The following is a 109,893-nucleotide window of genomic DNA, read 5'->3' as shown; positions in this document are numbered from 1 at the left end:
CGGAAGATCATGGCGACCAGCGTGCCGACGAGCTGCGCGCTCACGAAGTCGGCGATCTCCTGCGTCGCCAGGCTCACCTCCGGCGTCTCCAGGAGGAAGACGTACCTGGAGATCCACAGCGGCGCCGAGCTGAGCACCAGGCCGATGCCGCTGACCAGGAAGAACAGCGCGGCCTCGTGGCGGCGCTCGCGGCCGCCCCTGGTGCGGAACGACCATTCGCGGTTGAGCACGTAGGACACGATCGTCGCCACGAGCACCGCGATGATCTTCGCGGTCACCGGCTTCGGCTCCAGCACGGTGAGCTTCAGCCCGTAGAAGACCGCGTTGTCGACGAGGAACGTCGTTCCGCCCACCACCGCGAACTTCAGCAGCTCGCTGTGCTTCAGCGCGAGTGCGCGCAGGGGCTCGGGCAATCTCGCGAGTACGGCGTTCGCTATTCGGAGCACCCTAGATCTTCTCACCGCTCCGACATCCTGGTGACCAGATTCGCCAAGGCCGGAGCTCGCGAGCTGAGATCATGCCGCTGTGACCGAGCTCGTGGAACGTGTCGACGACCAGGACCGGGTGCTGGGCGTCGTCAGCCGCGACGAGCAGGGGAGATTCCTGGTCTGCCGGCGAGCCGACGGGCTGTCCAGGTACCGCGGCTACCACGAGCGCTCAGCTCAGGCGGGTGCGCAGCAGGCAGAACTCGTTGCCCTCCGGGTCGGCCAGCACGTGCCATGACTCCTCGCCGGTCTGGCCGACGTCGGCCGGGCGGGCACCGAGCTTGAGCAGGCGGTCGAGCTCCTCGTCCTGGTCGCGGTCGGTGGCGTTGACGTCGAAGTGCATCCGCAGCGGGCCGGTCTTGGGTTCGGTGGTGGGGCTGAAGACCAGCGTCGGCTGCAGGCCGCCGAACCCCTCCCGCGGGCCGATCTCCACCGAGCCGTCGTCCTCGGTGTCGAGCAGGACGAAGTCGAGGACCTCGCGCCAGAACGCGGCGAGCCGGTTCGGATCCTGACAAGGGATGATCAGCTCGGAGATGCGGCTTGCCATGGTCGGGGATCCTACCTGTCCACAGCGGAGCCTGCCCAGGCCAGCGCAGCCTGGGCAGGTCGGGACAGGGTGCTCGGCCCGGGCAACGCAGCCTGGGCAGGTCGGGACAGGGAGTTCGGCCCGGGCAGCGCGGGGTTAGCCGGGCCGGGTCAGCGGAGGCGGGCCAGGTCAGCCCTTGGGGAGGGCGGCGCCCTTCACACGGGCGGCGGGGAGCGCGGCGGCCAGCACCGCCAGCACGGCGCAGGCCACGATCACCGCGCCGACCGGCTGCCACGGCACGGCGACGGCGACGGGCCCGGCGAGCTGCACCAGCGCCGCCCACAGCCCGAGCAGGCTCACCCCCGTGGCGGCGAAGGCCAGCACGACCCCCACGGCCACCACGACCAGCGCCTCCGCCACCACGTACCGCAGGAGCTGCGGCCCCGTCGCCCCCAGCAGCCGCAGCGCGCCGCGTTCGGGCGCCCGGTCGGAGGCGGCCATCAGCAGGGTGTTGACCAGCGAGATGACCGTGTAGCCGAGCATGATGGCGAGCACCACGAGCAGCCCGAGCCGGCTGGCGGAGGCGCGGCGGGCGTCCAGGCTGGCGGCCCACTCGCTCCTGGTCAGCGCGCGGGCGTTGTGCCCGGCGACGGCCTGGCCGAGGGCTTCGCGCACGGCCGGGGCGGAGGAGCCGGGGCGCAGCTTGACGTAGGCGGCCGAGGGCAGGGCGGAGAAGGTGTGGGCGGCGGTCACGTACGCGTCGGCGGGCGCGTTCTCGCCGAGCAGGCCGACGACCCGGAACGTGGCCCGGCTGCCATCCGCCCGCCAGATCCGCACGCTCTGCCCCAGTTTCAGCTCCCACGTCTCCGACACCACGATCGTGTCGTCGCGCAGCTCGTCCAGGGAGCCGGCGCGCAGCGGGATCGACAGCGCGGTACGCACCGCCGCCGGGTCCACGGCCGCCACGGGCCGCTGGATGAGCTGGGTGGCGCCTTCGAGCGTGTAGAGGCTGGTGGACGTCGTGGTGGTGACGTCCGTGCCGGGGATCGACCGCAGCCGCTCCACGAGCTGCCGGTCCAGCCCGGCGCCCGCCGGCAGCACCAGGTAGTCGGCGCGGACGGGAGCGGTCTCCAGCGCCGTCTTGGTGGCGTCGGTCATCGCGGCCCCGCCGAGCAGCGTCGCCGCCAGCGCCACGGTGACAAGCACGGGCGCGGCCGTCGCCGCCGTACGCCCGGCCGAGGCCGTCGTCCCCGCGGCGACCACGGTGCCGCCCGCGCCGCGCAGCCGTTCGAGCGGGCGGGTGAGCAGCCGGGCGACCGGGCGGACGAAGACCGGCGCGAGCAGGCCGGCGGCGGCGATGAGCAGCATGACGACCGGCATGAACGTCTTGTTGTTGGTGGCTCCTGCGGGGTCGCCGAGCGCGTTCACGGCCATGCTGATCACGGCGGTGGCCAGCACGGCGAGGCCCGCGATCCAGCGGGCGAGCGTCATGGCGCGCGGCTCGACCGCCGACTCGCGCATCGCCTCCGCGGGCCGCACGCTGCCCGCCCGCCTGGCCGCCGCGGCCACGCCCAGCACCGACACCAGCACGCCGGTGCCGAAGGCGAGGTACGACGGGATCGCGGACGTGGACGGCACCAGCCACGCGGGCGCCATCCCCAGCGACGCCAGCCAGTCGAGGATCGGCCGGGTGGCCAACGGCCCGGCGAACGCGCCGATCGCGGAGGCGGTGACGGCGACGAGGACGGCCTCCCCGTACAGCATGCGGCGCACCTGCCTTACGGTGGCGCCGATCGTGCGCAGCAACGCGAACTCGCGCCGCCGCTGCCCCACCGCGAACGCGAACGTGGACGACACCACGAACACCGCGATGAACCCGGCGAAACCGGCGGCGATGCCCGCGATGGTGTTCGCGTTGTTCCGCGCCCGCTCGTCGGCGACCCGGGACGGATCGGGCAAAGCCCGCTCCTGGCCGGTCAGCACCTGCGCCCGGCCCCCGACGGCGGCCCGCACCTCGGCGACGGTGCTCCACGAGGCGATCGCGTCGATCCGCGGCGACAGCCGGGCGGCCTGCGCGTCACTGAAGAAGACAACGGCTTCGGGCCCCGCCGCCGTCACCCCGACGACCCGATAGCCACGCGCCCCGGTGGCCGTGACCACCCGCACCCGAGCGCCGACGCCCTGCTCGCCTGCCGGGGTGCTCTGGGCGGTGCTCGCGATCGCCTGGGCCGGCTCGCCCTGCTCAGCGAGTGGCCGGGCGCCGATGCTCACCGCGATCTCGTCGGGCGCGGCCGGTGCCCGTCCGGCGACGAGCGCGTGCGGCGCCGTACGGGCGGCCGACCAGGGCCGTCCGACGGCGGGCGGCCCACCGGCGAGCTGGGCCGGGAACACCCGGTCCACCACACCACCGGGCAGCCGCCCGGCCAGGCCGGCGTCGAGCCCGCGCGGCTCGGCGAGCGGCGCGCTGCTGCCCCCCTGCCAGGTGTCCACCGTGAGGCGCCCGTCGGGCACGACCACGACGGGCGCGGCGGCGTACCGCTGAGGCCCCCGGTCGGGGGAGGAGATGCTGGAGGCGAGCACCTGCCCGAGCGCCGCGACGAGCGCGGTGCCCAGCATCAGGGCGGCGAACGTGCCCGCGAACGACATCCACCGCGTCCGCAGCGTGGACCAGGCGATCCTCAGCACGACGCCTCCAGCTGCAGCATCCGGGTGGACACGAGTTCGGCGGTGGGGTCGTGCAGCTCCCCGTACACCCGCCCGTCGGCCAGGAACACCACCCGATCGGCGTACGAGGCCGCGACCGGGTCGTGCGTCACCATGACGATGGTCTGGGCCTGCCGGTCCACCAGCGTGCGGAGCAGGCGCAGCACGTCCCGGCTGGTGTTGGCGTCGAGCGCGCCGGTCGGCTCGTCGGCGAACAGCACGGCGGGCCGGGTGACCAGCGCGCGGGCGATCGCGATGCGTTGCTGCTGCCCGCCCGACAGCTCGGTGGGCCGGTGCCCGGCGCGCCCGCCAAGACCGACGGCCTCCAGGCTCTGCCGGACGAGGTCGCGGTCGGGACGGCGGCCGGCCAGCCGCAGCGGGAGCGCCACGTTCTGCTCGGCGGTGAGCGAGGGCAGCAGGTTGAACGACTGGAACACGAACCCGATCCGGTCGCGCCGCAGCAGCGTCAGCTTGCGCTCGCCGAGCCGGGCCAGGTCACGCCCGTCCACGATCACCCGCCCGGAGCTGGGCCGGTCGAGCCCCGCCGCGCACTGCAGCATCGTGCTCTTGCCCGACCCGGAGGGCCCCATCACCGCCGTGAACGTGCCGGCCGCGAAGCCGATCGTCACGTCGTCGAGGGCGGTGACGCCGTGGGAGTAGTGCTTGGTGACCGAGTCCAGCTCGACCGCTCGCGTCTGATTCACGGGAGCAACGCTACGAATGCCCTTGTCAGGCCGGTATCGGACAAGTGACTAGGATGCGTTCGTGTTGTGGGGGCGGGCAGGGGAGCAGAAGGTCGTCGAGGAGCTGCTCGACCGGGCGCGCGAGGGACGGTCGGGTGTCCTCGTGCTCAGGGGCGAGCCGGGCATCGGCAAGACCTCGCTCCTGGAGTACGCCGGCCGCCGGGCCGAGGGGATGCGCGTGCTGCGCGGGGTCGGCATCGAGACCGAGGCGGAGATCCCGTTCGCCTCGCTGCACCTGCTGCTGCGCCGGGCGCTGGACCGGCTGCCCGCCCTGCCCGCGCCGCAGGCCGCCGCGCTGGAGGGCGCGTTGGGGTTGCGCCCGGCGGCCGGTGACGACCAGCTCCTGGTGGGCGCGGCGGTGCTGTCGCTGCTGGCGGAGCTGGCCGAGGACGGGCCGCTGCTGTGCCTGGTGGACGACGCTCACTGGCTCGACCAGGCGTCGGCGCAGGCCCTGCGGTTCGCCGCGCACCGGCTGCACGCCGAGGGGGTCGCGATGGTGTTCGGGGCGCGTGCCGGGTTCGACGCGTCGGGGCTGCCGGAGCTGCGGCTGTCCGGGCTCGACCGGCGCAGCGCCGTGGAGTTGCTCGCCGACGCCGAGCCGGGCCTGGCCGCGCCGCTGCGCGACCGGATCGTGGAGGAGAGCTGCGGCAACCCGCTCGCCCTGCGCGAGCTGCCGCGCTCGGCGACCCGCCGCAGCCCGCTGAAAGGCGGCCCGGACGGGGGCTATGACGGCGTTGACGAGGGTGGGCCGTTACCCCTTCCCGAGCGCATCCAGAGCGCGTACGCCTCCCGCATCGCCGAGCTGCCCCCGGACGCGCGGACGGCGCTGCTGGTCATGGCGCTGACCGACGGGGGTGACCTCGGCGTGATCAGGCAGGCGACGGACGGGCTCGGGGTGCCCGCCTCGGCCCTGGCCGCCGCCGAGGACGCGGGACTGGTCAGGCTCGCCGGCGGCCGGGTCGAGTTCACTCATCCGCTCATGCGCACCGCCGCGTACCAGCACGGCGGCTACGAGCTGCGGCTGCGGGTGCACACCCTGCTCGCCCGGCTCCTCGCGGGGCAGCCGGACCGGCGGGCCTGGCACCTGGCCGCCGCGGCGACCGGCCCGGACGAGGAGGCGGCGCAGGCGCTGGAGCAGGCGGCACGGCGGGCCAAGGACCGCAACGGCAACGCGGGCGCGGCGGCGGCCCTCGCCCGCGCCGCCGACCTGACGGCGGACCCGGCGCTCAAGGCCGGCCGCCTCACCTCGGCCGCCGTGGCCGCCGCCGACGCCGGCCAGCCGGCACGGGCCAAGCACCTCGTGGAGCGGGCGGCCGAGCTGGTCACGGACCCCCGCTCACGTGCCCGCCTCGCCGAGCTGCGCGCCCGGATCGCCTTCGACGAGGGCACCCCGTACCTGGCCCACGACCTGCTGGTGGCCGGAGCCGAGCACCTGACCCCACCCGGCGCCCACCGCACGGACGAGCCGGAGGGGCGGGATCGTGTGGCGGCCGGGCTCATGCTCATCGACGCCGCCCGCAACGCCTGGCAGCTCAGCGACCCCGCCAAGGTGGCCGAGGCGGCCGACCGCCTGCACGCCCTGGGCCTGCGCCCGGAGGACGGTCTGGAGCCGGCGGTGCGGGCGGTGACGGGCGCGGCGGTGCTGCTGCGGGAGGGCCCGGCCGGCGCGTTGCCGATCATGCGCGGCCTGGTGGCGGCGGGCGCCCGGATCAGCGAGGGCGCGCACGCGTTGCGGATCAACGCCGCGTTCGTGGCCACGATCGTGGGCGACTTCCAGGCCGGCCGCGACATCTCGGCGGCCGTCGCGGCGGAGTGCCGCGCGAACGGCGAGATCGGCAAGCTGCCGATCGTGCACCTGACGCTGGCCTCGGCGGAGCTGTACCTGGGCCGGTTCAGGGACGCGGTGGCGACCGCCACGGAGGGCCTGCAACTGGCCTCCGACACGGGCCAGCCGAACCGGGCCGGCTACCTGGAGGGCACGCTGGCCTGGATCGCCGCAGCCCAGGGCGACGCGCCGAGGTGCGTGGAGCTGGCGGCGCGGGGCCGCGACCGGTTCGACGTCACCCGCATCGCGAACGACCTGGCCTGGGCGGAGTGGGCGCTGGCGCTGCTGGACCTGGGTCAGGGCCGTTTCACGGAGGCGCTGGGCCGGTTCGAGGCGGCGATGGCGGGCCCGGTGCGCCACCAGATGCAGGCGGTCTACTTCGCCCCCGACCAGGTCGAGGCCGCGACCAGGCTGGGCCTGCCGGCGGAGGAGCCGTTGCGCCGCTTCGAGGAGTGGGCCCTGGCGGCGGAGCTGCCGTGGGCGGAGGCGGTGCTGCACCGCTGCCGCGCCCTGGTGGAGCCGGGCTGGGACCGGGCCGAGGAGCACTTCCGGCAGGCCGTTCGCCTGCATGCCTTGGGGGAGCGCCCGTGGGAGGCGGCCCGTACGCACCTGGCGTTCGGTGAGCGGCTGCGCAGGGAGCGCAACAAGGGTAGTGCCCGCCCGCACCTGCGGGCGGCGCTGGAGACGTTCGAGCGCCTGGGCGCCCGCCCGTGGGCCGAGCGCGCCAGGACGGAGCTGCGCGCCACGGGCGACACCACCACGTCCGGTACGGAGCCGGCCGCCCAGGCGCTGTCGCCGCAGGAGCTGCAGATCGTCCGGCTGGCGGCCAAGGGCCTGACCAACAAGGAGATCGGCGCGCAGCTGTTCCTCAGCCCGAAGACCGTCAGCTACCACCTCTACCGGGCCTTCCCCAAGCTCAACGTGGCCAGCCGCGCCCAGCTCGCCGGCCTCGACCTCATGTGACCAACCAGACAGCGGCACCTGGAATGGCCGGTGATCGCCCCGGTGCTCTAACGGATGACGTGAAGCGAAGGGAAGAACGCCATGACCATCCTCGTCGCCTATGACGGCTCGGCGGACGCGCGCGCCGCGATCGAGTTCGCCGCCAAGCACCTCACGGCCGAGCCCACGGTGATCGTCACGGTGTGGGAGCCGCTGCTCGTGCAGCTCAAGAAGTACCCGCTGGCCGCGGGCGCGATCGACCCCGGCACGGAGGACGAGGCGAAGGCGCAGGCCGAGCACCACGCGAAGGAGGGCGCCGAGCTGGCGGTGGCCGCCGGGCTGAGCGACGTGACCTATCGGGCGGTGGCCGACAACGAGTCGATCTGGAAGACGGTCGTGGACGTGGCCGACGAGATCGACGCGTCGGTGATCGTCACGGGCTCGCGCGGCCTGGCCGGGGTGCGGTCGGTGCTGCTGGGCAGCGTCTCGAACCATGTGCTGCACCACGCCCACCGGCCGACGCTGATCGTCCCGCCGGCCAAGAACTCCAGCTGACCCTCACGACCCGCCGGCAGAAGCGGACGCGGGCGCGGCGGTGCAGCAGACGGTCTGCGGCGGGCAGATCCGGGTGTCGATGCGCCGCGCGCCGGGCCCCTCGTCGCCCAGCCGGTCGTACGGGTTGGCGACCGGGCACCGGTCGAGCGACAGGCAGCCGCAGCCGATGCAGTCGGTGAGGTCGTCGCGCAGCCGCTGGAGCTGCTCGATCCGGTCGTCGAGCTCGCTGCGCCAGGCGGCCGACAGCCGGGCCCAGTCGTCGCGCGTGGGGGTGCGCTCGTCGGGCAGCTCGGCCAGCGCGTCCTTGATGACCTTCAGCGGGATGCCGATGCGTTGGGCGAGCCTGATGAAGGCGACCCTGCGCAGGCTGTCGCGGCTGTAGCGGCGCTGGTTGCCGGCGGTGCGGCGGCTGCTGATGAGGCCCTTGGCCTCGTAGAAGTGCAGGGCGGAGACGGCGACGCCGCTGCGCTCGGCGAGCTGGCCGACGGTCAGCTCCTTGGTGTTCCACGCGACCTTGGTCATACCTGAAGGTTACTTGAGGATGCGCGCGAAGCGCGTCTCCAGCACGACGACCGTTCGCGCCCCGATCACGCCCGTAGGGTGGTCGGCATGACGGACACGATTCCCACGGAGTTCGAGGTGCTGGACGAGCGGTTCGGCGCGATCGGCGGGGACGACAAGGTCGAGATCCTGCACACCGGCACCCGCTGGGCGGAGGGCCCGGTGTACTTCCCGGCCGGCCGCTTCCTGGTCTGGAGCGACATCCCGAACGAGCGGATGCTGCGCTGGGACGAGATGACCGGCGCGGTGGGCCCGTTCCGGCAGCCGTCCGGCTACGTCAACGGCAACACGCTCGACCGCGAGGGCCGGCTGATCTCCTGCGAGCAGGGCGGGCGCCGGGTGACCCGCACCGAGCACGACGGCTCGATCACCGTGATCGCCGACCGGTGGCAGGGCAAGCGCCTCAACAGCCCCAACGACGTGGTGGTGCGCTCCGACGGCTCCATCTGGTTCACCGACCCGCCGTACGGGATCCTCAGCAACTACGAGGGCGTGGCCGCCGAGCAGGAGATCGACGGCTGCCACGTCTACCGGGCCGACCCGGTGACGGGCGAGGTGCGGATCGTGGCCGACGACTTCGTCCGGCCGAACGGGCTGGCCTTCTCCCTCGACGAGCGGCGGCTCTACGTCGCCGACACCAAGGCCAGGCAGTTGCGGGTGTTCGAGGTGGGCGACGACGGCACGCTGGGCGGCGGCAAGGTCTTCGCCGAGGGCGGGGAGCAGGACAACTACGACGGCCTGCGGCTCGACGACACCGGGCGGGTGTGGATCGCGGCCGGCAAGGCGGTGCTCTGCTACGACCCCGACGGCACGCTCATCGGCCGGCTCAGGCTCCCCGAGGCCACGGCCAACCTGGTGTTCGGCGGGCTCAAGCGCAACCGCCTGTTCATCACGGCGTCGTCCTCGCTGTACTCGCTGATGACCAACGTCACAGGCGCGCGCCCGGTGTGGGCCGGGCGCTGACGCCTCCCTCCGCGCCCCCGCGGCGGTGGGTCCAGTTACTCCCATCGGAAGGACCGCACGGCGATCGCGCCGAACACGACCAGCCCTGCGGCCACGACCACCAGGTGGATGAGCTGCGGCGGCTGCCCCGCCCAGGTGTCCTTGAGCGCCTGGGCGAACGGCCCGGCCACGGAGAAGTCGCTGACCACGCGTACCGGCTCGGGCATGAGCTCGCGCGGCAGCCACACCCCGCCGAGGAACATCAGCGGGAACATCACCAGCGACCCGATCCCCTGAGCGGCCTTGGCGCTCGGCGCGAGCGCGGCGATCACCAGCCCGAGCGCCATCATCGCGGCGGTGCCCAGCAGGAAGACCAGGACGAACCAGCCCCACTGCCGGGGCGGCGCGGCGCCGAACGCCAGCCACCCGGCCACGATGAGGACGGCCGTGGCCACGGTCCCGACGGCCAGGTTGATGAGGAGCTGCGCGCCCAGCACCCGCGCGGGGTGCACGGGCGTGGTCGACAACCGCCTGAGCACCCCCTGCTGCCGGTACGTGGCCAGCACCGCGGGCAACACGCTGCACGAGAGCGTCAGCAGGGAGAGCAGCGCCATCGTGCTCGGCATGTGCGTGTCCACGATCCGCTCACCGGTGTCCTGCAACTCCGTGAAGCTCGGGATGCTGAGCCCCAGGATGAGCAGGAGCCCGACGGGCAGCCCGATCGAGAACATCAGGGTCGGCCAGTCCCGCAGGTGCAGCTTGGCCTCCATGGCGAGCAGCTTCATGACAGCTTCCTTCCGGTCAGCGCGAGGAACGCGTCGTCGAGGGTGGCCTGCTCGATGCGCAGGTCGGCGGGCACGACCTGGTGGTGGGCCAGGGCGAGGGTGACGGCGGGGGCGAGGTTGCCGGTGCCGCGCACCACGATCTGGGGGCCGGTCCTGGTGACCTCCCGCACCTCGGGCAGGGCCAGCAGCACGGCGTCGTCGACGGGCGCGCTGGGCCGGAACCGTACCTTCTGCTCCCCGCCCACCTGGGCGATCAGCCCGGCGGGGGTGTCGGTGGCGGCGACCTTGCCGGCGTCGATGAGGGCGATCCGGTCGCAGAGGCGCTCGGCCTCCTCCATGAAGTGGGTGACCAGCACGATCGTCACGCCGGTGTCGCGGACCTGCTCGACCAGCTCCCACGTGTCCCTGCGCGCCTGGGGGTCGAGGCCGGTGGTCAGCTCGTCCAGCACGGCCACGCGCGGCCGGCCGACCAGGGCCATGGCCACGGACAGCCGCTGGCGCTGCCCGCCGGACAGGTCCTTGAACAGGGTCTCGCGCTTGGCGGACAGGCTCACCCGGTCCAGCAGCTCCGGCCAGTCGGCGGGGTCGGGGTAGAAGGAGGCGTACAGGTCCATCGCCTCCCAGACCTTGATCTTGTCGGGCAGGGCGGCGCTCTGGAGCTGCATGCCGAGCACGCGGCGCAGCTCGTCGCGGTCCTCGCGCGGGTCGAGGCCGGCCACGCGGACGTCGCCGCCGTCCCGCCGGCGCAGCCCGGCCACGCACTCGACCGTGGTGGTCTTGCCCGCGCCGTTGGGGCCGAGGATGCCGAAGATCTCGCCCTCGGCCACCTCGAACGAGACATCCTCGACCGCCAGGTGGCCCGGGTACTGCTTGCGCAGGTTCCTGACCTCGATGATTTTCATGCCTTCGACGCTAGGGACGCGGCGTCTCCCGGAGAATCCAGGTGGATGCCGGAGAAGGGTGTATCTAGGTGCAGTGACCGATCCGTCCCGGTTGTCGCAGACTGGGGGCATGCTTCGGAGGTACGGACAGATCACGGCGTTGCTCGTTCTCGGCGTCGTGCAGGCCGTCGTGCTCGCCCTGTCGGTCCCGATGCTGCTGCTGGCGTTCATGCTGGGCGTGGTCCTGCTGTTCCCGTGGCAGGTGCGGATGGTCAGGCGGCTCGCGGAGCTGAACCGGCGGCTGGTGCGCGAGTGGACGGGGCTGGAGGTCGAGAGCCCGTACCTGCCCGCGCCCCCGCCTCCCGTGCCGGAGCCGAACGGGATGTACCGCTCGGAGCGCACGCTCTACAAGACGCCCCGCGTGCCGGCCTGGAACAACCGGTGGAAGTGGATGGTCAAGGACCCCGCCACCTGGCGCGACGACCTCTGGCTGCTGCTCGACCCGATGGTGAAGGTGTCGCTGCTGCCGGTGTTCGCGGTGATCCCGGAGCGGGCCCTGCTCATGTACGCGCACTGGACCGACCTGCTGCTCGGCGCGACCGTGGCCAGCCGCCTGGCCGGCCAGGTCAGCCACCTGCGGCGGACCCGGAACCTGGCGACCGACTCGCAGGCGGCCGAGATGCGCAGGATCGAGCGGGACCTGCACGACGGCACGCAGGCCAGGCTCGTGGCGATCGGGATGACGCTCGGCGCGGTCGAGCAGCTCGTCGACACCGACCCGCAGGCGGCCAAGGCGCTGCTGACGAAGGCCAGGGAGTCCTCCGCCGAGACGCTGACGGAGCTGCGCAGGGTCATCCGCGGCATCCATCCGCCCGTCCTGGCCGAGCGCGGGCTCGCCGACGCCGTGCGCGCGCTGGCCATGGACAGCCCGCTCCAGGTCACCGTCACCGTGGACCTGCCGGAGCGGCCGGAGTCGCCGGTGGAGGCGGCGGTGTACTTCGCGGTCAGCGAGCTGCTGTCGAACGCCGCCCGGCACGGCGACGCGAGCACCGCCGCCGTGGACATCAGCTCCCACGGCGCCGACCTGCGCGTGACGGTCACCGACGACGGCCTCGGCGGCGCCGACCCGGCCAAGGGCAGCGGGCTGAACGGCATCGAGCGGCGGCTGCTCGCCTTCGACGGCGTGCTCGCGCTCAACAGCCCGCCGGGCGGCCCCACGACCGTCACCCTCGACCTGCCCGGCGTGCTGCCCCACGAGCCGGCGGACAAGCTGCCCCGCGGCAAGGCCATCGCGATCGCGCTGCTGTGGTGCACGGCCTGGTGCCCCTCGTTCCCGCAGGGGGTCGTGCCCGCCATCTTCAAGATCTTCGGGGTGGAGGAGAAGTCCTGGTTCCTCGCCCTGCACGTGCCCGAGCCCTGGCAGTGGCCGGTCATCTTCGCGATGATCGCGGTGGGTGGGACCATGTACGTCATGGCTCACCACCTCCGCGCCAACCACGAGTCACGGCACCTCCCGACGAAACTCGGATGCTGATGAACCGCGTCCTCATCGCCGAAGACCTCTACCTGCTCAGAGACGGCCTGGTGCACCTGCTCCAGGCGCACGGCTTCACGGTCGTGGCGGCCGTGGAGAGCGGCCCCGAGCTGCTCAAGGGCCTGCTGGAGCTGCGCCCCGACGTCTCGATCGTGGACGTGCGGCTGCCGCCCACGTTCACCGACGAGGGCCTTCAGGCCGCGCTGGCGGCCAGGAAGCAGATTCCCGGCCTGCCCGTGCTCGTGCTGTCGCAGCACGTCGAGCAGCTCTACGCGCGCGAGCTGCTGGCCGACGGCTCGGGCGGCATCGGGTACCTGCTCAAAGACCGCGTCTTCAACGCCGAGCAGTTCGTCGACGCCGTACGCCGGGTGGCCGAGGGCGGCACCGCCATGGACCCGGAGGTGATCGCCAAGCTGCTGGCCAGGAACGCCAGGAACGAGCCGCTGGCCGCGCTGACGCCGCGCGAGCGCGAGGTGCTGGAGGCCATGGCCGAGGGCCGCTCCAACGCCGCCATCTCGCAGCGGCTCTTCCTCAGCGAGAGCGCCGTGGCCAAGCACACGGCCTCCATCTTCGCCAAGCTCGGCCTCGCGCCGTCCGACGACGACAACCGGCGCGTCCTGGCCGTGCTCGCCTACCTCGACAGCCGCTGATCGCCTGCGGCGAACCCCTCGACGGCCGCTGATCGCCTGTAGGGAACCGCTCAGAGTTGTCGGTCGCAGCGGCTATTTTCATAGAGGCATGGCGCGACGAAGAGGTGGTTTCAGGTGAAAATCCGGGTTAACCGCGATGTTCTTGCAGAAGCGGTGGCATGGGCTGCCCGTATCCTGCCCAGCCGCCCCGTGGTGCCAGTCCTGTCCGGCTTGTTGCTGGAGGCGGGCGAGGAGCTGACGGTGTCGGCGTTCGACTACGACGTCTCCGCGCGGGCCGCGATCGACGCCGACGTGGCCGAGGAGGGGCGGGTGCTGATCCCGGGCCGCCTGCTGGCGGAGATCAGCCGCAGCCTGCCGGCCGACGACGTCGAGATCGTCACCGAGGGTGCCGAGGCGGTGCTGACCTGCGGGAGCGCCGAGTTCGGGCTCATCACCATGCCGGTGGAGGATTTCCCGACCCTGCCCACCATGCCGCCGAGCATCGGCGCCATCGGCGGCGGCGTGTTCGCCTCCGCCGTCGGCCAGGTGGCGCCGGCGGCCAGCCGCGACGACACGCTGCCGATGCTCACCGGCATCAGGGTCGACATCGAGGGCGAGTCGGTGGCGATGGCGGCGACCGACCGCTACCGCATCGCCGCCCGCGACTTCGCCTGGCGCCCGGCCGCGCCCGGCGTCGCCGTCTCCGCCATGGTCCCGGCCCGGGTGCTGGTCGAGGTGGCCAAGTCGCTGCGCGGCGGCGAGGTCTCGATCGCGATGGGCGACGGCGTGGCCGGGTTCGAGAGCGTCGGGCGCAGCACCACCGTGCGGCTGCTCGACGAGCAGTTCATCGACTACCGCGCCCGGCTCACCTCCGACTGGTCGATCAGGGCCGACGTGGCGGTGGCGCCGTTCGTCGGGGCCATCAAGCGGGTGGCGCTCGTGGCCGAGCGCAACACCGCGATCCGGCTGTCGTTCAGCCAGGGGCAGGTGCTGATCCAGGCCGGCGGGGGCGACATCGGGCGCGGCGCCGAGGTGGTGCCGTGCGAGCTGCGCGGCGACGACATCCAGATCGCCTTCCAGTCGCAGTTCCTGCTCGACGGCCTGACCGGCATCGAGAGCGACCTGGCCAGGATCAACATGGAGTCGCCCACCAGGCCGGCCCTCATCCAAGACGTGCCCGGCGACGCCGAGCCCGCCTTCCGCTACCTGGTCATGTCACTGCGCCAGACCTGATCCCGTCTGGCGCTCGACGACCAGCCTGAACACCCTCTTGAACTGCGCGTACGCCTCCTCGCCGACCGCCTTGGCGTGCTCGGCCTCCATCTCGGCGAGGATGGCGTCCGACTTGACCATGTGATCGCGGCCCTTCTCGGTGGGCACGATCAGCTTGGCCCGCCGGTCGGCCGGGTCGGGCTGCCGCTCCACGTACCCGAGCGCCACCAGCTCGTCCACCAGCGTGCCGATGACCTGCTTGTGCTGCCCCGACTGCGCGGCCAGGTCGGTGGCCCGGCTGCCCTCCTCGTCGAGGTAGGCCATGACGGCTCCGTGCCGGGGCCGCAGCTCGGGATGCCCCTGCTCGCTCAGCTTCGTGAACAGCTCCCGCTGCAGGTTGAAGAGCGACCGGCTGGACAGGATGCCGAGGTCCGGCTCCACCTGCTTGCGCTGGCTCCTGCGCACCACACACTCCCGATTTAGTCACTAATCTTGATAGTCACTGATTCTTACTATATTCTCAGAGCATGACGACAACGGTGGAACTCACCCGGTTCCGGGTGTCATCCGATCGGGCCGACGACCTGCTGGCCGCCCGGCCGGGGATGATCGCGGACTTCCGGGCCGACAGGGCCGGATTCCTGGGCGCCAAGCTGGTCCGCGTGTCTCCCGACGAGTGGCTGGACATCGTGGAGTGGCGATCGAGCGCCGACTTCGCCGCATCGCGGGCGAAAGGCGCAAACCTGCCCGGCATCCGGGCCTTCTTCGACCTGATCGACGAGCTTGTCTCCGCTGAGGAGGGGACCCTGTCATGACCATCTTGATCACCGGTGCCGGCGGCACCGTCTCGCGTGCCGTCCTGCGCTCCCTCGAAGGCACCGCCGACGTGCGGGTGCTGGTGCGCGACCCGGCCAAGGCGCCGTCGGGCGTGGAGGTCGCGGTCGGCGATCTCGACGAGCCCGCCACGCTCGGCGAGGCGTTCCGCGGCGTGAAGACGTTGTGGGTGCTGACCCCCATGGGCCCGCACGCGCCGCACCGCAGCATGAACGCCCTGTGGGCGGCCAAGCAGGCCGGCGTGAGCCACGTGGTGCGCATGTCGGCCATCGGCGCCGCGCACGACGCGCCGACGCGCAACGGCCGCCTGCACGCCCTGTCGGACGTCGAGCTCGCGGCCTCCGGCCTCGACTGGACCATCCTGCGCCCGGCCTTCTTCATGCAGAACCTTTTCGGCTCGGTCAACGGCGACATCCTGTACGGCGCGCTGGGCGAGGGCAGGATCGGCATGATCGACGTACGCGACATCGGCGCCGCCGCCGCTGAGATCCTGCGCGCTCCCGAGCGGCACAAGGGCGCCACCTACACTCTCACGGGCCCGGCCAGCATCTCACTGGCCTCGGTCGCCGAGGACCTGTCGCGGGTGCACGGCAGGCCGATCGGCTACGAGCGGGTGCCCGTGGAGGCGGCCGTGCGTTCCATGCGGGAGGCGGGGCTTCCCGCATGGGACGCGCAGGTCACGGGGGAGTACCTGGTGGCGTACGCGAAGGGCTGGGGCGACTACACGACCCCCGACTTCGAGACCGTGACGGGCCGCCCCGCGACGCCGTTCATCGACTTCGCCCGCGACCATCAGGCGCTCCTGGGCGGGGTCAGGACTCCGTGAGCGCGATGAGGATGTGCTCCATGCAGGCGTGCCCGGCCCGCTCGGCCGCCGCCGCGTCGCCGGCCGCGATGGCCCGCGCGATCGCGTCGTGCGGGATGTAGCTCTTGTTGAGCGACGTGCCCGCGGCGGTGATGCTGGCCCGCAGCGCCGCCGAGAAGTCCTCGTACAGGTCGATGAGGACGAGGTTGTGGGTGGCGTGCGCGACGGCCATGTGGAAGGCCAGGTCGGCCTCGACGAAGAAGTCGGGGTCGTCCAGCTCCCAGGCCCGCTCGCGCTCGGCCAGCGCGGCCTCGATGCGCCTGATGTCCTCGTCGTTGCGCCGGGTGGCGGCCAGGCGGGCCGACTCGACCTCGAGGGCGCGGCGTACCTCGAGGATCTCGAGCTGCTCGGCCTGGCGCAGCCGCCGGAGCATCGCGCCGGAAAGCTCGCTGGTCGCGCGGACGTAAGTGCCGTCGCCCTGACGGCACTCCAGCAGCCCGGCGTGCGTGAGCGCGCGTACGGCCTCACGAACGGTGTTGCGACCCACTCCGAGCTGCTCGGCGAGCACGGTCTCGGTCGGGATCTTGCCGTTCATCGGCCACGACCCTGAGGTGATCTGCTCCTTGAGCTGATCGATCACCTGGTCGACGAGCGAAGCCCGCTGCGCCGTACGCAGACTCACAGTCCGCCTCCTCCGGGGAAACCAGTCATCCTATGAGTCAATGACTGGTAGACCCTAATTATTCCAGACTCAAAACACCAAATCTGGAGCTCCCGGAGATTCAGCGGGACACTGTGGCGTCCGTCGTCACCCCCGCCATGGCCGAGCGGACCCCGGCCGCTTCCAGCGCCTTACGATAGGCGGCCGTCTGCTGGGTCGCGGACCCGGCCCTGCCGTACAGGTCGCCCAGCTCGCGCCAGCAACGCGCGGCCTGCCGGTCGGAGCCGAACACCGGACGGTCGAGCGTGACCAGCAGCTCGTGCGCCTGCCGCAGGTGCGCGGAGGCGTCGAGGCCGCCGTCGAGCGCGATGGTCGCCAGCACGAGGTGACCCTCGGCGGCGGTCGTGCCCGACTGGTCGTGCGCGAGCCCCAGCGCAGAGGTGGCCAGCTCGCCGGCCCCCACGGTGTCGCCCGCGCGCAGCTTCACCCGCGCGTGCACGACGAGGCTCTCACCGTGCTCGCGCACGGTGCCGGGGAACACCGCGAACGCCCTGACCGCGCTCGCGACGAACCGCTCCGCCTCCTCGATCGGCGCCGACGGCATCCGGGACCAGTGCATGGCGGTGCGGGCGAGCTGCAACGCGAGCCTGGCCTGGCGGCCCGCCCCGATCGCGTCGTCCGCGAGCCGCACGGCCAGCGCGGAGTCCTCCCCTGCCGCCGCCTCGGCACTCGCGTGCCAGAGCGACTGGATCTCTCCGGAACGGTCCACAACTTCAGGAACGCCTGACAGGTCGAGCACCTGCCTGACGTAGGCCAACTCGCGGGAGTCGGTCTCGCTCTCGCCACGCGCCTCGATCAGCGCGGCGGCCAGGTCGGTGGCGAGCTCGCCCCGCGTGATCGACAGCCGCTCGGCCTGGGTCAGCGCGGCGGCGGCCAGGTCACGGGCCCGCAGCCGGTCGCCCGCCCGCTGGTAGCAGCGGCTCAGCGCGATCGTGAGCGGCAGGTCGGCCAGCCGCTCGGGGTGGGCCGCGGCCTCCCGGCGCAGGCGCTCGAACGCCTCCACGGCCTGACCCAGCCTGCCCTGGGCCTCCAGCGCGCGCGCCCGGCCGAACCGCGCCTGCGCGGTCAGCATGGCGTTCTCCTCGTCGGCGGCCTTCACGATCTCGGTGAAGCGGTCGGCGGCGATGGACGGGTCTCCGTGCTGCAGCTCGAGCTCGGCATGACGCAGGCCCAGCTCGGTGTCGATGCGCTGCCGAGGCTCGATCCCGTGAAGGAGGAACTCGGTCGTGCATCCCAGGCGCTCGGCCAGCAGCCGGGCCACCACAGGAGTCGGCGTGCGCTTGCCCGACTCGATGAGCGAGACATAACTGTCAGACAGGTCGGGTCCGGCCAGCTGGGCCTGAGACATCCGCCTGTTCAGCCGCAATCCTCGGACGCGGTCACCGATGGTTCCCTGACTCGGCATCTCATCTCTCAGGGCGGGGAAGGGTCAACAACACGCAATGATTGCATGAAGTAGCCGAATCTGGTATCCCCGCGTGAAGAATTTGCCACGTCGAGATTAATCGTCGCTGTCGTCCTTGCTGGGAAAAAGCATCTGACAGACCTCGAGGTACAGGGTTTCCGGATACGGAATGTACTCGACCGTTGACAGAGCCTGATCCTGACCGGCTGATTCGAGGATGAACTCACCGTAACCGAGCATGCGCCCAAGCAGAGATCTCTGGAAGCTCATGTCGGTGACCTTGCCCAGCGGCATCATCGCGACCTTGCGCGTGATGAGGCCCGTGGTGAGGAGCATTCGCTTGGAAGTCACCACAAAGTAATCGACCGACCACTCCGCGACTTTCCAGACGAAACGGATCAGCAGCAGGAGCCACAGCCACCACACGACGACGAGCGCCGTGCCGCCCGCCTCGCCTCCGCCGAAGAACTTGCTGAGCAGCCCGGCGATGATGAGGCCGCCGAGGACCTCGGCGACCGGGCGCAGCAGGATGGCGGGATGCCGCCGCACCATGATGACCTGTTGTTCGTGGGGGAGGAGGTAGCGGTTGACCGACGATGGAGCGGAGTCCCCGTGGGTCACCAGTCTCATGAGAGGCTGTTCACAAATTGAGCCAGCGAGTCGGCCGCGTTGAACACCGTGTCGAACGCTCCTCTCACCGCGTCCGCGGCGTCAGCTGGTCGCGCGAACAGGTAGTACGCAACAAATGCGATACCACCGTATGTGAGGACCTTTTTGACCTGCACCGTCGCCTCCGTGCCACTTACCCACTCCACCCGCCAACTACATTACCCACCCGAGTGCCCGGGTAAAGGTGACTTGCCGGGATAGTTTTGATCTTGCTTAGCCACGATCGCTGGCCACCAGGGCCAGCACATGAAGGTGCTTGCGCGCGATGCGCTCGACCAGGCTCGGATGGGCGTAGCCGGTGACCTCCAGCGCGCCGTAGTGCGCCGCCTCCACGCAGCGCGTTACGGTGGTCGCGGAGTGGATGCCGGCGAACTCGTCGCACAGCACCGTCTCCACGTCCGCGTACGGAGTCGGATCCGTGTCGGTGTGATCGGTCATCGTGCTCCCCCACGCGCATGCGGAAGTTGCCTTCCTGGCTCTTCGTACCCACCCAACCACAGTATGTAACGAAGTGATGACCGCGCGTGACGGGAACGGGGGAGTTAGAAATTCTTAGTGGACCTGTAGAGGCGATCACCGGCTGAGGGCTGTCAGGCCACGCCTTAGAGGCGGTCGCCGGCTGGGAGTTGTCAGGCCACGCCGTAGAGGCGGTCGCCGGCTGGGGGGTTGTCAGACCACGCCGTAGAGGCGGTCGCCGGCGTCGCCGAGGCCCGGCACGATGTAGCCGCTCTCGTTGAGCCGCTCGTCGAGCGCCGCCGTGACGACGCGGATCGGCTTGCCGGAGTTGGCGAACACCTTGTCCATGTACGCCAGCCCCTCGGGCGCGGCCAGCAGGCACAGGGCCGTCACGTCGACGGCGCCCCGGTCGAACAGGAACTGCACGGCCGCCGCCAGCGTGCCGCCCGTGGCCAGCATCGGGTCGACCACGTAGCACTGGCGCCCGGACAGGTCGTCGGGCAGGCGCGTGGCGTACGTCTCGGCCTGCAGCGTCGACTCGTTGCGGATCATGCCGAGGAACCCGACCTCGGCCGTGGGTAGCAGCCTGGTCATGCCGTCGAGCATGCCGAGCCCGGCCCGCAGGATCGGTACGACCAGCGGGTACGGCTTGGCCAGGCGCACGCCCCTGGCGGGCGAGACCGGCGTCTCGACGGTGACCTCGGTGACCCGCACGTCACGCGTGGCCTCGTACGCGAGCAGCGTCACCAGCTCGTCGGCGAGCCTGCGGAAGGTCGGCGAGTCGGTGCGGACATCGCGCAGCGTGGTGAGCTTGTGGGCCACGAGCGGATGATCGACGACGAGGGTCTCCATGGGTCACCACGCTATCTCGTGACAGACCGTGCTGAGGACCCCCTCACCTGCGCACTTGGAACGTGACACAGAGTCGTGACCCGGCTGCCGTCTTTGGTTTTGATCACAATTTGGCCCGAGAGGCACACGGCGGGTGTCTGGTTCTGGAACGATTGGGTGCTGGTGATACCTGTCGTGTCAGAGGTCGGGTGGGGATGGCGATGACAGACGAAGACGCTCTCGACTTCGCCATCGTGGTTTATCGCGAGGACGGTTGCTGGCAGGCCGAGCTGCTGCCGGCCACGTTGACGTCCGATCTGCAGGGGCTGATCCATGCCCTGAAGCAGCAGCCCAGCGAGAGCGGCACGATCGGGCTGGTCGCCGTCGGCGACGAGTTCTTCGTGGCGCTGCGGGTCCTGGGCGACCGGGTCGACGTTTTCCTGTCCGACATCGCCGCCTCGTGGGATTTCCCGCTGGCGGAGCAGGTACTCGAATACCTCGACGTCCCCGTGCCCGACGAGGAGGAGCTCGACGAGATCCTCCAGGACGAGGAGACCGTGCTCCCCGCCGGGGATCTGTCGATCTTCGCCGATCTCGGGTTGGACGAGATGGAGCTGGGCATCCTCTCCGGCGACATCGATCTGCTGCCCGAAGATGTGCTGTCCAGCATCGCCGCGCGGCTCGGCTTCTCCGAGCCGTTCGAGCGTGCCATCGAATCGGTCTTCGGCTGACCCCCCTGGAGCGCGGACATGGCGTCCAACACCTTTTCTGCGGCCTTTGTCAGGACTTCTGATGGTTGGAGCGGTGCCGAGGTCGACCTCGGGGACGCCGAGATCGTCGACGACTTCGGTGACGCGGTCATGGAGGCGCTCGGCCTGACCGGCGACGAGCTGGCCCTGCTCTGTGTCGAGGTCGAGGACGAATGGTTCGCCATCGCCCGCTACCGGGGCGAGGACGAGCCGCGGGTGTTCCTCTCCGACGTGCACGCCGTCCTGGCCGACCACCTGGGCGAGCTGTTCGCCGAGTTCGCCGGCGTGGCGCCCGACAAGGACGCCAACGGGCTCGGCGTGCGGCCCGCGGGTGATTTCGAGCTGCTCAGCGACCTCGGCGTGAGCTCCGAGGAGCTGCTGGAGCTGAGCATGGAAGAGGGCATGCTGCCCGCCGACATCCTGTCGGTGATCGCCGAGCGGCTGTCGTTCGCCGACGAGCTCGACCGCCTGCGATGACCTCCCGGCCGGGTTTCTGGGGTCCGGGGGCGCGGTGACGTACGAGGAGGCCATGCGGCTGGCGCTGGCCGAGGCCGTCGCGGCCGGCGAGCGGGAGGAGATCCCCGTGGGCGCGGTCGTGCTCGACGCGCGCGGCGAGGTGCTGTCCGCCGCGGGCAACGACCGCGAGTCCGCCGCCGACCCCACCGCCCACGCCGAGGTCCTCGCGCTGCGCCGGGCGGCCGCGCGGCGCGGCGAGTGGCGGCTGAGCGGCTGCACGCTGGTGGTGACGCTGGAGCCCTGCACGATGTGCGCCGGCGCCGCCGTGCTGGCCCGGGTGGAGCGGATCGTGTACGGGGCGACCGACGAGAAGGGCGGGGCCGTCGGCTCGCTCTGGGACGTCGTCCGCGACCGCCGGCTCAACCACCGCCCCGAGGTCGTCATGGGCGTGATGGCCGAGGAGTGCGGATCGGTCCTGACTCGGTTCTTCGCCACTCGCAGAATCCGGTAAGCTCATCCGCGGTGGTGTCGCCTAGTGGCCGAGGGCGCACGCCTCGAAAGCGTGTGATGGGGCAACTCATCCGTGGGTTCAAATCCCACCACCACCGCCACACGAAGGGGCTTCCGACCAGCGGGTCGGGAGCCCCTTCCGCATGTACGGGCCCGCCCGCCGCCGATCCGGAAACGGTAACGGTCGTCGTTCCGTATTCCCGGAAATGATGTTGAAAGGGCGCGGGGCCGTCCCCGGGCACAAGAAAAGGGAGCCGCGAATCGCGGCTCCCTTTTTCTTTCTCAGTTGGGCAGATCGAGGACCCTGGCGTGCAGGATCGATCGTTGGTGGAGCGCCGCGCGCAGCGCGCGGTGCAGGCCGTCCTCCAGATAGAGCTCGCCCTGCCACTGCACCACGTGCGGGAAAAGATCCCCGTAGAACGTGGAGTCGGCGGCGAGCAGCGAGTGCAGGTCCAGCATGGCCTTCGTGGTGATCAGAGAGTCGAGCCGGACCTGCCGGGGAGGGATCTGAGCCCACTCGCGGTTCGTCAGACCGTGGTCGGGATAAGGGCGTCCGTCGCCGACTAGCTTGAAGATCACCCCCCTGATTTTAGGAGAGTTTCGGATTCCTCGCGCTATCCGTCCGGCTCAGCGCGAGCCCGCTGAGATCACAGTCGGCCGGTTCACCCTTTTCGTATCCGCGCTGGAACGCGTTGACGCGTTGCTGCGAGCTGCCGTGCGTGAACGATTCCGGGTCGATTCTGCCGGTGGTGCGTTGCTGGATTCTGTCGTCGCCGACGGCCGCCGCGGCGTCCAGCGCCTCGCTGATCTCCGCCGGGGTGAAGGGCTTCTCGTAGAAGCCGGTGTCGAGCGCGTTGCGCGCCCAGACACCCGCGTAGCAGTCGGCCTGCAGCTCGATCGGCACCGAGCTGCCCGAGTCAAGGACGCCGAGGAGGTCCTGGACGTGGTGGCCGTACTCGTGGGCGATCACATATGCCTGGGCGAACGGGCCGCCCTTGGCGCCGAACTGGGAGTGAAGCTGGTCGAAGAAGCTCAGGTCGAGGTAGACGTGCTGGTCGCGCGGGCAGTAGAAGGGGCCGACCTCCGAGCTGGCCGCGCCGCAGCCGGTGCTCGAACGGCCCTCGTACAGGATGGTCTTGGCCGGGCGATAGCCGGACATCTCCTGCTTCCAGTAGCCCTGGATGCTGTTGACCACGCCCACCACCTGGCACTTCTGCGACTGGTCGGCGTCCTTGCCCGTCTTGCACTGCTCCGACAGGTTGGATGAGGGCTGCAGGCGGGCCGGCTCGCCGCTCCCACCCCCGCCGCCGACATTGTTGAGCACGAACACCAGCACGAGCACGATCAGGCTGACGATCCCGCCCCCGCCGACGATCATGCCTCCGGGGAACCCGGAGAACCCGCTGCCGCCACCACCGCCGCTGCCACGGTCCTCCACCTGCGAGGCGTCCAGGTCCACCTGGTCCTTGAAATCCATGGCGCCGTCCCTTCCCGCCTGACCGCCATTCCGCCATTCGCCATTCCGCCAGGCAGGAACACTGCCCAGAGCGACGCCCGCCTATCGGGGCGGGCGGTGACGGGGCCGGACGCCGCAGGTGGGCCGGGTCAGATGCCGCCCGTGAACGTGTCGCAGCGCAGCGGATCGCCGCTCTCGTAGCCGGTGCTGAACCACTTCTCCCGCTGCCGCGAGGTGCCGTGCGTGAAGGCGTCGGGGGTCACCCGGCCCTGCGTGCGCCGCTGGATGCTGTCGTCGCCGACCGCCGCCGCCGCGCTGAGCGCCTGGTTGATGTCGTCCTGGGAGAACGGCTCCCGGTAGAAGCCGGTCTTCACCGCGTTCTGCGCCCAGACGCCGGCATAGCAGTCGGCCTGCAGTTCCAGGCGCACCGAGGGGCTGTCGGCGCCGGGACGGTTGCCGCGGCCGACCCTGTTCATGGTGCCGAGCAGGTTCTGGACGTGGTGGCCGTACTCGTGGGCGATCACGTACGCCTGCGCGAACGGCCCGCCCTCGGCACCGAAGTCCCGCTGCAGCGTGTCGAAGAACGTCAGATCCAGGTAGACCTTGCGATCGGCCGGGCAGTAGAACGGCCCCACGGCGGAGTCGGCCGCGCCGCACCCCGTCTCGACCGCCTGCGAGAACAGAACGGTCTTCGCCGGGGTGTACTCCTTGCGCCCCCGCTCCTGGAACGCCTGCCGCCAGTATGCCTGGATGCTGTTCACCGTGCCGACGACGCGGCAGTCCTCCGACTGGTCGGCGTCGGCGCCCGTACGGCACCGCTCGGCCAGGTTCCCGCTGGGGGAGGCCGCCGGCGGAGCGCTCGGCTGCCGCCCGCCGCCCTGCTGCCCGCCCTCGTCCCCGGTGAACGGCGTCGGCACGATTCCGAACAGGAACATCGCCCCCACCGCCAGCAGCAGGAGCAGGCACCCGCCCCGCCCGCCGACGGGCAGCACGCACCCGCCCGGCATCCCGCCGAACCCGCCACCCCCGAACCCGCCTCCGCCCGGCCGCGGCCCCGAGGCGCGGACGTCCTCGACCTGCGACGGATCGAGTGGCTTGTCATCGTCGAACTGCATCGCGCGCTCCCCCGACGCACTCCTCCCCCGTAGCGGATCGATTACGCGCGGTGCGGGTTCGCTAGGAGCCCATGTCGTACGTGACCGCGGTGCCCGCCGGCAGTCCGAAGACCCGGCACGCCTCCCCGGCGATCGCCCGGTGCGCGCCCGCGCCGTCCTCCTGCAGCTCGACGGCCCGCTGCGCGCCCTCGGGGGAGAACATCGCCCGGATCGAAGGCAGGTTCCCGTCGCCGTCCAGCGGCTCCTCCACCTCCCGAACGGTGAAGCGCCCGCCATCGTCCCGCCCGACGGTCAGGAGCAGCGCGGACCGGAAACCCGTACCGCCGAGAAGCCTCGTCCCCGAGCGGGCCAGCTCCTCACACGCCGCCACGACACCCAGCAGGAGGTACGAGCCCTTCCTCCGCACCTCGACGAACTCCTCCCGGCAGAACACGCGCGGCCGCAACTCCGGCCGCTCGGCGGTCAGCAGGTAATGCCCGATCCTGGCCGGATCCGTCTCCAGGTGGCGGTCGGCGGCATCGAGCAGCGCCGCCCGCGTCGCGGAGCCCACCCGCAGCACCTCCTCGCCGGCCGCCCCCACCACGCGAGGCCGCGGCCACCGATCGGGCATCGCGACGGCCACGAGAGCGACCGCCAGGGCGAGACCCACCCAGACGGCCCGCCTCCGGCCCGAAGTCGCCACGCCCGGCATCCTGCCACGCTGCCCTTCACGGGCACGCTGCCCACCCTCACCACCCTGACCCGCGCGGCCGCCCCCTACAACCAGGCGGCCGCGCACGGCACCCTGATCTGGGGCATGAACGCGCCGGCGTTGGGGCACTGGATCTACTCGCCCACGCTGGAGAGCGACACCACGACGTAGGTCGCCCATCTCTTCGGCTCAGCTTGGAGCGCTTCGTCTGCCGCCGGCTCCAGTTGCGCACCAAGCGGATCCAGATCCTCCACAGAGCCAAGCGTCGTAGTCGTCCCCTTCCAGCGACTCGACTCCATCTGGACCGACACGTCAGTTGAGCCGACCTCGTACCATCCGAGCCGCTCCAGGCGATCGCGCGCGAGGTCGAGCGCTTCGGGGAAGCCGGCGGCCCGCATGTCGATCACCAGAATCTCGATGACTTGGACAGTCCGCTCGTAGAACGGGTCCGTGAAGGTCTCCGTAACGACGCGGCCCACGCTTCGCGCTTCCGCGACCGCACCAGGATCAACCTTGATCACTGTCTCGGGCAGCCATGCCGCATCGCACCCTGAAACGGCCGCTGACAGGCACAGTGCCGCCAATAAGCGTTTGACCGGGTCAACAGCGAACCAAAGCCGTCCGCCACCGCTGTCCCGCTTCCGGGGCGCGTCCGATGGCGTCCACCGGGCTGAGGGACGGCCGGCGCCGCGACGCCGAGACTGCCTGCTGAGAGTTCCCACGCGAACCATGATGGCCATCATGGGGTGGCCGGAAGGGGCCGACTGGGGCCGGACATAGCGAAAGGGGCCGACTGGGTATGGTCGGCCCCTTCGCGTTTACTGCCTCAACCAGGCGCGGAGGATAGGGGATTTGAACCCCTGATAGGTTGCCCTATACACGCTTTCCAAGCGTGCGCCCTCGGCCACTAGGCGAATCCTCCGCCGACGAGCTTACCGGACTTCTCGAGGTGCGCAGACCATGTTTTCCGCCGGGTTCCGCCGGGGTTCTCGCGGAGTGGAGCGAGCACTGCGGGGGGCGGCTAGACTGTCCAGGGACCCCTCGCGCGGCGTCATCCTGTGAACCTCCCCAGGGCCGGAAGGCAGCAAGGATAAGCGGGCTCTGGCGGGTGTGCGGGGGGTCTCTTCGTTGAGAGCCCCCTCGCAGGCGGGATGGTCGTATGAGCCTTGCGCTTTACCGCAAGTACCGACCCGGGACCTTCGCCGAGGTCAAGGGTCAGGAACACGTCACAGATCCGCTGAGACAAGCGTTGCGTACGGGCCGGATCAACCACGCCTACCTGTTCAGCGGCCCCCGCGGATGCGGCAAGACCTCGAGCGCCCGCATCCTGGCGCGCTCCCTCAACTGCGAGCAGGGCCCCACCCCAGACCCGTGCGGCGCGTGCGAGTCGTGTGTGGCGCTCGCCCCCACCGGCCCCGGGCACCTCGACGTCATCGAGATCGACGCCGCCTCCCACGGAGGCGTGGACGACGCGCGTGACCTGCGTGAGCGGGCCTTCTTCGCCCCCGTCTCCGCGCGCTACAAGATCTACATCATCGACGAGGCGCACATGGTGACCCGCGAGGGTTTCAACGCGCTGCTCAAGCTCGTCGAGGAGCCCCCGCCGCACCTGAAGTTCATCTTCGCGACGACGGAGCCGGAAAAGGTCATCGGCACCATCAAGTCGCGTACGCACCACTACCCGTTCCGGCTGATGCCGCCCGCGACGCTCAAGGCGCTGCTGGAGGAGATCCTCACCTCCGAGAGCGTGCCCTTCGAGCCGGCCGCGCTGCCCCTCGTCGTACGCGCCGGGGCCGGGTCCGCGCGTGACTCGCTGTCCATCCTCGACCAGCTCCTCGCCGGGGCCGACGACGACGGCATCACCTACGCCAAGGCCGTCTCCCTGCTCGGCTACACCGACGGCGACCTGCTCGACGAGGTCGTCAACGCGTTCGCGGCCCGCGACGGCGCCCAGGTCTTCCACACGGTCAACCGGGTGATCGAGGGCGGCCACGACCCCCGCCGGTTCGCCTCCGACCTGCTCGAACGCTTCCGCGACCTGGTCATCCTCGCCAACGTGCCCGAGGCGGCCACCAGCGGCCTGCTCGACCGGCCCGCCGACGAGCTGGAGCGGCTCGTCCAGCAGGCCGCCTCGATGGGGCCGGCCGAGCTGACCCGCGCCGCCGAGGTGTTCAACGCCGGGCTCACCGAGATGCGCGGCGCCACCTCGCCGCGGCTGCTGCTGGAGCTGATGTGCGCGCGCGTCCTGCTGCCCGGCGCGGCGCAGGGTGAGGCGGCGCTGCTGGCCCGCCTCGAACGCCTCGAACGCGGCGGCGCCGTCGCCCAGATGGCCGCCCGTGCCGGTGTTCCGGGTGGTGCGGGTGGCGGTGTTCCTGGCGGGTCCGGTGGTGGGTCGCATGCGGGAGTCGCAGCCGGTGTGCCCGGTGCCGCCGGGGTGCCCGTGGCCAGTGCCGGTGGCGCGCCTGCCGGGTCGCTCGGGACGGTGAGTGCCGCAGGTGGAGCCCAAGGTGGAGCGATGGCCGCTTCCGGTGCTGGGCCGGTGCGGGTGGCGGCCGATGGCGACGTGCCGGGTGTCTCCGCCGCGCCGGGCGTCTCCGCTGCCTCGGGCGCGCAGGCCGACTCCGCCGCTCCGGGCGCGCAGGCGCATGCTGCTTCGGGTGGGGATGACTGGCCTGAGCCCGTACGTCCCGGTGCCGCCGCAGCCGCCCCTGCCCCGGTGCAGGCCGCGCCCGCGGGTGGTTCGTACCAGGCTCCTCAGGCCCCGGCCGGGGCGCCGGCGGCTGGGGGAGCGGGGGTCGTCCAGTCGCAGTGGGCCGCCGTGCTGGCCGCGCTCAAGCAGCGCAGCATCGTCGTCTGGGCGAACGTGAGCACCAACGCCCAGGTCGTGGGCGTCGAAGGCAACCTGGTCACGCTCGGGTTCAGCCAGGTCGGCGCGATGAAGAACTTCACCGGCGGCGGCAAGGACGCCGTGGTCGCGAGCGTGCTCGGCGAGGTGCTGGGCGGCACCTGGCGGGTCGAGGCGGTCGTCGGCGGCACCCCGGCCCCGCGCAGCCCGGCGCGCCCCCCGTCCCATGGTGGTGCGGCGGCTCCCGGGGCCGCGGCTCCTGGGGGCGGCGGTCACGGGCCGGGCGGTGCTCCCACCGCTCCGGGGCCTCAGGGCGTCTCAGGGCCGCAGGTGGTGGCTCAGGGCGTGCCCGGCCCTCAAGGTGGTCAGGGTGCGGGCGGCTCCCAGGGACGTACGGCCTCGCACGGCGCCTCCCACCAGGACCAGGGACAGGACTCCGACCAGCCTCCGGCCGGTGCGCCGGGACGTCAGACCACCGACGAGTCCTGGCCCGACGCGCCCGACGACTTCGCCCCCGGCGCCCCGCCCAGCCCCGACCCCACGCAGACGGTCAGCGCCGTCGCCGCGGCCGGTGGCGTTCAGACGGGCGCGGGGCTGGCCGCGGCCCGGTCGGCGGCCAAGGCCGCCGCGCAGTCGGGGCCGCGCGTCGCCACCGCCACCCGAGGTGCGGCCCCCGCCTGGCCCGACGCGATCCCCGGGCGTGACAAAGGCCCGGAGTCGGACGAGGTGGACCCGCTCAACGACGCCGACGCCGACGTGGACGCCGTCTCGGGGATGGCGCTGCTGGAGCGGGAGCTCGGCGCCAAGGTGATCGGCGAGATCGACCACACCTGACCCTGGTGACACCGGCGGCCGTTCACCTACGGCCGCCGCCTCACCACCCACGGCTGCCGACAAAGGCCGGCCGCCGGCCGCCGCCTGACGATGGTGCTGCTCGTCGAGGCAAGGACGGCCCACCCCACGGGCTGGTGCCGAGGACGGCCCGCTCACTCCGTTCACTTCGTTCCCGTCAGGTGGTGGGGGGCAGCTGTTCGCGCGGCGTGGCGGAAGGCGCGGGCGGCTGCTCGCGTGGCGCGGCGGAGAGCGTGGGCAGCGGGGCGGTGAGGCGCTGCAGGGCCGCGGTCAGGAGAGCAGGCGGGAGCGGGCGGCGGCGGAGCGGAGGTCGGTGGGCGGGAGGGCGGCCAGGCGTTCCAGCACCTCGTAGTCGTCGCGGCCGTTGCACGTCTGCGCATAAACCCACCACTCATCCGGCCCTCCGCGCCGCAGCAGGAAGGCCCGGACCTGGGCTTCCAGTTCGTCCCGTTCGCGGCGGATCTCGGGGGACTCCGAGCGGGGCAGCAGAGGCCCGGGGTAGGCGCGGGCGAGGGCGGCGGGGTCGTCGGAGGACAGGAGGTGGCGGACCTTGAGGAAGTCGGCCTCCACGGGGCAGGCCAGCCGGTACGGCTTGGCGGCGATGGCCTCCCCGAGCTGCGCGCGCAGCCGGTGGATCTCGGCCCGGATGGTGACGGGGTTGCCGGCGTCGCCGTACAGGTGGAAGGAGAGCTGTTCGGCCGTGAGGCCGTGCGGGTGGAGGGTCAGGAGGGCGAGGAGTTCGGCGTGGCGGAGTGACAGGGGGCGGTCGCCGTCGCCGTACGAGGCGGTGGGGATGCCTTCGCCGAGGAGCGACAGCGTGAGTGGCTGGGGGCGGCTGATGGGGCGGGGTGCAGGAGGTAGCCGCCGGAGAAGGGTTCGAGGTGGGCGACGGTGCCGTCTCTGAGGAGGAGGCGGTGGCCGGGGGAGAGGCGTTCGCCGACGTGGACGCGCTCGCCGAGGTCGCCGGCGGGGTCGCCGGAGATGACCCGGCCGGTGGCCGAGAGCAGGATGCCGGGCCGGCCGCGCAGGGATTCGTAGCGGCGGCGCAGGCGTTCGTCGCGCTCGTGCATGCGCAGGGCGAGCTGGGTCTCGGCGAGCTTGGCCGTGGCCGCGACGAGGGCGACGGTGGCGGGGTGGAGGCTGCGGGCGGTGCCGCTGACGTCGACGCAGCCGATGACGCGGCCGGAGTCGGGGTCGGTGATGGGGGCGGCGCTGCACGACCAGATGTGCAGCACCCGCATGAGGTGCTCCTCGGAGTAGACGTGCACGGGGCGGCCTGTGGCGAGGGCGGTGCCGATGCCGTTGGTGCCGACGTCGTGCTCGCCCCATTGGTGGCCGTCGGCGAGGCCGATGCGGTCGGCGTGACGCATGACCGTGCGGTTACCTTCGCGCCACAATACCCGCCCGTCACCGTCCGTGACGATCATGATGTGGCCGGTCTCGTCGGCCATTCCCGAGAGGGTCTGGGCGAGCAGGGGCAGGAGGGGCTGCAGGGGGTGGGTGTCGCGGATGTCCCGCATCGAGGTGGGGTCGCAGACGAGCGGGGCGCTCGTGCCCTCCGGGTCGATCCCGGCGTCGAGGGAGCGGCGCCAGGACGCCTTGATCAGGCGGCGGGGCGACTCGGGCCAGGCCCGACCTGTCGCTACGGCTTCGTGTGCCCCGCGTAGAAGGCGGGAGTACGCGTTGAGATGGGCGTAACTCATCGGTCACTCCAAGTAGTCAATTAGAGCATCCGTCTTGCGCCCGTTCAGCGCAACCCGTTCAGGGGGATTGCAGAGGGTGATTGAATGAACGCAACGTGTGTGCAACGTTCCTCTGCGTAACGTTCCTGTCCGACGCGTCGGCGTGGTGCGGCCGCTCCGCCGGCGTGATGGCCGGGTCTCGGACACTGGAGGGGGGCCGAGACCCGGCCAGAATCACGCCGACGCCAGGCCGGGCCCGCCGGCGCCGACCGCCCCTGCCGGCGGGCGGAAGAGAGCGGGAGCGGAAACACGCCGATGCCGGCGGAACGCGACATCCGGGCGCCGGACGCCCGAAGCGCTCGCGCGGGCCGGCGGCGCTCGCAGGAGGCCAGGTCAGCGGCGGGGAAGGCCCGCCTCGCGCGGTACGGGGGAGCGAGATGGATGTCGCGTACGAAGATCTGGACAGGAAACCGGGCAGCCTCCCAGTACATGACTTCCCCCAAACACCGTAGGCTCGTGGCAGTCAAGAACGCGGAGCCACGAGGAGCGCACGACGGTGAACCCAGGGGATGTCAACCTGCAGCAGCTGCTGGAGCAGGCACAGCTCATGCAGCAGCAGCTTGTGAGCGCCCAGCAGGAGCTCAACGACGCGCAGATCGAGGGCTCATCGGGCGGCGGCATGGTCACGGCCGTCGTCAACGGCTCGGGCGAGCTGCTCGAGCTCAAGATCGACCCGAGTGTGATCGACGCGGGCGACCCGCAGGACACCGCAGACACGATCGCCGACCTGGTGATCGCGGCGGTCCGCGACGCCGTGCGCGCGGCAGCCGATCTGCAGCAGGAGAAGCTCGGCCCGCTGGCCCAGGGGCTGGGTGGCGGCGGCCTCGGACAGTTGCCAGGGTTCTAGGCATGTACGAGGGGGTCGTCCAGAACCTGATCGACGAGCTGGGGCTGCTGCCCGGCGTCGGTCCGAAGAGCGCGCAGCGGATCGCGTTCCACCTGCTGGCGGCCGATCCGGCCGACGTCAAGCGGCTGGCGCACGCGTTGCTGGAGGTCAAGGAGAAGGTCCGCTTCTGCCGGGTCTGCGGGAACGTGGCCTCCGAGGAGGAGTGCCGCATCTGCCGTGACGCCCGCCGCGACACGCACGTCATCTGCGTGGTCGAGGAGTCGAAGGACGTCGTGGCGATCGAGAAGACGCGCGAGTTCCGCGGCACCTACCACGTGCTCGGCGGCGCGATCAGCCCGATCGACGGCATCGGCCCCGACGACCTGCGCATCAAGGAGCTCATGACCCGGCTGGCAGACGGCCGCGTCACCGAGCTCATCCTCGCCACCGACCCCAACCTCGAGGGCGAGGCGACGGCTACCTACCTCGCCCGTCTGGTCAAGCCGATGGGCATCAAAGTGACACGACTGGCCAGCGGTCTGCCTGTGGGCGGTGATCTCGAGTACGCGGATGAGGTCACCTTGGGCCGCGCGTTCGAAGGACGGAGGCTGCTGGATGTCTGACCAGTGGAGCGCGCTGGCGGAAGAGATCTCCGCGCACGCTCAGAACTACGTGGACGGCCTGACCAGGGTGGCGGGCGGCGAGGGCGGCGACGCCATCTGGTCGATCCTGCTGGTGGAGGTCGCGCAGATGAGCCTGGCGGGGGCCAAGCTCGGCGCCAACCGCGACGTCATCCTCGCCGGCAACTACGAGCCGCCGATGAGCGAAGACCCCGACATCGACGAGGTGCGCACGGCGCTGGCGGAGCGGCTGGAGGCGGTCGACGACTACGCCGAGGTGTTCGACCCGTACAAGGACACCAGCGTGACCCCGTACCGGCTGTCGGACGACCTGACGGCGGTGGCCGCCGACCTCATCCACGGGCTGCGGCACTACCACGCGGGGCGCCCGCACGAGGCTCTGTGGTGGTGGCAGTACTCGTACTTCAACACGTGGGGCAACCACGCGGGCGCCGCGATGCGCGCGCTGCAGGCCCTGGCGGCGCACTCGCGCCTCGACGTGGCGGAGGAGACCACCGCCGTCTGATCTTCCACATAGTGGTACGAACAGCAGCCTCATGAGACGCCCCCGATAGACTGGCAGCTCACAGTCCAAACCGGGAGACTCTCGTGGCGCTCGTTGTGCAAAAGTACGGTGGTTCGTCCGTCGCCGACGCGTCCTGCATCAAGCGGGTCGCGCAGCGGATCGTCGCGACGAAAAAAGCCGGCAACAGCGTGGTCGTGATCGTCTCCGCCATGGGCGACACGACCGACGAGCTGCTCGACCTGGCCGAGCAGGTGTCGCCGCTGCCTCCGGGCCGCGAGCTCGACATGCTGCTGACGTCGGGCGAGCGCATCTCGATGGCCCTGCTGGCGATGGCGATCGCCAACCTGGGTCACGAGGCCCGCTCGTTCACCGGCTCGCAGGCAGGTGTGATCACCGACTCCACGCACGGCAAGGCGCGCATCATCGACGTGACGCCCAGCCGCATCCAGGAGGCGATCGACCAGGGTCACATCGCGATCGTGGCCGGGTTCCAGGGTGTCTCGCAGGACACCAAGGACATCACCACGCTCGGCCGGGGTGGCTCCGACACCACGGCCGTGGCGCTGGCGGCGGCGCTCAATGCCGATGTCTGTGAGATCTACACCGACGTCGACGGCATCTTCACCGCCGATCCGCGCATCGTGCCCGCGGCGCGCCAGATCCCCAGGATCTCCTACGACGAGATGATGGAGATGGCCGCGTGCGGGGCGAAGATCCTGCATCTGCGCTGCGTCGAATACGCTCGACGGTTCAACCTGCCGATCCACGTACGCAGTTCGTTCAGCACCAAGGAAGGCACGTGGGTCGTCTCCGACCCTTACACCGAAGGAACCGAGATGGAGCAGCCGATCATCTCCGGCGTCGCGCACGACCGGAGCGAGGCCAAGATCACTGTTGTCGGGGTGCCCGACAAGGTCGGCGAGGCTGCGACGATCTTCAAAACGCTGGCCGACGCCGAGATCAACATTGACATGATCGTGCAGAACGTCTCGGCCGCCGCCACGGGCCGCACGGACATCTCGTTCACGCTGCCCACGGCCGACAGCCAGACGGCGCTGGCGTCGCTGAAGAAGATCCAGCCCCGGATCGGTTTCGAGTCGCTGCTGTTCGACGACCAGATCGGGAAGGTGTCGCTGATCGGCGCGGGCATGCGCTCGCACCCCGGCGTCACGGCGACGTTCTTCGCGGCCCTCGCCGACGCGGGGGTCAACATCGAGATGATCTCCACCTCGGAGATCCGCATCTCAGTGATCGTCGAGCAGGAGGGCGTCGACGCGGCCGTGGCGGCCGCGCACCGCGCCTTCGATCTCGACGCCGACCAGGTCGAAGCCGTGGTGTACGGAGGTTCAGGACGATGAGCAAGAGGCCCAATCTGGCACTGATCGGCGCGACCGGCGCCGTCGGCACCGTCATGCGCGACATCGTGTCGTCGCGCGAGGACATCTGGGGCGAGATCCGGCTCGTCGCCTCCCCGCGCTCGGCGGGCAAGGTGCTGCGGGTGCGCGGCGAGGACGTCGTCGTGCGGGCCCTGGCGCCCGAGGTGTTCGACGGCATCGACATCGCCATCTTCGACGTGCCCGACGAGGTGTCGGCCGAGTGGGTGCCGATCGCGGCCGGGCGCGGCGCGGTCGTCGTCGACAAGTCCGGCACGTTCCGGATGGACCCCGACGTGCCGCTGGTGGTGCCCGAGGTCAACCCGCTCGACGCGCGCAACCGCCCGCGTAACATCATCTCGACCCCCAACTGCACGACGCTGTCGATGATGGCGGCCATGGGGGCGCTGCACGCCGAGTACACCCTCACCGAGCTGGTCGTCGCCTCCTACCAGGCGGTCTCCGGCGCCGGCGTGGCGGGCTCCGCGCGGCTGTACGACGAGGTCGAGGCGCTGGCGGGCGACCGTTCGGTCGGTCAGAGCGCCGGTGACGTGCGCAAGGTGCTGGCCAACAAGCTGCCCGAGGAGTCGCCGTTCCCGGCGCCCATCGCGTTCAACGTGGTGCCGTGGGCGGGCTCCAACAAGGGCGACGGCTGGGCCTCCGAGGAGCTGAAGCTCCGCAACGAGTCCCGCAAGATCCTCGGCATCCCCGACCTGAAGGTGTCCGCGACCTGCGTGCGCGTTCCGGTGGTCACGACGCACTCGCTGGCCGTGCACGCCCGTTTCGCGCGGGAGATCACGGTCGCCGACGCGCACCGCGTCCTGGAGGCGGCGCCGACGGTGGTCCTCATGGACGACCCGGAGAACGGCGTCTGGCCGACGCCTCTCGACGTCGTGGGCAACGACCCCACCTACGTGGGCCGGGTCCGCCAGGCGATCGACTTCCCCAACACGCTCGACCTGTTCGTGTGCGGTGACAACCTGCGCAAGGGTGCGGCGCTCAACGCGGCGGAGATCGCCGAGCTGGTGGCGGCAGAGTTCTAGGTCTTGTCCGGTGTGGCGTCGCGCGTTCCGCGCGGCGTCACACTTTTTTGTGGCCGTACCTCCGGCCGTACCTCTGGCCGGGCCCTGTCACCGGAAGAGGATGTCCCAGTGGTCGCTCTCGTCGAAGAACGTCGTGCCGGACTTCTTTGATTTGTAGATCGTGGCGCCGTCGCTGCGTACCCCGGCCTTGTCGTGATGTTTCGTGATGTGCCGGTCGATGCAGGCGTTGTGGGAGATGTCGAGCTTGTAGCCGTTCCCGTGGCTGAAGTGGCCGGGCGCGTGGCCCCGCTCGGTGCCGCCGGTCACCATGATCGGGCAGCCGCTCTCCTGCTTCAGCTCGATCGCCCTGGCGATCGTGCCGGTGCGCACCCGGTCCAGCGACGTGCAGTGGTGCATGTGCTTGCTGGCGCAGTTGCCGCTGGAGCGCGTCCGCAGGCCCGCGCTCTTCAGCCAGCCGTTGGCGGTCGCGTGGGACATGCGGAAGGCGGCCTTCCTCGGCAGGGCCCGCGCCAGATCGACCTGAGCGCGCGTGTGAGCGACGCGGGGGCGCAGGTGTGGCATCTGGGCCACCCCCGTGCGTACGGGGCGCTTCAGCGCCTTCGTGGCGGCTTCCCGCGACCCTGCCCCCGACTCTGCCCGCGACTCCGTCGGCGCGGCCTCGGCGGACTCGGCGACCTCCGCGGCCTCGGCGGCCCGCCTGGCCCGCGCGGCCTGCTCGGCCTTCGCGGCGGCGTCGTCGGCCCTGCGCTCGCGCACCACCTGCGCGCGCTCGACGGCGACCAGCGGCCACTGCGGGTCGACCGCGGGCCACTCGCCCATCTCCATGAGCATGAGCTCCTCGTACGCCCACGGGTGCGGCCCCATGTCGTACGCGCCGGACAGCAGCTCGGCCGCGGAGGGGCCGGGCACGTGCATGGGCAGGACCTCGTACAGGCCGTCCTGTGCCGGCGACCCTTCGGGGTGGGTGGCGGCGGAGGCGGCCGAGGCCAACGCGATTATGGTGATCTCAATGCCGAGGAGTGCGAGGATGATCAGCCGCACTGTTCCACGTATCCACATGTCGATGCCTTTTCGCGGATTTAGCCCTTCCGCCTGAAACGACAATCCCACCATTCACAGGAGATAACTCGTGTCGCGAGCGCGACTTTGCCTTGTGGCGGTGATCACCGTGCGGCTCCATGACCTAACCTCGCTCGACGACGTAAAGTGACGAACGTGTCCGAAGCCCGAAACCGAGGATCGGAGAGCACCCGAGAGGTCATCGTCGAGACGGCCTTGCGACTGTTCAGGGAGCGCGGCTTCGACGCGACCACGATGCGGGCCATCGCCGCCGAGGCCGGGGTGTCCGTGGGCAACGCCTACTACTACTTCGACAGCAAAGAGGCGTTGATCCAGGCGTACTACGACCGCGCCCAGGCCGAGCACGAGGCGGCCTGCCGGGAGTTCCTCGCCACGGAGCAGTCGTTCGCCGGCCGGCTGAGCGGGGTGTTGCGCGAATGGGTGCGCGTGTCCGAGCCGTACCACGAGTTCGCCGTGAAGTTCTTCAAGCACGCGGCCGAGCCCACCAATCCGCTGAGCCCGTTCAGCAAGCAGTCCTCGCCGGCGCGTGAGGCGTCGATCGCCATCTACCGGGAGGTCGTCGAGGGCTCGCGCGACCGGATGAACGCCGAGCTGCGCGAGGAGCTGCCCGAGCTGCTGTGGCTGCTGTCCATGGGCATGGTGCTGTTCTGGGTGCACGACACCTCGCCGGGGTGCGCCCGCACGTACCGGCTGATCGAGGTCACGGTGCCGCTGGTGGACCGGCTCGTGGGGCTGTCGCACCTGCCGGGGCTGCGCGGCATCACGAAGGACTTCATCGCGGCGGTCCACGAGCTGCGGGCCTAGGGGTACATACCGAGCGGTTGGTATGGTCGGCCTACCCGACGATCTGGAGGCCGTGCATGAACTGGGGCATGACCATTCCCTTCTACGACCGCTCGCTGGCCAAGTCGCAGGACCTCATCGCGGAGCTGCCCGCGCTCGGCTACACCGACCTGTGGTCGGCCGAGGTGAACGGGGTCGACGGGTTCACGCCGCTGGCCATGGCCTCGCAGTGGGCGCCGGAGGCCAGGCTGGGCAGCGCCATCGTGCCCGTCTCGACGCGCGGCCCCGGGCTGCTGGCCATGTCCGCGGCCACGCTGGCCGACCTGGCGCCGGGGCGGTTCGTGCTGGGCATCGGCGCCTCCTCGCCGGCCATCGTCGAGCGGTGGAACGCCGGCACGTTCGACAAGCCGTACGCGCGTACCCGCGACACGCTGCGCTTCCTGCGCAAGGCGCTGGCGGGGGAGAAGGTCTCGGAGGCGTACGAGACGTTCGAGATCAAGGGCTTCAAGCTGGAGCGGGCCCCGAAGACGCCCCCGAAGATCGTGCTCGCGGCGCTGCGCCCCCGGATGTTGCGGCTGGCGGCGAAGGAGGCCGACGGCGCCATCACGAACTGGCTCTCGCCCGACGACGTGCGTCAGGTGCGCGCCGAGATCGGCGAGGGCACCGAGCTGATCGCCCGCCTGTTCGTCTGCGTGGACGAGGACACCGAGCGCGTCCGCCAGACCGCCAGGTGGATGCTGGCCAGCTATCTGACCGTCCCCGTGTACGCGGCCTTCCACGACTGGCTGGGCCGGGGCGAGGTGCTGCGCCCGATGCACGAGGCGTGGGCGGCCGGCGACCGGCAGGCCGCGCTCAAGGCCATCCCCGACGAGGTGGTGGACGCCCTGATCGTGCACGGCGACGCCGCCACCTGCCGGGCCCGGATCAAGGAGTACATGGCCAACGGGCTCGACACCCCGGTGCTCGCCCCTCTCCCGGGCGGGGACCTGTCCATCGACCAGGCGGTACGCGAGCTCGCTCCGGAGAGGTGACCCCATGCGCGAGATCCTGCGGCTGGACGCCGTCGGCCAGGCCGAGGCGATCAGGGACGGCCAGGTGTCGGCCCGCGAGCTGGCCGAGGCCGCGATCGCCCGCATCGAGGCCGCCGACGGCGAGCTGAACGCCGTCATCCACCGCCGCTTCGAGCGCGCCCTGGCCGAGATCGACACGATCCCGGCGGACGCGCCCTTCCGCGGGGTGCCGATCCTGCTCAAGGACCTGGGCTGGCGGGAGGCGGCCGAGCCGTACAGCGCGGGCTCGGCAGTCCGCGACGGGCTGCTGGACGTCGAGGACGCGTACGGCGTGGTGCGGCTGCGCGCGGCCGGGTTCGTGCTGCTCGGGCGGACGAACACGCCCGAGTTCGGCAGCACGATCAGCACGGAGCCGGCGGCGTTCGGCCCGACGCGGAACCCCTACGATCCGGCGTACTCGCCGGGCGGCTCCAGCGGCGGCTCGGCGGCGGCGGTGGCGGCGGGCATGGTCGCGCTGGCCACGGCGAGCGACGGCGGCGGGTCGATCCGGATCCCGGCGTCCCTGTGCGGCCTGGTGGGGCTGAAGCCGACGCGCGGCCGGGTGAGCCTCGGGCCCGCGCTGGGCGAGGGGTGGAGCGGGTTCTCGTGCCCGGGGTTCGTGACGAGGAGCGTGCGGGACACGGCGGCGGCGCTCGACGTCGTGGCGGGCACGCACCCGGGCGACCCGTACGGCGCTCCCGCCCTGCCCGGCAGGCTCGCCGACGAGGTGGGCCGGGATCCGGGCCGGCTGCGCATCGGCTTCCTGACCGAGCACCCCCGGGGCGACGTGCCGGAGGCGCCCGAGCCGGCCGAGGCTGTGACCGGCGCCGCCGCGCTGCTGGAGTCGCTCGGCCATGACGTGACCCCCGGCGGGCCGCGCGCCCTGGCCGAGCCGGACTTCCCCACCCACTTCGGCGCGATCGTGGCCGACAACCTGGCCGCGTACGTCGCGGCGCTGGGCGAGCTGCGCGGCAAGCCGGTGGACCTGGAGGAGCTGGAGCCGCGCAACGCCGCCATGGTGCGGGCGGGGCGCGGGCGCAGCGCCCCCGACCACCTGCGGTCGGTGCAGTGGGTGGACGGCTTCCGCCGCCGCATGGCCGCCTGGTGGGCCGAGGGGAACGACCTGCTGCTGATGCCGTCGCTGGGCGTGGCGCCGTTCCCGCTGGGCTGGATCCCGCCCGACGACCTCAGCGTCGCCTTCGGCCGCACCGCGCACGCGGTCGCCTTCACCTCGCCGGTCAACGCGACCGGCCAGCCGGCCGTCTCCCTGCCGCTGCACCGCACGGCGGCGGGCCTGCCGGTGGGCGTGCAGCTCGTCGCCGCGCCCGGCCGCGAGGATCTTCTCGTACGGGTGGCGGCGCAGATCGAGCAGGTCAGGCCGTTCGAGCACCTGGCCATGCCGTGACGTAGGGAACTCGTACCCCCGGCGACGCGTTATGTCGTGAAAAGCCGGGGGTAGGGGGATCGACATGATGGCGAAGGCAGCACGGGCGGCGGCGGCGTGGCGCACCTACCGCGAGGTGACCAGGCCCGGGTCGCCCAAACTGACGACCAGGCTCAGGGCGATCCCCCGGATGGTGAGCGCGGTCCTGCGCGGCCAGTACGCCGGGATGGGCAAGGGCAAGCTCGCCATGCTCGGCCTCGGCGTGGTCTACCTCATCTCCCCGATCGACGTCATTCCCGACTTCCTCATGCTGGTCGGCGTCGCCGACGACTTCGGCGTGTTCCTGTGGCTGATGGCCTCGCTGCTCGGCGAGAGCGGCCGCTACGTCGAGCACGAGCGCCACGTGATCCAGGCACGGCTGGAAGAGGGCTGATCTCCGCAGCCAGGTCTCCGCGGCCAGGTCTGCGCGGCCAGGTCTGCGCGGCCAGGTCTGCGCGGCGAGATCTCCGCCGCTAGATCTCCTCCATCCGCAGCCAGGCCCGCGAGGGCAGCGGGTGCCCGAACAGCCGGGCGGCGTTGCCGTAGGCGACCCTCGCGATGTCGGCGGGCGGCAGGGTGCCGAGGTTGCGGGCCACCGACTTCTGCGTGTCGGGCCAGGTCGAGTCGGAGTGCGGGTAGCCGCTCTCCTGGAGCACGTGGTCGAGGCCGACCGCGAGCCGCACGCCCGACAGGGCGTGGTCGTCGAGCGTGCCGAAGAAGAAGTTGCGGCGCAGCACCTCGCTGGGCTTGATGCCGCCCTCCCACGACGCCTCGCCCGCCACCGGGTGGTCGAGGGCGTAGTCGGCGCGCTCGGCCAGCATCGGCAGCCAGCCCACGCCGCCCTCGACGATGAGGATGCGCAGCGACGGGAAGCGCAGCGGCACGCCCGACCACAGCCAGTCGGCGCAGGCGAACATGGCGCTGGTCGGCATCAGCGTGGTGATCGCCTCGATGGGCGTGTCGGGCGACGGCACGGGCGACCAAGACGAGTCGCCGGTGTGCAGGCACACGACGGTGCCGGTCTCCTCGCAGGCGGCGAAGAACGGGTCCCAGTGGCCGGTGTGGATCGAGGGCAGCCGCAGCCGGGTGGGGAACTCGGGGAAGACGACCGCCTTGAAACCCCTGGCGGCGTTGGCGCGGATCTCCTTGGCCGCCACGTCGGGGTCGGGCAGCCACGGGAGCTGCAGGCCGATGATGCGCTCGGGGTAGGTGCCCGCCCAGACGTCGATGTGCCAGTCGTTCCACGCCTTGACCAGGGCCAGGCCGAGCTCCTGGTCGCGGGTCCTGGCGAACGGCATGCCGGCCTGCCCGGCGAGCATGCCCGGGAAGCAGAGCGCGGCCCAGATGCCGGCGACGTCCATGTCCTGAATGCGGGCCTCGATGTCGTGGCAGCCGGGGCGCATGTGCTCGAAGCGGATCGGGTCGAGCGTGCGCTGCTCGCGGGGCAGCCCCGCGCCCACGTCGATGCCGGCGCACGGGTAGGTGGCGCCGTTGTAGCGCCAGACCTGGTGACCCGCCTCCGTCTCCACTACCTTCGGCGCGAGCTCGGCGTATTTCTCCGGCAGGCGGTCCTCGAACAGGTCGGGAGGCTCGATCAGGTGATCGTCGGCTGAGATGATCACGTAGTCGCGCCGCCTGGGGTCAGGGTCGGGGAGCAGCGGCGTAGTCACGCAGGTAACCGTACGACGGCGGGATAACGTCGAACAAGCTGCGACGTATCCGTTGGGTATCCGAAAGGATTTTGACCCGGGACCGCCGGGAGGGGGATGGCTGGCGATCCCGGGAGTGGCGAACCCGCCTCGCGCAGGGACGGGTCCGTCGCCCCACTACCCTTCCTGCATCTGATCAGTCAGCAAATGTCCGCGAAGTTCGGAGACGGCATCCGGCGCGAGCCCGACCACGTGCGTGACGTAGCGCTCCACCGAGCCGTGCCGGGCCGCGAGGTCGGTGAGGAAGAGCCGCATGGCCTCGGCCGGTGCCAGCCCGAAGCCGGGCCACAGCGCCGCGTCGGGGTGCCTCCTGGTCCAGTCGGCGACGAACCGCTCGGTGGCCAGCCCTGTGAGCGCGTAGTCCGCCACGATGTCGTCCTCGCCCACCCCCGCCAGCGACAGCACCAGCGCGGTCAGCACCCCCGTACGGTCCTTGCCCGCCGCGCAGTGCACGACCACGGGCGCGTTGTCGGCCCGCGCGATCGTCTCCAGGGCGGTCTTGAGGTTGCCGACGCCGTCCTCGGTGACCTCCAGGTAGCGGTCGGCCAGGTAGCGGGCCACGCCGAGCTCCTCGCTGAAGGCGGCGACGTCCCAGGGGCGGCCTTCGATGGGCAGGTTCTGGTAGAGCTGGCCCTCGGTCTCTGGGGCCCGTCCGGCCTTCTCGACCTCGTACGGGTGCCGCAGGTCGATGATGCTGCGCACGCGCAGCGCGCGGAAGGCCGCCAGGTCCTCGCCGGCCAGCCAGCCCAGTGAGTCGGCCCGGTAGAGCCGCCGCCACCTGACGGTACGGCCGTCCTTGGCGGCATATCCCCCAACGTCGCGGAAGTTACAGAGGTTGACGAACTCGATGTGGCGGGTCACCCTCCACACATTAATTGGCGGGTGTCGCCGCCTCCGTGACCCCGGCCGCCTCCTTGGCCTCCTGCGCCCTGCGCTCGGCCAGCTCGCGCCTGATCAGCAGCACCCAGCCGGCGATCGCGATGCCGATGAACAGCCACCACTGGACGCCGTACGCGAGGTTGAGGCCGCCCCCGGCGCCGACGTCGGGCTCGGGCACCGGCGCGGGCGCCGCAGCGGGCTTGGGCTGCTGCTCGGTCAGCTCGACGTAGCCGCCGACGAGGCGGTAGGGCAGCCCCTGGCCGATCTTGCCGGCGTCGATCAGCAGCACCTGGCCGGGCGGCAGGCCGGGCCGGTCGGTGATCCCGCTGTTCTCCTCGGTCTCGCTGGGGCGTAGCCGCCCCGTTACAGTTACCTGCCCGGCGGGCGGCGCGGGCACCTCGGGCGCGGCGTCGGCGGTGGCGCCGGCCGGCACCCAGCCCCGGTTGACGATCACGGCGGTGCCGGCGCCGGTCACCAGCGGGGTCAGGACGTAGTAGCCGTTGTGGCCATCCTGGGGGCGGCGGCGGACGACGAGCTGGTGGCTCGTGTCGTACGTGCCGGCGACGGTGACCCGCCGGAACCGGTCGTCCTCCTTGACCTGCTGCCCAGGGCCGGCCAGCCGCTCCAGGGGCACGGGCGCGGCCTCGATGTTGGCGGTGACGCGCTCGCTGTTGGCCGAGCGCTCCTCGAACCGGCCGAACTGCCAGCGCCCGAGGAGGACGAAGGCGGGGATGACCAGGAGCACCACCACGTGGAGCGCGAGCCATCTGGGCGTCAGCAGGAACCGGTACACGCCTTCCAGGTTAGGCACCGGGGGCGGTGGTCCTGAACTCAGGCGCGCTCCAGGTGGAAGGCTCAGGCGCTCAGGAAAGCTCAGGCGCTCAGGCGCTCAGGAAAGCTCAGCCGCTCGGGAGGCTCAGGCGCTCCGGAGGTCGGCGCCTTCGCCCGGAACCGGGGTGACCTCGCGCGGCCCGCCCACCTCGTGGCCGTCGGCGCAGCGGAAGTGCAGCTCGATGGGGGCGCCGCAGTCACGGTGGGTGAGGAGGACCGGCGGCCCCTCGTCACCCGAGAGGTGCTTGTCGCCCCAGTGCATGAGCGCGACCAGCAGGGGATAGAGGTCGCGGCCCTTCTCGGTGAGCCGGTACTCGTCGCGCTGCCGCTGCCCCGGCTCGCGGTAGGGCTCCTTGCGCAGCAGGCCCTCGTCGACCAGCCGGGCCAGGCGCGCGCTGAGCACCTGGCGGGGAGCGCCGGTGATCGCCTGCATGTCGGCGAATCTCCGCACGCCGCTGAACGCCTCGCGCAGCACCAGGAAGGTCCACTTCTCCCCGACGATGTCCAGGGTGCGCTCGATCGAGCAGTTGTTCACCCGGAAGGGAACGTTCATTTTTGCATTATACCTGAGTTCAGTTGACAGACTCAGCCGTCGGAGAGCAGGCTGGGTCTATGCAGGGAACCCAGATCCGCCCGGCCCGCCAGGACGACGAGGAGCGGATCAGACGCTTCCTCGCCGGCCTGTCGCTGCACACGCAGACGCTCCGGTTCTTCACCGGCGTCTCCACCCCCGCCGCCGCCCTGGTCAAGGCGCTGCTGTCGGTGGACGAGCGGCGCGACGCGCTCGTCGCCACCACCGAGACCGGCGAGATCGTCGCGCACGCCATGAGCTTCAGGGGCGGCTGCGCCGACGTGGAGATCGCCGTGGTCGTCGCCGACGAGTGGCAGGGGCGCGGCTTGGGCCCTGAGCTGGTGGACGTGCTGCTGCTGCGCGCCTCCGTCCGCGGCGCCACGACCGTCGGCATGGACGTCATGGGGGAGAACCGGCGCGTGCTCAGGCTCGTCCGGCGGCTCTGGCCGGACGCCACGATGAAGGTCTCTTCCGGTACGGTCGAGGTGACCGCTATGATCGACAGGCTGGCCTATTTGCGGAACAAGGTTCTGGTACCACACCATTGACAGTGTGAAGAGTGTCAAGAACGGACGCGACGGCCGTACCCGCATCATCGAGGGCGCCCTCCGCCGTTTCAGCCAGGACGGCGTCTCCGCCACCACCCTGGCCAGCCTGCGTGAGGAAAGCGGCGTCAGCGTCGGCAGCTTCTACCACCACTTCGCCAGCAAGGAGCACGTCTTCGGCGTGCTGTACGGCGAGATCCTCGACGCCTACCAGGCGGCCTTCCTGGCCGAGCTGGTCCGCCACGAGGACGCCCGCGCCGGCATCGAGGCCATCGTGGCCTTCCACATGCGGTGGGCGGGCGAGCACCCCGAGCGGGCCAGGCTGCTGATCAGCGAGCGCCCGCCGCGCAAGAACGAGCCGGGCGGCGCCGAGGTGGCCGAGGCGCGGCGCGCGTTCTTCCGCCAGGTCTCCGACTGGTGGCGGCCGCACATGAAGAACGGACAGCTCCAGCCCGTCCACGCGACCATGTGTTACGTGTTGTGGCTGGGCCCGGCCCAGGAAATGTGCCGGCTGTGGTTCGCGGGGGCGCACACGCCGACCGAGGAGGAGATCAAGGGGCTGGGCGAGGCGGCCTGGCAGAGCCTGCGCCAGCGGGCGGAGTGAGCCCTTCGCGGGGAGCGATGATCTGAGCACCGTCTGTGGTGTTATTGTCCAAATGTGAGACGACCTCGGGCGCTGGTGCTGCCCGCCTTGCCGGAGAGCGCGCTCGCCCGCCTGGGCGAGATCGCCGAGCTGACCGAGGTTCCCGCACGACCGAGCCTCGGCTTCACCGACGAGCAACTGGCCGACCTGGTCATCGAGACCGGCGCGACCGTGCTCATCACCGACGGCGACCAGGTGCGCACGTCGGTGCTCGGCCTGCACCTGGACGTCGTGGCCAGCATGGGCCCGCCCGCGAGCGTGGACCTGGCGCTGGCCGCCGAGCGCGGCGTCACCGTCCTGCACGCTCCCGAACGCGACTCGGAGGCGGTCGCCGAGCTGACGCTCGCCCTGCTGTTCGCGGTGAGCAGGAACATCGTCAGCGCCGACCGCGAGATCCGCAGGGGGCGCGTCTACCACGGCCCCGTCCACCACAACCGGGTGCCACCGGCGCAGCGCCACCGCGGCCGCCGGCTCACCGGGCGCACGGTCGGCATCGTCGGCCTCGGCCGCGTCGGCAGGGCGTTGCGCTGGCGCTGCGAGGGCCTGGGCATGCGGGTGATCGTCTGCGACCCGTTCGTGGCCGAGGCCACCCACACGCTGCCCGCGCTGCTCGCCGAGGCCGACGTGGTCTCCCTGCACGTGCCGCTCACCGAGGAGACGCGCGGCCTGTTCGGCTACGCCGAGTTCGGCGCGATGCGGCCAGGGTCGATCTACCTCAACACCTCGCGCGGCGCCCTGCACGACCTGCGGGCCCTGGTCGATGCCCTGCGCGAGGGCCAGGTGGGCGGCGCGGGGCTCGACCACTTCGAGGGCGAATGGCTCGACCGGGCCCACCCCCTGACCCGGCTGCCGAACGTGGTGCTCACGCCCCGCCTGGGCGAGGCCACCGGAGAGAGCCACGAAGAGCTGGCCGAGACGCTGGTCGAGGACATCGCGCGGCTCCTGCGCGGCGAGCGGCCGACGCACGCGTACGTGCCCGCCTGAAGGTCAGGCCCGCCTGAAGATCAAGCGACCTGGCGCACCCGCGTCGGAACCCGCCAGCTCGCGCGGTCGAGCGAGATGTCCAGCCGCAGGTCGCCCCGCTGCCGGCGCAGACCGGGCACCCGCACCCTGTCGTGCACGTCGAACCGGCCCCGATGCGGATAGCCGAACCCCAGCTCACCCGGCAGCACCCGCAGGTCGTCGCGGTTGCCGCAGCGCGGGCACGTCCACGAGACCAGGTCGAGGCCCCGGTTGTAGTCGGAGCAGGCGCTGAAGTACTCGTCGGGCTTGAAGCGGGACTCACAGGCCAGGCAAGGGATCAGCATGGTGTCCGCTCCTCGGGGACGTGCGTGTCGGTACGCATAGAGATACCGCGCGTCACTTGTCCGCCGCTTGCAGAATGCTTGGGTGCTTAAGTAACAGTATGAGCACTGTCGGTATCAGATCATGCTCGTGAGCCGGCGGTGAAAGGATGCACTTGTGGAACGACTGCGCCATCATCTCCTCGAAACCGGATACACGATCGACGGCGTACGCGAACGCCTGGGCAGCATGGCGGCCTCGGCCCTGGCCCGCGAGGAGCTGATCCCGGCCCTGCGCGCCACCGCCGACGGAGACCCGCTGGGCACGCTGATCAGGCTGTGGTGGCTGGGCGTTCCGGTGCCGGCCAAGGCGCTGGCGCCCGAGGTGCTCGGCTCGGGGCTGGTGCGGCCTGACGGCGACCAGGTGGTCGCGACCGTGCACCTGCAGCCGTGGCAGACCGGCGGCTACCTCGTCTCCGACAGGAAGGTGCGCCCCGGTGACCCCGCGCTGCGGCCCGATCACGTGGTGGGGGCCGGGGGCGCCTCGGCCAACCTGGCTCAGCTCGTCACCCGCCGCCCGGTCGGGCGGGCGCTCGACCTCGGCACCGGCTGCGGCGTGCAGGTGCTGCACCTCGCGGGGCGGGCCGAGCGGATCGTCGCCACCGACGTGAACCCGCGCGCCCTGGAGCTGGCCCGGCTGAGCTGGGAGCTGTCCGGCGTCGGCGACGTGGACGCGCGGGCGGGCTCCATGTTCGAGCCGGTCGAGGGGGAGCTGTTCGACCTGGTCGTGAGCAACCCGCCGTTCGTCATCGCGCCGGCCCGCGACGGCCGGCTGACCTACCGCGAGTCGGGCTTCGAGGGCGACGACTTCTGCCGCGACCTCGTCCGCCGCACGCCCCTCCACCTCAACCCCGGCGGCCAGGCGCACTTCCTGGCCAACTGGCTGCACGTCGAAGGCGAGGACTGGCACGACCGCGTCGGCGGCTGGCTGCGGGAGACCGGCTGCGACGCGTGGGTGGCGCAGCGCGACGTCCAGGACCCGGCCGAGTACGTCGAGCTGTGGCTCAAGGACGCCGCCGAGCAGGGCACCCCGGCCTACACCGAGCACTACGACCGCTGGCTGGGCTGGTTCGAGGAGCGGCGGGTCGAGGGCATCGGGTTCGGCTGGATCACGATGCGCAACTCCGGCACGCTCGACCCCGTCGTCCGCGTCGAGCACCTGGCCCACCAGGTGGCGCTGCCGGTCGGCGACTACGTGGACGAGGTGGTCGACGCCATCGCCACCGCGCACCGGGCAGAGAACCTCGACGCGGCGCTGCTGCGTACCGCCGAAGGGCTGCTCGACGAGCGCATCGGGCTGCCGGGCGCCGAAGACCCGATCCGCATCGTGCTGCGGCAGACGCAGGGGCTGCGGCGCAGCAGGGAGGTCGGCACGGTCGAGGCGGCGCTGGCCGGCGTGTGCGACGGCGAGCTGGCGCTCGGGCCGCTGCTCAACGTGATCGCCGAGCTGGTCGGAGACGGCGAGATCCCCGACTCCGACGCGGTCAGGCCCTTGATCGCGGAGGGTTACTTCCTCCTTTAATCGGCTGTTGATTCGACGTCAACCCCGGTGGTGGAGGGTGTGACCCAGGACACGGACCTGGGGGGTTCGAGGGCCGTGTCAGGTCCGGCCGGTCGTCCGAAAGTGAGGCGGCTAGCCGTCGCGCGGAGCATCCGGATAACCGGGCCCCCTAGCGACGCGCGACGGTCAGGATGGCCGGCCGGGCTGAACACCTTCGATCGCCTAGGGACAGCCTTGATCAACCATGTGTGGATGACACGTCTGGACGACGAGCTGTACTCAGGACTCGACGACGGGCCCGTCGCCGGCGGGTTCGGGAGTGGCGAGGCTGTCGAGCAGGACCTTGAGGTCGCCGGCCTCCGGAGCGCCGAGCCGGGTGAAGATGTCGAACGCCTGCCGTAGACAGGCGAGGCTCCTCGTCGTGCTGCCGAGACCGCGCAGCGCCTTGCCGAGCACGGTGAGCGAGAGCGCCTCCCCGTACGGGTGGCCGATCTCGCGGGCGACCACGAGCGCCTGCTCGGCGTGGCGGACGGCGTCGGGATACCGCCCGGCGGCGATGAACGTCTCGGCCAGCCGGGAGCACACCCGCTGCTCCCACACGCGCTGCCTGCTGGCGCGGAAGAAGGCCAGGCACTCGGCGTGGTGGTGCACGGCCTCGGTGAGGCGGCCCACCCGGCTCAGCACGATGCCGAGATGGTAGCGGGCACGCGCGGTGCCGGCGCCGCTGCCGATCTCGGTGAAGATGGCCAGGCCCTTCTCCGCCGCCGCGATCGCGTCCTCGGGGCGGCCCAGGCCCAGGTGGTCGCGGGCCGAGTAGCTGAGCACCAGCGCCTCGCCGGCGGGCACGCCGTTCTCGCGGTACCAGCGCATGGCCGCGTCGAACAGCGACAGCGCCTCGGTGTGGCGGCGCTGGCGGCCGACGACGACGGCCAGGGCGTTCAGCACCTCGCCGGTGACGATCTTCTCCCGGCGGGCCCGCGACAGCTCGTGCACGACCCTGAAGTGCTGCTCGGCCTCCTTGAGCCGGTTGTCGGCGAACAGCACGCGGCCCAGCACGTAGCGGGCCCGCAGCTCGCTGCCCTGGTCGCCGTTGGCCAGCGCGGTGGCCAGCACGGCCCGGGTGCTGTGGTCGAACTCGCGCGTGTGCGTGCCCGCCTCCAGCAGCGGCTCCATCGCCACCAGCAGGTCGGCGGCGGGCAGGAGCTGCTCGGCGGTACGGGCGGTCGCGGCGGCCTGGTCGATGGCCGCGAACAGCGAGTCGCCCTCGGCGATCAGCCAGGCCACCGCCTCGTCCACGCTGGTGAAGGTCAGGCCGCTGCCGACGACCACCAGGTTGGCCGGGATCATGCTGCCCTCGTAGGCGAGCGTGTGCGCCGACTGGGCCGAGGCCAGGTAAAAGCCGAGCAGCCGGCGCAGCGCCAGCGTGCGGGCCTGGGGCCGCTCGCCCCGGTCGAGCTCCTTGCGGGCGAACAGCTTGAGCAGGTCGTGGAAGCGGTAGCGGCCGGGCGCCGGCGCCTCCAGCAGGCTCGCGTCCACCAGCGACTCCAGCACGTCCTCGGCCTCGAACCCGCTCATCGACAGCACGGCGGAGGCGGCGCCGACGGAGATGTCGGGGCCGTTCGGCAGCGACAGCAGGCGGAAGGCGCGGGCCTGGGTGGAGGTGAGCTGCCCGTAGCCGAGCGCGAACGTGGCCTCCACCGCGAGGTTGCCCACCCGCAGCTCGTCGAGGCGGCGCTGCTCGTCGGCCAGCCTTGGCACCAGCGAGGCGACCGTCCAGGAGGGGCGGGCGGCCAGCCGGGAGGCCACGATCCGCACCGCCAGCGGCAGGAAGCCGCACGCGGCCACCACGTCCATGGCGGCGCCGTGCTCGGCCGCGACCCGCTCGGCCCCGGCGACCGAGGAGAACAGCGACAGCGCCTCGTCCGGCTCCATCACGTCGAGGTCCACGAGCTTGGCCGACGGCAGGTCGGCCAGCTTGCCCCGGCTGGTGACGATGGCCGCGCACCCGGGCGTGCCCGGCAGCAGCGGGCTGACCTGGGCGGCGTCGCGGGCGTTGTCCAGCAGCACCAGGATGCGGCGTTCGGCCAGGATGGAGCGGTAGAGCGCGGAGCGCTCGGCGGGGGCCTCGGGGATGACGTCGGGAGGCACGCCGAGCGCGCGCAGGAAGCCGCCCAGCGCCGACTCGGGCGCGATGGCGTGGTCGGTGTAGCCGCGCAGGTCGGCGTAGAGCTGGCCGTCGGGGAAGACGTCGTCCACCAGGTGCGCCACGTGCACGGCCAGCGTGGTCTTGCCGACGCCGCCGATGCCGGAGATGGCCGCGATCGGCACGCCCTCCGCCGCCGGCTGGGCCGACAGGAGCGTGCGCAGGCGGACCGCGACCTCCTTGCGGCCGGTGAAGTCGCTGACGGCGGCCGGGAGCTGGGCGGGGCGCGGCAGCTCCAGCGCCGGCTGGGGCTGCTCCTCCTCGCCCGCGGGCTCCTCCTCGGGCACCTCGGCGGCGGCGAGCGTGGGGTCGGCGGCGAGGATGCGCTGGTGCAGGGCGGACAGCTCGGGCCCCGGCTCGATGCCCAGCTCGTCGATCAGCGCCTCGCGCGTCTCGGTGAAGACGCTGAGCGCGTCGCCCTGCCGGCCGCAGCGGTAGAGGGCCAGCATGAGCTGGGCGCGCAGCCGCTCGCGCAGCGGATGGTCGGCGGTGAGCGCGATCAGCTCCGACACGATCGCGGCGTGGTTGCCGAGCTCCAGGTCCACGTCCATGAGCGTCTCGATGACGCTGATGCGCCGCTCCACCAGGCGGTCGCGCTGGTGCTCGGAGTAGGGGCCGACGGTGCCGGCCAGCGGCTCGCCCTCGAACAGGGCCAGCGCGGCCCGCAGGGCCCGCGCGCTCTCGGCCAGCCGGCCGGCCTTGCGCGCCGACTCGGCCTGCTGGATGCCGCGCTCGAAGCGGGTCAGGTCGAGGGCGTCCTCGGGCAGGCGCAGCGCGTAGCCGCGGCCGATCGAGGTGAGCAGCTCGGGGCGGGAGCGGGCGGGCCGGTCGGGTTCGAGCACGGTGCGCAGCCTGGAGACGTACGTGCGCAGCGCCCCCAGGGCCCGCGGCGGCGCGTCCTCGCCCCACACGGCGTCGATCATCTCGTTGGGGGTGACGGCGTGGCCCTCGCGCAGGAGCAGCATGCCGAGGATCGAACGCTGCAACGGGGTGCCCAGGTCGAGTTCCTGGCCATCACGCCACGCGCGGACAGGACCGAGCACGGCGAACCGCAGCCCGCTCTCAACGCTCTGACCAGCCATGCCGTCTGTCTCCAAGCCAATGGAACGATTTGTGACCAAATGATAGATCCATCGTTGCTCGTCACCTAGATGCAGGTAGATCGTTCACTTGTGCGTCGATCCGCCGTCAATCAGGTGTTGAGCGCGTCCCCGGATGCTGATAGCGGAGCCGGCGTGATACGCATCGCGGGGGCGTGTGTCATGTAGAGCTTGTACAGGCGGGAAAAAATACCGGCCCCGCCCTCCAATTTCGGGCGGGGCCGTCGGTGGACAAGGGTCAGGCCGCCTCGACCAGTCCGAGCCTCATGAGCAGCCGCTCGCGGACGAGCGGCCATTCGGAGTTCAGGATCGAGTAGAAGGCGGTATCTCGGACCGTGTTGTCGGCGCCTCGGCTATCCGCTCGCCGCACCCCGTCGAAGTGTGCGCCGAGTGCCTCGATGGCGGCCCGGGATCTGGTGTTGCGTACGTCTGCCTTGAGAGTGATGCGGTGGACGTCCCACGTGTCGAAGGCGTGCGAGAGCAGGAGGAACTTGCTCTCCCGGTTCGCACCCGTGCCCTGGGCGCTGGCGCCCAGCCAGGTGTAACCGATGTCGGCCACGGACGGAACGTCGCCCACCGCACCGCGTGTACCCGGAGGCCAGGGCATGGGGCCCTGCCAGTACTCCAGGTGCATGAGACGGGTGGCACCGACCACGCGGTCGGTGTTCAGCCACCGGATGGCGAAGGGCAACGTGCGGCCCTCCGCCTGCTCAGCCAGGGCGGCCTCCACGTAGGAGACCACCTCGTCCCGGCCGTTCGGGACGCGAGTGAAGGTGTAGGTGGAGCGGTCTTCACTCGCCGCGGCGACCAGGTCATCGACCGCCGCGAGGCTGAGAGGCTCCAGACGCACGAGGCGTCCGGGCAAGGTGACAAGAGCGGGCATGAGCACATGATGGGGGTTGCCTGACGTACGTGTAACCAGGCCGTGCGACCCAACTTTCGCGAGGTTTTGCCGCTGCGGAGTTTTCGCAGGTCAGAGGCCCCTTTTGGGGGACGGTAAACCCGCTCTTGGGGAAAGATTCGCCTAACCGTGACCCTAGCCGCCGCAGAGGGCGGCACGCGGCTTCGGCGGCACGGCGTGGCGGCTCGGCGACAGCTCACGCAGGCCCGCCGAGAGGAAGTCGAGATTGTCGGCGATCCACGGGAGCCCGAGCGGATCGGGGCTGTTCAGAGCGGCCAGGCGCTCCTCGGCGGTGTCGCCGTAGAGCAGGCTCACCGCGACCCGGACCCGGGCGGCCGAGGGGTCGTCGCCGAAGGCGTGCCCTGGCAGGACCCCGATGCCGTGCTCCTCCAGCAGGAGCTTGGTGACCTCGGCCGAGCCGCCGAGCCGCAGGTGCCCGAGGTCGGGATAGAGGTAGAAGCCGCCCTGGGGCACGGGGACGTCCGCCCCGGCCGCGACGAACCTCTCGTGGACCGCCCGCGCGACCACGCCGTGCAGCCTGCGGCTGCGGGTGATGCGCTCGGTCAGCTCCGGCGGGTCGCCGAAGGCGTAGGCGGCGGCCTCCTGCACGGGAGCCGCGGGCGCCGACCAGATCTCGCTGGCCACGGCCAGCAGGCGGCGGCGCAGCAGGTGCGCGTTCTCCGGCAGCCTGGCCACGCCGATGCGCCAGCCGCCCAGCGCGAGGCTCTTGCTCAGCCCGGTGGTGATGATCGTGCGCTCGGGCGCCAGCTCGGCCGGCGAGGTGTAGGGCAGGGACGGGTCGTGCACGAGGTCGCGGTAGATCTCGTCGGAGATGATCGTCAGGTTGAGCTCGCGGGCCACCTCGGCGAGGCGGGCCACGGTCGCCGGCGGGGCCAGCCGCCCCGTCGGGTTGTCGGGCAGCGTCACCAGGACGGAGCTGACGGTGCGGCCCTGGGCCCTGGCGCGGTGCACCTCCCTGACCACCAGCTCCGGATCCGGCACTCCGCCCTCTCCTGGTGGTGCGGGCACCAGGATGGGGCGCGAGCCCACGAGATCGGCCTGCGCGGCGTAGCTGACCCAGCTGGGCATGGGCATGACGATGTCGCCGCCGATCGCCAGGAGCAGGCCGTACAGCAGCGACTTGCTGCCCGGTCCGCTGACGACCAGCTCGGGGTCGGTGACGAGCCCCCGTCGTGTCCAGTAGCCCGCCGCCGCGGCCCGGAGCCCGGACGCCCCCGCGACCGGCCCGTAGCCGTTGCGCTCGGAGGCGGCGGCCAGCTTGTCGCGCAGCGCCGGGTGGACGGGCAGACCGGCCTCGCCGAAGGCCAGGTGCAGCACGCGGTCCCCGGCGCGTCGTCTTCGTTCGATGTCCTCATTCGCCGCCAGAGTGGCGGACAAGGTTACGGTCATGTTTGTCACGTTCCCAGAGTGGTTGGATGAAGGCATCAGCACAAGCGAGGCTTTTTGTGGGTAGGCATAAGGAAGTCTGATGCTCGAATTGCGGCGTTTGGTCCTGATCTGCGAGTTCGCTCGGAAGGGCAGCATCGTGGCGACCGCCGAGTCGCTGGGTTACAGTCCTTCGGCCGTCTCCCAGCAACTCGCCGCGCTCGAACGCGAGACCGGCACGGCGCTCATCGACCGCACGGCACGCAGCGCCGAGCTGACCGACGCCGGCCGCCGGCTCGTCCAGCACGCCGAGCGCATCCTGTCCATGGTCGAGGAGGCCGAGTCCGACCTGTCCGCGCACGCCGGCAAACCCGCCGGGCGCGTCGTCGTCACCGCCTTCCCCACGGCCGCGGTCGCGTTCGCGCCCGCCCTCGCCCGGTCGCTGCGCCGCCACACCGAGCTGACGCTGCGGCTCGGCCAGAGCAGGTCCGGGCGCGGCATGCGCGAGGTGCAGTCCGGCGAAGTGGACATCGCGCTCGTCGACGACTGGTACGGCGGCGTCCGCGACAGCGAGAACCTGCGGGTCTTCCCGCTCCTGCGCGACCCCCTCGTGCTCGTCGTGCCGCGCAAGCACCGCCTCGCCGACCCCGCCGTGCCGCTCGACCTGCGCGAGCTGCGCGACGAGCCGTGGATGGCCACACCCGACGGCGAGCCCTCCCGGCTGGCGGTCGACCGCCTGCTCGTCGACGTCGGCGGCACCCGGCCCACGCCGTGGGAGTTCGAAGGGCTGGGCACCATCCTGTCGCTGGTCGCCAAGGGCATCGGCATCGCCGCCGTGCCCGCGCTCGCCCTCGCCGCCGGGGTACGCGGGCTGGCCGTGCGCCAGTTCCCCGGCAACCCCGTCGGGCGGGACGTGCACGCCGTCGCGCGCGGCTCCAGCGTGCACCGGCCGTCCGTGTCCGTGACGTTGCGGGCCATCCACGTGGCCGCCCGCTACCTCGCGGCCGACCTCGACCCCGTGCGGCCCGCCGAACGCAGCCGCGATCACGCGCCCGCCGGGGACGAGCCGCAGGCTGGGCCGGTGCGCTTCACCGGCGACGACGTGGGCCGCTCCTTCGGCGAATGAGCTCCGGGCGCTTTCGCGATAACGTCTGCGGCTATGGCGCCCACGTACGACATCGAGCAGCTCCTGCTCTCCCAGCCCAGCATCCGCACGGTCGCGGGCGTGGACGAGGTGGGGCGCGGCGCCTGGGCGGGGCCCGTCACCGTGTGCGCGGTCGTCACCGACCTCAGCGAGCCACCCGCCGGGCTGACCGACTCCAAGCAGATCTCCGAGGCCAGGCGCGGGCCGCTCGCACTGGAGCTGGCCGGCTGGGCGATCGGCATCGGCTATGGCGAGTCCACCCACCACGAGATCGACACGCTCGGCATGACCGAGGCGCTGCGCAGGGCCGCGCGCAGGGCACTGGAGGCCCTGCCCGTCCGCCCCGACGCGGTGATCCTCGACGGCAAGCACGACTACATCGGCGCGCCGTGGCCGGTGCGGCTGGAGGTCAAGGGCGACGCGGCGAGCATCTCGGTGGCCGCCGCCTCCGTGCTGGCCAAGGTGCGGCGCGATGCGTACATGGCCACGATCGGCTGCGCGGAGTACGGCTTCGCCGAGAACGCCGGCTACCCGTCACCCGCGCACCAGGAGGCCCTCGCCCGGCTGGGGCCGACTCCGCACCATCGGCTTTCTTGGTCATACCTTGACGAGCTGCCCCAATGGCGGCATCTCAAGCATCATCGCGATCCTCTGGCGGGCGAAGGGCAGGAAACCCTCTTCGCGTGACGCGGGTTTGCGCCTGCCCCGATCGGCCGACACTCGGGGAGTGCGGATCGGGATCTTTGTCGTCGCCGGACTGTTCCCCGGGCAGGAGCCCGGGCGCGTGCTCGCCGACGCCGTCGAGTGGATCGTCGCGGCCGAGGAGGCCGGGTTCGACGACGCGTGGATCGCCGAGCACCACTTCATGCCGTACGGGGTGTGCCCGTCGCCCGTGACGCTGGCCGCGCTCGCGATCGGCAGGACCACGCGCATCGGGCTCGGCACCGCTGTGAGTGTTCTGTCCACCCAGCATCCGGTGGCGCTCGCCGAGCAGGCCGCCATGCTGCACCACCTGTCCGGCGGGCGGTTCACGCTCGGCGTGGGCAGGGGCGGGCCCTGGGTGGACCTGGAGGTGTTCGGGACCGGGCTCGGACGGTACGAGCGCGGCTTCGCCGAATCGCTCGACCTGCTGCTCGCCGCGCTGTCCGGCGGGTCCGTGGCGGCCGACGGGGAGTTCTTCCGGTTCAGGGAGGTGACGGTGGTGCCGGGGGCGCGGCTGCGGCCCGTCGTCGCCTGCACCTCCGAGGCCACCGTGGCGCTGGCCGCCGCCCGCGGGCTGCCCATGCTGCTGGGGATGCACATCGGGGACGACGACAAGGCCGCCCTGGTCAAGCGGTACGGGACGGCGGGGACGCACAGAGGGCACATCGCGGCAGGGGTCGCCTATGTGGCCGACTCGACCGCCGAGGCGGTGCGGGAGCTGCGGGCTCGGATGCCGGCCTGGCTGGGGCCCGGGCTGGCCGGCTACGTGCCGGTCGACGGGCGGCCGCGTCGCGTGCGGGACGCCGGCGCGTACGTGGACCTGCTGACCCGCATCCATCCGGTCGGCTCGGCCGCGCACTGCGCCGGGACGCTGCTGCGGACCGCCGAGCGCACCGGGATCGAGCACTTCATCCTGCTCGTGGAGGGGATGGGGGAGCACGAGCGGACGCTTGCGAACATCAGGAGGCTCGGGGCCGAGGTGCTGCCACTGCTGCGGCCCTGAAAGGGGCCGAGGTGGGCCGGGCGGGTGACCGGCCCACCGGGCGGGGCTCAGCAGTCGACGAGCTCCGGCTTCTGGTTGAGGATCTGCGCGCGCGGGGTGACGAAATCGGCCAGAGCCTCCGTCGCCGTCGGGTCGAAGACGGCGACCCGGTGGCAGTTCTGGAAGGCCAGGCGCACGCCGTAGTGACGCTCCAGAGCGCCACGCATCGAGTCGCTCGCCAGGCAGCGCAGGAGTTGGCCGCGAGCCTCCTCTGACGGCGGCGGCACCTGGTTGTCGGCGAACTCGGCCCCGCTGTGCTCACGCTGCTTGACCAGCTCTTCGATCAGCGACCACGCGTAGGGCAGAGAGTCGCGGACGCAGGCGAGGAACGCCGCGTCGTCCACCTCACCGGCTCTGGCCTGGTCGAGCAGATCGTTCGGAACGGTCAGCGACATGCTGTCTCCTCTCGAAGGGGGGTTCACATTGACGCTAGATCGCCGGAGGTGTGCGCTCCAGAGACCTCGCGGGCACAGTCGTGTGCGCTGTCGGGTGCGGTTTCAGGGGTCGTGGAGCCGGGGTTTGTCAGGGGCCGTAGACGAAATCGGGGTCCACCTGGTCGGCGAGGTCGGCGCCGGTGCGCTCGTTGGCCCAGGCGCGGGCGTTGCGCAGGTGGAACTCCACCGTCTGGCGGCCGAAGCGGGCCCAGTCCTTCTCCTGCTCGTCGAGCGTCTTGCGGAGCAGCGCCAGCGCGTCGGAGTTGGCCGGCTCCAGGTCGTCGAGCGTGAAGTGGCGGCCCTGCTCCATCGCGCGGACGGCCGCCGAGTGCTCCATCCAGGTCAGCAGGTCGTCGCCGACGTGCTCGCGCAGGAAGTCGACGTCGGACGGGCCGTGCACCTTGTTGCCGACCACGGCGAGCGCCACGTCGTACTTGGCGGCGTACTCGCGGTACTGCCGGTAGACGCCGACACCCTGCCGGGTGGGCTCCGCCACCAGGAACGTCAGGTCGAAGCGGGTGAACAGGCCCGAGGCGAACGAGTCGGCGCCGGCCGTCATGTCCACCACGACGTACTCGCCGGGGCCGTCGACCAGGTGGTTGAGCAGCAGCTCGACCGCGCCCACCTTCGAGTGGTAGCAGGCCACGCCCAGGTCGTCCTCGCTGAACGGGCCCGTCGCCAGCAGGCGCAGGCCGTCGGGGGTGGTCAGGCCGTAAGGGTCGGTGGCCAGGTCCTCGAAGCTCAGAAGCGTGGAGCCGCGGCCGGGCGGGGTGGTCTTCACCATCCTCTCGGCCGAGGCGATGCGCGGGTTCGTGCCGCGCAGCCGGTCTTTGATCTCGGTGAGGTGGGCGCCCAGGGGCTCCGGCTGCTCGTCGAGACCGAGCACGAGAGCCAGGTGCTGGTTGATGTCGGCGTCCATGGCCACCACGGGGGCGCCTTGGGCTGCCACGTGCCTGGCGAACAGGGCCGACATCGTCGTCTTGCCGCTGCCGCCCTTTCCGACGAACGCCACTCTCACGGTCTGCTCCAGGTGAGGATGAAAATCGTTTCCGTTCCGGACGTGCACCATCATGCCACAGGCATCCTCGGATCGAGGCCGTTTCCCTTGCCTGCCGCATTCCGGCTGGCGCTTTTGAGGGGATGTGCAGGCAAATGCGCGGCACACCTCGCTCAGGCAACAGGGCCAGGGGCGAATGCTGCGCCTCGTGGGCGGGTGTGGGAGGGCGGGGTGGGGTCCTCCAGCGTTCCAGCTTGGCGCCGATCGGCTCGCAGGACAGGGCGTGAGAGGGGTGGTGGGGCGTGGGGCCGGGGGGTTACGTGCAGGTGGCGTCGAGGTTGATGGGGGTGTCGGGGGTGGGGGACGGGGTGTGGGCAGGGGCGGAGCGGGTGGAGGCGTGCTCCTCCAGGGCGTCCGAGACCTTGCGGCGGATCAGGTACCAGTCCGGGTCCACGGTGCTGATGAGGGGCGGGACGAAGTTGAGGCTGCGGATCTTGGCGTTCTTGACCTTCTGGGACAGGTCCACGACGGCGGGCAGCAGGTCCTGCGGCAGGTCGGTGGAGATGGCGCGCTTGGTGGCGGCGGCGAGGCGTTCGAAGCTGTTGAGCACGGTCACCGGGTCGGCCTGCTTGGCGACGGCGTTGAGCAGGCACTTCTGGCGGCCCATGCGGACGTAGTCGTCGCTGTCGGTGCGGGAGCGGCCGTACCAGAGGGCTTCGGCGCCGGAGAGCTTGCGGGTGCCGGCGGGGAGGAGGCCCTCGCGGTGCCGGCCGTACACGATGGGCTCCTTGATGGTGACCTGGACGCCGCCCATGGCGTCGATGATCTCGGCGAAGCCCTTCATGTCGACCATCGCGTAGTGGTCGACGGGGAGGCCGAGGATGTCGGAGACGGTCTGCTTGAGGAGGGTGGGGCCGCGCTGGCCCTTGGGGGCGCCGGGCACCATGTCGGGGTGGTCCTCGGCGTACTGGAAGACCTCGTTGAGCAGGCCGGGGGTGTCGGGGCCCGCGCCGGTGAAGCCGTACGGGAAGCGGTCCCTGGCGGGGCCGGCGGGGAGCTGGACGCGTTGCAGGTTGCGCGGTAGGCCGAACAGGACGGTGTCGCCGGTCTCCACGTCCACGCTGGCCACGGTCATGCTGTCGGTGCGTACGCCGGGCCGGCTGGGCGCTGAGTCGCCGCCGAGGAGCAGGAAGTTGACCCGCTCGGCGCCGTTCCACGGGTCCTGGGCCATGACAGGGGTGGCGGTGTTGGTGGGCGAGAAGAGGGTGTTGACGACGTCGCGCGACAGGTACGCCAGCCGCGTCGCGTACGCGGTGGGCGCGAGGACGAGCGCGCAGAGCGCGATGGCCAGGGTGGTGGTGAGGAAGCGGCCGACCTTGTCGGAGCGGGCGGGCCGGACGAGGAGGAACGACCAGATGATGACGCCGGTCCACGCCAGCGCGATGGCGACGAGCGCGACGGTGAGCCAGATGAGCCAGTGCGGCTGGACGGCGAGCGACAGCAGGCGGGCGCTGAAGGCGGTGAAGACGGTCAGGACGGCGGCCAGCATCACGACGTAGGCGGCCATCAGCGCGAGGCCGGTCCTGCGCCGCTCGGTGGCGAGGTGCGCGACGCCCCACAGCAGGGCTGAGGCGAGTGTGAGCGCGATGCCGGCGCCCAGGCCGAATCGCCGTTCTGCTCCCGTCATGCCTGGTCAAACCCCCAGTGTGTGCCCATCCAAGTCACCGTAGTCAGGCTCAGTGCGTTACAGGTGGTGCGTAAGGGAATGCTTCGGTCAAATACCCGTCAAGACCACATTGAGATATAACGTGAATGTGAGCAAGCGACACGGAAGCTACGGGTTCGACGCACCCTGGGCGCTGGCCGGTCTGGTCCTCGGCGCTCTCGCCCTGGCGGCGCTGGCGGTGGTCTCGTTCGCGCTCGACATCCTCGCCGCCGGCATCGCGTTCCTGGCCGGGGCGCTCTACACGCTGGCCAGCGCGGCGAGCTACCTCTACACGACGCGGCGCGGCAAGTTCGTGGTCTGGGACGCGGAGCTGCGGCGGTTACGCGGGGACGAGCGGCTGCTCGACCTGGGCTGCGGCAGGGGCGCGGTGCTGATGCTGGCGGCCGAGCGGCTGGAGCACGGCAGCGCCACCGGCGTCGACATCTGGCGCGCCAAGGACCAGTCGGGCAACACCGAGCAGGTGGCCAGGGCGAACGCCGAGGCCGAAGGCGTCGCCAAGCGGGTGGAGCTGGTCACGGGCGACATGCGTGACCTGCCGTTCGGCGACGACGCGTTCGACGTGGTGGTCTCCAGCCAGGCCATCCACAACATCCCCGCGGCCGAGGGGCGCGAGCAGGCGGTGCGGGAGGCGTACCGGGTGCTGCGGCCCGGCGGGCTGATGCTGGTCGCCGACTTCCAGCACACCCCCGAGTACGAGGAGACGCTGCGCGGGCTCGGCGTGGTGGACGTGCGGCGGCGGGACGCGGGCTGGCGGTTCTGGTACGGCGGCCCGTGGTTCAGCACCGGCATCGTGGAGGCCAGGAAGCCCGCCGGGTAAAAGCACGGCTGGAAAGCGCGGGTAGAAAGCGTTTACCCGGCGCTCGCCGGGTATCCGAAGGAGCCTATGAGCGACGTGGAAACCGGCACCGTCACCACCAAGGTGCCCGCGCGGCTGGACCGGCTTCCGTGGTCCCGCTGGCACTGGATGATCGTCATCGGCCTGGGCACCGTCTGGATCCTCGACGGGCTCGAGGTCACCATCGTCGGAAACCTGTCGGCGCAGCTCGCCAAGCCGGGCAGCGGCCTGGACATCACCCAGGCGCAGGTCGCGGGCGTGGCCGCCGCGCTCTACGTGGCGGGCGCCTGCACCGGGGCGCTGTTCTTCGGCTGGCTGACCGACCGGTTCGGCAGGAAGAAGCTGTTCATCATCACGCTCGTCGTGTACCTGGTGGCGACGCTGCTGACCGCGTTCTCGTTCAGCGCGTGGTGGTTCTTCCTGTTCAGGTTCATGACGGGGTTCGGCATCGGCGGCGAGTACGCGGCCATCAACTCCGCCATCGACGAGCTCATCCCGAGCCGGCACCGCGGGCGCATCGACATCATCATCAACGGCAGCTACTGGCTCGGCGCGGCCGGCGGCGCGCTGCTGACCGTGCCGCTGCTGAACGACCTGCCGGTCAACATCGGCTGGCGGGTCGCGTTCGGGCTGGGCGTGGTGCTGGGCCTGGCCATCCTCCTCGTACGGCGGCACGTCCCGGAGAGCCCGCGCTGGCTGTTCATCCACGGCAAGGACCGTGAGGCCGAACGGCTCGTGGACGACATCGAGGAGCAGATCGGCAAGCACGACCTGCGGGAGCCGGAGCAGTCGATCACCATTCACCAGCGCAAGTCGATCGGGTTCGTGCGGATCGCGCACACGATGGTGGCGCTCTATCCCAAGCGGACAGTGTTGGGGTTGTCGCTGTTCATCGGGCAGGCGTTCCTCTACAACGCGATCACCTTCGGGTACGCGCAGATCCTGTCGACGTTCTTCAAGATCGACACGCACACGGGCTACTACTTCGCGGTGATCGCGGTCGGGAACTTCCTCGGCCCGCTGCTGCTCGGCCACCTCTTCGACACGGTCGGCCGGGTGCCGATGATCTCGGCCACGTACATCGGGTCGGGGGTGCTCCTGCTGGGCACCGCCTGGCTGTTCAACCAGGGCATGCTCACGGCGGTCACGCTCACGGCGTGCTGGTCGGTGGTGCTGTTCGTGGCGTCAGCAGGGGCGAGCTCGGCGTACCTGACCGTCAGCGAGATCTTCCCGATGGAGACCAGGGCGATGGCCATCGCGTTCTTCTTCGCGGTCGGGACGGCGGCGGGCGGCATCGCGGGGCCGCTGGTGTTCTCCTCGCTGGTGGAGAGCGGGGTGCCGGGTGACACGGCCCTCGCGTTCTCCATCGGCGGCATCATCATGATCGCCGCCGGCCTGGTCGAGGTGTTCCTCGGGGTCAAGGCCGAGCGCAAGGGCCTGGAGGACATCGCGGCACCGCTCTCGACGGCGCCCGCCACCACCTGACCGGCGTTCAGGAAAGGGCACGCCACATGACGGGGAACACCCTCGGGCTGTCGGACAGGTACAGGTGCGGGACGTCCACGAACACCCGCATCGGCCCCCGCCCCACCTCCAGCTTGGCGGCCATCGAGGCGTGCAGGTCAGCGAGCGGCAGGTAGTTGAGGTAGCTGGTGTAGGCGTTCTGGGAACGGAAGGTCGCGGTCATGACGAGCGCGCCCTCCCTGATCCGGAACGCCAGCCCGACCAGGCACGGCACCGAGTCGTAGGCCTCGCCGGGCGCGGTCAGCGAGATCCACGCGCTCTTGCTGTACGGCTTGATCCGCAGCAGGTCGGCCGCCCATCCGAGCTGGCCGCTCATCCTCGCCCCATAGCTGTACTTGAACGGCGGCACCACCGTCTGCTCGCTGAACTTCCTGCGGTAGAGCGCCAGCCGGTCGGCGTCGCCGTACCGGGTGATGATCGGATCGTCCCCGCTGACCCTCGCGATCTCGAACAGCACGGACGGCGCCTCGATGACGGGGCCCCGATCGTCGTCGGCGAGCGTTCCCGCCGACCATACGTGGCGCATCAACCTGATCCACGCCTCCCCACATGACGCCCATTCTGCTGGGCCGGGCATTTATCCCTCCATATTCGTGATTCGGTACGGGTTGCGAGGAAGCCGGCGCCGTCTGCTGACGTTGCAGCGGACGTAGTAGACGCCGTAGTGCACCAGCGCGACGAGCAGGATGCCGGTCATGAGCAGGAGCAGGTTCGGCTCCTGGCCGCTCAGTCCGGTGACGCCGACGGTGAGGTAGGTCGAGTTCACCGTGGCGAGCACCATGACGTTGATGCCCGGCCAGGCGAGCGGTGCGTAGGTTTCCGGGAAACGCGGATCGACCGGCAGGTTCGGCGTCCAGTCGAGCTCGTCCCCCAGTTTCGTGGAGTACAGCAGCCGGAAGTTGTTGATCGCGCGGGCGGTGCGAGCGTGCGCGTTGACGGCCTCGATGAGGCGCAGGAACGGCAGCACGCTCAGCACGCCGAACGCGATGACCAGGGCGAACAGGTACCACGGGACGTCCTGCCACCTGGTGAGGCTCTGCGGGTCGACCACCTTGGCGCTGGCCAGCGCGATGGCGGCGAAGAACGGCCCCGACAGCAGGCTCAGTGCGAGCCTGGTCATCTTCAGCCGCTCCTCCTTGGCGGCTAAGTGAACCGCGTAGACACCGTTGAAGTCCACCGCGGCAAGCTGGAGGAAGTGGTTCGGTGCGAGGCCGTCCTCCTGGGCCATGCGATGGGGGATCTTCCGCATGAGCGCGCTCCTGGTTGCTGTAACTCCAGTATGAGCGCATTTTTCGGGAATGGGGCTGAGATTCCTACCAATTGTTCCAACAAATCTCGACTCGGGGGAGTCAGGGGGAATCGGGCGCCCGGACGAGCTCGCACCGGCCGTCCACGCACTGCCGCCGCAGCCGGCCCATCGAGACGGTCTGCGCCAGCCCGATCATCCAGCACATCGGGCAGCCGCGCAGGACGAGCAGGCCCAGCGGGGCCAGCACCAGGCTCACCAGGCCGAGCACCGGGATCAGCGCGACCGAGCCGATCAACGCGCCGAACCCGGCCGCGCCCCGCACCAGGTGCCGCGCCAGCGACGCACTCGCGAAGCTCCCCTCACCGGCCGCTGCGCCGGTCGCGCCGCCGCCCCTCGCCTTGCCGCCGTAGTTCCGTCCGTCAGTCATCGTCGCCTCCCCAGGACGTGCTCTCCAGCGTGCGCTGCACCGCCGCGCGGGCGCGGTGCAGCCGCGACTTCATCGCCGCGACGCTCAGGCCCAGCGCCCCGGCCACCATCCGCCCGCTCAGCCCCTGGATGTCGCGCATGATCAGAACGTTGCGCTGGTCGGCGGGCAGGGCGGCGATGGCCGCCGCCACCCTGTCGGCCTCGAGCCGCCGCAGCACCTCGTCCTCGGCCGACGACGCGGCCGGCCGCTCGGCCTCGTAGGCCGCCGGCACGACGGGCGGCGGGTGCCGGAGGGTCAGGCGGGCGCGGCGCAGGCACTCGTTGCGCACGATGCGGAACATCCACGACGCCAGCGCGCCGGTCGCCCGCAACGTGCCGATCTTCCGGTAGAGGATGATCAGCGCCTCCTGCGCGGCGTCCTCCGCGTCCTCGGGCGTGGCGCACAACGTACGGGCGAAGCGCCGCACGTGCGGGTGCGAGCCGGACACCAGCGCGGAGATCGACTCGACGTCCCCGCGCTGCGCCGCGACGATCAGCCGCTCGCCCGGCCAGGTCGCCTCAGCCACGGGAGCGCCTCCTCCTGCGCAGGGTCACGACGCACGCGCAGACGAGCACGGCCGCGACGACGACGGCGGCGATGATGCCAACGGACACGACAACCTCCCAGTTCTCGGGTTTCTTCGCTTATGAGAGGCGCCGCCCGTCACGGAGGATTCGGGTGGGGAATCCTGGACGTGAGTGAACCACCTTCCCCTGAGGAGCGCATCGCGTGACCGAAGCAGCCGGCGACGTCCTCTACGTCATCGTCAGTGCCGCCGAATCGGCGTCCGGGGTGGGCGAGCTCGTCACCCTCGCCCAGGACGCGGGCTGGATCGTGCAGATCGTGGCCACGCCGTCCGCGCTGGCCTTCATCGACGAGGCCGAGCTGGAGCGGCGGACGGGCCGCCCGGTACGCAGCCGCTACCGCAAGCCGCACGAGCCGAAACCGCCCAGGGCGGACGCCATGATCGTGGCGCCGGCGACGTTCAACACGATCAACAAGTTCGCCCAGGGCATCACCGACACCTACGCGCTCGGCGTGCTGGCGGAGGCGCCGGGGCTGGGCATCCCGGTGGTCGTGCTGCCGTTCGTGAACGACGCGCTGGCCGCCCGCACGCCCTACCGCCGCAGCCTCGACGACCTGCGCGCGGACGGGGTGCGGATCGTGCTCGACCCGGGCGACAACCCCTGGCAGCGGGCGCTGGAGGAGCTGGGCGCGCGGCCGTCGGGCGCGCTTGCCTCTGACACCGTGTGAGGGCCTATGCCTGGACAGAGACCGATGCTGAAGGAGGTTCCATGGTGGGGATGACGGAGCGGGTGGACGCGGTCCTGCGCGCGGGCGGGACGCCGCACCTGCACGGGCTGGTGGTGCTGCGTGACGGGGAGGTCGTGCTCGAACGGTACGGCGCCGGGCCCGACCACGCGCTGAACATGCCGCTCGGGCACGTGGAGTTCGGCCGCGACACCTTGCACGACCTCAGGTCCGTGTCGAAGAGCGTCGTGGGTGTCGTGTACGGGATCGCGCTGGGTGAGGGGCTGGTGCCGGAGCCGGGGGCGTCGCTGGTGCGGCAGTTCCCCGAGTACGACCTCCCGGGCCGGGAGCACCTGACGATCGAGCACGCGCTGACCATGACGCTCGGGCTGGAGTGGAACGAGCAGCTGCCGTACACCGACCCGGCCAACAGCGAGATCGCGATGGAGCTCGCGCCCGACCGGCACCGCTACGTGCTGGAGCGGCCGGTCGTGGAGGAGGCCGGCAAGCGGTGGCACTACTGCGGCGGCGCGTCCGCCCTGATCGGGGAGATCATCACGCGCGGGGCGGGCCGGCCGCTGCCCGAGTACGCGGCGGCCAGGCTGTTCGAGCCGCTGGGCATCTCCGCGTTCGAGTGGTCGATGGGCGACGACGGCGCCGCGCGAGCGGCGTCGGGGCTGCGGCTGCGGCCGATCGACCTGGCCGCCGTCGGGCAGCTCGTGCTCGACGGCGGGCGCGGCATCGTGCCCGGCGAGTGGATCGAGGAGATGCTGCGCCCCCGGGTCGTCACCGACGGCGGCGGCGGGTACGGCTACCAGTGGTACCTCAGCCGGGACGGGCGGATGGCCGAGGGGATCGGGAACGGGGGGCAGCGGCTCGTCGTGGTGCCGGAGAAGAGGCTGGTCGTGGCGGTGACGGCCGGGGAGTACGACCGGGGGCTGGGCAGCTCGCAGGCGGTGCTGGACGCCGTTCTCGAACCCTAGGGGATGAGCAGGACGCGGCCGGTCACGGCGCGGCTCTCCAGGAGGCGGTGGGCGTCGGCGGCCTGCTCCAGGGGGAGCGTGCGGGCGATGTCCGCCTCGGCGCGCCCGGACGCGAGCCGGGCCAGCAGCTCGGGGTAGTGCGTGCCGAAGACCTGCCCGGCCCAGGCGGCGCCGCTGCACGCGGTCACGGTCACGCCGCGGGGCATGAGGTCGGCGGCGGTGACGGCGGCCTGCTCGCCGCTGAGCAGGCCGTAGTAGAGCATCCGGCCGGTGCCGGGGGTGAGGTGGGCGAGCACCTGCCCGGCCGACGTGCCGCCGATCGACTCGAAGACCACGTCCACGTTCTCGGGCAGCCCGTCGGGCCAGCCGGGGGTGCCGTGGTCGAGGACGGTGTCGGCGCCCAGCTCGGCGGCGCGGGCGCGCTTGGCGGGGGATCCGGCGGTGGCGATCACGTGGCCGGCGCCGAACTCCTTGGCGTGGCGTACCAGGTGGGCGCCGACCGAGCTGGTGCCGGCCTCGACCAGGACCGTCTCCCCGCCGGTGAGCGCCGCCTTGTGCAGCAGGGCGAGCGCGAGCGCGCCGGGGGCCGCCGCGGCCAGTGCCCGCTCGGGGGTCACGCCGTCGGGCACCGGGCAGGTGAGGGCGGCGGGGAGCGCCACGTACTCGGCGTAGGCGCCGAGCCCGCCGGTCACGCCGACCAGCGTGGCGCCGAGCAGCTTCTCGTCCACGCCCGCGCCCACCTCGACGACCTCGCCGGCCACCTCCGCGCCGATCACGGCGGGCAGGGGGAGCGGGAACGGCAGGACGCCCGCGCGGATCTGGGTCTCGGCGAAGCTGACGCCGATGGCCTGGGCGCGGACGAGCGCCTGGCCCTCCTCGGGCCGGGGGCGGGGGAGGTCGGTGAGCTGGAGCTGCTCCGGCCCGCCGGTCGCTGTCAGAACGATCGCGCGCATGACATCATGCCTCTCAAGTTGACCGATGGTCCATTTACTATATGGACCGCTGGTCAATTTTGTCCATGGGAAAGAATTGCCGGATGGAACGTCGAGAGCGGGCCGACGCCGCCCGTAACAGGCAGGCCATCCTGCGGGCGGCCGAGGAGCTGCTCCGGCGGCACCCGCCCGAGCAGGTCTCCGTCGAGCGGGTCGCCACGGCGGCCGGCGTCGGCAAGGGGACGGTCTTCCACCGCTTCGGCAGCCGTACGGGGCTCATGCGCGAGCTCATGGCCGAGCGGGCCCGCGAGCTGGAGCAGGCCGTCGCCGAAGGGCCGCCGCCGCTCGGGCCGGGCGCGGAGCCGGAGGCGCGGCTCGTCGCGTTCCTCGCGCGGGTGGCCGAGCTGGGGGCGCGCAACGGGAATCTCATGGCGGCGCACGAGCACGCCGTCCTCACCGCGAAGGGCGAGCGCCGCGAGGACAACCCGATCTACGTGTCCTGGCACCGGCACGTGTCCGGGCTGATCGCGGAGGGGCGGCCCGACGTGGACGCCGAGGAGATCGCCCACATGCTGCTCGGCACCCTGCACATGGAGCCGATCGCGAGCCAGCTGCGCGCCGGGGAGCACGAGCGCCTGGCGGCCGGCTTCGCCGACCTGGTCAAAGGGCTGTTCAGAGGGGCAGGTGGGTGACGGCTGAGCGGAAGGCTGTCACGGCGGCGACGATCGCCGGGTGGCCGCCGTTCCCCTTCCTGAACGCGGCCAGCGTGCGGCGGCTCAGCGGCAGGCGGGTGAGCCGCACGCCGGGCGGCGGCGCGGTCGCCGCCAGGTGCGGGACGAGCGCCACCCCCTGACCGGCCGCGGCCAGCGCGAGCACGGTGTCGAAGTCGTCGACGTGGTGCCGCACGACCGGCTCGAACCCGGCCGCCTGGCAGGCCCTGATCGCCATCGTGTGGCAGAGCGTGCCGGGCTTGCCGGTGATCCACGCGTCGGTGCGGGCGGCGGCGACCGAGGGCCGGTCGGTCAGGTACATGGGCTCGCTGAACAGCGGCTCCGTCTCGATCAAGGCGTCGGTGACGGGCGGGACGAAGTCGTACTCGTGCACGAGCGCCACGTCCAGCTCGCCCGCGCGCAGCGCCGCCGAGACGTCCGCCGGGTCGATCTCGGCCACCATGGGCTCCAGCCCGGGGTGCGCGCCGGTCAGGCCGGCGAGGGCGGGCGGCAGCAGCACGCGGGCCGCCGTGGGGAACGCGCCGATGCGCAGCGGCCCCGACGGCCCGCCGCGGGCGGCGGCCAGCGCGGCCGACGCGCGTTCGAGCTGCTCCAGGACGGCCTGCGCGTGCTCGACCAGCAGGTGCCCCGCGGGTGTCAGCGTGACCGTGCGGCCGGTGCGTTCGAGCAGCGGCACGCCCGCCTCCCGCTCCAGCGCGCTGAGTTGCTGGGAGACGGCCGACGGCGTGAACGTGACCGCCTCGGCGACCGCGGCGATCGTGCCGCGCCGGGCCAGCTCGCGGAGGAGGTGGAGCTTGCGTGGGTCGAGCATAAGCTCAGCTTAAGCTCGAACGTAGAAATTCGCGCTGGTGCTAATGGGTCCCTCTGGGTCAGGCTCGAAGCATGCTGAGAGGAATCCACGTACCGCTGGTCACGCCGTTCGACGCGTCGGGCGCGGTGGCCGTTGACGCGATCGAGAAGCTCGCCCGGCAGGTGCTGGACCAGGGCGCCGCCGGCCTGGTGGCGCTGGGCACCACCGGCGAGGTGGCCGCGCTCGACCCCGCCGAGCGGGCCCGCGTGATCGAGGTGTGCGCGCGGGTCTGCGCCGAGCGGCAGGCGCTGCTGACCGTGGGGGTGACGGGCAACGACACCCGCTCGACGGCCAGGGCGCTGGCGGAGCTGCCCGAGGGGGTGCACGCCGCGCTGGTGACGGTCCCGTACTTCCTGCGGCCCGGCGAGCGCGGGGTCGACGCGCACTTCGAGGCGCTGGCCGAGCGGTCGCCGGTGCCGCTCGTGATCTACCACATCCCCTACCGCACCGGGCAGGCCGTCAGCGCCGCCACGCTGCGCGAGCTGGGCGCGCACCCGAAGATCGCGGGCATCAAGTACGCGGCCGGCGGCGTCACCCAGGAGACCGTGGAGCTGCTGGCCGAGCTGCCCGAGGGCTTCGAGGTGGTGTGCGGCGACGACGCCTTCATCTCCCCGATGCTCGCCCTGGGCGCCGTGGGCGGCATCCTCGCCTCGGCGCACCTGGAGACCGCCGCCTTCGTGGAGCTGGCCGGCGCCTGGCAGGCGGGCGACGTCGGACGGGCGCGGGCGCTCGGGCACCGGCTGGCCCGGCTGTCGGCGGCGCTGTTCGCCGAGCCGAACCCGACCGTGCTCAAGGGCGTGCTGCACGCCCGCGGCCTGATCCCCACCCCCGACGTACGCCTGCCGCTCCTGCCCGCGAGCCCCGAGGCGGTGTCACAGGCTCGGCTGGTAGCGGTACATCCAGGCGAGTGACTCCTGGCTCGCGCTCTTCCTCAGGAAGATCGGCATCATCAGGTCTCGGAACACCCGGGCGACCGGGCCCGCGGCCTTGCTGTTGCTGATGGTCCTGGAGTAGGCCACGACCCGCTCCACCCGGGGCCGCCGCTCGGCCTCGAACCGCCGGAACGCCTCCTCGTGCCCGCCGCTCTCGCGCAGGCACCGGGCCAGCACGACCGCGTCCTCGACGGCGAGTGAGGCGCCCTGGCCGGAGCTGGGCGAGGTGGCGTGCGCGGCGTCGCCCGTCAGCAGCACCCGGCCGCGGTGCCACACGGGCACCGGGGGCAGGTCGTGGACCGGCAGGCCCGGCCCGACCGCGCTGCGGCGGATGAGGTCGGCGGAGCCGTTCGCGTCGTCCTCGAACGCCTTGACCAGCACCGGCTTCCAGTCGTCCGGGACGTCGCCGAGCCGGCGCGGCAGGTTCGCGAACCACCAGGTGGCGCCGGAGGTCGCCACTGTCCAGCCGAAGAACGCGCGCTTGCCGAAGACCATGTTGTAGACCCCTGGCTCGCCCGGCAGGCCGGCGTCCTCGACGATGCCGCCGAAGCTGTAGAGGCCGCTGTAGCGGGGGCGCGGGGCGTGCGGGTCGAGCAGCGCGCGGGTGCGCGAGTGGATGCCGTCGCAGGCGATCAGCAGGTCGCCGGTGGCGGTCGTGCCGTCCTCGAACCTGGCCGTGACGTGGGAGCCGGTGTCCTCGTAGGAGATCATGCGCTTGCCGAGCGCGATGCGGACGCCGCGCTGCTCGGCCTCCTCGCGCACGGTCCGGTACAGGTCGGAGCGCAGGACGGTGTGGCTCACGGTGCCGTCGTCGAGCCGCAGGCCGTTGGCCACCTCGCCCAGGCGCTTGCCGGAGCCGCTCCACATGACCATGCGCGGGGTGGGGATGGCGGTGGCCAGCACCTGCTGGTGCGCGCCGAGCGCACGCAGGGCGGCCAGGCCGTTGGAGGCCACGTTGAGGAACGAGCCGACGTTCTCGGCGGTCTGCCCGAACGCCTCGAAGATCTCCGCGTCGATGCCCGTCTCGCGCAGGGCCATCGCGGTGACGGGGCCGCCGATGCCGCAGCCTATGACCAGAGCCTTCATGGTGATAACCTTTCGTTCGTCCGAACGAAATATTAGGCATGAGGCGGGTGTCGGTGTCCAGAGATATTTCGGGGAAGCGAAAGAAATTGCTCGACGACCTCACGATCGCGGGCCGCGCGCACAGCAACGCCGCCGTGATGTACCACAGCGCCATGAGCGAGCGGATGGGCCTCGGCGTGACCGAGGAGAAGACGCTCGACGTGCTGCAACGGCTCGGGCCCCTGACGGCGGGGGAGATCGGCCGGCACACCGGCCTCGCGCCCGCCACGGTCAGCGGGCTGATCGACCGGCTGGAGGCCAAGTGGCTCGTCCGGCGCGTCCGCGACAGCAAGGACCGGCGCCGGGTCATCGTCGAGATCAACCACGAGCGGCTGGCCGGGTTCTCCGAGCTGTTCGGGCCGTTCGTGGCCGCCCTGTCCGAGCTGTACGAGCGCTACACCGACGAGGAGCTGGAGCTCATCCTCGACTGGCTCAACCGGGCCACGGCCGCCCAGCGGGAAGCCACGCGCGGGCTCACCGACGAATAAGGGGTGGACAGGAAGGTCGATTACGGGCTAGCTTCTTTCGCGATATGGGTTCCCTGTGATTCTCGCGCCAGAGGCGCATCCGCGTTGAGCCGATGAGCTCCGCCCGTGCCGCCTCACACCGGTCATGTTCCGAGCCGAGAAGAGGGGGTGGGCCCTTTATGCGTACTGCTGCTGCCCAACTGGCATTCGCCGAGATCACCAAGCGTTACGACACCCGCGTCGTCCTCGACCGCGTGTCCTTCACCGTCCGGCCGGGCGAGCGGATCGGGGTGATCGGGGACAACGGAGCGGGCAAGTCCACGCTGCTCCGGCTCATGGCCGGGGCCGAGCGGCCGGACAACGGCGACGTCACCGTCGTCGCGCCCGGCGGCGTGGGGTACCTCCCGCAGTCCCTGGAGCTGCCGGCGCACGCCACGGTGGCCGACGTCGTCGACCTCGCCCTGGCCGAGCTGCGCGACCTGGAGGCCCGCATGCGGGCGGCCGAGCACGCCCTCGCCACCGCCGAGGATGCAGATGTCTCCAGCGATGTCTCCAGCGATGGTGCCGAGGTGTATGCCCGGCTGGTGGCGGAGTTCGAGGCGCGCGGCGGTTACGAGGCCGACGCGCGGGTGGACGCCGCGCTGCACGGGCTCGGCCTGCCCGGGCTCGACCGGGCGCGGCCCGTCGGCACGCTCTCCGGCGGCGAGCGCTCCCGGCTCGCCCTGGCCGCCACCCTGGCCGCCGACCCCGAGCTGCTGCTGCTCGACGAGCCGACCAACGACCTGGACGACCGGGCCGTGGCCTGGCTCGAACAGCGGCTGCGCACCCACCGGGGCACCGTGGTGGCGATCACGCACGACCGCGTGTTCCTGGAGCGGGTGACCTCCGTCATCCTGGAGGTCGCCGAAGGGCAGGTGCGCCGGTACGGGGACGGGTACTCCGGCTACCTCGTCGCCAAGGCCGCCGAGCGGGCGGCGCGGCTGCGGGCGTACGAGGAGTGGAAGCACGAGCTGGCCCGGCACTCCGAGCTGGTCGCCGCCAACGCCGGGCGGATGGCGGCGATCCCGCGCAAGATGGCCAAGGCGGGCATGGGCACCGGCGCCTGGCGGGCGCGGGCGCGCACGCACGGCGCGGCGGGGCGCGTGCGGCAGTCCCACCAGCGCATGCGGTGGCTCAGGGACAACCCGGCGACCCGGCCCCCGGACCCGCTCCGCTTCACCCCCGCCATCGGGACGAGCCCGGTGGACGGACACACCCCAGGCCCGGCGCGGAGCGTGGCCGAGGGCGCGGTGGCGGTTCCGACCGGGAGCGCGGCCGGGGGTGCGGTGGCGGTTCCGATCGGGAGCGCGGCCGAAGGTGCGGTGGTGACGCTCGACGGCGTGCGGGTGGAGGGCCGGTTGCGGCTGGACGGTCTCACCGTGCGGGCCGGCGAGCGGCTGCTCGTCACCGGCCCGAACGGCGCCGGCAAGACCACGCTCATGCGGGTCCTGGCGGGCGAGCTTCGGCCGGACGCGGGCACCGTGCGCCGGACCGGCCGCGTCGGCCACCTGCGGCAGGACGGGCAGGCCGGGCCGGCGCGGCGGACGGTGCTGGAGGCGTTCGCCGCCGGCCGGCCGGGCCCGCCGGACGAGCACGCCGACGCGTTGCTGGCCCTGGGCCTGTTCCGGCCCGCCGACCTGCGGCTGCGCCTGGGCGAGCTGTCGTACGGGCAGCGCCGCAGGATCGAGCTGGCCCGCCTGGTGACCGAGCCGGTGGACCTGCTGCTCCTCGACGAGCCGACGAACCACCTGTCGCCGCAGCTCGTCGAGGAGCTGGAGGCGGCGCTGACCTCGTACGAGGGCGCGCTGGTGATCGTCACGCACGACCGCCGCATGCGTGCCGCCTTCACGGGCGCCCACCTGGAGCTGCGTGCGGGCTCAGCGGTCTGACTCCCTGATGGCCGTGCCGACCTCGCTCACCCGGTCGGCGAGCAGGCCGATGGCGCCGACGGCCCGGGTCATCGGGTCGTCCTCGGCCCCGCCGAGCGCCTTGGCCTTGAGGTAGGCCGCCTTGACCGCCGCCCAGCGCTCGGCCTGGGCGGGGGTCAGGCGGCCGCGCAGCTCGGCGAGCTTGAGCAGGTTGGACTCGGCGTCGGCGGTGAGGGTCTGGGCCTCGCCGAGGTAGTGGTCGTCGATGACCGCTTCGAGCTCGTCGTCGTTCATGGCGGGCACGATGCGCTCGGCCAGCTTGTTCATGTTGCGGTAGGAGCCCTGCAGCCGGTACGGCGGCTCGGTGCGGGCGGCGTCGGACTGGGCGGCGGAGGCGATGTAGGCCCGGTTGTTGGCCAGCACGACCTCCTGCACCCGCACGAGCTTGGCCAGGACGCTGAGTATCTGGTCCAGCTCGGGCTTGGTGTAGGGGTGCTTGAGCTGGTCGGGCCGGACGGCGGGGTCGTTCCTGGCCAGGCGGACGAGCAGCTCCACGTCGGAGCGGTCGCGGCCGGACAGGGGCGCGAGCACGGGGTTGGAGGTGAGGGCGTTGTCCACGTAGCTGAGCGCGAACAGCTCTTCCTTGCCGGACAGGACGTCGCCCAGGTTCCACACGTCGGCGCGGTTGGCCAGCATGTCGGGGATGCGGAAGCGCTGCCCCGACTCGGTGTACGGGTTGCCGGCCATGCACACGGCGAACCGCTTGCCGCGCAGGTCGTACGTCCGGGTGCGGCCGTTCCACACGCCTTCGATGCGGCGCTGGGCGTCGCAGAGCGAGATGAACTTCTGCAGCAGCTCGGGCGAGGTGTGCTGGATGTCGTCGAGGTAGAGCAGGGTGTTGTTGCCGGTCTCCAGCGCGAAGGAGATCTTCTCCACTTCCTGCCGGGCGGTGGCGTCGGGCGCGTCGGCCGGGTCGAGCGAGGTGACCTCGTGGCCGAGGGCGGGGCCGTTGACCTTGACGAAGACGAGGCCGAGGCGGCTGGCGACGTACTCCATGAGGGTGGTCTTGCCGTAGCCGGGCGGCGAGATGAGCAGGAGCAGGCCCATCTGGTCGGTGCGCCGGCCGGCGCCGGCGGCGCCGAGCTGTTTGGCGAGGTTGTCGCCGATCAGCGGCAGGTACACCTCGTCGAGCAGGCGGTTGCGGACGAACGCGCTCATGACCTTCGGCTTGTACTCGTCCAGGCGCAGGCGGCGCCGCTCGGCCTCGACCAGCTCGTTCCTGCGGCGCTGGTAGGCGCGGTAGGCGGGGACGCGTTCCTGGGCGAAGCGCCGCATCCTGGGCAGCAGCTCGTCGAGGCGGACGTCCAGCTTGCGGTCCTTGATCCTCGGGTGGGCGCCGAGCAGGCCGTCGACGGTCTCGCCGGTGGTGGCGCTGGAGTCGTGGCGGGGCAGGTGGTCGCAGAGCTGGACGGCGAGCGCTTCGGCCACCTCCGGCCCCTGGTGGTAGGCGGTGAGCCAGGCGTGGGCGAGCTGGACCCGCTCGGGCAGCGGCAGCGCCTTCAGGTCCGCCTCGAACTCACGCAGCCTGACCGGCCCGAGCGCGTGCCGGAAGCCGTCGAGGAGGTCGAGGGCGGCCTTGGCGGTGACGAACCCGGCGGGCGTGCCGCCCAGCTCCTCGACGAGGTATTCGCCGGCGAGGCCGACCGGAGGCAGGCCCAGATCGGGGAGGAACGCGGCGATCGCCCGGTCCAGCTCGTCGGCCAGGTCGCCGAGGGCGGGCGTGATACCGAAGATCGTGCGGGCTCTGACCAGCGACGCGGCGCGGGCGGCCAATGTTTTACGTGAAACCTCGTCCGTCCCGAACGCCCAGTAGAGCTGCGCCGCCGCCCGCGTCGCGGCGGGGTAGCGCAGCAAGCCGGCCCCCTCCCGCAGCCGGACCAGCGTGTCGAGGATGAGCGTGGCGTCGTGGTCGTGGACGCCGCGCTCGTAGCCCTCGTCGTAGCGCTCCTCGGCGGCCCGGCGGACCAGCTCCTCCAGAGGCGCCCCGGCGGTGACGGAGTCGAGCAGCGAGGCGGCCAGGTGCTCGGCCCGGTAGACCTCCGCCGTCTCGGAGACCAGCGTCTGGTCCCAGAAGGGCCGGGTGTCCTCGAAGGAGGCGGGCACGGGCGCCCGGTAGTCGGTGCCGGTGATCGCGAACTGCATGGCGCCGTCACCGGGCACCAGCGTCAGGTCGATGGGCTGGGTGTTGACGGCGAAGCGGTGGTGGCCGAGGCGCAGGGTCTCGCCGCCGTCCGAGAAGAGGTCGAGGCGGTCGCGCAGCGCCCGGCCGGCCTCCTGCTGGGCCGACTTCACCCGCCCGTCCAGCTCTTCTGCCCGTACGGCGTCGCCGAGCCCGCGCAGGTCGGCGGCGGCCGAGCGGACCTTGGCCACCATCGGGTCGGTCGCGAAGTACGTGTTGACCTCGTCCAGCGACGCCAGCGACCCCAGCCGCCTGGTGATGCTGCCGAGGATGCGCTCGGCGGAGGCGAAGACGCGGTCGGCGCGGCGGGCGAGGTCGTCGAGCTGGGTCTGCTTGCGGGCCGAGAACGCCTCGTAGACGTCGTCCCGCTTGGCGGCGAGCTGCGCGGCGAAGTCGTCGAACTCGCCGAAGCGCGACTCCAGCCCCTCGACCTGGAGCATGAGCCGCCCGAGCTGCTCGTCGCACTTCTCCGGCGTGTCGGCCATGGCCAGCGCGCCGGTGACGGCCTGCCCGAGCAGGGCGAACTCGGCGGCGAACGCGGCCCGCCCCTCCGAGCCCAGCAGCTCGCGCCGCCGCCCGTCGAGCACGGCCCTGGCCCGGTTCACGCCGCCGAGCACCTCGGCGATGCGGCCGAGGATCGAGGTGCGGACGGTGGCGTCGGCGATGTCCAGCGACCCGACGACCTCCGTGACCACCTCCAGCCCCTCGGCCTGCTCGGCCAGCCGGTCGGCGACGGGCGCGGCCTCGGCGACGGTGCCGATCGCGGCGGCTTCTGCGGCCAGCGCCTCGACGGCCGCGTGGTAGGCGGTGAACGCGTCCGCGCCCGACAGGAACGCCACGGCCCGCTTCCCGGCCGAGCCCAGCTCCTCCCGCACGGACGCGGACAGGCCGTCGAGGGCGGCCAGGTCGATGTAGCGGACCTCCCGCAGCGTCACCAGGTGCCCCTGGGCGCGGCGCAGCGTGGCCAGCAACGTGACCCAGGCGTCGGCGGTGGCCGGGGTGTCGGCCCGGGCGCGGCGGACGAGCTGGGTGGTCTCCTCGGTGGCCGCCTCAAGGGTCCGCGCGGCCTGGCGGGTGAGCTGCTCGACGTTCTCGTACTCGTCGAGCACCTGCTCGGCGGTGGCGCGCACGTCGGCGAGCGGCCCGCGCAGTCCGTGCTCGCCGAGCCAGTGGTAGGAGTCGAACGCCCGCGTGCAGGCCGCGATCAGCCCCTCGAACGTGCCGGCCGACGGCGCCATCTCCTCGACCATGCGCGCCACGGACAGGCAGTCGGAGATGCCGCGCACCAGCTCGGCGTTGCCGATGCGCTCCAGCGGCCCGGTGCCGGTGGGCTGGGCGGCGGCGTAGGTGTCCGACACGTACGGCGTCTGCCACACCTGCATCGGGTGCACCCGGGTCGGCTCGTCGGAGGTGGCGCGGAAGACCACCATCGTGCCGTCGTCGAACAGCGAGTACCCGTGGCAGACGATGGGGGTGGCCACCTCCTTCCTGATCACGTTGTACGGCAGCAGCAGCGAGCGCCCGTCGCCCCTGGCGTGGAAGACGTACAGGACGTCCTCGCCGTTGGGGGAGCGGACGACCCGCTCGAACTCCAGGTCGCTCACGTCCGTGTCGAACGTCTTGCTGACGCCGGTGGCCAGGTAGTAGCCGCCGGGGAAGATGAGCCCCTGGTCCTCGGGCAGCCGCTGGCAGGCCTGCCCGATGCCGTCGAGCCGGACGACCGTCTTGGTGCGGGTGTTGAAGACGAGGTGCCGCCGCTCGGTCTCCTTGTACGGGCGGATCCGCATGAGGATCAGCGGGCCGACGCGGGCGTACTCGACGTCGGCGTCCGCGAGGCTCTGCAGCGGCTCGGCGACCGGCTCGGCGTAGATGCCGGCGCCGGTCTCCGTGTTGTCCTCGATCTTGATGGTGAGGTCGCCGCCGACGGTCTCGACGAACACCTCGCCGCCGATGGAGATGTGCGGGTGGCGGCCGAGGACGTGGTCGTCGCGGGTGGTGGGCGTCCACTCGAAGTCGTGGGACGGGGGGAACGTGTGGTCCCGCTCCCCCCGATTGTCCTGATATTTCGGGACTCCGGAGGTGCTGACCGTCCAGCGCAGCACCCGCGTGTCCGCCGGCCCCGTCTGGAACACCGCCAGCAGCTTGCCCTCCACCCGCCGCAACTGCTGGAGCCTGGTCTCCTTGTAGTAGCGGTAGAGCTCGGCGAAGTCCTTCCTGAACGCCGGATCGTCCAGCGCCTCCAGCCGGTCGGCGTCGAAGCGGAACGCGTCGCCCTCGCGGGAGAAGCGGTGCACGGCGAACACGTCCGCGACCGTCGTCTCCGGCTTGAGCCCGATGAAGACGTTGTAGCCGAAGAGCATCACGTCGCCCAGGGAGACGATGTCCCTGGGGACGCAGTTGTTCTCGGTCCTGATCCGCTCGGTGCCGAGCAGGCGCAGCTCCGCGCCGCCGAAGACGCGCAGCCGCTCCTGGTTGACCGCCTCGGCCGCCTCCGCGAGGGCCTTGGCCTGGGCCTGGAGGCGGTTGCGCAGGACCTCGTACGTCCCGGCCTCCAGACCCGCTTCGAGCGTGCCCACTTGGCGCCGGTCAGCGCCGGTGCCCCCTTCGCGCCGGTCGGCGCCCGTGCTCACTTGGCGCCGGCCAGCGCCGCGACCGGCGAGTCGGCCACGCCGAGCCGGCGGGCCGTCTCCAGCAGCTCGCCGAGCGCCGTCGACTGCGGGCCGCCGTCCGCGATGAGCCGCATGAGCAGGGCGGACACGGTCAGGTTCTTCACGTCCTCGGTACGCACGCCGCCGACCACGCTCGCGAGGTCGGCCGCCAGGCTCGCGGTGCCGTTGACGTACGGAGCGACGATCGCCCCCGCGACCTGCGAGTGGTCGACGAAGCCGTCCACCACCTTGCCCGCGGTGATCGAACCGACCACCTTGTCGAAGAACATGGTGTCGCCGCCGACGATGTCGATGTTGGCCTTGGCCAGGCCCGCCGCCAGCACGCTGGCCTGCGACTCGGCCACCTGCCGGGAGACGTCGATGTGCTTGAGCCGGATCTCCTTGTCGGCCTCCAGGCGCAGGCGGTACTCCTCGTGCGCCCGGCTCGCCTCGTCGAGCGCGGCCATGGCGGCGGCCTTCTGGGTCAGGCCCTCGGCCTCGGCCTTCAGCTTCTCGCCCACCGCTGCGGCGCCGGCCAGGGCCATCGCCTGCTCGCCCTCGGCCTGCGCCTTGAGCCGGTCGCCCTCCACCAGCGCCATGGCGCGGGCGCCGTCCGCCTCGGCGGCCAGCTTCTCCTTCAGCACCAGCGCCTCGGCGCGGCCCACCTTCTCGATGGCCTCGGCGTCACGCTCCTTGACCTGCACCTGCGCCAGCCCGGCGGCGGCGGACTCGGCCTGGACGCCCTCGGCCAGCCGCATCTTCGCCCTGGCCTCCAGCTCGGCGGCCTGCTGGCGGGCCTCGGCGAGCACGAGCTCCTCGCGCGCCTTGAACTTGGAGGCGGCCTCCGCGGCCTCGGCCGCCTTGATGTCCTTGACCAGGTTCTCCTGGGCCTCGGCCTCGGCGGCGATGATCACCTGCTGGCGGGTGCGCTCGGCCTCCTCGACCACGCGCAGCCGCTTGATCGACTCCTCCTGCTCGGCCACGGTCTTGTCGACCGCGATGCGCTCGCGGATCACCTCGGCGATCGACCGCTTCTCGGTCTCGACCTCCTTGTCCTTGGCGATGCGCGACAGCTCGGTCTCCCGCTCGCGGGCGATGACCTCCAGCATCCGGTCCTTCTCGATGCGCTCGCTCTCGATGGCGATCACCCGCTCGCGGTTCTTCTCGGCGACGGCGATCTCGCGGGCCCGGTTCTCGTTCTGCACGCCGAGCTGCTCGTCGGTCTTCATGTGCGCGGCCTGGGCGCGCAGCCGCTCCTCCGCTTGGACGCGGGCGATCTCGGCCTCCTCGCGCGCCTTGACCGTCTCGATCTCGCGGCGCTGCTTCAGCTCGGCGTCGGCCTGGCGGCGCTCCAGCTCCAGGATGGCCTCGCGGGCGTCCACGTTCTGGCGGGTGATCTCCTTCTCCTCGTTGCGCTGGAACTCGTTCGTGCGCACGTGCTCGATGGCCGTCAGCTCGGTGATCTTGCGGATGCCCTGGGCGTCGAGGATGTTGCTCTTGTCGAGCTGGGCCAGCGAGGTCTGCTCCAGGTAGTCGATGGCGGCGTCCTCAAGGCTGTAGCCGTTGAGGTCGGTGCCGATCAGCCGGACGATCTCGTCGCGGAACTCGTCGCGCTTGGTGTAGAGATCGACGAAGTCGAGGTGCTTGCCGGCGGTCTTGAGCGCCTCGGAGAACTTCGCGTTGAACAGCTCCTGCAGCGTGGCCTCGTCGCTGGCGCGGGCGGTGCCGATCGCCTGGGCGACCTTGATGACGTCCTCCTGGGTCTTGTTCACCCGGACGAAGAACGTGATCTTGATGTCGGCCCTGATGTTGTCGCGGCAGATGAGCCCTTCGCGGCCGGTCCGCTCGATCTCGATGGTCTTGACCGAGATGTCCATGATCTCGGCCTTGTGAATCACGGGCAGCACCACGGCGCCGGTGAACGTGACGTCCACCTTGTTGACCTTCGAGACGATCAGCGCCTTGCCCTGCTCGACCTTGCGGAAAAGGCGGCCGATGACGATGAGGAGACCGATCACGATGACCAGGATGACGGCGAGGAATACGCCGAAGCCGGTGGAGATGACGTCCATCAGTGCTCACTTTCGTACGGCATGACCCAGAAGAATTCGCCGTCTTTGTCGTATTCGAAGATGAGTGCGTTGTCGCCGCGCGTGAGGCGGTCCTGGCCGGTCGTGCGGACCTGCACGATCGCGGACGCGCCGTCGGCGGCGGTGACCTCGGCCTGGCCGAAGTCCGGAGTGGCCGTGCCGGTGCGTATCACGCACATCTGGCCGATGAAGTCGCCACGCGAGCGCGTGTCCCCCTGCGGGAACAGCCTGCGTAGCGGCTTGAGCAGGCCGCGCACGGCCAGCCAGGCCAGGGCCACCGCGGCTATGGGCACGGCGGTGAGCGCGCCGGCCGGCGTCAGCACACTGCCGATCAGGCAGAGCAGCCAGGCCAGCGCGATGAGCAGTGACAGCGTGATCCCCGCTGGGACTCCCCCGAGGCCCAGCCACGTGGCGTCGTCCTCCGCCTCGAAGAGGCCGGTGATGACGGTCAGCCAATAGACGGCGACCACCACGAGAAGGAAAGTGAAAATGACAGTCGGAAAGCTCAGTGCGATGTGTAAGAAGTCGGTCATCCCGCCTCGGTACTACCGGTCCCCCTGCGATGTCCTTGTCGGACTATATACAGATAAAGCGCGACTAAAGAGGAAAGTTCCCGAAACGGTTGGCGACTTGACCTCAAGCGCGGTTGAGGTAGCAGGCTGGCCGCCATGACCGAACTGATGAGAGCGGCGGCGTTCGCCGAGCCGGGCAGCCCCGAAGTGCTGAAGGTGATGGAGCTGCCCGCGCCCCAGGCCGGCCCCGGGCAGGTGCGGGTGCGGGTGCGAGCGGCCGGCGTGCAACCCTTCGACACGGCCGTACGGGCCGGATGGCTGCCGCCGTACCTGGGCGAGGTGGACTTCCCGCGCATCCCGGGCAACGAGTTCGCCGGCGTGGTGGACCAGGTGGGCGCCGACGTGACCGGCATCGCCGTAGGAGCCGAGGTGCTCGGGTTCTCCCGCTTGTTCGCCTACGCCGAGTACATCGTGGTGCCCGCGACCGACGTGACGGCCAAACCCGCGGCGGTGCCGTGGGAGGTGGCCGGCGGGCTGACCTCCGGCGTGCAGACGGCCGAACTGGCCATCGACGGGATGGGGCTGGCCGAGGGTGAGACGCTGCTCGTGCACGGCGCCGCCGGCTCCGTCGGCACGGCCGCCGTGCAGATCGCCAGGAGGCGCGGCGCCACCGTGATCGGCACCGCCCGCGAGGCCAACCACGACTACCTGCGCGCCCTCGGCGCCGTCCCCGTCGCCTACGGCGAGGGCCTGGCCGACCGCGTGCGCGCGCTCGCGCCCGGCGGCATCGACGCCGCCCTCGACGGCGCCGGCGGGCACGCGCTGGAGGTCTCGCTGGAGCTGGTACGCGACCGCGCCCGCATCGTCACACTCGTCGAGCACGGCAAGGCCGCCGCGCTGGGCGTCCGCGTGGTGCAGGGCGAGCGGACGGCCGAACGGCTCGGACGTTACGCCCGGCTGTACGCCGAAGGCGCCTTCGCCTTCCCCGTGCGCAGGACGTACCGGCTGGAGGAGGCCGCGGACGCGCACCGGGAGATCGAGACCGGCCACGGCCAGGGCAAGGTCGTCCTCGCCATCTAGCGAGCTGTTCGACGGTCGCCCGGACCGCCGAGCCGGGGCAGGAGCGTCCGCACCATCCGGCGCGGACCGCAGAGCCGGGGCGAGGTCGTCACCACCTGGCGCGGACCGCCTCCGCCACCCGCACCAGGATCTCGGCCAGCACGCGCTCGCCCTCCGCCACGTCCCACAGGAAGTTCTGCAGGACGCGGCCGAGCGTCCAGCCGGCCGCCCGCCGCGGATCGAGGCCGAGCGCGTCCACCAGGAAGTCGAAGCGCCGTAGCACCGCGCGCGGCACGTCACCGCTGGCGATCACCTCATCCCAGCGGTTCCACAACGCGGGGAACAGCTCGAAGCCCGGGTCGCCCGCCAGCGGCTTGGGGTCGATGGCCAGCCACGGCTCGCGCTCGCCCGCCAGCACGTTGTCGTAGTGCAGGTCCCAGTGCAGCAGCCGGTCGCCGGGCTCCGAGACGAGCTCGGCGACCGCCCCCGCGCACCAGCGCAGCCAGTAGCGGTCGCGATCGCCGTACACCCGCGCGGCGGCCTCGTCCACGCGCTCCAGCATGCCCCGGGTGACGTCGCCGAGATGGCGGATCCCCGCCGGGGCCGGATGCGCCGACAGGCGGCGCAGCAGCGCGGCCAGCACCTCCAACGACTTCATGACGTCCGGCACCACGGACAGCGGCCGCTCCGGGTCGAGCCGCTCCAGCAGCATCGTGCCGGTCTCGGGGTCGGAGTCGAGCAGCAGCACCGAGCCGTCGCCCGCCCACGTGTGCAGGGCCAGGGCCTCGTCCACGGTCTCGCTGGTCACGGGCTGCAGCTTGAGCGCCGCGGGGGTGCCGTCGGCGCGTAACACCGGCAGCACCAGGGCGACGATCCCGTGACGCGGCTCGCCGTCCAGCCGTAACTCCCACTCGTCGAGGTAACGCTCGGCCAGCGCGGGCAGCGCGGCGTTCCAGCCTGGCCCCGCATCCTGTTCGAATCTCAGATGTGACTCGGTCAGCGCCTCGGGCACCTTGATCCTCATGACCCCAGTGTGCCAAGGCGGCAGCTCTAGGGCTTCCCCTAAGCCGAACCCTGACGCACCCCGGCACCCGCCGTGCCTACGCTGACAGCCCGATGGAGGGAGGGGCGGCCATGGCGGCGACGATCGTGTTCATCCACGGGCGGGGGCAGGAGGGCAAGGACCCGAGGGTGCTGCTCGGGCAGTGGAGCACCGCGCTGGCCGCCGGGCTCGGCCTGCCCGCGCTCACCCTGCCGGCCGTGCTGCCGTACTACGGCAACGTCCTGCACCGGATCGCCGCCCAGACGGCCAAGGAGGCCGACGTCCTGGACCTGCCCGCCGACGGGTCCGAGGAGATGCCCTTCCACCCGTTCATGCCAGAGGACGTGGGCGCGCTCGAACGCCTCCTGCTCGCCGACCTCGCCGCCCAGGCCGGCGCCCCGATCGAAGCACTCGCCACTGCGGGCCCCGACGCGCCCGCCGGCCCTGACGCGCCCGTCAGCCCCGATGCGCCCGCGGGCGCCGATGTGCTCGCCACCGCCGCACCGGCCCAGCGTGCGGGTGTGCCCGTCGAGATGATCGGGCTCTCCGACCTGCTGTCCTGGACGCTGGCCCGGCGGCTGCTCACCTGGATCTCCCGGCACACCAGCGTCGACAAGGAGATCATCAAGGTCTTCCTCCAGGACGTCGCCGTGTACTTCACCCGCGGCCGCCGCCCCGTCCTCGACGAGGTGCGCCGCCTCCTGCCCGCCACCGGCGACCTCGTGCTCGTCACCCACAGCCTGGGGACCGTCGTGTCCAGGGACCTGCTCGTGGAGGACGCCGTCCGCAGGCGGGTGCTGCTCTGGGTGACGGCCGGCTCGCCGCTCGGCCTGCCCACCATCCAGCGCCACCTGCTCGCCCCCGGCACCCGGCATCCGGGGGTGCGGTGGCTGACCACGTACGACGTGAACGACATCGTGGCGCTCGGCCACCCGCTGGAACCCGCATGGGGCACGCCCCTCAGCCAGGTCGAGGTCGAGAACAGCGACAGCCCCCACGCCATCGACCACTACCTCCGCCACGGCACAGTGGCCGGCCCCATCGGCCACGCCTGCACCTGACCCCCGCCCCTCGCGCCTCGCCGTACTTCGGTGCTGTCCCTTAAGGGGAAAGCGCGCGCAGGGGAGGGAAACGCGCAGGGAGGGGGAACGCGCGGGGGGAAGGGGACGCGCGCGCAAGTGAGGCGAAGGCCGCGTCGGCGCTGCCCGCCCGCCCTACCCGGCGCCGGCAGGGGAAACGCGCGCGGGAAGGGGGAAGCACGCGGGGGAAGGGGCGCGCGGGCAAGTGAGGCGAAGGCCGCGTCAGCCCTGTCCCGCCCGCCCTACCCGGCGTCGGGCGGGGTGGGGGCTGGTGGCGGTTAGTAGTGCCAGGGGAACGGGGACCAGTCGGGCTCGCGCTTCTCCAGGAACGCGTCGCGCCCCTCGGCGGCCTCCTCCGTCATGTACGCCAGCCGCGTCGCCTCCCCCGCGAACACCTGCTGCCCCACCAGCCCGTCGTCGACGGCGTTGAAGGCGAACTTGAGCATCCGCTGCGCCGTGGGCGACTTGCCGTTGATCTTGCGGGCCCATTCCAGGGCCGTGCGCTCCAGGTCCTCGTGCGGGACGACGGCGTTGACCATGCCCATCCGGTGGGCGTCGGCGGCGGTGTAGGTGTCGCCGAGGAAGAAGATCTCGCGGGCGAACTTCTGCCCGACCTGCCGCGCCAGGTACGCCGAGCCGAAGCCGCCGTCGAAGCTGGCCACGTCGGCGTCGGTCTGCTTGAAGCGGGCGTGCTCGGCGCTGGCGAGGGTGAGGTCGGCGACGACGTGCAGGCTGTGCCCGCCGCCGGCGGCCCAGCCGGGCACCACGCAGATCACGATCTTGGGCATGAAGCGGATGAGCCGCTGTACTTCCAGGATGTGCAGGCGGCCGGTGGAGGGGGTGCCGTCGGCGTACTGGTAGCCGTCTTTGCCGCGGATGCGCTGGTCGCCGCCGGAGCAGAAGGCCCAGCCGCCGTCCTTGGGCGAGGGGCCGTTGCCGGTGAGCAGGACGCAGCCGACGTCGGTGGTCTGCCGGGCGTGGTCGAGCGCGCGGTAGAGCTCGTCGACGGTCTGCGGGCGGAAGGCGTTGCGCACCTCGGGGCGGTTGAAGGCCACGCGTACGGTGCCCTGGTCGACGGCCCGGTGGTAGGTGATGTCGGTGAAGTCGAATCCCTCGACCGGCTGCCACGCCTTGGGATCGAACAGCTCGGAGACCATGGCGGGAAGCCTAACGGATGGTGCCTTCGGCCCATTCGGCCCACTCCTTCTGGCTCTTGGCCAGGCGCAGGCCGTACTCGAGGGCGAGGCGGCCGTACACGGAGAGGTTGTCGGCGCCGCTCTCGACGAACGGGCGGATGCTCTCCATGTGTTCCAGGCTCTTGGCCGCCTCCTCGGCGAGCCCGCGCAGGTAGGTGCGGGCCTGCTCGGGGGAGACCTGGGCGAGGAAGAAGACCCGCAGCAGCATGTCGCTGCGCATCACCCTGGTGGGCGGGACGTCGGTGACCCAGCGGCGCAGCTCGGCCAGGCCCTCCTCGGTGATCGCGTACTCCTTGCGGCCGCGCGGGCCTTCCGCCACGACGTCCACGAGGCCGGCGTCGGCCAGCTTGCCCAGCTCGGAGTAGAGCTGGCTCTGGGTGGCCGGCCAGACGTTGGCGAGCGAGACGTCGAACGTCTTCATCAGGTCGTATCCGCTCGCGGGCCCCTCGGAGAGCAGGCCCAGCACGGCGTGTCGAAGGCTCATATTCCTATATTGACATATCCCGGCAGGAGGTTCTACCTTCGACATGTCATCTTAGGAATGTCAAAGGAGCTTCACCGATGCGCGGCCTGCTGGGTTTCCTGCCCTGGATCGTCTACGCGTTCATCGCCACCGGCGACGAGTGGCGCTGGGGCGCCATCGCCGGTCTCGTCATCGCCGCCGCGCTGGTGACCATCGACCGCAGGTCCGGCAAGGCCTGGGACGAGATCGTGATCGAGACCAGCGCCGCGGTCTTCTTCGCCTGTCTCACGGTGTTCTCGCTGGTGGTGCCGGACTCGCCGCTCACGCCGTACGGGCCCGCGCTGGTCAACGTCTGGCTGGCCGGCACGGCCTGGGGCTCGCTGGCCATCCGCAAGCCGTTCACGCTCGGCATCGCCCGCACGATGGCGCCGAAGGAGGTCTGGGAGACCCCGCGGTTCTACCGCGTCAACGCGGTCATCACCACGGTGTGGGCGGCGGCCTTCACCGTCGCCGCGGTCTCCCTGACGCTCGTGCTCTCCGTCGCGCCGCACGCGACCACGCTGGTGATCGCCATCAAGGCGCTGTCGTTCGCGCTTCCCGCCGTGTTCACCGCCTGGTATCCGAAGCGCGTGCGGCGGTCTCTCGTGAACGAGGGTTGATCGGGGTGAGTTATGTCACCTCTGCCCGCAGCTCCGCGAGCAGCTCCCCCTGGTCGGCCAGCATGTCGGTGAGGATGCGCCGGGCGGCGCCCAGCAGGTCGGCCAGCTCGGGCGTGGCGAGTGTGTAGACCACGGTGCTGCCCTCGCGGATCGCGCTCACGATCCCCGCTCTGCGCAGGACGGCGAGCTGCTGGGAGAGGCTCGATGCCTCGATGTCGATCTGGGCCAGAAGATCCCTGACGGGTAGCGGCCCTTCCTGGAGTAGCTCCAACACTCGGATGCGAGCGGGGTGGCCGAGGGTTCGGAAGAAGTCGGCCTTGGCCTGGTAGACCTCCACGTGCATATTGTCAGAGTAATCCAGTGCAGTTGCATAATTCTTCAAGTCGCTATGTTGTCGGATAGCATGGACAGCGGGGACTAGGGAGTTGCCATGGGTCGAGGAAGAGCCAAGGCGAAGCAGACGAAGGTCGCTCGCCAGCTGAAGTACGCCAACCACAACATCGACTACGACCGGCTCCGCGAAGAGCTGGGCGTTGACACGCGTCGTGAGGAGATGTACCCGCCCACGGCCGTCGAGCAGGAGGCCGAGCGCGGGCGGTGACGCCGGCCGGCCGGTGAGTCGGCGGTGTCCGTCCAGGCGCCGCCGCAGCACCACTCACCGCGCCATCCACTACGTCGTTCACTGCGTCCTTCAGTGGGCCATCCATGGGCAAAGCCTTCCGAAGGCAGGCATGTCGTCCGTCACTCTGGGCACATCCCCGGTGACGAGGAGATCCTGACATGCGCGTAGGAATCGTGGGTTCCGGAAGGCTGGGCTCGCCGCTCGGCCGGCTGCTCGCGGTGGCGGGCCACGACGTGTTCTTCAGCGACGCCGACCCTGCCCGCGCGGCCGCCGCCGCCAGTGCCGCCGCCAGTGCCGCAGATGGCCAGGCGCGGGGCGGGGAGCCCGGTCAGGCGGCGCGGTTCGGCGAGGTCGTGGTCCTGGCGGTCGGCTGGGAGGAGTTCCCGGCGGTGGTCGCGGAGCTGGACGGCATGCTCGCGGGCAAGATCGTGGTGGATCCGAGCAACCCGATCGGCGAGCGCGACGGCGCGGCCGTGGTGGTGGCCGTCCCCGGCGGGCTGACCAGCCCTCAATACCAGCAGCACGTGCTCGGCGACGTCCGCCTCGTGCGCACGTTCAACACGAAGTACCCCAACGAGCTGCTGGAGCTCGGCATCGCGGGCCAGCGCGGCGGGGCGCGGGCCGACATGCCGTACTGGGGCGACGACGACGAGGCCAAGAAGGCCGTGGTGCCGCTCATCGAGGACGCCGGGTTCACGGCCATCGACGGAGGCGGGCTCTCCGAGGCGCTGTGATCAGGCGGCGCAGGAGTCGTGGGTGGCGTCGAAGCCCTTGATCGCCTCGGTGTCGTTCGTCCGCAGCGGCTTGAGGCCCTTCCAGTCGTTCCCGATGACGAGGATCAGCCGGTTCGTACGAGCGGCCGGCACCGCCCGCGTGGCGGAGCCCTGGAGATCGTTGGCGAGCGTCGGCACTCGGGTCTCGCCGTTGGGCCCGTAGAAGATCGTGGTCTTCGCCTGGGGTTTGGTGGCCGTGTCGCCGATCTTGGCGATGTGGTAGCCGCGCTGTTCGAGGAAGGCGGCGACCTCGGTGGCCAGGCCGCCGCGCCAGGTGCCGTTGCGCAGCTCGATCTGGATCTTCGAGCGGCCCACCTTGGCCTGGCCGCCCTTGACGCCCTCGACGCTCTGGTCTTTGGCCACGATCTGGAACAGCCGCTTGGCCTGGTCGGGCACCCACTCCACGCGGCCCGGCTGGGTCAGCGAGTAGTGCCACGGCGTGGTGATGAAGCGGATCTTGCTCATGTCGAGGTCCTGGAGGCTGACCGCGAGGTCCTTCATGACGCCGGTCGTCAGGCCCTGGTCGGTGGTGATGGCCTGGGTGGCGGCGTCGAGGGTGCCGAGGAGCTTGGCCGGGTCGGTCAGCGTCTCGCCGCTCATCACCTTCTTCACCATCGAGGCGATGAACATCTGCTGCCGCTGGATGCGCCCGATGTCGGAGCCGTCACCGAGGCTGTAGCGGGCGCGCACGTAGCCGAGCGCCTGCTCGCCGTTGAGCGTCTGCTTGCCCGCGGGCAGGTGCAGGAGGGCCTTCTTGTCGTTGATGGCCTCGGGCAGGCAGACCTCGACGCCGCCGACCGCGTTCACGATGCCCTTGAAGCCGGTGAAGTCGACCTTCACGAAGTGGTCGATGTGGATGCCGGTCAGCGACTCGATCGTCTTCCAGGTGCAGGCGATGCCGCCGGAGTTGAACGACTCGTTGATCATGCCGACGTGCGCCTGCTGGCCCGGCAGGCCCTTGGTGGCCCGGCAGGCCGGGAGCTGGACGACCGAGTCGCGCGGGAAGCTGATCACCATCGCGTTGTCGCGCTTGGACGACAGGTGCGCCAGCATGATCGTGTCGGTGCGCTCGCCCGCGACCCTGCCGTACTTCGCGTTCTTGCCGTTGCGCTGGTCGGAGCCGACGACCAGGACGTTCATGGCGGTGCCGGCCACCTTGGGCGGCCGGGTGGCGCCGAGGTCCTCGGCCGTGACGTTCTCGTGCTCGATGTTGCCGGTCAGGCGCGCGTACACGCCGACCGCCACGCCGGCCACGAGGAGGACGACGGTCACCGTGACCGCGATCACCCAGCGCAGCCAGCGGCGGCGCCGCCGGGGCGGCGCGCCGGGCTCGGAAGGTGGCGCGTCGACAAGCCCGCTGCTCACGTGACTCCCACAGGACGGGGCCGCGGGCACCGCCCATGGCCAAGAGCCTCGCCGTACAGATCTCGGCCGTTGATCGAGCCTGAGTGTACTCAGTCAGACAGGCGGTTGCGTCCTCAGCGTGCGCTCACCGGCGATCGCCAGGGCCGTTCACTCGGGCAGGTTCACCCGCAGCGACACCGTGCCGCGCAGGTCGAGCCAGGCCGTGCCGGGGCCGCGGACCAGGCGCAGCACCACCTCCTCGCAGCCGGGGCAGCGGGCGACCAGGCCCGGGTCGGGGCCGTAGACGCGCAGCGAGGCGACCGGGCCCGCCAGGCCGCAGCTCACGCAGCGGCCGGTGGCGGAGGTCACGTCCACGGCGAAGATCTCGCTCAGCGGGCCCGCCAGCGCGTTGCCGTCCAGATGCTCGGTCATGTCAACCTCCGGTGGGACCGAAACGTTCGGTTCTGATGCGCTCGGGGGCGTGCCCGAGCGCGAGCAGCAGGTCGGCCGCCGCCTCCACGAACCCGGTCGGCCCGCACACGTAGCAGTCGGGCTCGAACGAGGCCGGCCAGCCGCCCTCGGCCAGGTCGTCCAGCATGATGCGGCGCGCGGGCCGGGAGACGTGCTCCGGCGCCGACCTGGTGTAGAGGTAGGTGACGTCGAGCCCGGGGTCGGGGCGGCGCAGCTCGTCGGCGTAGTAGCGGCGATCGGGGTCGCGCAGGGAGTACAGCAGCCTGAACGGCGCGCGGCTGCCCGCCTGCCGGCGGGCCCTGATCATCGACATCAGCGGCACGATGCCCGACCCGCCGCCCACCAGCAGCACCGGTGCCGTGCTCTCGGGCCGCCACACGAACCAGCCGCCCACCGGCCCGCGCAGCTCGACCTGGTCGCCGACGCGCAGCTCCTCGACCAGGTACGGCGACACCTCGCCGTCGGTCACCGTCTCCACGGTCAGCTCGACCAGGTCACCGTCGGCGGGCGCGGCCATCGAGTAGCTGCGCTGCGCGGTGTAGCCGTCCTCGGCCGTCAGCCGCACGTCCACGTGCTGGCCCGCCAGGTGCCCCGGCCAGCCCGGCACGCGGAAGCGCAGGGTGCGGGCGCTCGCGGTCTCGGCGGCGGCGGCCACCAGCTCGGCCGGCCGCCACGTCAGCCGGCGCACCTAGTCGCCCTCGTAACGCTGCTCGCGCCACGGGTCGCCGTAGTTGTGGTAGCCGGCGGTCTCCCAGAAGCCGGGCCAGTCCTCGTTCAGCAGCCGGATGCCGCGCACCCACTTGGCCGACTTCCAGAAGTACAGGTGCGGCACGATCAGCCGGGCCGGGCCGCCGTGCTGCGGCGCCAGCTCCTCGCCGTCGAAGCGGTGCACGATCCACGCCTTGCCGTCGAGCAGGTCCTCCAGCGGCAGGTTCGTGGTGTAGCCGCCGTAGGAGTGGACCAGCGCGTACTCGGCGGCGGTCTCGACGTCCTCGAAGAGCACGTCGAGCGAGACGCCCTCCCAGGTGGTGTCGAGCTTCGACCACTTGGTGACGCAGTGGATGTCGACCGTGGGCGTCTCGGCGGGCAGCGCCATGAACTCCTCCCACGACCAGCGGTGGGTCTGCTCCGCCTCGGTGTCGATGGCGAACTCCCACCGGTCGAGCGGCACCCGCGGCGTCGGGCCCGCCGACAGCACCGGGAAGTCGTCCACCAGGTACTGGCCGGGCGGCACCCGGCCGCTGTCGTCTCTGCGTTTTCCTCGGAAACCGCGCGAAATGATGCTCATGCACCCCTCCCGAGGCCATTCCACCACGCGCCTGTTTCGCGGCGGTCAACGACCCGCCCGCGGGACGACCAGGCCGGACTCGTAGGCGAAGACCACGAGCTGGGCGCGGTCGCGGGCGCGCAGCTTCGTCATCGCCCTGCTGACGTGCGTCTTCGCGGTCATCGGGCTGATCACCATGTGGGCGGCGATCTCGTCGTTGGACAGGCCGCGGGCCACCAGGGCGGTCACCTCGCGCTCGCGGTTGGTCAGCGCGTCCAGCCCCTCGGGGTGCGGCTCGGGGCGGCGGGCCACGTACTCGCCGATGAGGCGGCGGGTGATCGCGGGCGACAGCAGCGCGTCGCCCCTGGCGGCCACCCTGACGCCCTGCAGCAGGTCGGCGGGCTCGGTGTCCTTGACGAGGAAGCCGCCGGCGCCGGCCCGCAGGGCGTCGAAGACGTACTCGTCGAGGCCGTAGTTCGTCAGGATCACCACGTGGACGCCGCGCAGCCGCTCGTCGGCGGCGATGCGGCGGGTGGCCTCGATGCCGTCCATGACGGGCATCTGCACGTCCACGAGGGCCACGTCGGGCAGGTGCTCCAGGGCCAGCGCGACGGCCTGCTCGCCGTTGGCGGCCTCGGCCACCACCTCGATGTCGTCCTCGGCCTCCAGCAGGGCGCGGAAGCCGCCGCGGATGAGCGCCTGGTCGTCCACCAGCAGCACCCGGATCACGTCAGGTCTCCCAGCGGCAGCTCGGCGCGGACGGTGAAGCCGCCCTCGGCGCGGGGCTCGGCGAGCAGGCGGCCCCCCAGGGCCGTGACGCGCTCGCGCATGCCCCGCAGGCCCACCCCCGCGACGGGCGGGGCGTCCCTGGTGGCCTTGCCGTCGTCGTCCACCTGCACGACCAGCTCCCGCCCGCCGTAGTCGACGCGGACGGCCGCCGCGGCGGCGCCCGCGTGCCTGGAGACGTTGGTGAGCGCCTCCTGGACGATCCGGTACGCGGCCCGGTCCACCTCCGGCGGCAGCCCCCTGCGCTCGCCCGAGACGGTCACCGTGGCGGGCAGCCCGGCCGCGCGGGCCCGCTCGACCAGGTCGCCGAGCCGGTCCAGCCCGCTGGGACCGTCCGGCTCATCGGCCTCATCGGGGTCGGGGTCGCGCAGCAGCTCCAAAGTGGTGCGCAGCTCGCGCATGGCGTCGCCGCTGGCCTCCTGGATGGCGAGCAGCGCCGCGGGCACCTCCTCGCCGCGCTTGCGTGCCAGGTGCACCGCCACCCCGGCCTGCACCTTGATGACGGAGATGCTGTGGGTGAGCGAGTCGTGCAGCTCCCTGGCGATGCGCAGCCGCTCCTCGCCGGCCCGGCGGCGGGCGACCTCCTCGCGGGTCCGCTCGGCCTCGGCGGCGCGCTGCTCGGCCTGCTGCACGTACGCCTGCCGGTGCAAGCTCACCGTCCCCGTCACCCCGGCGGCCAGGAACCAGCCGAGCAGCAGCGTCGTGTTCTGGACGACCAGCCGCTCCTCGCCAGGCCCGGCACTTGCGAGGCTGACCGCGAGACCGGCGCCCAGGAACAGCACTCCGGCCAGCGCCGGGAGCAACCGGTGCCCGGCCCGCACCGCGCCGTACACCGACACCAGCACCGGGAAGGCGGCGGGCGGGCCCGGCTGGGCGTGCGTCGCGTACACGAGCATGCAGACGGTGCTGATCGCCAGCGCCACCAGGGGCGCTCGGCGCCAGGCCACCAGCGAGGCCGCGGCGATGAGGACCGCGGCCAGGTCGAGGGCGCCCGCGGCGGGGGTCGCGAGCACGGTGAGCGTGAGCAGGGCGGCCACCACGGCGGCGAGTGCGCCGTCCTGGGCGAGGGAGCGCCATCCGCGCGCAGAGCTCATTCCTGCACATTAGAGCCTGTTCCGGGCGCCGGTCGTCGGCGCTGAGGCGGAGGCCGGTACTACTCCCGGCGTAGTACGCCCGCCTTTCCTGCGTCCCGTGTGGTAGCGGCAGGATTCGCCCCCCGCACGACGACCGGCGGCGGGGCCGCGGACGACGATGGCGGCCATGGAGAGAACCTGTTCCAGGAGCCGATCATGACCGCTGTCCCCACCACGGCCGCCCGCCCGGCGGGCTGGACCGTCCAAACCCTCAAGGCCGTCGTCGTCCTGCACGTGGTCGCGCTGCTGTTCCAGGCAGTGACGGCGGGCATGCTGCTGTCCACGCCCGGCGGGCGCGCGCTGCACGGCGCCTCCGCCATGGCCCTGGCCGTCATCGGGCTGCTCCACCTGGTCGCCGCGATCCTGGTCTGGCGGCCGGGCGGCGGGCCGGCGACGTTCATCGGGCCGGCCGCGGGGCTGCTGCTGTTCACGTTCGTGGCGGCGGCGCTCGGCATCGCGCACGTGAAGGTCGTGCACCTGCCGCTCGGGGTGATGCTGTTCGGCGGCGGCGTGGCCCAGCTCATCCGCGTCATGGCCCGCCCGGGACGGGCATGAGCCCCACCGGACGCGGTCGTGCCACGGCCAGGGCTGGTCTTGGCCCGACCCGGCGCGACGTGCTGCGGTTGCTCGGGCTCGGGGCCGTCGCGGTCGCCGGGGCCCAGGGGTGCTCGTTGCTCACGGGCACCCCGCAGCCGCAGCTCCTGGCCGGCGCGGCGGCGCTGCCCCGGCCGTACACGGTGCCGCTGCCGATCCCCGAGGTCGCGAAGCCGGTCCGCAGCACCGGCGAGGCCGACTTCTACGAGCTGACCGAGCGCGCCGCCGAGGCCGAGCTGCTGCCCGGACTGCGCACCCCCAACTGGGGGTACGGCGGCACGTTCCCCGGCCCCACGATCCGGGCGCGCAGCGGGCGCCGCACGGTCGTCAAGCTGATCAACCAGCTCGGCGAGCCGACCGTGCTCCACCTGCACGGCGGCCACACCCCGCCCGAGTCGGACGGCTACCCGACGGACCTGGTGGCGCCGGGAGCGTCCCGCGAGTACGTGTTCCCGCTGGAGCAGCGGGCCGCCACCCTCTGGTACCACGACCACCGCATGGACTACACGGGGCCGCAGGTCTGGCGCGGCCTGGCCGGGATGTTCCTGGTCGGGGACGCGGAGGAGGAGGCGCTGCCGCTGCCGCGCGGCGAGCGGGACGTGCCGCTGCTCATCTGCGACCGGTCCTTCGCGGCCGACGGCACCCTGCTGTACCCGGCGCTGGAGGGGAGGCCGGGGGTGCGGGAGGCGTACATGGGGGGCGTGCTTGGGGACGTGATCCTGGTGAACGGGGCGCCGTGGCCCGAGCTGCGGGTGGAGCGGGCGCGCTACCGGCTGCGGCTGTGCAACGCCTCGAACGCGCGGGCGTACGAGCTGTCGACCGGGGGCCCGATGGTGCAGATCGGCAGCGACGGAGGGCTGCTGGCGGCGCCGCGCACGGTGCGGCAGCTCCGGCTGGCGCCGGGGGAGCGGGCCGACGTGGTCGTGGACTTCTCGGCGTACGGGGTGGGGCAGCACGTCGAGCTGCGGAACCTGGCGGGGGAGGGGCCGCAGGCGCGGGTGATGCGGTTCGCGGTGGAGCGGGACGCCAAGGACGACTCCTCGGTGCCGGCCCGGCTGTCCACCGTGGAGGCGCTGGACCCGGCCAGGGCGACGGTGACGCGGGACTTCGAGTTCAGCAGCGGGAGCATGCACGGGGGGACGGGGTGGCTGATCAACGGCCGGCCCTTCGACGCCAAGCGCATGGAGGCCAGGCCGAAGCTGGGCGACGTCGAGATCTGGCGGCTGACCAGCGACGTCGCGCATCCGGTGCACCTGCATCTCGACCAGTTCCAGGTGTTGTCGGTCAACGGCGAGCGGCCGAAGGGGCCGCCGGAGTGGAAGGACACCGTGGAGCTGCGTGACGCCCAGACCGTCGAGATCGTCACCCGCTTCACCGACTACCGGGGCCGGTACGTGCTGCACTGCCACAACCTGGAGCACGAGGACATGGCCATGATGGCCGCCTTCGAGGTCGTCTGAAGCTCAGGCGGGCAGGCGGTCCGAGCGAGGCCAGACGTAGTCGAGGTCGTCCGGCTCGTCCCCGAAGATGGGCCGGTAGAAGCCGGGGTCCTTGCGCAGCAGCGCCGAGCGGTGGCTGAGGTGCAGCCGCTCGTCGCCGAGCCACGGCGGCAGCTCCCTGGCCGCGCCCAGCTCGGCCTGCGTCCGGATGCCGGGGGCGCCCCGGAGCTGGGCCAGCTCGGTCGTCATCGTGCCGGCGCAGGTGTCGGCCCGCCCCATGGAGCACCAGTGCCCGCACACCTCCAGGCCGTAGCGGACGAGCGCCTCCTCGTAGCCGGTCCACATCTTGACGGCGGGGTGGTGGCGCCAGCCGTACCCGGGGACGGTGAGGGCGCGCAGGACCTGGAGGGCTTCGACCCGCTGCTTGCCCAGCCGCAGCGGGTCGAGAACCGCCGCAGATGCCGTGAAGTCGGGATATGGCAGGAACGTTTGCATCTGTACCCCCGCTGACGTGCTCCTTCCCGCCGGATCGTATAGACCGCCCGCCGCCTGACGCTCACAATCAGGCCATGGGAGATCCTTATGTCGGCGCACGGACGCCGCGAAGGGAAGACGCCAGGCTGCTGACCGGCAAGGCGAGGTACGTCGGGAACGTACGGTTACCCGGCTCGCTGCACGCCTGCGTCGTCCGCAGCCCCATCGCCCACGGCCGGCTGCTCGGCTGCGACGCCAAGGCGGTCTGGGCCGTCGAGGGCGTCACCGATGTCATCACCACCGCCGACGCCGCCCACCTGCGCCTGCCCTGCGTGAACGTGCTGCCGGGCCAGCGCATCACCTCCTACCCCGTGCTGGACGACACCATCAGGTACGCCGGCCAGCCCCTCGCCCTCGTCGTCGCCCGCACGCCGGAGGCCGCCAGGGACGCCGCCGACCTCCTCGACCTCGACCTCGACGAGCTGCCCGCCACGGTCGGCGCCGAGCGGGCCCTCGACGCGCCGCCGCTCTACCCCGAGCTGGGCACCAACGTGATCACCGACTTCGCGATGGGCGACGAGGACTGCGGGGCCGCCATCGACGGGGCCGAGCACGTGGTCGAGCTCGTGTGCAGGATGGGCCGGGTCTCGCCGTACCCGCTGGAGCCGCGCGGCGTGGTGGCCGCGTACGCCGACGACGAGCTGATTGTGCACATCTCCTCGCAGGCGCCGCACCACGTGCGCGAGCACCTGGCGGAGGCGTTCGGGCTGCCCCACGACCGGATACGCGTGATCAGCCGCGACATCGGCGGCGGGTTCGGCGCCAAGGAGCACGTCTACCCGGACGAGACGCTGGTCTGCCTGGCCGCGATGCGCGCGGGCCGCCCGGTGAGCTGGACGGAGTCGCCGGGCGACCGGCTGACCGCCACGATGTCGGCGCGGCAGGCCGTGCACCGGGCGCGGCTGGCGCTCGACGGCGACGGCCGGTTCGTGGCCATGGACGTGGACGTGCTCGGCGACCTCGGCGCCCATCCGGGCAACACGGGCGCCTCGACGTTCGCGGTGACGGCCACGCTGCTGCCGGGGCCCTACCGGTTCGGCCGGTTCGCGGTGCGGGTGCGGGGGGTGGTGACGACGACCGCGCCGGCCGGCTCGTACCGGGGCTTCGGCCAGCCGGAGGCGACGCTGACCAGGGAGCGGCTGATCGACGAGGCCGCGCGCCGGCTCGGGATCGACCGCGTCGAGCTGCGGCTGCGCAACATGCTGCGGCCGGAGGAGCTGCCGTGCACGACGGCGGTGGGCCAGACGTACGACTCGGGCGACTACCCGCGCGCGCTGCGCACGCTGCGCGACCTCGTCCAGGAGGCCGGGGTGGAGCGGCGCGGGGACGACGGGCGCAGGCGCGGCGTCGGGTACTCCTGCCACGTCGAGACCACCGGCCTCGGCCCCTCGATGGATCTCAAGGCCATGGGGGCGGCGGCGGGCGGCTACGAGTCCGTGGTGCTGCGGATGGAGCAGGACGGCAGCGTCGTGGTGTCGGCGGGCGTGGTCTCGATCGGGCAGGGCATCGAGACGGCGCTGGCCCAGCTCGCGGCCGACCGGATCGGGGTGCCGATCGAGCGGGTGCGGGTGCTGCTGGGGGACACGGCGACGACGCCGTACTCGTCGATCGGCTCGATCGCCAGCCGCTCGCTGCCGGTCGGCGGCGGGGCGCTCACCAAGGCCGCGCTGAAGCTGCGGGACAAGCTGCTGGCCATCGCCGCCCACCGCCTGGAGGCCGCCGCCGCGGACCTGGAGGTGGCGGGCGACGCGGTGCGGGTGAAGGGCGACCCGGCGGTGTCGGTGCCGCTGCGCGAGCTGGCCACGTCGGCGTGGCGCGGCTGGGACCTGCCCGACGGCGTCGCGCCCGGCCTGGAGGAACGCGACAGCTACGATCCCACCGGCTACACCTTCGCGTACGGCGCGCACGCGGCGGCCGTGGCCGTCGATCCGGAGACGGGCGCGGTCGAGGTGGAGGGCTACTGGGTGGTCAACGACGCCGGCGTGCTGGTGAACCCGGCCGTGGTCGAGGGCCAGATCATGGGCGGCGTGGCGCAGGGCATCGGCGAGGCGCTGACCGAGGAGATCGTCTTCACCGACGACGGCCAGCCGATCACCGACTACCTGCCGCCGACCACCCGCGAGGTGCCGGACATCCGGGTCGTGATGCTGGAGACGCCTTCCCCGGTCACGCCGGGCGGCATGAAGGGCGTCGGCGAGGCGGGCACGATCGGGCCGCCCGCCGCGATCGCCAACGCGGTCGCCGCCGCCCTGCCGGAGATCGCGGACCGGGTCACCGACGTGCCGCTCACCCCCGGCCGCGTGTGGTCGCTGCTGCAGGCGTAGCGGCCCCTGACCTGGGCACGAGGAGCCTGAACGGGGGATCGGGGGACCATCGTGATGCGACATCGGGAGCTGCTCCGGCGGCCGGGCAGCGGTGGGGGCGTCACCGGGCCCAAGGGGCGCGGCGCTCCGCTGACGGACGACGAGGTCGCGGCGGCGCTGCGCGCGCTGCCGCGCTGGAGCGGCGACCGGTCGGGGCTGCGCAGGACGCTCTTGCTGCCGCAGGAGAACCTGCTCGCCATCCGCCGGGCCCTCGACCAGCTCAAGATCACCTACGGCCGCCAGCCGCAGCTCCACGACACCCCCGACGGGCTGACCCTGCTGGTGCGGACGGTGGCGGTGAGCGCGGTGACCTCCCTGGACCTGGAGCTGGCCAGGCGGGTGGACGAGCTCATCGATGAGATCGGCCGCTCCTGACCTTTTATCGGGGTTTCGGGCAGGCGCCTAAAGAATTCTGTGATATTTCACGGAAAATTCGACCCGATCAGCGCCTCCGTACGTACACGTTTCGACACCGTTGTACGTCAACCCATAGGCAGGTCCTCTTGTTGAGTGACAGGCGCATTCGCTGCCCCTCGGTACCGGAGAGAGATGCCATGACCAGGCTGCGATCGACTCGCAGGAGCCGGAAGCAGTACGCGTGGCCGTTGCGCGAGGACGCGCGGACGGTCGGTCAAGCACGTGCCCTCATTCGCATGGAATTGTCGGAACTCTCCCTTTCCTCCGATCTCGTTGACGACGCCGTTCTCATGGTGAGCGAATTGATCACCAATGCCTTCATGTACGGCGACGCCCCGTACGAACTCATCCTCCATGTGGACGAGAAGGACATCATGTTCGTCGTCGTGGACGGCAGCCCCGTCCTGCCCGCCCAGGCCCCCCACGATCTCGGCGCCGAGCACGGGCGCGGGCTGCGCATCGTGGCCAGGCTGTCCGACGGCTTCTACGGCTGCCACCCCCAGCGTTACGTGACGCAGCCGGACCTGGTCGGCAAGGCCACGTGGTTCGCGCTCCCGCGCGCGGGCACCGCACCCAATGTGGTGCCGATCCGTGCGGGTTTCTGACTTTTGTCGCCGCCGTCCTCTACGCTCCCCAGCAATCGATCAAGGCCCGATTCTGGAGAAACGCGGACATGACCTATTTGGAGCTGTCTGAGGACGGCGGCGGATCGCACAAGTTCTACGAGGTGATCGTGGCCGGCACCGACGTCACGATCACGTACGGGCGGATCGGCGAGACGGGTCAGACCAAGGTCACCTCGTTCCCCACCGAGGCCAAGGCCCAGGCGGCGGCGGCCAAGAAGCTCGCGGAGAAGACCCGCAAGGGCTACGCGCCCGCCGTGCGCGGGGTGCGCCAGCGCCGCGCCGTCACCCGCAGGGCCATCACCAGCACCCGCTCCACCGCCCAGCAGGCCCCGGTGCTGTGGCGCTTCGACAGCGGCGCCTCCGCGTTCGGCATCTTCGTGGACGGCGAGCGCTGCTGGGTCGGCAACCAGCGCGGCGACGTCTACACCGTCACCCACTCCGGCACCGTGACCGGCCGCTTCCGGCTGCCCGACGGCGTGAAGTGCATCGTGGCCGACGACTTCTGGATCTACGCCGGCTGCGACGACGGCCGCGTCTACGATCTCAGCGGCAAGGTGCCCAGGTCCGCCTACGAGATCGCGGCCGACGTGGACATCTACTGGCTCGACATCCACGACGGCGTCCTCGGCGTCTCCGACCGCGCCGGCCGGGTCACCGCCATCGACTACGAGGACGAGTTCCAGTGGGCCCGCACCAGCGGCGGCGACTCGGCCTGGATGGTCCGGTGCGACGCCGACTCGGTCTACTTCGGCCACTCGCGCGGCGTCGCCCGCTACGACATCTCCGACGGCACCCCGGTCTGGGAGACCGACGTCGCCGACCAGGTGCTGTTCGGCTGGCAGGAGGAGCACTCGGTGTACGCCGGCACCGGCCGCCGCACCGTGCACCGCCTGGCCAAGGGCGACGGCCGGGTGGAGGCCGTCTACCAGTGCGACGGCGCCGTCTACTCCTGCGCCACCTCGCCGGGCGGCCGGCACGTGTTCGCCGGCGACAACCACTCCTCCGTCTACTGCTTCGACGCCTCGGGCGAGCGGCTGTGGAAGCTCGCCACCGGCTGCGGCTCCGCCTTCTCCATGCAGTACCTGGACGACCGGCTCTACATCGTCACCACCGACGGCACCCTCGCCTGCATCGACGCCAGCGAGGCGGCCATCGCCGCGGCCCGCACGGGCAGCGTGCCGCAGCCGGTGGACGTCAAGGCGGCGGCGTCGCTGGAGGCGGTCGAGCCGTCGGCCGTGCTGGAGACGGTCACGGCCACGGCCGGCGACGCGGGAGACGGCGTCGTGGTGGAGTGCGTCAGGGAGGGCGAGCGGCTGCGCGTGCGGGTGATCAGCCCCGGCTACGAGTCGTGGAACGTGCAGTTCCCCAAGGACATCCGCGAGCCGGGCGCCCGCTACCTGGTGGACGGCGTGCGCTCGGCCGGGCGCGGCGGCTTCTACCGCGCCTACGGGGAGATCCGGCGCCTGCTCTGAGTGGGTCTTGCGCACCCGTACGCGGAGGGTTTTCGTACGGGTATGCCCAAGGACGATCGGCTGGCCGTGCACACCGTGGTGATGGACGGCGAGGAGGTCGCGTACGGCGACATCGGCGTGTCCGACGAGGAGCGCGCCGCGGCGGGGCGGGAGACGATGGCCGAGCGACAGAAGAGCCTGCTCGCCCGCAACCGGCGGCGCGCCAGGAGGCGTTACCGCAGGCCGCTGCCCAAGGGGATGGAGTGCGCCCGCGTGTGGCGCCGGCGCGAGCCGGAGGAGCTGCGCCGCAGGCTGACCGACGGGCCGCTGGCGGTGTGGAGCGAGGACGACGTCCTGCACGTGCTCTGGCGCGGTGACGAGCCGCGGCTCAGCGCGGGCGTGCAGCTGGCGATGTGGCCGGTGCGGGGCGCCGACGACCTGTGGGAGCTGTCGGTGCGGATCCGGCGGCTGGAGGAGGCGGTGATCAGCGTCGTCGCGGCGACCTCCCACCGGCCGCACGAGCAGCCGGTGGAACGCCTGTGGCGTGGCGCGCTCGCGGCGCCCGCGCCGCCGTCGTCGGCACCGCTGCTCGGCACCGTCACCGAGCACGTCGTCGACAGCTCCCGTCTGGGCCGCCCCCGCGCGATCACCGTCTACCGCCCGCCCGGCCCGGCGGGGCCGATGCCGCTGTGCCTGCACGCCGACGGGCAGAGCGTGCCGGGCTCCGCCCCGTACGTGGACGCCGCCGTCGCGGCCGGGACGTTGCCGCCGCTGCTGCTGGTGGGCCTGCACTGCGACCGCACGCCGGGCCCGTACCCGGACGGGCGGACCAGGGAGTACATCCCCGGCGTCGATCCCGATCGATTCGCCGCGCACCTGGCCTTCGCCGTGGACGAGGTCCTGCCGCGCTTCCCGGAGGCCACGCACGTGATCAGCGCCGGGTTCTCCAACGGCGCCAGCTTCGCGCTGGGAGCGGCCGACCGGCGGCCGGACCGGATCGCGGCCGCCGTGGCGCTCAGCCCCAACCTGCCGCCGCCGGAGCTCGACGTCACCGTCCGGGCGCCACGGTACCTGGCGGCGGGCACGATCGAGAGCGGGTTCCGCGACTGCGCGCGGGACCTGGCCGCGATCCTGAGCGGCGCCGGCATCGCGCACCGGCACGAGGAGTGGGTCGGCGGCCACGACCCCTACTGGTGGTGGGTGCACCTCGTCGAGGGGCTGCGCTGGATCCTCCGCGACGCGCTGCCGGCCGCGCACCCGTGACGGCCGCCCCCACGACGGGCTCGGATCATCCGCGATGCGCTGCCGGCCGGGCACCCGTGACGGCCGCCAGCACGAGCAGGCCCGCCACGACGCCGGTGACCGCGCTGGCCCGGTAGACGTCGTTCAGGGCGGCGTAGCCCCCGCCGTCGCGGTAGAGCAGGCCGAGCAGGGCGATGCCGAGCGCGTACCCGAGCTGCCTGACCGTGTTGACCGTGCCCGCGGCCATGCCCGCCCGCTGCGGCGGCGCGTACGTCATGGCGGCCGAGCTGAGCGACGGGACGGCCAGGCCGACGCCGAGGCCGGTGACGACCAGGCCGGGCGCCAGCACGGCCCAGCCCGAGCCGGCGCCGAGCATGCCCTGGAGCAGCGCGCCCGCGCCGATCAGCAGCAGCCCGCCGCCGACCGCGAAGCGCGGCGGCAGGCCGGGGAACAGCCGCGAGACGGCCACGGAGGACACCAGCGACGTGACGGCCATCGGCGACAGCGCCACCCCGGCCATCACCGGCCCGAGCCGCAGGTCCTGCTGCAGCCAGATCGAGGTGAAGGCCAGGCAGGCGAACGCGGCCGGCATGAGCAGCCCGGCCCCCGCCATGATCCCGCTGAACGACCGCCCGGCGAACAACCGCAGGTCCAGCATGGGGTTCGTGCTGCGCGACTCGGCCACGAGGAAGGCCACGAACGCCGCCGCGGCCACGGCCAGCGGCACCAGCGTGCGCGCCGCCGCCCAGCCGTGCTCGCCCGCCTCGATCAGCCCGTACGTGAGCGCCCCCGCCGCCAGCGTGAACGTGGCCATCCCCGCCCAGTCGAGCCGGGCCCCGCCGGGCAGGCGCGACTCCTCGACGCCGCGCAGCGTCAGCCAGGCGGCGACCAGGCTGATCGGCAGGTTCACCAGGAAGATGGCCCGCCAGTGCAGGTGCTCGGTGAGCAGGCCGCCGAGCACGGGCGCGACGGCCGCGGCGGCCCCGTTCACGCCGCCCCACACGCCGAACGCGATGCCGCGCTGCCTGCCGTGGTAGGTGGCGCTGATGAGGGCGAGGGTGGTGGCCATCATGGCGGCGGCGGCGACGCCCTGCACGACGCGGGCGGCCAGCAGCAGCCCGCCGCTCGGCGCGAGCCCGCAGGCGAGCGAGGCCAGCGCGAACACCGCCAGCGCCCCCAGGTAGACCTTGCGCCGGCCGGTGTGGTCGGCGTACGAGCCGGCGGCCAGCAGCAGCGCGGCGAGGGCGAGCGCGTAGCCGTCCAGCAGCCACTGCGCGTCGGTGAAGGACATGCCCAGGTCGGCCGTGATGCCGGGCAGCGCGACCATGACGATGGTCACGTCCACGAGCAGCATGAAGGCGCCCAGGCAGGCGGCGACGAGGGGGGACCAGGAGACCGCGGTCCGCTCCGGTGCTTGTGTGGTGGTCATGGCGACCAAGGTGCAGCCCTGGTGGGGGTAAACGCCACCAGAGGCCGTGCTTCTGGCGGTTTTCCGTATGAGCTAGCTTGTGGTGGTGGAAATCATCGAGCTGGACGAGGTGGACCGCGGGCTGCTGCACGCGCTGCAAGTGGATGGGCGGGCCTCGTTCAGCCGCATCGCCGAGGTGCTGGGGGTGTCGGACCAGCGGGTCGCGCGCCGCTACCGGCGGCTGCGCTCCACCGGCATGCTGCGCGTGGTCGGCGTCGTCGACGGGCGCCGCCTCGGCTACGAGTCGTGGGCGATCAGGCTGCGCTGCACGCCGGACGCGGCGGTCGCGATCGCCGAGGCGCTCGGGCGGCGCTCCGACACGTTCTGGGTGCACCTGCTGTCCGGCGGCACCGAGATCTCCTGCGGGACGCTGCAGCGCACCGCCGCCGAACGCGAGTCGCTGCTGCTCGGCAAGCTGGCCAGGACCAACCGCGTGCTCTCGATGACCGCGCACCGGACCCTCTACACGTTCGTCGGCGGGCGCGTCGGCTGGCAGGGGCTCGCCGCGCTCTCCCCCGAGCAGGTCGCCCACCTGGAGGAGGGCCGGGTCTACCGCCGGCGGGGCGAGGGCGAGCCGATCGTGCTCGGCCCCGGCGACCAGGCGCTGCTCGACGCGCTGTCCCGCGACGGCCGCACCGCCCACGCCGACCTGGCCGCCGTGACCGGTTGGTCGGAGTCGACCGTACGACGGCGGATGGACCAGCTCTGCGCGGCGGGCGCGCTCTTCTTCGACATGGACGTGCTGCCCGCCCTCCTGAACTACCAGGTGGAGGCGCAGCTGTGGATGTCGGTGCCGCCCGCCGAGATCGACGCCACCGGGCGGGCGCTGGCCGGGCACCACGAGGTCGCCTTCGCGGGCGCGACCACCGGGCCGACCAACCTGACGGCCAGCATCGTCTGCCGCGACGACGAGGCGTTCTACCGCTACGTGACCGACAGCCTGGGCGCGCTGCCCGCGATCCGGCACATCGAGACCGCGCCGATCATCAGGACGATCAAGCGGGCGGGGGCTGTGCTGCCCCTGTGAAGTAGGGCAGGCACTACCGGCGGTTCGGCGGCTCGCAGGCTGGGGCGAGGTCGTCCTGGTTCGTAGCGTTCTGTGACATGAGAACGCCCATGAGGACCCGGTTGCTCGCCCTCGCCTGCGCCGGACTCGTCCTGGCCACCGCGACCGCCCCCGCGGCGCTCGCCGCCGCCGCGCCCGCCCGTGAGACCGTGACGATCGACAACAGGGGCTCGATCGTCACGGCCGAGCTGCTGGCGCGCATGACGGCCGAGCAGGTCGCCGCCTACCTCACCAAGGCCGGCTTCCCCGTGCCCGCCCGGCCGCAGGGCGCCGACCTCTACGCCGTCGTCTACCGGACGATCGGCGTGACCGGCACGCCCACCACGGCCAGCGGCGTCGTCGCGCTGCCGGCCAGGTCGCGCAAGGGGCTGTGGACGGTCAGCTACGCCCACGGCACCCTCGCGACCAGGGCCGACGCCGGGTCCGTGGACGACGGCGACGGGCGGGTCATCCCGCTGATGTTCGCCGCCGCCGGCTTCGCCGGGGTCGCGCCCGACTACCTCGGGTTGGGCAAGGGGCCCGGCTTCCACCCGTACATGGACGCCGCCAGCGAGGCCAGTGCCTCCGCCGACCTGCTGCGGGCCGCCGGGGAGCTGGCCGGGCAGCAGGGACGCGCGCTGAGCGGCGACGTGCTGGTCACCGGGTTCTCCCAGGGCGGGCACGCGGCCATGGCGCTGGGCAAGGCGTTGCGGGCGGACGGGGCGTACCGGCTGCGCGGCGCCGCGCCGGTCTCCGGGCCCTACCACGTGCGCTCCGCCGAGATCCCCGCCCTGCTCGACGGCCGGCTCGACCCGCACAGCGCCACCTTCTACCTGGCGTACTGGACGGTGTCGATGAACCGGCTGCACCACTTCTACGACACGCCGGCCGAGGTGTTCCGCGACCCCGCGGTGGAGAAGCTGTTCGACGGGGACCACAGCTTCGAGGAGATCGCGGCCGGGCTGCCCGCCTCACCGCGCGACCTCGTCACCGCCGCCTACCTGGAGCGGATCGCCAAGCCGTCGGGGGCGGTGCTGCGGGCGATGCGGGTCAACGACACCACGTGCGCGGGCTGGCGGGCCGGGGTGCCGGTGCGGCTGTTCGCGGCGCGCGGCGACAAGGACGTCGCCTACGACAACGCCCGCCACTGCCTGCGGGACCTCAAGGTGAGCGGGGTGAAGGCGTCGCTGAAGGACGTGGGGGACGTCGATCACATGACGTCGGCCTTCCGGTCGATGCCCGAGGTGCTCGACTGGTTCGTCACCCTGCGCCGAGGGTGACGACGGGGTCGCGCGTGCTCACCGAGACACGCCGGGCGTGATCACCGACACACGCCGGGCGTGATCGCCGAGATACGCCGGGCGTGATCGCCGAGATACGCCGCGCGTGATCACCGAGGCGCGCCGGGCGTGATAATCGAGGCGTGCGGCTGCCCTCCAGGCGATTATTCCTCCGGCTCGGCGGCGTGACCGCGGCCGGCACGATGGGCGCGCTGGCGCCGGCGGCGGCCGCGCACACGCCCGACGACACGTTCGTGCGGCTGCGCCGCCGCTGGCGCGAGGTGACGGCCGGGCCGGGGCACGACTCCGAGGGGTACCACGCCCGGCTGGCGGCGCTCGCCAGGGCCGCCGGGCGGTACCGCGCCACGATGGCGCCCGGCCCCTCCTCGCTCTGGCCCGACCAGCCGTTCCCGTCGTTCGTGGCCACGCCCAGGCGGCTGCGGGTCATGGCGCAGGCGTACGCGCTGGGCCTGGGCGACGCGACACTCGCCGAGGCCGTGGCCGAGGGGGTCGAGCACTACCGGCGGCACGTGTACGCCGCCGGCGGCGACGCCCCGGGCAACTGGTGGCACTGGCAGATCGGCGTGCCGAAGGCGCTGCTGGACGCATCCGTGCTGACCGGCACCGGGAGCGCCGCGCTGGCCGAGGCCGTCGACCACTACGTGCCGGAGCGCCGCCTGCGCCGCTACGAGGGCAACAGCACCGCCGCGAACCGGGTGGACCTGTGCGTGGTGACGCTGCTGCGCGCGATGCTCGACGACGACCACGCCAGGGCGCGGCTGGCGGTCTCGGCGCTGTCGCCGGTGTTCGCGACGGTCTCGGAAGGGGACGGGTTCTACCGGGACGGGTCGTTCATCCAGCACTCGTACGTGCCCTATCAGGGCGCCTACGGGGTGACGCTGCTGTCGGGCCTGGCCACCCTGTACGCGGTGCTGCGCGGCTCCCCCTGGGAGCTCGCCGACCAGCGGATCTTCGACACGGTCGAGCGCTCGTTCGCGCCGTTCGTGCACGACGGGGCCTGCATGGACCTCGTACGCGGGCGCAGCGTCGGCCGGCGGCCGTTCGGCGACCACGAGCGCGGCCGGGAGATCGCCGCCGCCGTCCTGCTGCTGGGGGAGAGCGCCCCCGCCGGGACCCGGGCGCGTTGGCGGGCCATGGTCAAGGGCTGGGCGGAGCGCGGCACGTCCCGGCCGATGCTGGAGCACGCGGCCGAGCCCGCCTTCCACGCCCGCCTGGCGGCGCTCCTCGCGGACGGGGCGGTGCCCGCGGCGGCCGAGCCGGTCGGGCACCGGCTGCTGCCGATGAGCGCGCGGGCCGTGCACCGCAGGCCCGGCTGGTGTGCGGCGCTCAGCATGGCCTCGCACCGGATCGGCCACTACGAGCACGGCAACGGAGAGAACCTGCGCGGCTGGCACACCGGCTCCGGGATGCTCTACTGGTGGGCCGGCGGGCACGGCGACCAGTACTCCGACGCGTTCTGGCCGACCGTGGACCCCTACCGGCTGCCGGGCACCACCGTCTCGACCCGGCGGCTGCCCGACGGGGCGGGCGCGGCCTGGGGCGACACGCGTACGCCGTGGCGGTGGGTCGGCGGGGCCACCGACGGCACGTACGCGGCCGTGGGCCAGCACCTCAGCGGCCTGGAGAGCACGCTGGAGGCGTTCAAGTCGTGGTTCTTCCTCGACGACCTGATCGTCTGCCTGGGCGCGGGGATCACCTGCGCGGACGGCGTGCCCGTCGAGACCGTCGTGGACAACCGCAGGACCGCCGCCCGGCTCGACACCGGGGACGGCTGGGCGCACCTGGAGGGGCACGGCGGGTACGTGCTGCCCGGCCAGCCTCTGCGCACGCTGCGGGAGCGCCGCACCGGGGGCGGGGTGAGCCGCGACTACGTGACGCTCTGGCTGGACCACGGCGTCGACCCGCGGGCGGCCTCCTACGCGTACCTGCTGCTGCCGGGCGCGAGCAAGCAGGACACCCGGGCCCGCGCCGCCGCGCTGACCACGCCGGGGCCTGACGGCGCTCCCGTGCGGGTGCTCGCCAACACGGCCGGTCTCCAGGCCGTGCACGTGCCCGCGCTGGGCCTCACCGCCGCCTGCTTCTGGAGCGCCGGGACGGCGGGCGGCCTGACCGCCTCCGCCCCGTGCGCGGCCCTGGTGCGCGAGCGGCCCGACGGCACCGCCACCGTGACCGTCGCCGACCCCCGCTGCGACCTGGACGAGCTGACCCTGACCTGGGCCATGCCGGTGGCGGAGCTGCTGGACGGGGACGCCCTCCTGAGCGGCGGCCGGCTCACGTTCGAGCGGCCGGCCGACCGGGAGGGCGCCTCGCTGACCGTCACCGTGCGGCTCGGCCGCGGGTGAGGGTCACCACTGGACTCAGGGGCGTTCGCCCAGCTTGTCGGTGAAGCCCATGCCGGCCACCGCCACGCGCAGCTGGGTCACCCCCTTGTCCACCACGTCGTACTCCAGCAGCTCGGCCGTCCCCGGATCGAAGACGAGCCGGAAGTCGGCCCCGTCGGCCGTGGACACGGACAGGGCGACCCCCGTACGCCCCAGAGCGTCCTTGACCTCGCCCTTGGACGCGATGCCCGGCTGGTCGGCCAGCACCTGGTAGAGGGCGGAGCGGGTGCCCGGCCGGATGGGCGCGGTCATCAGGTCCACGCCGGTCTGCCACAGGTAGCCGGCCTTGCCGACGTCCGCCGAGTTGGGGCTGCGCTTCCACAGCTCGTCCAGGCGCCGCCTCAGCTCGTCCTTGGAGGTGGGCAGCTCGCGGACGTTCTGGAGGGTCAGACTCGGGTTGTCGATGGACAGGACCCGGGGCGTCGCGTCGTCGCGCGGCCCGGCGCCGGGCTGCACCAGCTCGGGGGAGCCGGCCGCGCGCCAGGCGGCCTCGTCCTCCGCGGAGCCGAACGTGACCTTCACGTCCTGGCCGCGCACGCTGCGGCTGGTCTCGCCCGGCCGCATGGCGCGCCAGCTCTCGGTCGTGTCGGCCGCGAAGGCGGTGTACGGCAGCTCCTGCCTCTTGAGCTCGCCGACCTCCCGCTCGAACTCCTCGCGTGCCGCTTCGAGCCGTTCCTGGTCGCCCTTGAGCTCCTTCTCCTTCTTCTCGAAGCGCGCGCTCAGCTCCTTGAGCCCGGCCATGTACTCCCCGGGCGCGACGTGCACCTTCTGCAGCGTCCGCTCGTTGAGGTACCAGTAGCGGCCGGACTCGGCCGGCTCGCGCTTCGCGGTCGTGGCCGCCGCCAGCAGGAACGAGCGCGCGTCCACCACCGTTGGAGCGGCGGAGGAGGCGGACGGCGGCGCCGGGCGCGGAGCCGGGTCGCCGGTGACGACCACGGAGGCGGCGACGGCCGCCAGCCCGGCCGCCAGGGTGGCCGCCGCCAGCACGTACGGGCGGCGCCGCCGCAGGGGAGCGGCCTCGGTGCGCGGGGTGGCGAAGGCCCGGGCCAGGTCGCCGGAGCGGCGCCGGCGGTAACCGTCCTCCGCGAGCTCGTCCAGCCCCTCGGGCTTGAGCCGGGCGAACGTACGGTCAGTCATCGGGGGTCCTCCAAGGGTGTGTTGAGAACGCGGGGGTGCCGGCCGCCGTCCAGGCCGAGCGCCCGGGCCAGCCGCTTGCGGGCGCGGTGCAGCCGCACGTTGTACGTGCGCACCGAGCAGCCCATGACACCGGCCGCCTGCTCGGGCGGCAGGCCGTACCAGGTGGCGAAGACCATCGCCTCCACGTCCCGCTCGGGCAGGGCGGAGAGCGCGGCCAGGGCGGTCTCCCTGTCGACGACGTGCTCGGCCACGTCCCACGCCTCGTGGTCGCGGCTGGTGGTGAGCGCCGTTATGCGGTCGACGAGGGCCTGCCGGCGGTGGCGCGAGTCGCGCTGCTTGGCCAGCAGGTTGCGCGCCACCCCGAGCAGCCAGGGCAGTGGCGGCTCCGGCAGCTCGGCCAGGCGCCGCCACGCCACGAGGAACGTCTCGCTCGACACGTCCTCGGCCACGTCCCGGTCGGCCCGCAGCAGGGCGTAGCCCAGCACGCTGCGGTAGTGCCGGTCGTAGAGGTCGGTGAATCGTTCTTCGGGATCGTCCACACCCAGTAGTCCCTCCGAACGCGCCGAAATTACCGCGTTTGGGCGGCCACCAGTTGCGCGTACTTGCCGCCGCTCGCGATCAGCTCGTCGTGGGTGCCGCGCTGCACCACCCGTCCGCCGTCGATGACCAGGATGACATCGGCGTCCCTGATCGTGCTGAGCCGGTGCGCGATCACGATCCTGGTCTGCGCGAGCGTGCCGAGGTTGGCCTCGATGACGGCCTCGGTGGCGCTGTCCAGGTTGCTGGTGGCCTCGTCGAGCAGCAGGATCTTGGGGCGGGGCAGGACGGCGCGGGCCAGGGCCAGGCGCTGCCGCTGCCCGCCCGACAGGCCGCCGCCGTCGGTCAGCATCGTCTCGTACCCCATGGGCATGGCCGCGATCTCGTCGTGCAGCGCCGCCAGCCGGGCCGCCGCGACCACCCGCGCGAGGGAGGCGCCGGGGTCGTTCAGCGCGATGTTCTCCCTGATCGAGCCGCTGAACAGGGACGGCTCCTGGGTGACCACGCCGAACTGGCGGCGCAGCGTCCGCAGGTTCAGCTCGGTCGCGGGGACGCCGTCGTACCTGATCTCGCCCTCGACCGGGTCGTGCAGCGCGAGCAGCAGCCGGGCCAGCGTGCTCTTGCCCGAGCCGGACGCGCCGACGAGCGCGACCTTCTGGCCGGGGCGGACGGCGAGCGAGACGTCCCGGACCGTCCACGCGCCGCGCGGGTCGTGGCGGAAGCTCACGCCGCGCACCTCGACCGCGCCCCGCAGGCGCAGCACCTCGATGCCGTCGCTCGGCTCCGGCTCGGAGGCGAGGATGTCCGACAGGCGGTCGAAGTGTGCCCCGGCCTGCTGGAGGTTCTGCAGCCCGGTCATCAGGGAGCCGAGCGGGGTCAGCGCGCCGAGCGCGATGGCGTTCAACGCGATGAGGGTGCCGAGCGTGAGCCGGCCGTCCAGCACCCGCCAGGCGCCCAGCCACAGCAGGCCGAGCGGCGCCGTCACCCGGATCGCCGACAGCGCCGCCTCCAGCAGGCCCCTGGTCAGCCCGGCCCGCACGTCGGCGTCGAGCTGCCGGGCGAAGTGGCCCGACCACTGCTCGACGGCCCGCCGCTCGGCGCCGGTCGCCTTCAGCGTCTCGATGCCGGTGATCGTCTGGATGAGGCTGCTCTGCGAGGCCGAGAGCGCCGTCAGCTCCTGCCGGTCGAGCGCGGCGATCCTGCTCGTGGTGGCCAGCAGCAGCACCGCCTGCAACGCGGCCACGCCGGTCAGCGCCAGCCCGAAGACCGGGTCCCAGAAGTACACGAGCACGAGGTAGCCCACGGCCAGCGGCCCGTCCAGCAGCGCCGCGACGATCTGCCCGGTCAGCAGGTCGCCCAGCGTGGACACGCCGGCCGCCCGCGTCACCAGGTCGCCCTTGGCGCGGCTGGTGAAGTACCGGTACGGCAGCGCCACCAGGTGCCCCACCACGCTCTCGGTGAGCTCCTGGTCGGCCCTGGCCCGCACCGCGACCAGCAGCGCCGCCCGCAGGTACCCGATCACGAACTGCGCCGCCCCCGCCAACGCGACGGCCACGCCGAGCAGCGGCAGCGCCTGCGCCGCCCGCGCCGGGACGATCGTGTCGACCAACAGCCCGGAGAAGAGCGGCAGCGCCAGCCCGAGCAGTTGCAGCAGCAGCGACGCGGCCACGATCTGCGCCAGCAGCCCCCTGCGCCGCCGCAGCAGCGTGCGCGCGAACTCCCGCCGCCACGCCCCCGCCATCGACGACGAGCCGCGACGGAACCCCTCGCCCGGCTGGAAGACCAGCAGCACGCCGGTGAACCCGGCCCCGAACTCCTGCGGCGTCAGCGTGCGCCGCCCCTGCGCGGGGTCCACGATGTCCACCCGGTCCGGCGACCAGCGC

The 109,893-nt window shown here is 72.1% G+C and carries 109 protein-coding genes, 2 tRNA genes and 1 other RNA gene (2 of these 112 running past the window's edge); 54 read left to right on the top strand and 58 right to left on the bottom strand.

The annotated features are described in order from the left end of the window. From KIS93_RS31700 to KIS93_RS31685, 4 genes are all read right to left on the bottom strand, one after another. Positions 1-413: the 5' portion of a GtrA family protein gene (locus KIS93_RS31700; RefSeq protein ID WP_230465705.1), read on the bottom strand. It extends 100 nt beyond the left edge of the window; the window shows 413 of its 513 coding nt (coding positions 1-413); the start codon lies at positions 411-413; its stop codon lies off the left edge, out of view. Between the two features lie 244 nt (positions 414-657). Continuing rightward, the gene (locus tag KIS93_RS31695; protein ID WP_080044198.1) at positions 658-1,032 is read right to left on the bottom strand and encodes a VOC family protein; all 375 of its coding nucleotides are present in this window, start codon (positions 1,030-1,032) and stop codon (positions 658-660) included. Positions 1,033-1,200: 168 nt separating this feature from the next. Then, complete coding sequence (locus KIS93_RS31690; RefSeq protein ID WP_080044199.1) at positions 1,201-3,696, bottom strand: ABC transporter permease; 2,496 nt, start codon at positions 3,694-3,696, stop codon at positions 1,201-1,203. Beyond that, positions 3,690-4,418 (bottom strand): ABC transporter ATP-binding protein, encoded by a 729-nt coding sequence (locus tag KIS93_RS31685; protein WP_155128857.1) that lies wholly within the window; start codon positions 4,416-4,418, stop codon positions 3,690-3,692. Before KIS93_RS31685 ends, KIS93_RS31690 begins: the two co-directional genes overlap by 7 nt. A 61-nt stretch (positions 4,419-4,479) precedes the next feature. Between KIS93_RS31685 and KIS93_RS67675 the strand changes: the two genes are divergently transcribed. Beyond that, on the top strand, positions 4,480-7,245 hold the full coding sequence (locus tag KIS93_RS67675) for a helix-turn-helix transcriptional regulator (protein WP_080044201.1): 2,766 nt from the start codon (positions 4,480-4,482) through the stop codon (positions 7,243-7,245). A gap of 81 nt (positions 7,246-7,326) precedes the next feature. Then, positions 7,327-7,779, top strand: coding sequence for a universal stress protein (locus KIS93_RS31675; protein ID WP_080044202.1), 453 nt, complete (start codon positions 7,327-7,329; stop codon positions 7,777-7,779). 3 nt (positions 7,780-7,782) lie between these two features. Here the strand turns inward: KIS93_RS31675 and soxR are convergent, their stop codons facing one another. Continuing rightward, positions 7,783-8,301 carry a redox-sensitive transcriptional activator SoxR gene (gene soxR / locus KIS93_RS31670; RefSeq protein ID WP_080044203.1) on the bottom strand — a complete coding sequence of 173 codons (519 nt, stop codon included), beginning with the start codon at positions 8,299-8,301 and terminating at the stop codon, positions 7,783-7,785. An 87-nt stretch (positions 8,302-8,388) separates the two neighbouring features. Here soxR and KIS93_RS31665 point away from each other — a divergent pair, with 87 nt between their 5' ends. Further along, positions 8,389-9,303: an SMP-30/gluconolactonase/LRE family protein gene (locus tag KIS93_RS31665; RefSeq protein ID WP_080047389.1), complete on the top strand. Its 915-nt coding sequence runs from the start codon at positions 8,389-8,391 to the stop codon at positions 9,301-9,303. Between the two features lie 35 nt (positions 9,304-9,338). Here the strand turns inward: KIS93_RS31665 and KIS93_RS31660 are convergent, their stop codons facing one another. Then, positions 9,339-10,067, bottom strand: a complete 729-nt coding sequence (locus tag KIS93_RS31660; protein WP_080044204.1) for an ABC transporter permease — start codon at positions 10,065-10,067, stop codon at positions 9,339-9,341. Continuing rightward, a complete protein-coding gene (locus KIS93_RS31655; protein WP_080044205.1) occupies positions 10,064-10,969 on the bottom strand; it encodes an ABC transporter ATP-binding protein in 906 nt (301 codons plus the stop codon). The genes KIS93_RS31660 and KIS93_RS31655 overlap by 4 nt, the downstream gene beginning before the upstream one ends. 109 nt (positions 10,970-11,078) lie before the next feature. Here KIS93_RS31655 and KIS93_RS31650 point away from each other — a divergent pair, with 109 nt between their 5' ends. From KIS93_RS31650 to dnaN, 3 genes are all read left to right on the top strand, one after another. Next, complete coding sequence (locus KIS93_RS31650; RefSeq protein WP_230465706.1) at positions 11,079-12,482, top strand: sensor histidine kinase; 1,404 nt, start codon at positions 11,079-11,081, stop codon at positions 12,480-12,482. After that, positions 12,476-13,132, top strand: coding sequence for a response regulator transcription factor (locus KIS93_RS31645; protein WP_418113405.1), 657 nt, complete (start codon positions 12,476-12,478; stop codon positions 13,130-13,132). Before KIS93_RS31650 ends, KIS93_RS31645 begins: the two co-directional genes overlap by 7 nt. Before the next feature lie 114 nt (positions 13,133-13,246). Continuing rightward, the gene (gene dnaN / locus KIS93_RS31640) at positions 13,247-14,344 is read left to right on the top strand and encodes a DNA polymerase III subunit beta (protein ID WP_080044206.1); all 1,098 of its coding nucleotides are present in this window, start codon (positions 13,247-13,249) and stop codon (positions 14,342-14,344) included. Here dnaN and KIS93_RS31635 read toward each other — a convergent pair. Then, entirely contained in the window at positions 14,327-14,788 is a 462-nt protein-coding gene (locus tag KIS93_RS31635; RefSeq protein ID WP_080047392.1) for a MarR family winged helix-turn-helix transcriptional regulator, read from the bottom strand. The genes dnaN and KIS93_RS31635 overlap by 18 nt on opposite strands. Positions 14,789-14,850: 62 nt before the next feature. On the opposite strand from KIS93_RS31635, the gene KIS93_RS31630 reads away from it, so the two are divergent. Together KIS93_RS31630 and KIS93_RS31625 are read left to right on the top strand one after the other, a co-directional pair. Further along, the gene (locus KIS93_RS31630) at positions 14,851-15,138 is read left to right on the top strand and encodes an antibiotic biosynthesis monooxygenase (protein WP_080044207.1); all 288 of its coding nucleotides are present in this window, start codon (positions 14,851-14,853) and stop codon (positions 15,136-15,138) included. Further along, complete coding sequence (locus tag KIS93_RS31625; RefSeq protein ID WP_080044208.1) at positions 15,135-15,983, top strand: SDR family oxidoreductase; 849 nt, start codon at positions 15,135-15,137, stop codon at positions 15,981-15,983. The genes KIS93_RS31630 and KIS93_RS31625 overlap by 4 nt, the downstream gene beginning before the upstream one ends. Here the strand turns inward: KIS93_RS31625 and KIS93_RS31620 are convergent. The 5 genes from KIS93_RS31620 to upp all read right to left on the bottom strand — a co-directional run bounded on the left by KIS93_RS31620 (position 15,970) and on the right by upp (position 20,065). After that, complete coding sequence (locus KIS93_RS31620) at positions 15,970-16,644, bottom strand: FadR/GntR family transcriptional regulator (RefSeq protein WP_080044209.1); 675 nt, start codon at positions 16,642-16,644, stop codon at positions 15,970-15,972. The genes KIS93_RS31625 and KIS93_RS31620 overlap by 14 nt on opposite strands. Before the next feature lie 100 nt (positions 16,645-16,744). Further along, complete coding sequence (locus tag KIS93_RS31615) at positions 16,745-18,088, bottom strand: helix-turn-helix domain-containing protein (protein ID WP_080044210.1); 1,344 nt, start codon at positions 18,086-18,088, stop codon at positions 16,745-16,747. Positions 18,089-18,184: 96 nt separating this feature from the next. After that, the gene (locus KIS93_RS31610) at positions 18,185-18,718 is read right to left on the bottom strand and encodes a PH domain-containing protein (protein ID WP_080044211.1); all 534 of its coding nucleotides are present in this window, start codon (positions 18,716-18,718) and stop codon (positions 18,185-18,187) included. A 252-nt stretch (positions 18,719-18,970) separates the two neighbouring features. Continuing rightward, the gene (locus KIS93_RS31605) at positions 18,971-19,195 is read right to left on the bottom strand and encodes a hypothetical protein (RefSeq protein WP_080044212.1); all 225 of its coding nucleotides are present in this window, start codon (positions 19,193-19,195) and stop codon (positions 18,971-18,973) included. Positions 19,196-19,426: 231 nt separating this feature from the next. Next, positions 19,427-20,065, bottom strand: coding sequence for a uracil phosphoribosyltransferase (gene upp, locus KIS93_RS31600; protein ID WP_080044213.1), 639 nt, complete (start codon positions 20,063-20,065; stop codon positions 19,427-19,429). Positions 20,066-20,259: 194 nt separating this feature from the next. Between upp and KIS93_RS31595 the strand changes: the two genes are divergently transcribed. The 4 genes from KIS93_RS31595 (at position 20,260) to KIS93_RS31580 (ending at position 21,860) form a co-directional block, all read left to right on the top strand. Then, positions 20,260-20,775, top strand: coding sequence for a tRNA adenosine deaminase-associated protein (locus tag KIS93_RS31595; RefSeq protein WP_418115099.1), 516 nt, complete (start codon positions 20,260-20,262; stop codon positions 20,773-20,775). Between the two features lie 18 nt (positions 20,776-20,793). Next, positions 20,794-21,270: a tRNA adenosine deaminase-associated protein gene (locus tag KIS93_RS31590; protein WP_080044214.1), complete on the top strand. Its 477-nt coding sequence runs from the start codon at positions 20,794-20,796 to the stop codon at positions 21,268-21,270. A 52-nt stretch (positions 21,271-21,322) separates the two neighbouring features. Further along, positions 21,323-21,760: a tRNA adenosine(34) deaminase TadA gene (tadA, locus tag KIS93_RS31585; protein ID WP_080047394.1), complete on the top strand. Its 438-nt coding sequence runs from the start codon at positions 21,323-21,325 to the stop codon at positions 21,758-21,760. A 10-nt stretch (positions 21,761-21,770) separates the two neighbouring features. Then, positions 21,771-21,860 (top strand) — tRNA-Ser (locus KIS93_RS31580). Between the two features lie 181 nt (positions 21,861-22,041). On the opposite strand, the gene KIS93_RS31575 is transcribed toward KIS93_RS31580, so the two are convergent. The 6 genes from KIS93_RS31575 to KIS93_RS31550 form a co-directional block, all read right to left on the bottom strand. Beyond that, positions 22,042-22,338: a type II toxin-antitoxin system VapB family antitoxin gene (locus KIS93_RS31575; RefSeq protein WP_080044215.1), complete on the bottom strand. Its 297-nt coding sequence runs from the start codon at positions 22,336-22,338 to the stop codon at positions 22,042-22,044. A gap of 10 nt (positions 22,339-22,348) precedes the next feature. After that, the gene (ypfJ, locus tag KIS93_RS31570) at positions 22,349-23,236 is read right to left on the bottom strand and encodes a KPN_02809 family neutral zinc metallopeptidase (RefSeq protein ID WP_080044216.1); all 888 of its coding nucleotides are present in this window, start codon (positions 23,234-23,236) and stop codon (positions 22,349-22,351) included. Positions 23,237-23,364: 128 nt separating this feature from the next. Next, on the bottom strand, positions 23,365-24,330 hold the full coding sequence (ypfJ, locus tag KIS93_RS31565) for a KPN_02809 family neutral zinc metallopeptidase (RefSeq protein ID WP_080044217.1): 966 nt from the start codon (positions 24,328-24,330) through the stop codon (positions 23,365-23,367). A gap of 61 nt (positions 24,331-24,391) precedes the next feature. Further along, positions 24,392-25,012, bottom strand: a complete 621-nt coding sequence (locus tag KIS93_RS31560) for a hypothetical protein (RefSeq protein WP_155128859.1) — start codon at positions 25,010-25,012, stop codon at positions 24,392-24,394. Between the two features lie 143 nt (positions 25,013-25,155). Then, positions 25,156-25,542, bottom strand: a complete 387-nt coding sequence (locus KIS93_RS31555) for a hypothetical protein (RefSeq protein ID WP_155128861.1) — start codon at positions 25,540-25,542, stop codon at positions 25,156-25,158. A gap of 316 nt (positions 25,543-25,858) precedes the next feature. Next, positions 25,859-25,943 (bottom strand) — tRNA-Ser (locus KIS93_RS31550). A gap of 110 nt (positions 25,944-26,053) precedes the next feature. Between KIS93_RS31550 and ffs the strand changes: the two genes are divergently transcribed. Both ffs and KIS93_RS31540 read left to right on the top strand, forming a co-directional pair. Next, positions 26,054-26,149, top strand: an RNA gene (gene ffs, locus KIS93_RS31545) — signal recognition particle sRNA small type. 31 nt (positions 26,150-26,180) lie between these two features. Continuing rightward, the gene (locus KIS93_RS31540; protein WP_080044221.1) at positions 26,181-28,700 is read left to right on the top strand and encodes a DNA polymerase III subunit gamma and tau; all 2,520 of its coding nucleotides are present in this window, start codon (positions 26,181-26,183) and stop codon (positions 28,698-28,700) included. Positions 28,701-28,988: 288 nt separating this feature from the next. Here KIS93_RS31540 and KIS93_RS31535 read toward each other — a convergent pair whose 3' ends face one another. Next, complete coding sequence (locus KIS93_RS31535) at positions 28,989-29,288, bottom strand: hypothetical protein (protein ID WP_186404529.1); 300 nt, start codon at positions 29,286-29,288, stop codon at positions 28,989-28,991. Between KIS93_RS31535 and KIS93_RS31530 the strand changes: the two genes are divergently transcribed. Continuing rightward, positions 29,259-29,474 carry a hypothetical protein gene (locus KIS93_RS31530; RefSeq protein ID WP_186404528.1) on the top strand — a complete coding sequence of 72 codons (216 nt, stop codon included), beginning with the start codon at positions 29,259-29,261 and terminating at the stop codon, positions 29,472-29,474. The two genes, KIS93_RS31535 and KIS93_RS31530, sit on opposite strands and share 30 nt — an antisense overlap. Here KIS93_RS31530 and KIS93_RS31525 read toward each other — a convergent pair. Then, positions 29,441-30,421 carry a GAF domain-containing protein gene (locus KIS93_RS31525; protein WP_186404527.1) on the bottom strand — a complete coding sequence of 327 codons (981 nt, stop codon included), beginning with the start codon at positions 30,419-30,421 and terminating at the stop codon, positions 29,441-29,443. The genes KIS93_RS31530 and KIS93_RS31525 overlap by 34 nt on opposite strands. Positions 30,422-30,956: 535 nt before the next feature. On the opposite strand from KIS93_RS31525, the gene KIS93_RS31520 reads away from it, so the two are divergent. The 5 genes from KIS93_RS31520 (at position 30,957) to KIS93_RS31500 (ending at position 34,848) form a co-directional block, all read left to right on the top strand. Continuing rightward, on the top strand, positions 30,957-31,307 hold the full coding sequence (locus tag KIS93_RS31520; protein WP_080044223.1) for a YbaB/EbfC family nucleoid-associated protein: 351 nt from the start codon (positions 30,957-30,959) through the stop codon (positions 31,305-31,307). Positions 31,308-31,309: 2 nt separating this feature from the next. Continuing rightward, the gene (gene recR / locus KIS93_RS31515; protein WP_080044224.1) at positions 31,310-31,909 is read left to right on the top strand and encodes a recombination mediator RecR; all 600 of its coding nucleotides are present in this window, start codon (positions 31,310-31,312) and stop codon (positions 31,907-31,909) included. Next, entirely contained in the window at positions 31,902-32,432 is a 531-nt protein-coding gene (locus KIS93_RS31510) for a DUF5063 domain-containing protein (RefSeq protein ID WP_080044225.1), read from the top strand. The genes recR and KIS93_RS31510 overlap by 8 nt, the downstream gene beginning before the upstream one ends. Before the next feature lie 83 nt (positions 32,433-32,515). Beyond that, positions 32,516-33,790: an aspartate kinase gene (locus tag KIS93_RS31505; RefSeq protein ID WP_080044226.1), complete on the top strand. Its 1,275-nt coding sequence runs from the start codon at positions 32,516-32,518 to the stop codon at positions 33,788-33,790. Further along, positions 33,787-34,848, top strand: a complete 1,062-nt coding sequence (locus KIS93_RS31500) for an aspartate-semialdehyde dehydrogenase (protein WP_080044227.1) — start codon at positions 33,787-33,789, stop codon at positions 34,846-34,848. Before KIS93_RS31505 ends, KIS93_RS31500 begins: the two co-directional genes overlap by 4 nt. Positions 34,849-34,935: 87 nt before the next feature. On the opposite strand, the gene KIS93_RS31495 is transcribed toward KIS93_RS31500, so the two are convergent. Further along, entirely contained in the window at positions 34,936-35,838 is a 903-nt protein-coding gene (locus tag KIS93_RS31495) for a hypothetical protein (protein ID WP_155128863.1), read from the bottom strand. Positions 35,839-36,063: 225 nt separating this feature from the next. Here KIS93_RS31495 and KIS93_RS31490 point away from each other — a divergent pair, with 225 nt between their 5' ends. The 4 genes from KIS93_RS31490 (at position 36,064) to KIS93_RS31475 (ending at position 39,577) form a co-directional block, all read left to right on the top strand. Further along, positions 36,064-36,732, top strand: coding sequence for a TetR/AcrR family transcriptional regulator (locus KIS93_RS31490; RefSeq protein ID WP_080047395.1), 669 nt, complete (start codon positions 36,064-36,066; stop codon positions 36,730-36,732). Positions 36,733-36,800: 68 nt separating this feature from the next. Continuing rightward, positions 36,801-37,742: an LLM class F420-dependent oxidoreductase gene (locus KIS93_RS31485; protein ID WP_230465708.1), complete on the top strand. Its 942-nt coding sequence runs from the start codon at positions 36,801-36,803 to the stop codon at positions 37,740-37,742. 4 nt (positions 37,743-37,746) lie between these two features. Further along, positions 37,747-39,165 (top strand): amidase, encoded by a 1,419-nt coding sequence (locus tag KIS93_RS31480; protein WP_080044230.1) that lies wholly within the window; start codon positions 37,747-37,749, stop codon positions 39,163-39,165. 64 nt (positions 39,166-39,229) lie between these two features. Next, positions 39,230-39,577: a YkvA family protein gene (locus tag KIS93_RS31475; protein WP_230465709.1), complete on the top strand. Its 348-nt coding sequence runs from the start codon at positions 39,230-39,232 to the stop codon at positions 39,575-39,577. A gap of 79 nt (positions 39,578-39,656) precedes the next feature. On the opposite strand, the gene KIS93_RS31470 is transcribed toward KIS93_RS31475, so the two are convergent. The 4 genes from KIS93_RS31470 to KIS93_RS31455 form a co-directional block, all read right to left on the bottom strand. Then, positions 39,657-40,853 carry an amidohydrolase family protein gene (locus KIS93_RS31470; protein WP_080044231.1) on the bottom strand — a complete coding sequence of 399 codons (1,197 nt, stop codon included), beginning with the start codon at positions 40,851-40,853 and terminating at the stop codon, positions 39,657-39,659. 156 nt (positions 40,854-41,009) lie between these two features. Continuing rightward, positions 41,010-41,753, bottom strand: coding sequence for a tyrosine-protein phosphatase (locus KIS93_RS31465; RefSeq protein ID WP_080047397.1), 744 nt, complete (start codon positions 41,751-41,753; stop codon positions 41,010-41,012). Positions 41,754-41,763: 10 nt separating this feature from the next. Beyond that, complete coding sequence (locus tag KIS93_RS31460; RefSeq protein ID WP_080044232.1) at positions 41,764-42,564, bottom strand: SURF1 family cytochrome oxidase biogenesis protein; 801 nt, start codon at positions 42,562-42,564, stop codon at positions 41,764-41,766. A gap of 123 nt (positions 42,565-42,687) precedes the next feature. After that, positions 42,688-43,155, bottom strand: coding sequence for a winged helix-turn-helix transcriptional regulator (locus KIS93_RS31455; RefSeq protein ID WP_080044233.1), 468 nt, complete (start codon positions 43,153-43,155; stop codon positions 42,688-42,690). A 59-nt stretch (positions 43,156-43,214) separates the two neighbouring features. Between KIS93_RS31455 and KIS93_RS31450 the strand changes: the two genes are divergently transcribed. Genes KIS93_RS31450 through KIS93_RS31440 form a run of 3 tightly spaced genes read left to right on the top strand, consistent with a single transcriptional unit; the run spans position 43,215 to position 45,345 of the window. Continuing rightward, complete coding sequence (locus tag KIS93_RS31450; protein ID WP_080044234.1) at positions 43,215-43,721, top strand: GNAT family N-acetyltransferase; 507 nt, start codon at positions 43,215-43,217, stop codon at positions 43,719-43,721. A 4-nt stretch (positions 43,722-43,725) separates the two neighbouring features. Then, on the top strand, positions 43,726-44,322 hold the full coding sequence (locus tag KIS93_RS31445; RefSeq protein ID WP_080044235.1) for a TetR/AcrR family transcriptional regulator: 597 nt from the start codon (positions 43,726-43,728) through the stop codon (positions 44,320-44,322). Positions 44,323-44,376: 54 nt separating this feature from the next. Continuing rightward, complete coding sequence (locus KIS93_RS31440; protein WP_155128865.1) at positions 44,377-45,345, top strand: NAD(P)-dependent oxidoreductase; 969 nt, start codon at positions 44,377-44,379, stop codon at positions 45,343-45,345. Positions 45,346-45,365: 20 nt separating this feature from the next. Here KIS93_RS31440 and KIS93_RS31435 read toward each other — a convergent pair whose 3' ends face one another. Further along, complete coding sequence (locus tag KIS93_RS31435; protein WP_080044237.1) at positions 45,366-45,668, bottom strand: hypothetical protein; 303 nt, start codon at positions 45,666-45,668, stop codon at positions 45,366-45,368. Between the two features lie 154 nt (positions 45,669-45,822). Between KIS93_RS31435 and KIS93_RS31430 the strand changes: the two genes are divergently transcribed. Continuing rightward, complete coding sequence (locus KIS93_RS31430; protein ID WP_080044238.1) at positions 45,823-47,226, top strand: DUF7059 domain-containing protein; 1,404 nt, start codon at positions 45,823-45,825, stop codon at positions 47,224-47,226. A 258-nt stretch (positions 47,227-47,484) separates the two neighbouring features. On the opposite strand, the gene KIS93_RS31425 is transcribed toward KIS93_RS31430, so the two are convergent. The 3 genes from KIS93_RS31425 to KIS93_RS31415 form a co-directional block, all read right to left on the bottom strand. Beyond that, positions 47,485-50,490, bottom strand: a complete 3,006-nt coding sequence (locus tag KIS93_RS31425) for an AfsR/SARP family transcriptional regulator (RefSeq protein ID WP_080044239.1) — start codon at positions 50,488-50,490, stop codon at positions 47,485-47,487. A 256-nt stretch (positions 50,491-50,746) separates the two neighbouring features. Further along, complete coding sequence (locus tag KIS93_RS31420) at positions 50,747-51,391, bottom strand: GNAT family N-acetyltransferase (protein WP_080044240.1); 645 nt, start codon at positions 51,389-51,391, stop codon at positions 50,747-50,749. A 153-nt stretch (positions 51,392-51,544) separates the two neighbouring features. Then, positions 51,545-52,819, bottom strand: a complete 1,275-nt coding sequence (locus KIS93_RS31415) for a pyridoxal phosphate-dependent aminotransferase (RefSeq protein WP_186404526.1) — start codon at positions 52,817-52,819, stop codon at positions 51,545-51,547. Positions 52,820-52,898: 79 nt separating this feature from the next. On the opposite strand from KIS93_RS31415, the gene KIS93_RS31410 reads away from it, so the two are divergent. From KIS93_RS31410 to KIS93_RS31400, 3 genes are read left to right on the top strand one after another with little or no spacing between them, the layout of a single operon-like run. Then, positions 52,899-53,921, top strand: a complete 1,023-nt coding sequence (locus KIS93_RS31410; RefSeq protein WP_080044242.1) for a LysR family transcriptional regulator — start codon at positions 52,899-52,901, stop codon at positions 53,919-53,921. 33 nt (positions 53,922-53,954) lie between these two features. Then, on the top strand, positions 53,955-54,626 hold the full coding sequence (locus KIS93_RS31405; RefSeq protein WP_080044243.1) for a ribonuclease HII: 672 nt from the start codon (positions 53,955-53,957) through the stop codon (positions 54,624-54,626). 40 nt (positions 54,627-54,666) lie between these two features. Next, positions 54,667-55,644, top strand: a complete 978-nt coding sequence (locus tag KIS93_RS31400) for an LLM class flavin-dependent oxidoreductase (protein WP_080044244.1) — start codon at positions 54,667-54,669, stop codon at positions 55,642-55,644. Positions 55,645-55,691: 47 nt separating this feature from the next. Here the strand turns inward: KIS93_RS31400 and KIS93_RS31395 are convergent, their stop codons facing one another. The 3 genes from KIS93_RS31395 to KIS93_RS31385 form a co-directional block, all read right to left on the bottom strand. Further along, on the bottom strand, positions 55,692-56,078 hold the full coding sequence (locus KIS93_RS31395; RefSeq protein ID WP_080044245.1) for an SCO5389 family protein: 387 nt from the start codon (positions 56,076-56,078) through the stop codon (positions 55,692-55,694). Positions 56,079-56,205: 127 nt separating this feature from the next. Beyond that, entirely contained in the window at positions 56,206-57,135 is a 930-nt protein-coding gene (locus tag KIS93_RS31390; protein WP_080047398.1) for an ATP-binding protein, read from the bottom strand. Positions 57,136-57,430: 295 nt separating this feature from the next. Further along, positions 57,431-58,801, bottom strand: coding sequence for an LCP family glycopolymer transferase (locus KIS93_RS31385; RefSeq protein ID WP_080044246.1), 1,371 nt, complete (start codon positions 58,799-58,801; stop codon positions 57,431-57,433). Between the two features lie 127 nt (positions 58,802-58,928). Between KIS93_RS31385 and KIS93_RS31380 the strand changes: the two genes are divergently transcribed. Next, positions 58,929-59,657 (top strand): class I SAM-dependent methyltransferase, encoded by a 729-nt coding sequence (locus KIS93_RS31380; RefSeq protein WP_080044247.1) that lies wholly within the window; start codon positions 58,929-58,931, stop codon positions 59,655-59,657. A gap of 66 nt (positions 59,658-59,723) precedes the next feature. Then, the gene (locus tag KIS93_RS31375) at positions 59,724-61,160 is read left to right on the top strand and encodes an MFS transporter (protein ID WP_080044248.1); all 1,437 of its coding nucleotides are present in this window, start codon (positions 59,724-59,726) and stop codon (positions 61,158-61,160) included. 7 nt (positions 61,161-61,167) lie between these two features. Here KIS93_RS31375 and KIS93_RS31370 read toward each other — a convergent pair whose 3' ends face one another. The 4 genes from KIS93_RS31370 to KIS93_RS31355 all read right to left on the bottom strand — a co-directional run bounded on the left by KIS93_RS31370 (position 61,168) and on the right by KIS93_RS31355 (position 63,440). Further along, positions 61,168-61,725 carry a thymidylate synthase family protein gene (locus tag KIS93_RS31370; protein ID WP_080044249.1) on the bottom strand — a complete coding sequence of 186 codons (558 nt, stop codon included), beginning with the start codon at positions 61,723-61,725 and terminating at the stop codon, positions 61,168-61,170. A gap of 51 nt (positions 61,726-61,776) precedes the next feature. Further along, positions 61,777-62,448 (bottom strand): hypothetical protein, encoded by a 672-nt coding sequence (locus tag KIS93_RS31365; RefSeq protein WP_080044250.1) that lies wholly within the window; start codon positions 62,446-62,448, stop codon positions 61,777-61,779. A 100-nt stretch (positions 62,449-62,548) separates the two neighbouring features. Next, positions 62,549-62,875 (bottom strand): hypothetical protein, encoded by a 327-nt coding sequence (locus tag KIS93_RS31360; RefSeq protein WP_230465710.1) that lies wholly within the window; start codon positions 62,873-62,875, stop codon positions 62,549-62,551. Continuing rightward, on the bottom strand, positions 62,868-63,440 hold the full coding sequence (locus KIS93_RS31355; protein WP_080044251.1) for an RNA polymerase sigma factor: 573 nt from the start codon (positions 63,438-63,440) through the stop codon (positions 62,868-62,870). Before KIS93_RS31355 ends, KIS93_RS31360 begins: the two co-directional genes overlap by 8 nt. A 203-nt stretch (positions 63,441-63,643) precedes the next feature. Here KIS93_RS31355 and KIS93_RS31350 point away from each other — a divergent pair, with 203 nt between their 5' ends. Together KIS93_RS31350 and KIS93_RS31345 are read left to right on the top strand one after the other, a co-directional pair. After that, positions 63,644-64,168, top strand: a complete 525-nt coding sequence (locus tag KIS93_RS31350; protein WP_080044252.1) for a flavoprotein — start codon at positions 63,644-63,646, stop codon at positions 64,166-64,168. Positions 64,169-64,209: 41 nt separating this feature from the next. Further along, complete coding sequence (locus tag KIS93_RS31345) at positions 64,210-65,148, top strand: serine hydrolase domain-containing protein (protein WP_080044253.1); 939 nt, start codon at positions 64,210-64,212, stop codon at positions 65,146-65,148. On the opposite strand, the gene KIS93_RS31340 is transcribed toward KIS93_RS31345, so the two are convergent. Then, positions 65,145-66,101 (bottom strand): quinone oxidoreductase family protein, encoded by a 957-nt coding sequence (locus KIS93_RS31340; protein WP_080044254.1) that lies wholly within the window; start codon positions 66,099-66,101, stop codon positions 65,145-65,147. The genes KIS93_RS31345 and KIS93_RS31340 overlap by 4 nt on opposite strands. Before the next feature lie 83 nt (positions 66,102-66,184). Here KIS93_RS31340 and KIS93_RS31335 point away from each other — a divergent pair, with 83 nt between their 5' ends. Beyond that, entirely contained in the window at positions 66,185-66,772 is a 588-nt protein-coding gene (locus KIS93_RS31335; RefSeq protein ID WP_186404525.1) for a TetR/AcrR family transcriptional regulator, read from the top strand. Here KIS93_RS31335 and KIS93_RS31330 read toward each other — a convergent pair. Continuing rightward, complete coding sequence (locus KIS93_RS31330; RefSeq protein WP_080044256.1) at positions 66,753-67,622, bottom strand: LysR family transcriptional regulator; 870 nt, start codon at positions 67,620-67,622, stop codon at positions 66,753-66,755. The two genes, KIS93_RS31335 and KIS93_RS31330, sit on opposite strands and share 20 nt — an antisense overlap. A gap of 71 nt (positions 67,623-67,693) precedes the next feature. Between KIS93_RS31330 and dapA the strand changes: the two genes are divergently transcribed. Further along, positions 67,694-68,572 (top strand): 4-hydroxy-tetrahydrodipicolinate synthase, encoded by an 879-nt coding sequence (gene dapA, locus KIS93_RS31325; RefSeq protein WP_080044257.1) that lies wholly within the window; start codon positions 67,694-67,696, stop codon positions 68,570-68,572. On the opposite strand, the gene KIS93_RS31320 is transcribed toward dapA, so the two are convergent. Continuing rightward, entirely contained in the window at positions 68,534-69,679 is a 1,146-nt protein-coding gene (locus tag KIS93_RS31320; RefSeq protein ID WP_080044258.1) for an FAD-dependent oxidoreductase, read from the bottom strand. The genes dapA and KIS93_RS31320 overlap by 39 nt on opposite strands. Before the next feature lie 38 nt (positions 69,680-69,717). Here KIS93_RS31320 and KIS93_RS31315 point away from each other — a divergent pair, with 38 nt between their 5' ends. Then, complete coding sequence (locus tag KIS93_RS31315) at positions 69,718-70,206, top strand: MarR family winged helix-turn-helix transcriptional regulator (protein ID WP_080044259.1); 489 nt, start codon at positions 69,718-69,720, stop codon at positions 70,204-70,206. 158 nt (positions 70,207-70,364) lie between these two features. Then, positions 70,365-72,113, top strand: a complete 1,749-nt coding sequence (locus KIS93_RS31310; protein ID WP_080044260.1) for an ABC-F family ATP-binding cassette domain-containing protein — start codon at positions 70,365-70,367, stop codon at positions 72,111-72,113. Here the strand turns inward: KIS93_RS31310 and KIS93_RS31305 are convergent. Genes KIS93_RS31305 through KIS93_RS31295 form a run of 3 tightly spaced genes read right to left on the bottom strand, consistent with a single transcriptional unit; the run spans position 72,102 to position 79,602 of the window. Next, positions 72,102-76,907, bottom strand: coding sequence for a DNA repair ATPase (locus tag KIS93_RS31305; protein WP_080044261.1), 4,806 nt, complete (start codon positions 76,905-76,907; stop codon positions 72,102-72,104). The two genes, KIS93_RS31310 and KIS93_RS31305, sit on opposite strands and share 12 nt — an antisense overlap. A gap of 50 nt (positions 76,908-76,957) precedes the next feature. Next, complete coding sequence (locus KIS93_RS31300; protein ID WP_080044262.1) at positions 76,958-79,051, bottom strand: flotillin family protein; 2,094 nt, start codon at positions 79,049-79,051, stop codon at positions 76,958-76,960. Then, a complete protein-coding gene (locus KIS93_RS31295; RefSeq protein ID WP_080044263.1) occupies positions 79,051-79,602 on the bottom strand; it encodes an OB-fold-containig protein in 552 nt (183 codons plus the stop codon). Before KIS93_RS31295 ends, KIS93_RS31300 begins: the two co-directional genes overlap by 1 nt. A gap of 147 nt (positions 79,603-79,749) precedes the next feature. On the opposite strand from KIS93_RS31295, the gene KIS93_RS31290 reads away from it, so the two are divergent. After that, positions 79,750-80,661, top strand: coding sequence for an NADP-dependent oxidoreductase (locus KIS93_RS31290; RefSeq protein ID WP_080047400.1), 912 nt, complete (start codon positions 79,750-79,752; stop codon positions 80,659-80,661). An 88-nt stretch (positions 80,662-80,749) separates the two neighbouring features. Here the strand turns inward: KIS93_RS31290 and KIS93_RS31285 are convergent, their stop codons facing one another. Beyond that, the gene (locus KIS93_RS31285; RefSeq protein WP_080044264.1) at positions 80,750-81,664 is read right to left on the bottom strand and encodes an aminoglycoside phosphotransferase family protein; all 915 of its coding nucleotides are present in this window, start codon (positions 81,662-81,664) and stop codon (positions 80,750-80,752) included. Positions 81,665-81,774: 110 nt separating this feature from the next. Here KIS93_RS31285 and KIS93_RS31280 point away from each other — a divergent pair, with 110 nt between their 5' ends. Next, positions 81,775-82,743: a lipase family protein gene (locus tag KIS93_RS31280; RefSeq protein WP_080044265.1), complete on the top strand. Its 969-nt coding sequence runs from the start codon at positions 81,775-81,777 to the stop codon at positions 82,741-82,743. 296 nt (positions 82,744-83,039) lie between these two features. On the opposite strand, the gene KIS93_RS31275 is transcribed toward KIS93_RS31280, so the two are convergent. Together KIS93_RS31275 and KIS93_RS31270 are read right to left on the bottom strand one after the other, a co-directional pair. Next, positions 83,040-83,918 (bottom strand): 1,4-dihydroxy-2-naphthoyl-CoA synthase, encoded by an 879-nt coding sequence (locus KIS93_RS31275; protein WP_080044266.1) that lies wholly within the window; start codon positions 83,916-83,918, stop codon positions 83,040-83,042. A gap of 10 nt (positions 83,919-83,928) precedes the next feature. Beyond that, positions 83,929-84,441 (bottom strand): PadR family transcriptional regulator, encoded by a 513-nt coding sequence (locus KIS93_RS31270; protein WP_080044267.1) that lies wholly within the window; start codon positions 84,439-84,441, stop codon positions 83,929-83,931. Between the two features lie 77 nt (positions 84,442-84,518). Here KIS93_RS31270 and KIS93_RS31265 point away from each other — a divergent pair, with 77 nt between their 5' ends. Beyond that, positions 84,519-85,079 (top strand): hypothetical protein, encoded by a 561-nt coding sequence (locus KIS93_RS31265; RefSeq protein ID WP_080044268.1) that lies wholly within the window; start codon positions 84,519-84,521, stop codon positions 85,077-85,079. A gap of 10 nt (positions 85,080-85,089) precedes the next feature. Here KIS93_RS31265 and KIS93_RS31260 read toward each other — a convergent pair whose 3' ends face one another. Continuing rightward, positions 85,090-85,422, bottom strand: coding sequence for an ArsR/SmtB family transcription factor (locus tag KIS93_RS31260; protein ID WP_043615149.1), 333 nt, complete (start codon positions 85,420-85,422; stop codon positions 85,090-85,092). An 87-nt stretch (positions 85,423-85,509) separates the two neighbouring features. Here KIS93_RS31260 and KIS93_RS31255 point away from each other — a divergent pair, with 87 nt between their 5' ends. Beyond that, entirely contained in the window at positions 85,510-85,680 is a 171-nt protein-coding gene (locus KIS93_RS31255; RefSeq protein WP_080044269.1) for a DUF3073 domain-containing protein, read from the top strand. A gap of 179 nt (positions 85,681-85,859) precedes the next feature. Continuing rightward, a complete protein-coding gene (locus tag KIS93_RS31250) occupies positions 85,860-86,435 on the top strand; it encodes an NADPH-dependent F420 reductase (protein ID WP_080044270.1) in 576 nt (191 codons plus the stop codon). Here the strand turns inward: KIS93_RS31250 and KIS93_RS31245 are convergent, their stop codons facing one another. The 6 genes from KIS93_RS31245 to KIS93_RS31220 form a co-directional block, all read right to left on the bottom strand. Beyond that, positions 86,436-87,839, bottom strand: coding sequence for an LCP family protein (locus KIS93_RS31245; RefSeq protein WP_080044271.1), 1,404 nt, complete (start codon positions 87,837-87,839; stop codon positions 86,436-86,438). Between the two features lie 147 nt (positions 87,840-87,986). Beyond that, the gene (locus KIS93_RS31240) at positions 87,987-88,250 is read right to left on the bottom strand and encodes a DUF6510 family protein (RefSeq protein WP_080044272.1); all 264 of its coding nucleotides are present in this window, start codon (positions 88,248-88,250) and stop codon (positions 87,987-87,989) included. A 1-nt stretch (position 88,251) separates the two neighbouring features. Then, positions 88,252-88,977, bottom strand: a complete 726-nt coding sequence (locus KIS93_RS31235; protein ID WP_080044273.1) for a ferredoxin reductase — start codon at positions 88,975-88,977, stop codon at positions 88,252-88,254. Next, positions 88,978-89,577: a sulfite oxidase-like oxidoreductase gene (locus KIS93_RS31230; RefSeq protein WP_080044274.1), complete on the bottom strand. Its 600-nt coding sequence runs from the start codon at positions 89,575-89,577 to the stop codon at positions 88,978-88,980. 45 nt (positions 89,578-89,622) lie between these two features. Beyond that, the gene (locus KIS93_RS31225; protein ID WP_080044275.1) at positions 89,623-90,285 is read right to left on the bottom strand and encodes a response regulator; all 663 of its coding nucleotides are present in this window, start codon (positions 90,283-90,285) and stop codon (positions 89,623-89,625) included. Further along, complete coding sequence (locus KIS93_RS31220; protein ID WP_080044276.1) at positions 90,282-91,436, bottom strand: sensor histidine kinase; 1,155 nt, start codon at positions 91,434-91,436, stop codon at positions 90,282-90,284. The genes KIS93_RS31225 and KIS93_RS31220 overlap by 4 nt, the downstream gene beginning before the upstream one ends. A 195-nt stretch (positions 91,437-91,631) precedes the next feature. Between KIS93_RS31220 and KIS93_RS31215 the strand changes: the two genes are divergently transcribed. Both KIS93_RS31215 and KIS93_RS31210 read left to right on the top strand, forming a co-directional pair. Then, complete coding sequence (locus KIS93_RS31215) at positions 91,632-92,030, top strand: hypothetical protein (protein ID WP_080044277.1); 399 nt, start codon at positions 91,632-91,634, stop codon at positions 92,028-92,030. Beyond that, positions 92,027-93,529 carry a multicopper oxidase family protein gene (locus tag KIS93_RS31210; protein WP_080044278.1) on the top strand — a complete coding sequence of 501 codons (1,503 nt, stop codon included), beginning with the start codon at positions 92,027-92,029 and terminating at the stop codon, positions 93,527-93,529. Before KIS93_RS31215 ends, KIS93_RS31210 begins: the two co-directional genes overlap by 4 nt. A 3-nt stretch (positions 93,530-93,532) precedes the next feature. Here KIS93_RS31210 and KIS93_RS31205 read toward each other — a convergent pair whose 3' ends face one another. Further along, on the bottom strand, positions 93,533-94,003 hold the full coding sequence (locus tag KIS93_RS31205) for an MSMEG_6728 family protein (protein WP_080044279.1): 471 nt from the start codon (positions 94,001-94,003) through the stop codon (positions 93,533-93,535). 74 nt (positions 94,004-94,077) lie between these two features. Between KIS93_RS31205 and KIS93_RS31200 the strand changes: the two genes are divergently transcribed. The 5 genes from KIS93_RS31200 (at position 94,078) to KIS93_RS31180 (ending at position 100,162) form a co-directional block, all read left to right on the top strand. Beyond that, on the top strand, positions 94,078-96,366 hold the full coding sequence (locus tag KIS93_RS31200) for a xanthine dehydrogenase family protein molybdopterin-binding subunit (protein WP_080044280.1): 2,289 nt from the start codon (positions 94,078-94,080) through the stop codon (positions 96,364-96,366). A 54-nt stretch (positions 96,367-96,420) separates the two neighbouring features. Then, on the top strand, positions 96,421-96,780 hold the full coding sequence (locus tag KIS93_RS31195; protein WP_080044281.1) for a 4a-hydroxytetrahydrobiopterin dehydratase: 360 nt from the start codon (positions 96,421-96,423) through the stop codon (positions 96,778-96,780). Positions 96,781-96,959: 179 nt separating this feature from the next. After that, positions 96,960-97,427, top strand: a complete 468-nt coding sequence (locus KIS93_RS31190) for an ATP-binding protein (RefSeq protein ID WP_080044282.1) — start codon at positions 96,960-96,962, stop codon at positions 97,425-97,427. Positions 97,428-97,495: 68 nt separating this feature from the next. Beyond that, positions 97,496-98,920 carry a WGR domain-containing protein gene (locus KIS93_RS31185; RefSeq protein WP_080044283.1) on the top strand — a complete coding sequence of 475 codons (1,425 nt, stop codon included), beginning with the start codon at positions 97,496-97,498 and terminating at the stop codon, positions 98,918-98,920. Positions 98,921-98,962: 42 nt separating this feature from the next. Beyond that, positions 98,963-100,162 carry an alpha/beta hydrolase gene (locus KIS93_RS31180; protein ID WP_080044284.1) on the top strand — a complete coding sequence of 400 codons (1,200 nt, stop codon included), beginning with the start codon at positions 98,963-98,965 and terminating at the stop codon, positions 100,160-100,162. A gap of 25 nt (positions 100,163-100,187) precedes the next feature. On the opposite strand, the gene KIS93_RS31175 is transcribed toward KIS93_RS31180, so the two are convergent. Next, positions 100,188-101,570: a DHA2 family efflux MFS transporter permease subunit gene (locus tag KIS93_RS31175; RefSeq protein ID WP_080047401.1), complete on the bottom strand. Its 1,383-nt coding sequence runs from the start codon at positions 101,568-101,570 to the stop codon at positions 100,188-100,190. Between the two features lie 85 nt (positions 101,571-101,655). Between KIS93_RS31175 and KIS93_RS31170 the strand changes: the two genes are divergently transcribed. From KIS93_RS31170 to KIS93_RS31160, 3 genes are all read left to right on the top strand, one after another. Next, positions 101,656-102,636, top strand: a complete 981-nt coding sequence (locus KIS93_RS31170; RefSeq protein WP_222107670.1) for an Lrp/AsnC family transcriptional regulator — start codon at positions 101,656-101,658, stop codon at positions 102,634-102,636. 77 nt (positions 102,637-102,713) lie between these two features. Continuing rightward, positions 102,714-103,934, top strand: a complete 1,221-nt coding sequence (locus tag KIS93_RS31165) for a hypothetical protein (protein ID WP_155128866.1) — start codon at positions 102,714-102,716, stop codon at positions 103,932-103,934. A gap of 143 nt (positions 103,935-104,077) precedes the next feature. Then, positions 104,078-106,297 (top strand): polysaccharide lyase 8 family protein, encoded by a 2,220-nt coding sequence (locus tag KIS93_RS31160; RefSeq protein WP_230465713.1) that lies wholly within the window; start codon positions 104,078-104,080, stop codon positions 106,295-106,297. Between the two features lie 15 nt (positions 106,298-106,312). On the opposite strand, the gene KIS93_RS31155 is transcribed toward KIS93_RS31160, so the two are convergent. The 3 genes in view from KIS93_RS31155 to KIS93_RS31145 are tightly spaced (at most 29 nt apart) and all read right to left on the bottom strand, a layout consistent with a single transcriptional unit that may run on beyond the window. Continuing rightward, positions 106,313-107,473: a CU044_5270 family protein gene (locus KIS93_RS31155; RefSeq protein WP_080044287.1), complete on the bottom strand. Its 1,161-nt coding sequence runs from the start codon at positions 107,471-107,473 to the stop codon at positions 106,313-106,315. Next, positions 107,470-108,012: an RNA polymerase sigma factor gene (locus KIS93_RS31150; RefSeq protein WP_080044288.1), complete on the bottom strand. Its 543-nt coding sequence runs from the start codon at positions 108,010-108,012 to the stop codon at positions 107,470-107,472. Before KIS93_RS31150 ends, KIS93_RS31155 begins: the two co-directional genes overlap by 4 nt. A gap of 29 nt (positions 108,013-108,041) precedes the next feature. Next, on the bottom strand, positions 108,042-109,893 hold the 3' portion of the coding sequence (locus KIS93_RS31145; protein ID WP_230465714.1) for a peptidase domain-containing ABC transporter. 269 nt of this gene lie beyond the right edge of the window; only the last 1,852 of its 2,121 coding nucleotides appear in the window; the start codon falls outside the window, past its right edge; its stop codon occupies positions 108,042-108,044.

Origin of the sequence: [Actinomadura] parvosata subsp. kistnae (genome assembly GCF_900323885.1) — a bacterium.
Classification (GTDB): Bacteria; Actinomycetota; Actinomycetes; order Streptosporangiales; family Streptosporangiaceae; genus Nonomuraea; species Nonomuraea composti.
The sequence above is the reverse complement of the archived record's forward strand: the minus strand, read 5'-3'. Positions and strand labels throughout refer to the sequence as shown.

What these genes read in the sequence shown, in the direction of transcription:
- KIS93_RS31410 (WP_080044242.1), top strand. Translation starts at nt 52,899, where the DNA reads ATGCTCGAATTGCGGCGTTTGGTCCTGATCTGCGAGTTCGCTCGGAAG.
- recR (WP_080044224.1), top strand. Translation starts at nt 31,310, where the DNA reads ATGTACGAGGGGGTCGTCCAGAACCTGATCGACGAGCTGGGGCTGCTG.
- KIS93_RS31320 (WP_080044258.1), bottom strand. Translation starts at nt 69,679, where the DNA reads ATGAAGGCTCTGGTCATAGGCTGCGGCATCGGCGGCCCCGTCACCGCG.
- KIS93_RS31265 (WP_080044268.1), top strand. Translation starts at nt 84,519, where the DNA reads ATGCGCGGCCTGCTGGGTTTCCTGCCCTGGATCGTCTACGCGTTCATC.
- KIS93_RS31375 (WP_080044248.1), top strand. Translation starts at nt 59,724, where the DNA reads ATGAGCGACGTGGAAACCGGCACCGTCACCACCAAGGTGCCCGCGCGG.
- tadA (WP_080047394.1), top strand. Translation starts at nt 21,323, where the DNA reads ATGCGGCTGGCGCTGGCCGAGGCCGTCGCGGCCGGCGAGCGGGAGGAG.
- KIS93_RS31300 (WP_080044262.1), bottom strand. Translation starts at nt 79,051, where the DNA reads ATGGACGTCATCTCCACCGGCTTCGGCGTATTCCTCGCCGTCATCCTG.
- KIS93_RS31510 (WP_080044225.1), top strand. Translation starts at nt 31,902, where the DNA reads ATGTCTGACCAGTGGAGCGCGCTGGCGGAAGAGATCTCCGCGCACGCT.
- KIS93_RS31385 (WP_080044246.1), bottom strand. Translation starts at nt 58,801, where the DNA reads ATGACGGGAGCAGAACGGCGATTCGGCCTGGGCGCCGGCATCGCGCTC.
- KIS93_RS31280 (WP_080044265.1), top strand. Translation starts at nt 81,775, where the DNA reads ATGGCGGCGACGATCGTGTTCATCCACGGGCGGGGGCAGGAGGGCAAG.
- KIS93_RS31330 (WP_080044256.1), bottom strand. Translation starts at nt 67,622, where the DNA reads ATGCTCGACCCACGCAAGCTCCACCTCCTCCGCGAGCTGGCCCGGCGC.
- KIS93_RS31255 (WP_080044269.1), top strand. Translation starts at nt 85,510, where the DNA reads ATGGGTCGAGGAAGAGCCAAGGCGAAGCAGACGAAGGTCGCTCGCCAG.
- KIS93_RS31455 (WP_080044233.1), bottom strand. Translation starts at nt 43,155, where the DNA reads ATGAACGTTCCCTTCCGGGTGAACAACTGCTCGATCGAGCGCACCCTG.
- KIS93_RS31335 (WP_186404525.1), top strand. Translation starts at nt 66,185, where the DNA reads ATGGAACGTCGAGAGCGGGCCGACGCCGCCCGTAACAGGCAGGCCATC.
- KIS93_RS31695 (WP_080044198.1), bottom strand. Translation starts at nt 1,032, where the DNA reads ATGGCAAGCCGCATCTCCGAGCTGATCATCCCTTGTCAGGATCCGAAC.
- KIS93_RS31155 (WP_080044287.1), bottom strand. Translation starts at nt 107,473, where the DNA reads ATGACTGACCGTACGTTCGCCCGGCTCAAGCCCGAGGGGCTGGACGAG.
- KIS93_RS31405 (WP_080044243.1), top strand. Translation starts at nt 53,955, where the DNA reads ATGGCGCCCACGTACGACATCGAGCAGCTCCTGCTCTCCCAGCCCAGC.
- KIS93_RS31175 (WP_080047401.1), bottom strand. Translation starts at nt 101,570, where the DNA reads ATGACCACCACACAAGCACCGGAGCGGACCGCGGTCTCCTGGTCCCCC.
- KIS93_RS31210 (WP_080044278.1), top strand. Translation starts at nt 92,027, where the DNA reads ATGAGCCCCACCGGACGCGGTCGTGCCACGGCCAGGGCTGGTCTTGGC.
- KIS93_RS31475 (WP_230465709.1), top strand. Translation starts at nt 39,230, where the DNA reads ATGATGGCGAAGGCAGCACGGGCGGCGGCGGCGTGGCGCACCTACCGC.
- KIS93_RS31195 (WP_080044281.1), top strand. Translation starts at nt 96,421, where the DNA reads ATGCGACATCGGGAGCTGCTCCGGCGGCCGGGCAGCGGTGGGGGCGTC.
- KIS93_RS31650 (WP_230465706.1), top strand. Translation starts at nt 11,079, where the DNA reads ATGCTTCGGAGGTACGGACAGATCACGGCGTTGCTCGTTCTCGGCGTC.
- KIS93_RS31630 (WP_080044207.1), top strand. Translation starts at nt 14,851, where the DNA reads ATGACGACAACGGTGGAACTCACCCGGTTCCGGGTGTCATCCGATCGG.
- KIS93_RS31485 (WP_230465708.1), top strand. Translation starts at nt 36,801, where the DNA reads ATGACCATTCCCTTCTACGACCGCTCGCTGGCCAAGTCGCAGGACCTC.
- KIS93_RS31215 (WP_080044277.1), top strand. Translation starts at nt 91,632, where the DNA reads ATGACCGCTGTCCCCACCACGGCCGCCCGCCCGGCGGGCTGGACCGTC.
- KIS93_RS31595 (WP_418115099.1), top strand. Translation starts at nt 20,260, where the DNA reads ATGGCGATGACAGACGAAGACGCTCTCGACTTCGCCATCGTGGTTTAT.
- KIS93_RS31200 (WP_080044280.1), top strand. Translation starts at nt 94,078, where the DNA reads ATGGGAGATCCTTATGTCGGCGCACGGACGCCGCGAAGGGAAGACGCC.
- KIS93_RS31625 (WP_080044208.1), top strand. Translation starts at nt 15,135, where the DNA reads ATGACCATCTTGATCACCGGTGCCGGCGGCACCGTCTCGCGTGCCGTC.
- KIS93_RS31165 (WP_155128866.1), top strand. Translation starts at nt 102,714, where the DNA reads ATGAGAACGCCCATGAGGACCCGGTTGCTCGCCCTCGCCTGCGCCGGA.
- KIS93_RS31315 (WP_080044259.1), top strand. Translation starts at nt 69,718, where the DNA reads ATGAGGCGGGTGTCGGTGTCCAGAGATATTTCGGGGAAGCGAAAGAAA.
- KIS93_RS31655 (WP_080044205.1), bottom strand. Translation starts at nt 10,969, where the DNA reads ATGAAAATCATCGAGGTCAGGAACCTGCGCAAGCAGTACCCGGGCCAC.
- KIS93_RS31190 (WP_080044282.1), top strand. Translation starts at nt 96,960, where the DNA reads ATGACCAGGCTGCGATCGACTCGCAGGAGCCGGAAGCAGTACGCGTGG.
- KIS93_RS31180 (WP_080044284.1), top strand. Translation starts at nt 98,963, where the DNA reads ATGCCCAAGGACGATCGGCTGGCCGTGCACACCGTGGTGATGGACGGC.
- KIS93_RS31435 (WP_080044237.1), bottom strand. Translation starts at nt 45,668, where the DNA reads ATGCTGATCCCTTGCCTGGCCTGTGAGTCCCGCTTCAAGCCCGACGAG.
- KIS93_RS31425 (WP_080044239.1), bottom strand. Translation starts at nt 50,490, where the DNA reads ATGGCTGGTCAGAGCGTTGAGAGCGGGCTGCGGTTCGCCGTGCTCGGT.
- KIS93_RS31615 (WP_080044210.1), bottom strand. Translation starts at nt 18,088, where the DNA reads ATGCCGAGTCAGGGAACCATCGGTGACCGCGTCCGAGGATTGCGGCTG.
- KIS93_RS31610 (WP_080044211.1), bottom strand. Translation starts at nt 18,718, where the DNA reads ATGAGACTGGTGACCCACGGGGACTCCGCTCCATCGTCGGTCAACCGC.
- KIS93_RS31500 (WP_080044227.1), top strand. Translation starts at nt 33,787, where the DNA reads ATGAGCAAGAGGCCCAATCTGGCACTGATCGGCGCGACCGGCGCCGTC.
- KIS93_RS31260 (WP_043615149.1), bottom strand. Translation starts at nt 85,422, where the DNA reads ATGCACGTGGAGGTCTACCAGGCCAAGGCCGACTTCTTCCGAACCCTC.
- KIS93_RS31295 (WP_080044263.1), bottom strand. Translation starts at nt 79,602, where the DNA reads ATGACCGACTTCTTACACATCGCACTGAGCTTTCCGACTGTCATTTTC.
- KIS93_RS31250 (WP_080044270.1), top strand. Translation starts at nt 85,860, where the DNA reads ATGCGCGTAGGAATCGTGGGTTCCGGAAGGCTGGGCTCGCCGCTCGGC.
- KIS93_RS31415 (WP_186404526.1), bottom strand. Translation starts at nt 52,819, where the DNA reads ATGACCGTAACCTTGTCCGCCACTCTGGCGGCGAATGAGGACATCGAA.
- KIS93_RS31185 (WP_080044283.1), top strand. Translation starts at nt 97,496, where the DNA reads ATGACCTATTTGGAGCTGTCTGAGGACGGCGGCGGATCGCACAAGTTC.
- ypfJ (WP_080044216.1), bottom strand. Translation starts at nt 23,236, where the DNA reads ATGGATTTCAAGGACCAGGTGGACCTGGACGCCTCGCAGGTGGAGGAC.
- upp (WP_080044213.1), bottom strand. Translation starts at nt 20,065, where the DNA reads ATGGAGACCCTCGTCGTCGATCATCCGCTCGTGGCCCACAAGCTCACC.
- KIS93_RS31675 (WP_080044202.1), top strand. Translation starts at nt 7,327, where the DNA reads ATGACCATCCTCGTCGCCTATGACGGCTCGGCGGACGCGCGCGCCGCG.
- KIS93_RS31525 (WP_186404527.1), bottom strand. Translation starts at nt 30,421, where the DNA reads ATGAGTTACGCCCATCTCAACGCGTACTCCCGCCTTCTACGCGGGGCA.
- KIS93_RS31540 (WP_080044221.1), top strand. Translation starts at nt 26,181, where the DNA reads ATGAGCCTTGCGCTTTACCGCAAGTACCGACCCGGGACCTTCGCCGAG.
- KIS93_RS31340 (WP_080044254.1), bottom strand. Translation starts at nt 66,101, where the DNA reads ATGCGCGCGATCGTTCTGACAGCGACCGGCGGGCCGGAGCAGCTCCAG.
- KIS93_RS31660 (WP_080044204.1), bottom strand. Translation starts at nt 10,067, where the DNA reads ATGAAGCTGCTCGCCATGGAGGCCAAGCTGCACCTGCGGGACTGGCCG.
- KIS93_RS31360 (WP_230465710.1), bottom strand. Translation starts at nt 62,875, where the DNA reads ATGACTGACGGACGGAACTACGGCGGCAAGGCGAGGGGCGGCGGCGCG.
- KIS93_RS31230 (WP_080044274.1), bottom strand. Translation starts at nt 89,577, where the DNA reads ATGAGCATCATTTCGCGCGGTTTCCGAGGAAAACGCAGAGACGACAGC.
- ypfJ (WP_080044217.1), bottom strand. Translation starts at nt 24,330, where the DNA reads ATGCAGTTCGACGATGACAAGCCACTCGATCCGTCGCAGGTCGAGGAC.
- dapA (WP_080044257.1), top strand. Translation starts at nt 67,694, where the DNA reads ATGCTGAGAGGAATCCACGTACCGCTGGTCACGCCGTTCGACGCGTCG.
- KIS93_RS31590 (WP_080044214.1), top strand. Translation starts at nt 20,794, where the DNA reads ATGGCGTCCAACACCTTTTCTGCGGCCTTTGTCAGGACTTCTGATGGT.
- KIS93_RS31450 (WP_080044234.1), top strand. Translation starts at nt 43,215, where the DNA reads ATGCAGGGAACCCAGATCCGCCCGGCCCGCCAGGACGACGAGGAGCGG.
- soxR (WP_080044203.1), bottom strand. Translation starts at nt 8,301, where the DNA reads ATGACCAAGGTCGCGTGGAACACCAAGGAGCTGACCGTCGGCCAGCTC.
- KIS93_RS31240 (WP_080044272.1), bottom strand. Translation starts at nt 88,250, where the DNA reads ATGACCGAGCATCTGGACGGCAACGCGCTGGCGGGCCCGCTGAGCGAG.
- KIS93_RS31665 (WP_080047389.1), top strand. Translation starts at nt 8,389, where the DNA reads ATGACGGACACGATTCCCACGGAGTTCGAGGTGCTGGACGAGCGGTTC.
- KIS93_RS31270 (WP_080044267.1), bottom strand. Translation starts at nt 84,441, where the DNA reads ATGAGCCTTCGACACGCCGTGCTGGGCCTGCTCTCCGAGGGGCCCGCG.
- KIS93_RS31345 (WP_080044253.1), top strand. Translation starts at nt 64,210, where the DNA reads ATGGTGGGGATGACGGAGCGGGTGGACGCGGTCCTGCGCGCGGGCGGG.
- KIS93_RS31395 (WP_080044245.1), bottom strand. Translation starts at nt 56,078, where the DNA reads ATGTCGCTGACCGTTCCGAACGATCTGCTCGACCAGGCCAGAGCCGGT.
- KIS93_RS31220 (WP_080044276.1), bottom strand. Translation starts at nt 91,436, where the DNA reads ATGAGCTCTGCGCGCGGATGGCGCTCCCTCGCCCAGGACGGCGCACTC.
- KIS93_RS31420 (WP_080044240.1), bottom strand. Translation starts at nt 51,391, where the DNA reads ATGCCCGCTCTTGTCACCTTGCCCGGACGCCTCGTGCGTCTGGAGCCT.
- KIS93_RS31645 (WP_418113405.1), top strand. Translation starts at nt 12,476, where the DNA reads ATGCTGATGAACCGCGTCCTCATCGCCGAAGACCTCTACCTGCTCAGA.
- KIS93_RS31605 (WP_080044212.1), bottom strand. Translation starts at nt 19,195, where the DNA reads ATGACCGATCACACCGACACGGATCCGACTCCGTACGCGGACGTGGAG.
- KIS93_RS31480 (WP_080044230.1), top strand. Translation starts at nt 37,747, where the DNA reads ATGCGCGAGATCCTGCGGCTGGACGCCGTCGGCCAGGCCGAGGCGATC.
- KIS93_RS31310 (WP_080044260.1), top strand. Translation starts at nt 70,365, where the DNA reads ATGCGTACTGCTGCTGCCCAACTGGCATTCGCCGAGATCACCAAGCGT.
- KIS93_RS31275 (WP_080044266.1), bottom strand. Translation starts at nt 83,918, where the DNA reads ATGGTCTCCGAGCTGTTCGATCCCAAGGCGTGGCAGCCGGTCGAGGGA.
- KIS93_RS31290 (WP_080047400.1), top strand. Translation starts at nt 79,750, where the DNA reads ATGAGAGCGGCGGCGTTCGCCGAGCCGGGCAGCCCCGAAGTGCTGAAG.
- KIS93_RS31370 (WP_080044249.1), bottom strand. Translation starts at nt 61,725, where the DNA reads ATGCGCCACGTATGGTCGGCGGGAACGCTCGCCGACGACGATCGGGGC.
- KIS93_RS31365 (WP_080044250.1), bottom strand. Translation starts at nt 62,448, where the DNA reads ATGCGGAAGATCCCCCATCGCATGGCCCAGGAGGACGGCCTCGCACCG.
- KIS93_RS31285 (WP_080044264.1), bottom strand. Translation starts at nt 81,664, where the DNA reads ATGAGGATCAAGGTGCCCGAGGCGCTGACCGAGTCACATCTGAGATTC.
- KIS93_RS31205 (WP_080044279.1), bottom strand. Translation starts at nt 94,003, where the DNA reads ATGCAAACGTTCCTGCCATATCCCGACTTCACGGCATCTGCGGCGGTT.